The 115,343-nt window shown below is 41.8% G+C and carries 109 protein-coding genes (2 of these 109 only partly in view); 46 read left to right on the top strand and 63 right to left on the bottom strand.

Annotation, left to right across the window (positions count from 1 at the left end; genetic code table 11):
• On the bottom strand, window positions 1–435 hold the 5' portion of the coding sequence (locus ACEN9X_RS01960) for a hypothetical protein (protein WP_413668805.1). 78 nt of this gene lie to the left of the window's left edge; 435 of the gene's 513 nt are visible here — the first part of the coding sequence; it begins with the start codon at window positions 433–435; its stop codon lies off the left edge, out of view.
• 373 nt (window positions 436–808) lie between these two features.
• On the opposite strand from ACEN9X_RS01960, the gene gatB reads away from it, so the two are divergent.
• From gatB to ACEN9X_RS01975, 3 genes are all read left to right on the top strand, one after another.
• The gene (gatB, locus tag ACEN9X_RS01965; protein ID WP_413668806.1) at window positions 809–2,278 is read left to right on the top strand and encodes an Asp-tRNA(Asn)/Glu-tRNA(Gln) amidotransferase subunit GatB; all 1,470 of its coding nucleotides are present in this window, start codon (window positions 809–811) and stop codon (window positions 2,276–2,278) included.
• A complete protein-coding gene (locus ACEN9X_RS01970; RefSeq protein ID WP_413668807.1) occupies window positions 2,279–3,427 on the top strand; it encodes a redoxin domain-containing protein in 1,149 nt (382 codons plus the stop codon).
• A 106-nt stretch (window positions 3,428–3,533) separates the two neighbouring features.
• Window positions 3,534–4,223 carry a response regulator transcription factor gene (locus ACEN9X_RS01975; RefSeq protein ID WP_022831601.1) on the top strand — a complete coding sequence of 230 codons (690 nt, stop codon included), beginning with the start codon at window positions 3,534–3,536 and terminating at the stop codon, window positions 4,221–4,223.
• Between the two features lie 92 nt (window positions 4,224–4,315).
• Here ACEN9X_RS01975 and ACEN9X_RS01980 read toward each other — a convergent pair whose 3' ends face one another.
• The 6 genes from ACEN9X_RS01980 to alaS all read right to left on the bottom strand — a co-directional run bounded on the left by ACEN9X_RS01980 (window position 4,316) and on the right by alaS (window position 11,097).
• A complete protein-coding gene (locus tag ACEN9X_RS01980; protein WP_413668808.1) occupies window positions 4,316–4,801 on the bottom strand; it encodes a hypothetical protein in 486 nt (161 codons plus the stop codon).
• Between the two features lie 122 nt (window positions 4,802–4,923).
• Window positions 4,924–5,319, bottom strand: coding sequence for a hypothetical protein (locus ACEN9X_RS01985; protein WP_413668809.1), 396 nt, complete (start codon window positions 5,317–5,319; stop codon window positions 4,924–4,926).
• A 16-nt stretch (window positions 5,320–5,335) separates the two neighbouring features.
• The gene (locus ACEN9X_RS01990; protein WP_413668810.1) at window positions 5,336–5,692 is read right to left on the bottom strand and encodes a DUF6717 family protein; all 357 of its coding nucleotides are present in this window, start codon (window positions 5,690–5,692) and stop codon (window positions 5,336–5,338) included.
• Window positions 5,693–5,756: 64 nt separating this feature from the next.
• Window positions 5,757–6,821, bottom strand: a complete 1,065-nt coding sequence (locus ACEN9X_RS01995; RefSeq protein WP_413668811.1) for an aldose epimerase family protein — start codon at window positions 6,819–6,821, stop codon at window positions 5,757–5,759.
• A 145-nt stretch (window positions 6,822–6,966) separates the two neighbouring features.
• Window positions 6,967–8,019, bottom strand: coding sequence for a UDP-glucose--hexose-1-phosphate uridylyltransferase (locus tag ACEN9X_RS02000; protein ID WP_413668812.1), 1,053 nt, complete (start codon window positions 8,017–8,019; stop codon window positions 6,967–6,969).
• Between the two features lie 390 nt (window positions 8,020–8,409).
• On the bottom strand, window positions 8,410–11,097 hold the full coding sequence (gene alaS / locus ACEN9X_RS02005; RefSeq protein WP_413668813.1) for an alanine--tRNA ligase: 2,688 nt from the start codon (window positions 11,095–11,097) through the stop codon (window positions 8,410–8,412).
• 137 nt (window positions 11,098–11,234) lie between these two features.
• Here alaS and ACEN9X_RS02010 point away from each other — a divergent pair, with 137 nt between their 5' ends.
• From ACEN9X_RS02010 to ACEN9X_RS02035, 6 genes are all read left to right on the top strand, one after another.
• On the top strand, window positions 11,235–11,435 hold the full coding sequence (locus ACEN9X_RS02010; protein WP_413668814.1) for a hypothetical protein: 201 nt from the start codon (window positions 11,235–11,237) through the stop codon (window positions 11,433–11,435).
• Window positions 11,436–11,594: 159 nt separating this feature from the next.
• Window positions 11,595–11,930, top strand: coding sequence for a MerR family transcriptional regulator (locus ACEN9X_RS02015; RefSeq protein ID WP_114940357.1), 336 nt, complete (start codon window positions 11,595–11,597; stop codon window positions 11,928–11,930).
• Window positions 11,931–12,023: 93 nt separating this feature from the next.
• The gene (locus ACEN9X_RS02020; RefSeq protein ID WP_413668815.1) at window positions 12,024–14,126 is read left to right on the top strand and encodes a ComEC/Rec2 family competence protein; all 2,103 of its coding nucleotides are present in this window, start codon (window positions 12,024–12,026) and stop codon (window positions 14,124–14,126) included.
• A 79-nt stretch (window positions 14,127–14,205) separates the two neighbouring features.
• Entirely contained in the window at window positions 14,206–14,850 is a 645-nt protein-coding gene (locus tag ACEN9X_RS02025; protein ID WP_413318087.1) for a hypothetical protein, read from the top strand.
• A 71-nt stretch (window positions 14,851–14,921) separates the two neighbouring features.
• Window positions 14,922–16,799, top strand: a complete 1,878-nt coding sequence (locus ACEN9X_RS02030; protein ID WP_413668816.1) for an LTA synthase family protein — start codon at window positions 14,922–14,924, stop codon at window positions 16,797–16,799.
• Between the two features lie 34 nt (window positions 16,800–16,833).
• Complete coding sequence (locus ACEN9X_RS02035) at window positions 16,834–17,043, top strand: hypothetical protein (RefSeq protein ID WP_413668817.1); 210 nt, start codon at window positions 16,834–16,836, stop codon at window positions 17,041–17,043.
• Window positions 17,044–17,199: 156 nt separating this feature from the next.
• On the opposite strand, the gene ACEN9X_RS02040 is transcribed toward ACEN9X_RS02035, so the two are convergent.
• From ACEN9X_RS02040 to ACEN9X_RS02055, 4 genes are read right to left on the bottom strand one after another with little or no spacing between them, the layout of a single operon-like run.
• On the bottom strand, window positions 17,200–17,805 hold the full coding sequence (locus ACEN9X_RS02040) for a hypothetical protein (protein WP_413668818.1): 606 nt from the start codon (window positions 17,803–17,805) through the stop codon (window positions 17,200–17,202).
• Between the two features lie 3 nt (window positions 17,806–17,808).
• Window positions 17,809–19,074 (bottom strand): adenosylmethionine--8-amino-7-oxononanoate transaminase, encoded by a 1,266-nt coding sequence (gene bioA / locus ACEN9X_RS02045; RefSeq protein WP_413668819.1) that lies wholly within the window; start codon window positions 19,072–19,074, stop codon window positions 17,809–17,811.
• Window positions 19,071–19,511 carry an NUDIX domain-containing protein gene (locus ACEN9X_RS02050; RefSeq protein WP_413668820.1) on the bottom strand — a complete coding sequence of 147 codons (441 nt, stop codon included), beginning with the start codon at window positions 19,509–19,511 and terminating at the stop codon, window positions 19,071–19,073. The genes bioA and ACEN9X_RS02050 overlap by 4 nt, the downstream gene beginning before the upstream one ends.
• Complete coding sequence (locus tag ACEN9X_RS02055; protein ID WP_413668821.1) at window positions 19,511–20,485, bottom strand: cation diffusion facilitator family transporter; 975 nt, start codon at window positions 20,483–20,485, stop codon at window positions 19,511–19,513. The genes ACEN9X_RS02050 and ACEN9X_RS02055 overlap by 1 nt, the downstream gene beginning before the upstream one ends.
• Before the next feature lie 92 nt (window positions 20,486–20,577).
• Between ACEN9X_RS02055 and ACEN9X_RS02060 the strand changes: the two genes are divergently transcribed.
• A complete protein-coding gene (locus ACEN9X_RS02060; RefSeq protein WP_413668822.1) occupies window positions 20,578–21,771 on the top strand; it encodes a pyridoxal phosphate-dependent aminotransferase in 1,194 nt (397 codons plus the stop codon).
• 264 nt (window positions 21,772–22,035) lie between these two features.
• Here ACEN9X_RS02060 and ACEN9X_RS02065 read toward each other — a convergent pair whose 3' ends face one another.
• The 4 genes from ACEN9X_RS02065 to ACEN9X_RS02080 all read right to left on the bottom strand — a co-directional run bounded on the left by ACEN9X_RS02065 (window position 22,036) and on the right by ACEN9X_RS02080 (window position 28,840).
• Window positions 22,036–22,608, bottom strand: coding sequence for a hypothetical protein (locus ACEN9X_RS02065; protein WP_413668823.1), 573 nt, complete (start codon window positions 22,606–22,608; stop codon window positions 22,036–22,038).
• 401 nt (window positions 22,609–23,009) lie between these two features.
• Window positions 23,010–26,186 (bottom strand): efflux RND transporter permease subunit, encoded by a 3,177-nt coding sequence (locus ACEN9X_RS02070; protein ID WP_413668824.1) that lies wholly within the window; start codon window positions 26,184–26,186, stop codon window positions 23,010–23,012.
• A 72-nt stretch (window positions 26,187–26,258) separates the two neighbouring features.
• A complete protein-coding gene (locus ACEN9X_RS02075) occupies window positions 26,259–27,434 on the bottom strand; it encodes an efflux RND transporter periplasmic adaptor subunit (protein WP_413668825.1) in 1,176 nt (391 codons plus the stop codon).
• A gap of 53 nt (window positions 27,435–27,487) precedes the next feature.
• Window positions 27,488–28,840 carry a TolC family protein gene (locus tag ACEN9X_RS02080; protein WP_413668826.1) on the bottom strand — a complete coding sequence of 451 codons (1,353 nt, stop codon included), beginning with the start codon at window positions 28,838–28,840 and terminating at the stop codon, window positions 27,488–27,490.
• A gap of 373 nt (window positions 28,841–29,213) precedes the next feature.
• Here ACEN9X_RS02080 and spt point away from each other — a divergent pair, with 373 nt between their 5' ends.
• From spt to ACEN9X_RS02130, 10 genes are all read left to right on the top strand, one after another.
• Entirely contained in the window at window positions 29,214–30,422 is a 1,209-nt protein-coding gene (spt, locus tag ACEN9X_RS02085; RefSeq protein ID WP_413668827.1) for a serine palmitoyltransferase, read from the top strand.
• A 105-nt stretch (window positions 30,423–30,527) separates the two neighbouring features.
• Entirely contained in the window at window positions 30,528–31,646 is a 1,119-nt protein-coding gene (locus tag ACEN9X_RS02090) for a hypothetical protein (RefSeq protein WP_413668828.1), read from the top strand.
• The gene (locus ACEN9X_RS02095; protein WP_413668829.1) at window positions 31,643–32,629 is read left to right on the top strand and encodes an NAD-dependent epimerase/dehydratase family protein; all 987 of its coding nucleotides are present in this window, start codon (window positions 31,643–31,645) and stop codon (window positions 32,627–32,629) included. The genes ACEN9X_RS02090 and ACEN9X_RS02095 overlap by 4 nt, the downstream gene beginning before the upstream one ends.
• A gap of 33 nt (window positions 32,630–32,662) precedes the next feature.
• Window positions 32,663–33,985 carry an inositol-3-phosphate synthase gene (locus ACEN9X_RS02100; protein WP_413668830.1) on the top strand — a complete coding sequence of 441 codons (1,323 nt, stop codon included), beginning with the start codon at window positions 32,663–32,665 and terminating at the stop codon, window positions 33,983–33,985.
• A 609-nt stretch (window positions 33,986–34,594) separates the two neighbouring features.
• Window positions 34,595–37,159 (top strand): DUF5686 family protein, encoded by a 2,565-nt coding sequence (locus ACEN9X_RS02105; protein ID WP_413668831.1) that lies wholly within the window; start codon window positions 34,595–34,597, stop codon window positions 37,157–37,159.
• A 29-nt stretch (window positions 37,160–37,188) separates the two neighbouring features.
• Window positions 37,189–37,926, top strand: a complete 738-nt coding sequence (locus tag ACEN9X_RS02110) for a CDP-alcohol phosphatidyltransferase family protein (RefSeq protein WP_413668832.1) — start codon at window positions 37,189–37,191, stop codon at window positions 37,924–37,926.
• Window positions 37,927–38,197: 271 nt separating this feature from the next.
• Window positions 38,198–38,821: a sterol desaturase family protein gene (locus ACEN9X_RS02115; RefSeq protein WP_413668833.1), complete on the top strand. Its 624-nt coding sequence runs from the start codon at window positions 38,198–38,200 to the stop codon at window positions 38,819–38,821.
• Between the two features lie 2 nt (window positions 38,822–38,823).
• The gene (locus tag ACEN9X_RS02120) at window positions 38,824–39,759 is read left to right on the top strand and encodes a phosphatase PAP2 family protein (protein WP_413668834.1); all 936 of its coding nucleotides are present in this window, start codon (window positions 38,824–38,826) and stop codon (window positions 39,757–39,759) included.
• Between the two features lie 244 nt (window positions 39,760–40,003).
• Window positions 40,004–40,804, top strand: coding sequence for a hypothetical protein (locus ACEN9X_RS02125; RefSeq protein ID WP_413668835.1), 801 nt, complete (start codon window positions 40,004–40,006; stop codon window positions 40,802–40,804).
• Between the two features lie 109 nt (window positions 40,805–40,913).
• Window positions 40,914–41,471: a CAP domain-containing protein gene (locus ACEN9X_RS02130; RefSeq protein ID WP_413668836.1), complete on the top strand. Its 558-nt coding sequence runs from the start codon at window positions 40,914–40,916 to the stop codon at window positions 41,469–41,471.
• Between the two features lie 120 nt (window positions 41,472–41,591).
• On the opposite strand, the gene ACEN9X_RS02135 is transcribed toward ACEN9X_RS02130, so the two are convergent.
• The 4 genes from ACEN9X_RS02135 to ACEN9X_RS02150 all read right to left on the bottom strand — a co-directional run bounded on the left by ACEN9X_RS02135 (window position 41,592) and on the right by ACEN9X_RS02150 (window position 44,338).
• Window positions 41,592–41,840, bottom strand: coding sequence for a DUF1456 family protein (locus ACEN9X_RS02135; RefSeq protein ID WP_091210774.1), 249 nt, complete (start codon window positions 41,838–41,840; stop codon window positions 41,592–41,594).
• A gap of 22 nt (window positions 41,841–41,862) precedes the next feature.
• A complete protein-coding gene (locus ACEN9X_RS02140; protein ID WP_413668837.1) occupies window positions 41,863–43,164 on the bottom strand; it encodes a DEAD/DEAH box helicase in 1,302 nt (433 codons plus the stop codon).
• A 168-nt stretch (window positions 43,165–43,332) separates the two neighbouring features.
• Window positions 43,333–43,686, bottom strand: coding sequence for a hypothetical protein (locus ACEN9X_RS02145; RefSeq protein ID WP_413668838.1), 354 nt, complete (start codon window positions 43,684–43,686; stop codon window positions 43,333–43,335).
• A complete protein-coding gene (locus ACEN9X_RS02150; protein ID WP_413668839.1) occupies window positions 43,661–44,338 on the bottom strand; it encodes a pseudouridine synthase in 678 nt (225 codons plus the stop codon). Before ACEN9X_RS02150 ends, ACEN9X_RS02145 begins: the two co-directional genes overlap by 26 nt.
• 156 nt (window positions 44,339–44,494) lie before the next feature.
• Here ACEN9X_RS02150 and ACEN9X_RS02155 point away from each other — a divergent pair, with 156 nt between their 5' ends.
• Window positions 44,495–45,643, top strand: coding sequence for an acyltransferase family protein (locus ACEN9X_RS02155; protein WP_413668840.1), 1,149 nt, complete (start codon window positions 44,495–44,497; stop codon window positions 45,641–45,643).
• 194 nt (window positions 45,644–45,837) lie between these two features.
• Here ACEN9X_RS02155 and rlmF read toward each other — a convergent pair whose 3' ends face one another.
• Together rlmF and ACEN9X_RS02165 are read right to left on the bottom strand one after the other, a co-directional pair.
• On the bottom strand, window positions 45,838–46,800 hold the full coding sequence (gene rlmF, locus ACEN9X_RS02160) for a 23S rRNA (adenine(1618)-N(6))-methyltransferase RlmF (RefSeq protein ID WP_413668841.1): 963 nt from the start codon (window positions 46,798–46,800) through the stop codon (window positions 45,838–45,840).
• Between the two features lie 22 nt (window positions 46,801–46,822).
• A complete protein-coding gene (locus tag ACEN9X_RS02165) occupies window positions 46,823–47,293 on the bottom strand; it encodes a hypothetical protein (RefSeq protein WP_413668842.1) in 471 nt (156 codons plus the stop codon).
• A 269-nt stretch (window positions 47,294–47,562) separates the two neighbouring features.
• Between ACEN9X_RS02165 and ACEN9X_RS02170 the strand changes: the two genes are divergently transcribed.
• The 3 genes from ACEN9X_RS02170 to ACEN9X_RS02180 all read left to right on the top strand — a co-directional run bounded on the left by ACEN9X_RS02170 (window position 47,563) and on the right by ACEN9X_RS02180 (window position 51,712).
• Window positions 47,563–47,868 (top strand): hypothetical protein, encoded by a 306-nt coding sequence (locus ACEN9X_RS02170; RefSeq protein WP_413668843.1) that lies wholly within the window; start codon window positions 47,563–47,565, stop codon window positions 47,866–47,868.
• Between the two features lie 278 nt (window positions 47,869–48,146).
• A complete protein-coding gene (locus tag ACEN9X_RS02175; RefSeq protein ID WP_413668844.1) occupies window positions 48,147–50,921 on the top strand; it encodes a TonB-dependent receptor in 2,775 nt (924 codons plus the stop codon).
• Between the two features lie 203 nt (window positions 50,922–51,124).
• The gene (locus tag ACEN9X_RS02180; RefSeq protein ID WP_413668845.1) at window positions 51,125–51,712 is read left to right on the top strand and encodes an RNA polymerase sigma-70 factor; all 588 of its coding nucleotides are present in this window, start codon (window positions 51,125–51,127) and stop codon (window positions 51,710–51,712) included.
• Window positions 51,713–51,720: 8 nt separating this feature from the next.
• On the opposite strand, the gene ACEN9X_RS02185 is transcribed toward ACEN9X_RS02180, so the two are convergent.
• Both ACEN9X_RS02185 and ACEN9X_RS02190 read right to left on the bottom strand, forming a co-directional pair.
• Window positions 51,721–52,125 carry a dihydrofolate reductase family protein gene (locus ACEN9X_RS02185; protein ID WP_413668846.1) on the bottom strand — a complete coding sequence of 135 codons (405 nt, stop codon included), beginning with the start codon at window positions 52,123–52,125 and terminating at the stop codon, window positions 51,721–51,723.
• A complete protein-coding gene (locus ACEN9X_RS02190) occupies window positions 52,088–52,252 on the bottom strand; it encodes a hypothetical protein (RefSeq protein WP_413668847.1) in 165 nt (54 codons plus the stop codon). Before ACEN9X_RS02190 ends, ACEN9X_RS02185 begins: the two co-directional genes overlap by 38 nt.
• A 173-nt stretch (window positions 52,253–52,425) precedes the next feature.
• Here ACEN9X_RS02190 and ACEN9X_RS02195 point away from each other — a divergent pair, with 173 nt between their 5' ends.
• From ACEN9X_RS02195 to ACEN9X_RS02205, 3 genes are read left to right on the top strand one after another with little or no spacing between them, the layout of a single operon-like run.
• A complete protein-coding gene (locus ACEN9X_RS02195) occupies window positions 52,426–53,418 on the top strand; it encodes a FecR family protein (protein WP_413668848.1) in 993 nt (330 codons plus the stop codon).
• A gap of 59 nt (window positions 53,419–53,477) precedes the next feature.
• Window positions 53,478–56,135 (top strand): TonB-dependent receptor, encoded by a 2,658-nt coding sequence (locus tag ACEN9X_RS02200; protein ID WP_413668849.1) that lies wholly within the window; start codon window positions 53,478–53,480, stop codon window positions 56,133–56,135.
• 4 nt (window positions 56,136–56,139) lie between these two features.
• Window positions 56,140–56,961 (top strand): DUF4249 domain-containing protein, encoded by an 822-nt coding sequence (locus ACEN9X_RS02205; RefSeq protein ID WP_413668850.1) that lies wholly within the window; start codon window positions 56,140–56,142, stop codon window positions 56,959–56,961.
• Between the two features lie 139 nt (window positions 56,962–57,100).
• On the opposite strand, the gene ACEN9X_RS02210 is transcribed toward ACEN9X_RS02205, so the two are convergent.
• Window positions 57,101–59,008: a DUF294 nucleotidyltransferase-like domain-containing protein gene (locus tag ACEN9X_RS02210; RefSeq protein ID WP_413668851.1), complete on the bottom strand. Its 1,908-nt coding sequence runs from the start codon at window positions 59,006–59,008 to the stop codon at window positions 57,101–57,103.
• Window positions 58,992–59,696, bottom strand: a complete 705-nt coding sequence (locus ACEN9X_RS02215; RefSeq protein ID WP_413668852.1) for an exonuclease domain-containing protein — start codon at window positions 59,694–59,696, stop codon at window positions 58,992–58,994. The genes ACEN9X_RS02210 and ACEN9X_RS02215 overlap by 17 nt, the downstream gene beginning before the upstream one ends.
• A 123-nt stretch (window positions 59,697–59,819) precedes the next feature.
• Between ACEN9X_RS02215 and ACEN9X_RS02220 the strand changes: the two genes are divergently transcribed.
• A complete protein-coding gene (locus ACEN9X_RS02220; RefSeq protein WP_413668853.1) occupies window positions 59,820–62,495 on the top strand; it encodes a glycoside hydrolase family 2 TIM barrel-domain containing protein in 2,676 nt (891 codons plus the stop codon).
• 103 nt (window positions 62,496–62,598) lie between these two features.
• Here ACEN9X_RS02220 and ACEN9X_RS02225 read toward each other — a convergent pair whose 3' ends face one another.
• From ACEN9X_RS02225 to ACEN9X_RS02265, 9 genes are all read right to left on the bottom strand, one after another.
• The gene (locus tag ACEN9X_RS02225; protein WP_413668854.1) at window positions 62,599–63,666 is read right to left on the bottom strand and encodes a glycoside hydrolase family 76 protein; all 1,068 of its coding nucleotides are present in this window, start codon (window positions 63,664–63,666) and stop codon (window positions 62,599–62,601) included.
• Window positions 63,667–63,763: 97 nt separating this feature from the next.
• A complete protein-coding gene (locus ACEN9X_RS02230) occupies window positions 63,764–64,921 on the bottom strand; it encodes a glycoside hydrolase family 76 protein (RefSeq protein WP_413668855.1) in 1,158 nt (385 codons plus the stop codon).
• 55 nt (window positions 64,922–64,976) lie between these two features.
• Window positions 64,977–66,113 (bottom strand): SusE domain-containing protein, encoded by a 1,137-nt coding sequence (locus tag ACEN9X_RS02235; protein WP_413668856.1) that lies wholly within the window; start codon window positions 66,111–66,113, stop codon window positions 64,977–64,979.
• Between the two features lie 44 nt (window positions 66,114–66,157).
• The gene (locus ACEN9X_RS02240; RefSeq protein ID WP_413668857.1) at window positions 66,158–67,783 is read right to left on the bottom strand and encodes a RagB/SusD family nutrient uptake outer membrane protein; all 1,626 of its coding nucleotides are present in this window, start codon (window positions 67,781–67,783) and stop codon (window positions 66,158–66,160) included.
• Window positions 67,784–67,794: 11 nt separating this feature from the next.
• A complete protein-coding gene (locus ACEN9X_RS02245; RefSeq protein WP_413668858.1) occupies window positions 67,795–71,136 on the bottom strand; it encodes a TonB-dependent receptor in 3,342 nt (1,113 codons plus the stop codon).
• Between the two features lie 259 nt (window positions 71,137–71,395).
• Complete coding sequence (locus ACEN9X_RS02250) at window positions 71,396–72,364, bottom strand: FecR family protein (protein ID WP_413668859.1); 969 nt, start codon at window positions 72,362–72,364, stop codon at window positions 71,396–71,398.
• Window positions 72,365–72,435: 71 nt separating this feature from the next.
• Window positions 72,436–73,029 carry an RNA polymerase sigma-70 factor gene (locus tag ACEN9X_RS02255; RefSeq protein ID WP_413668860.1) on the bottom strand — a complete coding sequence of 198 codons (594 nt, stop codon included), beginning with the start codon at window positions 73,027–73,029 and terminating at the stop codon, window positions 72,436–72,438.
• A gap of 370 nt (window positions 73,030–73,399) precedes the next feature.
• Window positions 73,400–74,158 (bottom strand): polysaccharide biosynthesis/export family protein, encoded by a 759-nt coding sequence (locus tag ACEN9X_RS02260; protein ID WP_167667876.1) that lies wholly within the window; start codon window positions 74,156–74,158, stop codon window positions 73,400–73,402.
• A 75-nt stretch (window positions 74,159–74,233) separates the two neighbouring features.
• On the bottom strand, window positions 74,234–75,394 hold the full coding sequence (locus ACEN9X_RS02265) for a DUF1972 domain-containing protein (RefSeq protein ID WP_413668861.1): 1,161 nt from the start codon (window positions 75,392–75,394) through the stop codon (window positions 74,234–74,236).
• Between the two features lie 365 nt (window positions 75,395–75,759).
• Here ACEN9X_RS02265 and ACEN9X_RS02270 point away from each other — a divergent pair, with 365 nt between their 5' ends.
• Window positions 75,760–76,425: an acyltransferase gene (locus ACEN9X_RS02270; RefSeq protein WP_413668862.1), complete on the top strand. Its 666-nt coding sequence runs from the start codon at window positions 75,760–75,762 to the stop codon at window positions 76,423–76,425.
• Between the two features lie 3 nt (window positions 76,426–76,428).
• On the opposite strand, the gene ACEN9X_RS02275 is transcribed toward ACEN9X_RS02270, so the two are convergent.
• From ACEN9X_RS02275 to ACEN9X_RS02315, 9 genes are read right to left on the bottom strand one after another with little or no spacing between them, the layout of a single operon-like run.
• Window positions 76,429–77,004: an acyltransferase gene (locus ACEN9X_RS02275; RefSeq protein WP_413668863.1), complete on the bottom strand. Its 576-nt coding sequence runs from the start codon at window positions 77,002–77,004 to the stop codon at window positions 76,429–76,431.
• A gap of 48 nt (window positions 77,005–77,052) precedes the next feature.
• Window positions 77,053–77,769, bottom strand: coding sequence for a DapH/DapD/GlmU-related protein (locus ACEN9X_RS02280; protein WP_121230009.1), 717 nt, complete (start codon window positions 77,767–77,769; stop codon window positions 77,053–77,055).
• Complete coding sequence (locus ACEN9X_RS02285; RefSeq protein WP_413668864.1) at window positions 77,720–78,877, bottom strand: glycosyltransferase family 4 protein; 1,158 nt, start codon at window positions 78,875–78,877, stop codon at window positions 77,720–77,722. Before ACEN9X_RS02285 ends, ACEN9X_RS02280 begins: the two co-directional genes overlap by 50 nt.
• 16 nt (window positions 78,878–78,893) lie before the next feature.
• Entirely contained in the window at window positions 78,894–80,192 is a 1,299-nt protein-coding gene (locus tag ACEN9X_RS02290; RefSeq protein ID WP_413668865.1) for a glycosyltransferase family 4 protein, read from the bottom strand.
• 3 nt (window positions 80,193–80,195) lie between these two features.
• On the bottom strand, window positions 80,196–80,966 hold the full coding sequence (locus tag ACEN9X_RS02295) for a glycosyltransferase family 2 protein (protein ID WP_413668866.1): 771 nt from the start codon (window positions 80,964–80,966) through the stop codon (window positions 80,196–80,198).
• 12 nt (window positions 80,967–80,978) lie between these two features.
• The gene (locus ACEN9X_RS02300) at window positions 80,979–82,253 is read right to left on the bottom strand and encodes a hypothetical protein (RefSeq protein WP_413668867.1); all 1,275 of its coding nucleotides are present in this window, start codon (window positions 82,251–82,253) and stop codon (window positions 80,979–80,981) included.
• Window positions 82,241–82,897 (bottom strand): acyltransferase, encoded by a 657-nt coding sequence (locus tag ACEN9X_RS02305; RefSeq protein ID WP_413668868.1) that lies wholly within the window; start codon window positions 82,895–82,897, stop codon window positions 82,241–82,243. The genes ACEN9X_RS02300 and ACEN9X_RS02305 overlap by 13 nt, the downstream gene beginning before the upstream one ends.
• Window positions 82,898–82,908: 11 nt before the next feature.
• Window positions 82,909–84,270 carry a lipopolysaccharide biosynthesis protein gene (locus tag ACEN9X_RS02310; protein ID WP_413668869.1) on the bottom strand — a complete coding sequence of 454 codons (1,362 nt, stop codon included), beginning with the start codon at window positions 84,268–84,270 and terminating at the stop codon, window positions 82,909–82,911.
• 46 nt (window positions 84,271–84,316) lie between these two features.
• Entirely contained in the window at window positions 84,317–86,719 is a 2,403-nt protein-coding gene (locus ACEN9X_RS02315) for a GumC family protein (protein WP_413668870.1), read from the bottom strand.
• Between the two features lie 445 nt (window positions 86,720–87,164).
• Between ACEN9X_RS02315 and ACEN9X_RS02320 the strand changes: the two genes are divergently transcribed.
• From ACEN9X_RS02320 to ACEN9X_RS02350, 7 genes are all read left to right on the top strand, one after another.
• Window positions 87,165–87,851 carry an NUDIX hydrolase gene (locus ACEN9X_RS02320; protein WP_413668871.1) on the top strand — a complete coding sequence of 229 codons (687 nt, stop codon included), beginning with the start codon at window positions 87,165–87,167 and terminating at the stop codon, window positions 87,849–87,851.
• A gap of 360 nt (window positions 87,852–88,211) precedes the next feature.
• The gene (locus ACEN9X_RS02325) at window positions 88,212–89,108 is read left to right on the top strand and encodes an NUDIX domain-containing protein (RefSeq protein WP_413668872.1); all 897 of its coding nucleotides are present in this window, start codon (window positions 88,212–88,214) and stop codon (window positions 89,106–89,108) included.
• A gap of 4 nt (window positions 89,109–89,112) precedes the next feature.
• A complete protein-coding gene (locus ACEN9X_RS02330; protein WP_413668873.1) occupies window positions 89,113–90,528 on the top strand; it encodes a nicotinate phosphoribosyltransferase in 1,416 nt (471 codons plus the stop codon).
• A 51-nt stretch (window positions 90,529–90,579) separates the two neighbouring features.
• Window positions 90,580–91,482, top strand: a complete 903-nt coding sequence (locus tag ACEN9X_RS02335) for a ribose-phosphate diphosphokinase (RefSeq protein WP_413668874.1) — start codon at window positions 90,580–90,582, stop codon at window positions 91,480–91,482.
• 301 nt (window positions 91,483–91,783) lie between these two features.
• Window positions 91,784–92,584, top strand: a complete 801-nt coding sequence (locus ACEN9X_RS02340; protein ID WP_413668875.1) for a hypothetical protein — start codon at window positions 91,784–91,786, stop codon at window positions 92,582–92,584.
• 80 nt (window positions 92,585–92,664) lie between these two features.
• Window positions 92,665–93,279: a hypothetical protein gene (locus ACEN9X_RS02345; RefSeq protein ID WP_413668876.1), complete on the top strand. Its 615-nt coding sequence runs from the start codon at window positions 92,665–92,667 to the stop codon at window positions 93,277–93,279.
• Window positions 93,280–93,326: 47 nt separating this feature from the next.
• Window positions 93,327–93,713 carry a hypothetical protein gene (locus tag ACEN9X_RS02350; protein ID WP_413668877.1) on the top strand — a complete coding sequence of 129 codons (387 nt, stop codon included), beginning with the start codon at window positions 93,327–93,329 and terminating at the stop codon, window positions 93,711–93,713.
• 132 nt (window positions 93,714–93,845) lie between these two features.
• Here the strand turns inward: ACEN9X_RS02350 and ACEN9X_RS02355 are convergent, their stop codons facing one another.
• The 4 genes from ACEN9X_RS02355 to ACEN9X_RS02370 all read right to left on the bottom strand — a co-directional run bounded on the left by ACEN9X_RS02355 (window position 93,846) and on the right by ACEN9X_RS02370 (window position 97,182).
• Complete coding sequence (locus tag ACEN9X_RS02355) at window positions 93,846–94,259, bottom strand: hypothetical protein (RefSeq protein ID WP_413668878.1); 414 nt, start codon at window positions 94,257–94,259, stop codon at window positions 93,846–93,848.
• Window positions 94,260–94,459: 200 nt separating this feature from the next.
• Window positions 94,460–94,786, bottom strand: coding sequence for a hypothetical protein (locus ACEN9X_RS02360; RefSeq protein WP_413668879.1), 327 nt, complete (start codon window positions 94,784–94,786; stop codon window positions 94,460–94,462).
• Window positions 94,773–95,159: a hypothetical protein gene (locus ACEN9X_RS02365; protein ID WP_413668880.1), complete on the bottom strand. Its 387-nt coding sequence runs from the start codon at window positions 95,157–95,159 to the stop codon at window positions 94,773–94,775. The genes ACEN9X_RS02360 and ACEN9X_RS02365 overlap by 14 nt, the downstream gene beginning before the upstream one ends.
• A gap of 772 nt (window positions 95,160–95,931) precedes the next feature.
• On the bottom strand, window positions 95,932–97,182 hold the full coding sequence (locus ACEN9X_RS02370) for a DUF2130 domain-containing protein (protein WP_413668881.1): 1,251 nt from the start codon (window positions 97,180–97,182) through the stop codon (window positions 95,932–95,934).
• Between the two features lie 161 nt (window positions 97,183–97,343).
• On the opposite strand from ACEN9X_RS02370, the gene ACEN9X_RS02375 reads away from it, so the two are divergent.
• On the top strand, window positions 97,344–97,742 hold the full coding sequence (locus ACEN9X_RS02375; RefSeq protein ID WP_413668882.1) for a hypothetical protein: 399 nt from the start codon (window positions 97,344–97,346) through the stop codon (window positions 97,740–97,742).
• A gap of 214 nt (window positions 97,743–97,956) precedes the next feature.
• Here ACEN9X_RS02375 and ACEN9X_RS02380 read toward each other — a convergent pair whose 3' ends face one another.
• The 3 genes from ACEN9X_RS02380 to ACEN9X_RS02390 all read right to left on the bottom strand — a co-directional run bounded on the left by ACEN9X_RS02380 (window position 97,957) and on the right by ACEN9X_RS02390 (window position 100,141).
• Window positions 97,957–98,532, bottom strand: a complete 576-nt coding sequence (locus ACEN9X_RS02380; protein WP_413668883.1) for a YceI family protein — start codon at window positions 98,530–98,532, stop codon at window positions 97,957–97,959.
• Between the two features lie 176 nt (window positions 98,533–98,708).
• The gene (locus tag ACEN9X_RS02385; protein WP_413668884.1) at window positions 98,709–98,930 is read right to left on the bottom strand and encodes a YdeI/OmpD-associated family protein; all 222 of its coding nucleotides are present in this window, start codon (window positions 98,928–98,930) and stop codon (window positions 98,709–98,711) included.
• A 389-nt stretch (window positions 98,931–99,319) separates the two neighbouring features.
• The gene (locus ACEN9X_RS02390) at window positions 99,320–100,141 is read right to left on the bottom strand and encodes an alpha/beta fold hydrolase (RefSeq protein WP_413668885.1); all 822 of its coding nucleotides are present in this window, start codon (window positions 100,139–100,141) and stop codon (window positions 99,320–99,322) included.
• Between the two features lie 223 nt (window positions 100,142–100,364).
• Here ACEN9X_RS02390 and ACEN9X_RS02395 point away from each other — a divergent pair, with 223 nt between their 5' ends.
• Window positions 100,365–101,186, top strand: coding sequence for an N-acetylmuramoyl-L-alanine amidase family protein (locus ACEN9X_RS02395; RefSeq protein ID WP_413668886.1), 822 nt, complete (start codon window positions 100,365–100,367; stop codon window positions 101,184–101,186).
• A gap of 250 nt (window positions 101,187–101,436) precedes the next feature.
• Window positions 101,437–102,081 carry an autotransporter outer membrane beta-barrel domain-containing protein gene (locus tag ACEN9X_RS02400; RefSeq protein ID WP_413668887.1) on the top strand — a complete coding sequence of 215 codons (645 nt, stop codon included), beginning with the start codon at window positions 101,437–101,439 and terminating at the stop codon, window positions 102,079–102,081.
• A 52-nt stretch (window positions 102,082–102,133) separates the two neighbouring features.
• On the opposite strand, the gene ACEN9X_RS02405 is transcribed toward ACEN9X_RS02400, so the two are convergent.
• From ACEN9X_RS02405 to ACEN9X_RS02440, 8 genes are all read right to left on the bottom strand, one after another.
• A complete protein-coding gene (locus ACEN9X_RS02405) occupies window positions 102,134–102,532 on the bottom strand; it encodes a GNAT family N-acetyltransferase (RefSeq protein ID WP_413668888.1) in 399 nt (132 codons plus the stop codon).
• Window positions 102,533–102,676: 144 nt separating this feature from the next.
• Window positions 102,677–103,048 carry a DMT family protein gene (locus ACEN9X_RS02410; RefSeq protein WP_091163254.1) on the bottom strand — a complete coding sequence of 124 codons (372 nt, stop codon included), beginning with the start codon at window positions 103,046–103,048 and terminating at the stop codon, window positions 102,677–102,679.
• Window positions 103,049–103,133: 85 nt separating this feature from the next.
• Window positions 103,134–103,829 (bottom strand): hypothetical protein, encoded by a 696-nt coding sequence (locus ACEN9X_RS02415; RefSeq protein WP_413668889.1) that lies wholly within the window; start codon window positions 103,827–103,829, stop codon window positions 103,134–103,136.
• Window positions 103,830–104,056: 227 nt separating this feature from the next.
• Window positions 104,057–104,272, bottom strand: coding sequence for a hypothetical protein (locus ACEN9X_RS02420; RefSeq protein WP_413668890.1), 216 nt, complete (start codon window positions 104,270–104,272; stop codon window positions 104,057–104,059).
• A 132-nt stretch (window positions 104,273–104,404) separates the two neighbouring features.
• Entirely contained in the window at window positions 104,405–104,620 is a 216-nt protein-coding gene (locus ACEN9X_RS02425) for a hypothetical protein (RefSeq protein WP_091210831.1), read from the bottom strand.
• 106 nt (window positions 104,621–104,726) lie between these two features.
• Window positions 104,727–105,008 (bottom strand): YciI family protein, encoded by a 282-nt coding sequence (locus ACEN9X_RS02430; RefSeq protein ID WP_413668891.1) that lies wholly within the window; start codon window positions 105,006–105,008, stop codon window positions 104,727–104,729.
• A gap of 41 nt (window positions 105,009–105,049) precedes the next feature.
• The gene (locus ACEN9X_RS02435; protein ID WP_413668892.1) at window positions 105,050–105,433 is read right to left on the bottom strand and encodes a VOC family protein; all 384 of its coding nucleotides are present in this window, start codon (window positions 105,431–105,433) and stop codon (window positions 105,050–105,052) included.
• Between the two features lie 5 nt (window positions 105,434–105,438).
• Window positions 105,439–106,029, bottom strand: a complete 591-nt coding sequence (locus ACEN9X_RS02440; RefSeq protein ID WP_413668893.1) for a TetR/AcrR family transcriptional regulator — start codon at window positions 106,027–106,029, stop codon at window positions 105,439–105,441.
• Window positions 106,030–106,372: 343 nt separating this feature from the next.
• Between ACEN9X_RS02440 and ACEN9X_RS02445 the strand changes: the two genes are divergently transcribed.
• On the top strand, window positions 106,373–106,594 hold the full coding sequence (locus ACEN9X_RS02445) for a hypothetical protein (RefSeq protein ID WP_413668894.1): 222 nt from the start codon (window positions 106,373–106,375) through the stop codon (window positions 106,592–106,594).
• A 202-nt stretch (window positions 106,595–106,796) separates the two neighbouring features.
• A complete protein-coding gene (locus ACEN9X_RS02450) occupies window positions 106,797–109,031 on the top strand; it encodes a tetratricopeptide repeat protein (RefSeq protein WP_413668895.1) in 2,235 nt (744 codons plus the stop codon).
• 108 nt (window positions 109,032–109,139) lie between these two features.
• Here ACEN9X_RS02450 and ACEN9X_RS02455 read toward each other — a convergent pair whose 3' ends face one another.
• Both ACEN9X_RS02455 and ACEN9X_RS02460 read right to left on the bottom strand, forming a co-directional pair.
• Complete coding sequence (locus ACEN9X_RS02455; RefSeq protein WP_413668896.1) at window positions 109,140–109,502, bottom strand: hypothetical protein; 363 nt, start codon at window positions 109,500–109,502, stop codon at window positions 109,140–109,142.
• A gap of 172 nt (window positions 109,503–109,674) precedes the next feature.
• Entirely contained in the window at window positions 109,675–109,998 is a 324-nt protein-coding gene (locus ACEN9X_RS02460; RefSeq protein WP_413668897.1) for a hypothetical protein, read from the bottom strand.
• Between the two features lie 197 nt (window positions 109,999–110,195).
• On the opposite strand from ACEN9X_RS02460, the gene ACEN9X_RS02465 reads away from it, so the two are divergent.
• Both ACEN9X_RS02465 and ACEN9X_RS02470 read left to right on the top strand, forming a co-directional pair.
• Window positions 110,196–110,534 carry a hypothetical protein gene (locus ACEN9X_RS02465; RefSeq protein WP_091210837.1) on the top strand — a complete coding sequence of 113 codons (339 nt, stop codon included), beginning with the start codon at window positions 110,196–110,198 and terminating at the stop codon, window positions 110,532–110,534.
• Window positions 110,535–110,663: 129 nt separating this feature from the next.
• Window positions 110,664–111,542 (top strand): alpha/beta fold hydrolase, encoded by an 879-nt coding sequence (locus ACEN9X_RS02470; protein ID WP_413668898.1) that lies wholly within the window; start codon window positions 110,664–110,666, stop codon window positions 111,540–111,542.
• Between the two features lie 83 nt (window positions 111,543–111,625).
• Here the strand turns inward: ACEN9X_RS02470 and ACEN9X_RS02475 are convergent, their stop codons facing one another.
• Complete coding sequence (locus tag ACEN9X_RS02475) at window positions 111,626–112,042, bottom strand: hypothetical protein (protein ID WP_413668899.1); 417 nt, start codon at window positions 112,040–112,042, stop codon at window positions 111,626–111,628.
• A 66-nt stretch (window positions 112,043–112,108) separates the two neighbouring features.
• Window positions 112,109–112,303, bottom strand: coding sequence for a hypothetical protein (locus ACEN9X_RS02480; protein ID WP_413668900.1), 195 nt, complete (start codon window positions 112,301–112,303; stop codon window positions 112,109–112,111).
• A 207-nt stretch (window positions 112,304–112,510) separates the two neighbouring features.
• Between ACEN9X_RS02480 and ACEN9X_RS02485 the strand changes: the two genes are divergently transcribed.
• The 3 genes from ACEN9X_RS02485 (at window position 112,511) to ACEN9X_RS02495 (ending at window position 114,749) form a co-directional block, all read left to right on the top strand.
• The gene (locus ACEN9X_RS02485; RefSeq protein WP_413668901.1) at window positions 112,511–113,212 is read left to right on the top strand and encodes a helix-turn-helix transcriptional regulator; all 702 of its coding nucleotides are present in this window, start codon (window positions 112,511–112,513) and stop codon (window positions 113,210–113,212) included.
• A 464-nt stretch (window positions 113,213–113,676) separates the two neighbouring features.
• On the top strand, window positions 113,677–114,186 hold the full coding sequence (locus ACEN9X_RS02490; protein ID WP_413668902.1) for a GNAT family N-acetyltransferase: 510 nt from the start codon (window positions 113,677–113,679) through the stop codon (window positions 114,184–114,186).
• 212 nt (window positions 114,187–114,398) lie between these two features.
• Window positions 114,399–114,749, top strand: coding sequence for a hypothetical protein (locus ACEN9X_RS02495; RefSeq protein WP_413668903.1), 351 nt, complete (start codon window positions 114,399–114,401; stop codon window positions 114,747–114,749).
• 26 nt (window positions 114,750–114,775) lie between these two features.
• Here ACEN9X_RS02495 and ACEN9X_RS02500 read toward each other — a convergent pair whose 3' ends face one another.
• On the bottom strand, window positions 114,776–115,343 hold the end of the coding sequence (locus ACEN9X_RS02500; RefSeq protein ID WP_413668904.1) for a gliding motility-associated C-terminal domain-containing protein. It continues 3,203 nt past the right edge of the window; the window shows 568 of its 3,771 coding nt (coding positions 3,204–3,771); its start codon lies off the right edge, out of view; the stop codon is at window positions 114,776–114,778.

Genomic DNA, 115,343 nt, shown 5'->3' on the forward strand with positions numbered 1-115,343 from the left:
ATAATGATTTACTACGCGGGTACGGTTAACAAAACGTGTGCGGTTCACCACCCTGGTATGATAATGGTCACGAACAATCACGTTTCGGGTACCGCGGTAACGGGCGTAGGTGTCACGATCATGAGCAAAATAAGTGTACGGTCTTGGGCGGTTTACGGCCACTTTGTAACCGGTTGCTATGCTATAAGTTGAATATCTTGGCGGTAAAGTACGCCTCCAAACCCAGTTGCCGCCGTCTAAATAAATATATTGGTGAGTTGGCACATAGTAGTAGCTTTCCACATCAGGTAAATAATAGTAGTTAACACCTGCATATGCGGCAGGTGGGTTCCACAAACCAACGTTTACATTTACATTAACCTGTGCATTTGCCTTTGTAACCGAAGCTGCAAGTACAAAACATCCTGCGAGCATTCCTAAAATTAATTTTTTCATGGTGTCTGTCTAAATATGCAGCACATACTCAATTTCTGTGCCTATACATCAATAGACGGGAATATCTGCCGATGGTTTAAATTTTTGTAACGGCCGTAAGCTCTTTTCATTAAGGCAAAGCACCAAGGCTATTGGATTTTTTTAGGGTATACAGCTTTTTGCCGTAAAAACCTTAATATGAAGCAACCGTTGTTATAGTTAACAAACCAGGTTGATTATGTGTAGCAAACTGTAAACCTGATGTTTTCTACCGTATAAGTATATTATTGCATCTTTACCGTTGTTTTTAAAAGCAAAATGGTGCCGATACTGTATTAATCTTTATATATTTGGTTTTTATAGCTCAGTAATTCATAGCTGAATTTTTATTTTTATGACAGTTCTCTCAGACGGGGTAGCCGAAAAGTACGAGTTGGTGATAGGCCTCGAAGTACACGCACAGCTATCTACATCAAGTAAGGTATTTTCGGCAGATTCAGCTGCCTTTGGTGCCGAACCTAACCGCCATGTTAGTGCGGTATCATTGGGGCATCCCGGCACCTTGCCCTTCATCAATAAAAAAGCGGTTGAATATGCCGTTAAAATGGGCCTGGCCTGTAATTGCACCATCAACCTTAATAATAGCTTCGCCCGTAAAAATTATTTTTATGCCGATTTGCCTAAAGGTTACCAGATTAGCCAGGATCAGGCACCCATATGTCTTAAAGGCTATGTGCCGGTGAAACTGGCCGACGGTACTGAAAAAAATATCGCCCTGCACCACATTCATATGGAAGAAGATGCCGGAAAAAGCATGCATGATCAGCATCATGCCGATTCACTGATCGACCTGAACCGTGCGGGCGTGCCACTGGTTGAGATTGTATCAGAGCCCGATATGCGCAGCGCCGAAGAAGCCGGCCAGTTCCTGACTGAAATGCGTAAAATTTTGCGCTACCTTGATATTTGCGACGGTAATATGGAAGAAGGCAGTATGCGCTGCGATGCCAATATCTCGGTAAGGCTTAAAGGTGCAACCGCTTACGGTAACCGCTGCGAGGTAAAAAACCTTAACTCCATCCGCAACGTACAGCGCGCCATTGAGCACGAGTTTGTACGCCAGGTAAACATCATTGAGGCAGGCGGCCATATCGACCAAAACACATTAAATTTCAATGCCGATACTGGCGAAACCTCGGTACTGCGCTCAAAAGAAATGGCTAACGATTATCGGTATTTCCCCGAACCGGACCTGCCGCCATTAAAGCTAACCAACGAATATGTAGAAAGCATTCGGAAAGGTTTACCTGCGTTGCCTGCACAATTGTATCATAAATACACCGAGCAATTGGGCTTAACTGCCTATGATGCGTCGGTAATTACTGCCGATAGGGATACCGCCTTTTATTTTGAGGCGCTGATAAAACATACCGATCATTATAAGGCCGCTGCCAACTGGCTTATGGGTGCTATACGCTCATACCTTAATGACCATAACCAAACCATTGGTAACTTTGCTGTTACGCCGCAAAACCTTGCCGCCCTCATCAAACTAATTGACACCGGGGTGATAAATAATTCTGTAGCTTCGCACAAATTATTCCCTGCCATGGTCAAAGAACCTGGTAAAAAACCGGATGATCTGGCTAAAGAATTGAACCTATTGATCAGTGCCGACGGCGATGATGTAACCCGTTTTATAAAGGATGCTATCGCCAAATATCCTGATAAGGTTAAGGAATACCAAAAGGGAAAAAAGGGCGTTTTAGGCCTGTTTATGGGCGAGATCATGAAAAGCTCAAAAGGCAAGATCGACCCGCAGAAAACTAACCAGCTATTGATAAAGGAATTAGAAGCTAAATAGATGAAAGTTAAAAATATGGCTGCTGCCGGCGCACTGTTGATGCTTAGCGCAGGTATGTACTCTTGTAAAAACCAATCGCAGTTCAGCGTTTCAGGAACTATCAAAAATCCGGGTGCACTTAAAGCTGTTTATTTGATTGAAGCCGATAGCTCGGGCTTAAAAGTTGTTGACTCAACCTCATTGAGCGAGGGCGGCAAATTTGAGTTTAAGCATGTAGCGCTTTACCCAAACCTGTTTAAGCTTCGTGTAGGCAGTACCGGCCCGCAGGGCAGCGAAATGCAGGGCGAAAACCTGTACGATTTCATTGCTAAAAATGGGGATGATATTGAGTTTGAAACCGACAATAACGATAAAAAGCACGAGTATACTATTAAGGGCTCTGATGATTCGGATAAAATAAAAGAGTTTAACCGCATCAGTAACCTTTATGGTGATAAAAACGCCAAACTTTTTGCCGAGTACCAGGAAAAGTCACACGGCGAGCGAAACGATTCATTGTTGAAAATATACATGCCTATATTTTTAAAGAATGTAAGTGAAAGCGGCGAAGCAGTTTTAAAATTTGTGAACGACAACAAAAAGTCGCTTGCCGGTTTTTACGCGGCAACCACCCTTGATCCTACCAAATACGAAGCTCAGCTTATCAAATTTGCGGATGATATCCGGGGCGATTTTAAAGATAACCCTACCGTACAAAAATTCATTGCACAGATGGATAAGGCAAAGCCAATTTCATTAGGTCATAAAGCTCCTGAGTTTACAGTTAACGGTATTGATGGCAAGTCGATCAAATTATCTGACTATAAAGGTAAATATGTGATGATTGACTTTTGGGCTTCGTGGTGCCAGCCTTGCCGGCAGGAAAATCCTAATGTGGTTAAACAATACAATACATTTAAAGATAAAGGCTTTAATATTTTAGGTGTTTCGCTTGATAAAGATAAAGCGCCATGGCAAAAAGCTATCAGCGATGACAAGCTTACCTGGGCCCATGGATCAGATTTAAATGGCTTTGAAGGCCCCACAGAAAGGCTTTATCATATCGAGGCTATCCCCTCAAATTTCATTATTGATCCGCAGGGAAATATCGTTGCCAAGAACATTACAGGCGCCGATCTTGAAGCTTTTTTAAATAAAACATTTAAATAGCCTCAACTTACGGTTAATATAAGGTAACGTTTAACAATTTGTTAATATTAGCTTAACCATTAGCTGTTGTAAAGCGTATACTTTTATACAAAAAAATTAACGCAACATGAGCAGCACCGCGAAACAGAAAATACTTATTGTTGATGATGAACCGGATATTTTAGAACTGATTGAGTATAACCTGAAAAAAGAGGGTTACCAGGTGTTTTTAGCACGCAACGGCCAGGAAGCTGTTGCCGAAGCAAAGAAAGCCCTGCCTGATTTGATTGTACTGGATATCATGATGCCTAAAATGGACGGAATTGAAGCATGCCGCATTATGCGTACCATGCCCGAATTTAAAAATACCTTTATGGTGTTTTTAACTGCCCGCAGCGAAGAGTATTCGGAAATTGCAGGGTTTAACGTAGGTGCCGATGATTATATTGCAAAGCCTATAAAACCACGCGCATTGGTTAGCCGCATTAATGCCATATTACGCCGTAATGCCCCTGCTGAAGACGTAATTGATAATAAACTGGAAATTGGCGATTTGGTTATCGATCGCGAAGCTTACCTGGTTTACAAAAACGGAGTTAAGGTGGTATTAGCTAAAAAGGAATTTGAACTGCTATACCTGCTGGCTTCAAAACCCGGCAAAGTTTACACCCGCGAGGTGATCCTTAAAAACATCTGGGAAGATTCGGTAGTGGTTACCAACCGTACTATCGACGTACACATCCGTAAACTGCGCGAAAAACTGGGCGACGATTGTGTTGCTACTGTAAAAGGTGTAGGCTATAAATTTGAGGCGTAAGTCGCCCCCCGGCCCCCTGAAGGGGGAGGTTATATAATATTAAAAAAGCGATTGGGTACCCAATCGCTTTTTTTGTGCCCAAGTGTTTTGCATTACTTTGAGGCAGCAGTAGCTTTCTTTTTAACTGCCGTCGCTGCTTTAGCTGTTTTCGCGGCCACGGCCTTTTTAGTTTCTGTAGCCTCTGTTTTTGCTTTAGCTGTGATGACTTTTGCCTTGGTAGCTGCCCTGGCCTTAACATCGGCAACTTCTTTCTTTGCAGCAACTGCTTCGTTCTTCACTTTGGAAGTAATGGCTTTAGCCTTGGTTTCGGCCTTAGCCTTAACATCCGCTACTGCTGTTTTTGCTTTTGCGGTTACCTCATCAGCTTTTTTGATAACCGTTTTTTTGGTTGCTGCCGCTTTTTTTGTGGCGGTTACTTTTTTAGCGGTTACTTTTTCCTTTATATCTTCAAATTTTTCTTCGGCTGCTTCTTTTACGTCTTCGGCTGTGTCTTTTGTGCCTTCCCAAAGGCTTTCAATTGTTTCTTTAACCTTCTCGAAAAATCCCTTTTCTTCAGGTTGGGTTGAATTGTCACTCATGATGTTTTTTATAGATAGGTAAACAGATTATTATTAATTAACCTTTTAACCTCAAAAAGTTTAGGTTTGTTTTAAATCTGCTTAACAAACACATCATAGCAGGAAAACGTTGGGAATGGGAATCATGTTGCTTTTAACTTACCATTCTGCAAGCCATATAAACTATCTACAGTTTTCAACGTGATTTCATCAAGCCTTTGTTTCAAAAGCGGTCTAATTTCAATATAGATATCCCGCTTAACCCATTGGTGTATGGTTTGAAGTGTTTCTGTCTTATCACCCAGGTGTTCGTAAAATGCTACTCCCGCAGCATTCCACAGGTCTTCAGATTTTTGCCTGAAACACCATTCGGCAAAGTCGTAGTTCTTTTTGAGTTGTGAAGTGTCGTTATTACGATGTGCAGCAACAGTTGAGGGCAATAACTCCATGAAAACACCCAAAATAGACGTTTCAGGATCTTCAAACTCTCTCTTTGATCCAGGGAGGCATTCAATTGCTCTTTTTCGCCAGGCGCTCATAATAGCTCGTACCGCCTTATTGCTTTTTGAAATAGATAAAAGACGGAAGCTTACCAAACAAGAACTTCGTAACATCGCAAAGCCACATTTGCTGATTAACGATTTGGCCTTCATATTCTTTCAACAAATAAATACCACCGCCGACATGATCTTTGTAATCTTCAATGAGCTGAAGTTCGGAACTTCCACCAAAAGGCTCTTCGGCTAATATAAGTTCAACTATTTTGCTACCCTCTCCCACATGATCAAGCATGGTGTCGGCACCTTCAACCATTTCAAGATCGGCTTTTACACCCTGCCAATCGGGTAGGTCAATGTACCAGCGGCCGGTGTCTTCCTTTACAAATTTATAAGTATTAACTGCGGTTGTCATTGCACTAATATAAAACAAAAAGTCCTGCCTTTTAGGCTGGACTTCTCTTATAAAAGGCATTTAATTATTTAACAACTGAAAACTTATAAAGCGACTGTGTTTTATAAGTATCACCCGGTTTTAACTCGGTTGAAGGGAATTGAGGCTGATTTGGAGAATCAGGGAAATGCTGGGTTTCCATAGCAAATGATGTACGGTATTCATCTTTAATACCACGTTTCATCACGTTTTTAGCCTGCATAAAGTTCCCGCTGTAAAACTGTAAACCTGGCTCTTCGGTAAATACCTCCATTTTGATACCGCTTTTATCGCCGATAACTGTTGCTATTGGAGTGCTCAGGTCATGTTTGTTCAGCACAAAGTTATGGTCATAACCTTTGCCATCTTTTAGCTGAACATTATCTTCATTAATGCGTTTGCCAATGGTTTCCGGCTTGGTGAAATCAAACGGGGTACCTGTTACTTTTTCAAGCTTACCAGTAGGGATCAGGCCTGCATCAACCGGCAGATAGTTGTCGGCATCTATCTGCACCACGTGATCAAGGATAGTACCACTGCCCTCGCCATTCAGGTTAAAGAAAGCGTGGTTGGTAAGGTTAACAACTGTTTTTTTATCGGTTGTAGCCTCGTACTGGCATTTAAATGAGTCATCATCAGTTAGGCTGTAAGTGACTTTAACATTAAGGTTACCCGGGAAACCTTCTTCCATATCTTTTGAAAGATAAGTAAGCTCTACAGTTGATGAATCGATCATTTTGCCATCCCATACCACTTCCTGGAAACCATGTTTACCGCCATGCAGCGTGTTTGGCGTATTGTTTATTGACGATTGGTAATCTTTGCCATCAATTTTAAAATGACCTTTGGCAATACGGTTTCCGTAACGGCCAATGGTTGCGCCATAATAACGCTCGGTTGACTTTTCAAAGCCATCCACATCGTCAAAGCCCAAAACAACATCGGTCAGCTTTCCATTTTTGTCAGGAACAGATAAACTTACAACTCTCCCACCGTAGTTGGTAATAGTAGCTGTTAAGCCGTTTTTGTTTTTAAGGGTAAATAAATGGGTTTGTTTTCCATCAATTGTTTTTTCGAATGCCGATGCAGTTGTTTTGGTGCTATCCGCCATAGTAGTGTTTTTCTGTGAGGTTGAATTTTGATTACAAGCAGCCAAATATAGGCTGCAAGCAGGTAAAATTGTTAAAGAAATACCTTTAATTAAGTTTCTCATAAATAGCTTGGTTATAGTTTGGTTTAAAAATAGCGTTTTTTCATTATCCCCTCTCTTTATAATGGATCTCACTCAAACCCCGCAGTTTTTCAGCCGCAAATTCGGCAGTAATATCACGCTGTGGATTGGCCAGCATTTCATAGCCTACCATGAATTTTTTTACTGTAGCCGAGCGTAGCAACGGCGGATAAAAATGCATATGCCAGTGCCAGTAAGGATGCTCTCCCGAGTTAACCGGCGATTGGTGCATACCTGCTGAATATGGGAACGAGGTTTCAAACATATTGTCGTACCTGATGGTCAGCCTTCTGATGGCGTCGGCAAGGGCGTGTTTTTCCTCTTCGGTAAAATAAAGGATACTGGTTACATGTCTTTTGCTGACGATCATGGTTTCATAAGGCCAAACCGCCCAAAATGGCACTAATACAACAAAATGGTCGTTTTCAAAAACGATGCGGTCCTGTTTTTTAAGTTCGAGTGCCAGATAGTCGGCCAGCAGACTTGTGCCCTTTTGCTCAAAATGAAGCTTTTGTTGCTGGGTTTCTTTGGCCACTTCAACCGGCAGGCTGTTTTGTGCCCAGATCTGGCCATGGGGGTGCGGGTTACTGCAACCCATGATATCGCCCTTGTTTTCAAATATCTGGATATGCTTGATCCATGGGTAGGAGGCAAGGTCTTCAAATTCTGATTGCCATATATCAACTACTTTGCTGATCTCTTTGGTAGTCATCTGTGGCAGGGTAAGGTCATGCCTTGGCGAAAAGCTGATCACCCGGCAAATACCTTTTTGGCTGTTAGCCACCAGTAATTCGTCTTCATTTAAGCCACCATCAGGCGTATTTAACAATAGCGATGAATAATCATTGGTGAAAACAAAGCTGCCCTTATAATCGGGGTTTTCGCTGCCATCGGCACGTTTGTTTGTGGGGCAAAGGTAGCAAGCCGGATCATACTGAGGTCGGTCGTCGGCTTGTGTAGCTTCGACTTTCCCTTGCCATGGGCGTTTTGTACGATGCGGCGATACCAGGATCCAGTCGCCCGTTAAAATGTTTAACCTACTGTGAGGATGCTCTTTAAGATCAAAATTAGTGTTCATTAGTTTAAAATCAGGTAATAATTGGCTTAATACATGTAAGGTAAACAGTTATACCTTAGCGATTTCAAAGTTGGTAAAAATAAATGTAAAGAATACATTTAAAACACGTTTTTCTGAATAAATACTTATCGTAGAAAGATTGATAGGATTTGTAGAAAAATGGGGGACTGAGCGCCGGATCGATTACCTATGATTCAGACACATTTTCTTAATTTTATTATTAATAAAAAAATGTCATTTCGACGAGCCAGAGGTGGGTTTGTGCGCTGAGGTGAGGAGAAATCTTCTACACCTTGCTTTTACAGGTATAGTTGTAGAGTCTGATGTTGCCTTTCAGACTTACGAAGTTTTAAAAACTTCGTAAGTCTTTATCAAGGTATGAATTGAGAGTTATTTTATAAAGGTCTTTGCCTTTACCAGCACATTATCCAACCCACTAACATCGCTGCCGCCTGCGGTAGCAAAAAACGGCTGACCGCCGCCACCGCCTTTAACCTCTTTGGCAAGTTCTTTAATGATATTGCCGGCATGCAGGCCTTTTTCCTTCACCAGGTTTTCGGCAATCATTACGGTAATACTTGGCTTACCATCAAAATCAGCAACCAGCACCAGGAACAGGTTTGAAACTATATCCTTTAGCTGGTAAGCCAGGTTTTTAACTGCATCAGCATTAGGCAGGGCTACTTTTTGAGCTATGAAATTGATGTCGCCAATAGCTTCTGCTTTTTCAGCCAGCTCGGTTTTTAAGCCCGATGATTTTTCGAGGATCGATTTTTCGATCTCTTTTTTCAGTTTGGCATTTTCGTCCAGTAAACCTTCAATGCTTTTTGACAGGTCTTTTGGATTTTTAAGTAGCTCTTTTAACTGATTAACCAAGGCGTTTTGGGTAACGATGTATTTTTCGGCAGCAACACCGGTAATGGCCTCAATACGGCGAACACCGGCAGCAACTGCACTTTCAGCAATAATTTTAAAAAAACCGATTTGCCCGGTAGCTTTCACGTGCGTACCACCGCAAAGCTCCTTACTGAAGTTATCATCAAAAGTGATCACTCGTACATACTCGCCATATTTTTCACCAAACAGGGCGGTTACACCACTGGTAATGGCTTCGGCATATAATACGCTGCGTTCTTCTTTAAGCGGAATATTTTCGCGTACTTTTTGGTTTACGATAGCCTCTATCTGCGCCAGCTCCTCATCGGTAACTTTAGCAAAATGCGAAAAATCGAACCTCAGGTAATCTGCATTAACCAACGAACCTTTTTGGTTTACGTGCGTGCCCAACACCTGTTTCATAGCAGCATGCAGCAAGTGCGTGGCCGAGTGGTTGCTGTTAGTCTGGCTGCGTAAAGCCGGATCAACAATGGCAGTTAAGGCGTCGTCAATATCTTGTGGCAACTTATCTGTAAAGTGAACTATCAGTCCGTTCTCCTTTTTTGTATCCGTAACCAGGATGATCTCACCATCAGGGAAAACCAGTTCACCCTTATCCCCTACCTGCCCGCCGCTCTCGGCATAAAAAGGTGTTTTATCCAACACCAGCTGGTATTGCTCTTTACCTTTAGCAGTTACTTTACGGTATTTTACAATGTGGGCTATAGTTTCAGTTTCATCGTAACCGGTAAACTCTACTGATTCATCATCTTTTAGTACGATCCAATCGCCGGTATCAATGGCGGTTGCAGCGCGGGAACGTTCTTTTTGTTGTTGGAGATACTTTTCAAACCCAACCATATCTACACTTAATCCATTTTCACGAGCAATTAGCTCAGTCAAATCTATAGGAAAGCCATAAGTATCTAATAGTTCAAAAGCGTGCTTTCCATCAATTTGACGAACAAAGTCTTTGTTAATTTTTTCTACATCACCTATGCCACGGTAAACAAAACCTAAATCATCTACGTGTTGTAATATTCTTTGCAATCCTTTATCAAGTGTTCTTAAGAAAGAAATCTCCTCCTCCAAAATAACCTTTTGAACAAAGTCTTTTTGTTCAAAAAGATTGTTGAATACTCCCTTGAATTGCTCAGCTAATAACGGTACGAGCTGATTAAAGAAAGGCTCTTTAAAACCTAAAGTTTGATAGCTGTAACGTATCGCCCTACGCAAAATTCTACGGATCACATAACCAGCCTTATTACTTGCAGGCAACTGTCCATCAGAAATAGCAAAACTGATGGCGCGGATATGATCGGCCAATACGCGCATAGCTACGGCATCGTTCCAATCGGCATCGCCAGGCTTGGCGGCACTGTTATATTTTTTGCCCGATTTTTCGGCAATGAATTGGATCATTGGTTGAAAAATATCGGTATCATAGTTGGATGTTTTACCCTGTAACACACGTACCAGGCGCTCAAAGCCCATCCCGGTATCAACATGTTTATTAGGGAGTGGTTGCAATACGCCACCTTTAAGGCGGTTAAACTGCATAAATACGTCATTCCAGATCTCAATAACCTGGTCATGATCGGCATTTACCAATATGGCTCCGCTCACTTCGCCACGCTCAGTATCCGGGCGGCTGTCGAAGTGAATTTCCGAGCAAGGACCGCATGGGCCGGTTTCACCCATTTCCCAAAAGTTGTCTTTTTTGTTGCCGCGAAGGATGTGGTCTTCAGCTACATACTGTTTCCATAGTTCGTAGGTTTCGGTATCGGCTTCAAGGCCCTCTTTTTCGTCGCCTTCAAAATAGGTAACGTACAGGCGGTCTTTGGGCAGCTTATACACTTCGGTAAGCAGTTCCCAGCTCCAGGCTATGGCCTCTTTTTTAAAGTAGTCGCCAAAGCTCCAGTTGCCCAGCATTTCAAACATGGTGTGGTGATAGGTATCGATACCCACCTCTTCCAGATCGTTATGCTTGCCGGATACACGTAAACAACGCTGAGTATCCGCCACGCGCGCGGCTTTGGGCGCCGCCTCGCCTAAAAATATATCTTTAAACTGGTTCATCCCCGCGTTGGTGAACATCAGGGTTGGATCGTTTTTAATCACAATTGGTGCCGAAGGAACGATAGTGTGTCCCTTTGAAACAAAAAAATCAAGAAAAGCCTGTCGTATTTCAGTAGCAGTCATAGGGAGCAAAGATAGGATTTTCAATTATTTCGGATATCGGATTTTCGATTTCGGATTTATTTATTAATTAAAGTCGATTTAACCCTCGTTCGTCGATACAATTAATGCAATTCACCTTATTTGCTTTAAATTTGTGCATGGAAACTTTAAGAGTAGATATTCAAAACGAACAGGAGAAAAGAGTACTCCTTGCATTTCTTGACAGCTTGGATTATAACTACCGTATTGATAACGAAAGCGACGCCGTGCTTGAACAGCAAGCTAAAGACCTTGCCAGCCGCAAAGCCGATTTTTTAGCAGGCAAAGCCTCTTCCCTGCCCTGGAGCGAAACCAAATAAAACATTAGCACGCCGGTTTCTTGACATCGGCCAGAGGCCGTGAAATAGCTGACACCCGGCTGGTGCCGGGCGACAGCAAAACCTGCAGAAGTTAGAGGCTAATACAAAATTCCGATTTCGAAATTCCCAATTCCGAAATCAAATAGATACATTTGTATTATGCCTTATAAAGAACGTGAAATAAGCAAGATGTACTACACCATGGGCGAGGTATCGGCCATGTTTGATGTAAATCAATCGCTTATACGTTTTTACGAAAAGGAGTTCGATGTACTGCAGCCCAAGAAAAACAAAAAGGGCAACCGCTATTTTACCCCCGAGGATATTGAAAATTTCAAGATCATCTTCCACCTAATCCGCGATAAAGGCTACACCCTGAACGGCGCCAAAGAGCACCTTAAAAACAATATGGGTGATACCAAGGATAACCAGCGCGTTATCGATTCGCTCGAAAACCTCAAAAAATTCCTGCTCGAGGTGCGCGACCAGTTGTAATTTTCCACATAAAAACTATCTTTATTTTTATAACCAATTTGGTTAACCTATAAACCATGCTGTCACCTGCAATAACAATTCCGGAATTAAGATATGATCGCTAATCATAAGGGCGAGGTCCCGGTTGTTATTTTACTACTTCCGTTTTTATTAGGTATAAGCATTGGTCTTAGCTTCAGTTCGGGCATGTATTTAATGCCATTAGCTGTTGGGTTTACAAGCCTGCTATTCCTGTTCCTCCTGCTCAATTTTTATTATGCCCGCTTTAAAGTTTACAAAAAGCAATGGTTAGGCGGAATAATCATTCACTTGTTGCTGTTGCTTGCCGGCTGGATAGCTGCTATCAACAATAACGAACTCAATAATCCCATCCATTTCTCCAAACTCCCTGCACAAACACAGCTTGTGCGCATTAATAACGAGCCCCAGCTTAAAAATGGGTTAATCCGTTTTACCGCCAGCGTAATTGCAAACATTAATCAAAAACAGCCGGTTGCGGCAACAGGCACATTGATGATCACTATAAAAGACAGTGCCGCAATGCAATTAAACTATGGCGATGAACTATTGATTCCCGGTAAGTACTCCCCCATTGATCCGCCTTTTAACCCTGCCGAGTTTAACTATAAAAAGTACCTGGCACATCAAAATATTTACTATCAGGAGTTTTTATATCCCGGGCAATATCGTCTGGTACAATCAAATACAGGCAACCTTTTCATAGCTAACGCATTGGCATTAAGGCGGCAAATGATTCAGAAACTAAAACAGCAACTACATGATCCAAACGCTATTGCAGTAGCCTCTACCCTTATATTAGGCTACAAAGCCGATTTAAGCGAAGATGTGCTGCAGGCTTATTCAAAAACGGGCACTATACATGTTTTATCTGTTTCGGGCGCACACGTGGCTATCATTTGGGCTTTACTGACATTTATGCTGGGCTTCCTGAACAGGGTCAAACATGGCCGGCTTATTAAAGCTATCATCATCATTCCTGTCATTTGGTATTATGCTATGCTTACCGGATTTTCACCAGCCGTTTGCAGAGCAGCAGTGATGATCAGCACAGTTATCGTTGGCAAAACGTACAGTAGGTATATCAACAATTTAAATATCCTGGCAGTATCGGCGTTTATACTATTGTTATATAATCCGTTGCTGATAACCGATGTTGGCTTTCAACTGTCATATCTTGCTGTTGCGGGGCTTGTTGTTTTACAGCCTGTGGTTTATACATGGTTTACGATTAACAATAAATGGGTTGACAAACTCTGGGCCTTATGTTCAGTATCGATAGCTGCACAGGTTATTACCTTTCCACTGAGCGCTTTTTATTTTCACCAGTTCCCTGTTTATTTCCTATTTAGTAACCTGTTTATCGTTATTCCTACTGCTGTTATCATGTACAGCGGGATTTTTTATCTTTTGCTACCACAAATTCCCTATATATCCACTGCTCTTGCCTGGATCCTTGAAAAGTCGATCCTGTTGATGAACTATGTGCTGGCCTGGGTTGAGCATTTACCCTTTGCAAGCATTAATAAAATATGGCTTACCGCAACCGAATATCTGCTGCTTTATGCCATTATTATATGTGCGTTTTACTTTTTGTACGATAGAAAAACCTGGCTGTTACGAACGTCGATTGCACTCACACTTTTGTTAGCAGTAAGCATCAGCATAAAACAATATAGATCATACAACACCAACAGCATAGCCTTTTTAAACCTGCGTAAAAACACCGGGATAGTATTTAAAAATGGTAATCATGCTATTGTATTAAGTAATCTGGCTGATACCGATAAAAACTACAATTATTCGATCCGGCCATATCTTGATAGCTGTAAAATAAGTGACGTTGCTTTATATCAACCCAATCAGGATATCCAATCGGGCTTTTTGCGAAAACAGGATAATTTTATCCAATTCCGAACCCAGTCTATAATTATCGTAAACAAGGATTATACGGATACCATATCCCTGAAAAAACGAAAAACTGATTATCTGTATATTACCGGCAATCCTAAAATTCAGCTTGCTATTGTTAATAAAAATCACGAATATCATACCATAATTATTGATGCCACAAACACCCCTAAAACCGTACAGCTTATTGTGGATCAGGCCCATGCCCTGCATACAAATTATGTGGTTTTAAAACGTAACAAATCGTTCGTGGCAGCATCTAATTGAAAAACATATTAAACTACATACCTTAAAATTTGTCTTTTAATTAATAAAAGTCAATTTTGTATTAAATCAAACTCAAAACATGAACATTAAAATTTTCAACGTTGCCTTAGGCCTTGCCCTTACCGCAACAGCTATCAGCGCAAATGCTCAAAAAGCTTACAAAGAGGGTGTGGTAACTATCTCAACTGCTATGCAGGGACAACAGGTTGAAGCTAAAAGTTATTTCCGTGCCGATTCTGCCGCTATGCAATTTACTACCGGCCCGGCTACTATTAAAATATTAACTGATGCTGATGGTAAATCATTGGTTGTAATGGTTGATGTACCTGTTGCATCTATCAAAAAAGCAGCAGTTGCAACTCCTGATGAGGTTGACCAGGCCATGGCGTCGTTGCCTACCCTTACTTTTGCTCCGGGCACCGAAACCAAAGTAATTTCGGGCTTTAACTGCAAAAAAGTAGTAGCTACAGATGCAAAAGCTAACAAAACTTATGATATCTGGGTAACTAACGATGTTACTGTACCTGTAACTGCTATTGCTAAATACTACCGTAGTGTTGGTGGCTTCCCGGTACAATACACCTCATTTTCACAAGGCCAAAGCACTGAGGTTACCGTTAAAAGCATAACTGAGCAAAAAAATCCGGCAGGCACATTTGGTATCCCCGCTGATTTTGAAAAGATTACCCTGGATGACCTGAAAGCTATGAGTGGCGGCAGGTAATCAAAATATTTCATTAACAATTCATTAAAGGTTCCTTAACATTGTAGCAAAATACTATTTTTGTTACCCCAATGTTAAGGAACCTTTTTAGCTTTTTCAGATTTTTCGTCTTTTGGCTCGTCTTCTTCGCTATCACGAGGGCTACGTTTGAGATCTATTTTCTGCACAAGCTAAACGGCGCCAAAATTGGCGAAATCCTGCAAACTTTTTTCTGGGGTTTAAGGCTTGATATTTCGGCAACTGCCTATATCTGTATCATTCCAATTCTTGTATTTGCCATTAACTGGTTTATTCCCAGCGTCCAAATAAAGCCCATCTGGCTCAAATCATATGTTTGGTTCTGTCTTTTTTGCATCTCTTTAAACACCGTACTCAACTTCAATATTTTCCGCGAGTGGGGCACAAAAGTTAGCTTCCGGGTATTTACTTCATTTTATCACGCTCCTTCAGAAGCCATAGCATCAAGTGGTTCATCGCCTGTTGGTAAATGTATTTTTATTGGACTTGCATTATTGGCAACAGGTGGCATATTGTCACATTTTATTATCAACTACCAATTTAAAAAGCCTTATGCCCGGCCAAGCCTCAAAGTTTCGCTTACTACATTATTGCTATTTGTGAATTTTGTGCTGATGCGGGGCGGTTTGCAAGCTAAGCCGGTAAGCCAGAACTCTGCTTATTTTTCCGAAAAACAGATTCTGAACCAAAGTGCCCTCAATACCGAATGGAACCTGTTTAATAACGTATTTGAAAATTTGCGACCGCTTTATAACCCTTATTTGTATGACCGTCCGGATGAAGCTGCAAAAACTGTTGAAGAATTATACAACGTTAAAAACAATTCAACAGAACAAATCCTTACCACCAGCCGTCCCAATGTGGTAATTATCCAAATGGAAAGCTATACTGCCGACCTGATCGAATCATTAGGCGGGGATAAAGGCGTGGCTCCAAACTTTGAAAAATTCATTAATAACGGCCTGTTCTTTAATAACATTTATGCCGCCGGCGATCGTACCGATAAAGGTATTGTGGCCCTCATGAGCGGCTTCCCGTCGCAGGCTATCCGTACCATTATCAGCGATACCGTTAAACATAAAAAACTTCCGGCTATATCGACATCGTTTAAAGACGCAGGCTATGAAACGGCCTATTTTTATGGCGGTAAAAGTAATTACATGAACTTTGATAAGTTCATGACTTCGCATAATATCGATCATATTGTTGATGAAGCCAGCTTTGACAATAGTCATGTAAAAACACAATGGGGCGTTTATGATGATGACCTGCTTACCCAAAATTTGCAATATTCGGCCAGGCAGAAGCAGCCTTTCTTCAATTATGTGCAAACATCAAGCAATCATGAGCCATTTACGTTACCGGTAAAGCACCACTTTGCCGATGACGCCACCGGTGACCCCGCTAACAAATTCAGGAGCACGGCCTATTTCACTGATTCATGTCTCAACGCCTATTTTGAACATGCTAAAAAGCAAAGCTGGTATAAAAACACGCTGTTTATTTTAGTAGCCGATCACGGTCACCGCCTACCCCGTAATACCGCTGAAGCTTACGATCCGGCCAAATACCACATTCCATTGTTGTTTTTTGGAGAAGTGATCAAACCAGAATACCGCGGCAAAAAGATCAGTAAACTTGGCGGGCAAACTGATCTTGCAGCGACGCTGCTGTCGCAATTGGACATGCCGCACAACCAGTTTAAATGGTCGAAAGATTTATTAAACCCCGCCACTAAAGACTTTGCTTTTTTTGATTGGGATAACGGTTTCGGTTTTATGCAACCGGGACAGGCTGTATCATATGATAACTCCGGCCGTACTATGATCTACAACAGCAAGCCAAATGCCGATGAAAAAAACACCGAAGCTGCACTTACCTATGGTAAGGCTTATTTGCAGCAGGTGTTTACGGAGTATATGGGGTATTGAGTGGTAATTAGGAGATTTCAGTATATTTAAAAATATGACTACTGTAAACTATCAATATATCACAGACAATACCGGTAAAAGGCTGTTTGTAATTATACCCATAGCCGACTATGAAAAACTCATGACGAAGCTGGACGAATTGGAAGATATCCGGTTATATGATGAGGCAAAAGCCACCAATGAATCATCCATAACGGCAGAGGAGGTATTCAGAATTATTGATAGTAATCGAAATAACAAATAATCACAAGTCCTCAGCCCACAATCAACCGCACAAGACTTGCGCTATGATAGATTTGGGTCATCGAAAAAACATTTACGATTAACAAAAAAGACGCATACAATGCGTCTCTACAAAGTCATTTCCAAAAAATCAGCGAAATCAACGTAATCAAAAAAATCAACGGTCGATTTCCCTACCCAACTGCTCAACCCATTGATTAAACAGCTTGGTTTCAAATTCAACCGCTTTTTGAGCGTGCAGTTCCCATTGCGGCGAGAAATGCTGCAATTGGTTAATCATCTCTTCCAGGTGGCCTTCTTCTTCTAAAATAATCGATTTTACGTTTACTTTACTGCCTGCCTCATCAAGGGCATCCTGATAAATAGGGTAAAGTTCATCAGCACGGACTTCAATGGCATAAGTAACCAGCAGGTAGGCTGCAAACCGCAACTCTGCACCTTTCAGGTTCAGTTCTGTTTTTAAATAACGGCAAACATCAACATCCAGCTGGTTTAAGTAGTATTTGCTTGAGCCAGGAGCCAACAGGTATTCAGCTGCATAAGTTGGCAGCGTTACACCAGTTTTTTCCAATTGTTTTTTGAGGTAGAAGGCATGACGGTGCTCTTCTGCAGCGTGCTTCAATATGATGTAAGTAACGGTAAGCGGGTCTTCGCTTGCTGAAATTTTGCGCGCGCCGGTATTTTCCATCAATGACAATGTATTTAACCAGCGTGAGTGCAGTTCATTATCGGCTATTATAGTAGGTAGTATTTTGTTCAGCATAATTTATAATTCTTCAAGAGCTTGCTCAATTTTGCCGTAAACATAATTGAGTTGCTCATTAGTAATGCAATATGGCGGTAAAATATAAATAACGTTCCCTAAGGGGCGCAATATGATCCCCGCGGCTAAAAAATAATGGTACAACTTATCCCTCAACGAGCTGAAATAAGATGTATTATCACCCGTTTCCCATTCCATAGCTACTATCGTGCCCGTTTGCCTTACAGTTTTTATTTTAGGGTGATTGCGGATCTTATCAGCAAAAGCCGTATGGGCAGCTTTGATCCTGGCAATGTTCTCCGTTGTTTCGGGCTGTTGAAACAGATCAAGACTGGCCAGCGCCGAAGCACAAGCTATCGGGTTAGCCGTAAATGAATGCCCGTGGAAAAGAGTCTTCAATTTATCGTCGGATAAAAAGGCGTCATAAATTTGCTGTGTACAGGTAGTTAAGCCTAAAGCCATGGTACCGCCGGTAAGCCCTTTTGAGAAACACATGATATCCGGCTCTATATCCACATGATTTGTAGCGAAAGGTTTACCTGTACGCCCGAAACCCGTAAACACCTCGTCAGCAATCAGCATCACCTCTTCCTCACGGCAATGAGTCATCAGCTCATTTAAATATTCAGCCTCATACATGATCATGCCTGCTGAACCCTGCACCAGTGGCTCAAAAATAAAGCAGGCGGTTTGAGATTTGAGAGCTGAGATCTGAGATTTGAGACTTTCGATATTTTCCTTGTTGGGTATATCGATGAACTCCACCTCAAATAATAAGCTATCAAAAGCTTTGGTAAATGCGCTTCTGCCGCTTACCGCCATTGCACCAAAGGTATCGCCATGGTAAGCGTTATTAAAAGCGATGATCTTAGTACGCTGATCGCCTTTATTAAGCCAGTATTGCAGGCACATTTTTATGGCTACTTCAACAGCGGTTGAACCATTATCTGAGTAAAAAGCTTTCTTTTGATTTGGTGGCAAAATTGCCAGCAGGCGTTCGGCCAGTTCAACGGCCCCCTCGTGGGTAAAACCGGCAAATATCACGTGCTCCAGTTTATGAAGCTGCTCTGATACCTTCTTCGCAATGTAGGGATGAGCATGCCCGTGGATATTTACCCACCATGATGATACCGCGTCAATGTATTGTTTGCCTTCTTCGTCAAATAGCAGCGCCCCTTCCCCGCGCACAATACCTATCGGTGGCTGCGCGGTTTTCATTTGGGTATAAGGATGCCATATTACCTGTAAATCCCTTTCGGTAAGGTTCATAGTTCGTTTTGCAAAAGTTCAACCACACGTTTATCTGTCGGAAATTCAAAATCGGCAGTGCTTAACGCGGTAAGCGGTACCCATCTAAAAGCCTGCAGCACTTCTCCTTCCCCATCAAAATCAAAAGCTACAGTTTTGATATTTAAATTAACCGGTGTAAGGCTTTTCACCATATAATACACACTGATAACCTGCGAATTATTAAAGGCCGATTTTACCGCAAAATCGGTAGTATAAAAATGACTCACCACCTCAACTTCCAGGTTACACTCTTCCATAAACTCACGTTTAAGGCCATCAATCAGGCCTTCACCCAGTTCAAGGCCACCACCCGGAAATTTTGAAAAGCGTATACCATATTCCTGTTCGTCGCTTATCAGCACTTCATCATCATCATTCAGCAGCAGGCCGTAAACCCTTACATTAAAATATTCCATTATTCAAAGTGTTTTTTATTACGTACAACCTTTTCCAATGTCCAGGCTATGGTTTCGGTTTGTGCTTCCGACCGGATAGGGCAATTGGGCATGCTACAGTAGTGGCAGCAATCAGGCAAACAAGGATCGGCATGAATAAAAAGCTCTGTTTTAATACCCATATCCTTGTTGATCATCTTATCAACCATTGATATTTCGGTGTGTACAGTGTTCAAGTCAAAATAACTTGGAAGGGTCATATGGCAATCGATATGCAGTTCATGCCCATATTTCTGCGCACGAAGGTTATGCACATCAATCCAGGCCTCACGACGTTTTTCGCTTAAAACGTGTATAATATCGGTCACCACCTGAAAATCGGCCTCATCCATTAATCCCCCTACCGATTTACGCACCAATTTATAACTGCTGTAAACTATATATAGGCCCACCAATATGGAGAGCACGCTATCCAACCATAAAATTCTTGTAAATTCAATCAATAATAAACCAACCACCAGGCCACCACTTGTAACTGTATCGGCCAGTAAATGGCGGCCGTCGGCATCAAGTGTTATAGAACGAAGCTCTTTGCCTTTACGGATCATGTAATAGCCCAGGGCACCATTAATAGCACCGGTAATACCTATTATAATAGCACCGGTAAATAAATCATGGATGATATTAGGAAAGAACAGGCTATAAACTGATTTTACAATAATGATACACCCGGCGATACCAATCAGCGATCCTTCAATAAAAACAGAAAAGAACTCCACCTTACCGTGTCCGTAAGGGTGGTTTTCGTCACGCGGAAGGGCCGACAGGTAGATGCTGTAAAAAGCAAATGAACTTGCTATTACGTTTACGATGCTTTCGGCAGCATCGGTTAATACAAAATTGGAAGCTGTTAAAAAGTAGGCGCCAAATTTCGCCAGCATCAGCACTATCCCCGTTATCAGCGAAATTAAGATGATCCTTTTTTGTTGATTCAAAGCAAGGTGGTATTAGGCCGCAAATTTAAAAAATAACAACCGTAAGTAGCAGTAAAGTTATTTTCTATATTTGCCGCGATAACACAATTTATATGAGCGCATTAAGTACCCGGATACAAAACCTATCCGAATCTGCAACAATTAAAATGGCCAAACTGGGCCGTGAACTTGCCGCTAAAGGTGTCGACGTGATCAGCCTTAGCTTTGGCGAACCTGATTTTCATACCCCTGAACACATCAAGGAAGCTGCCAAGCAGGCCATGGACAAGAATTTCACCTACTACACACCTGTAGCAGGCTACCCTGACCTTCGTAAAGCCGTTGTTACAAAGCTGAAGAACGAGAACAATCTTGATTATGATGCTACCGACATAGTTGTTTCAACAGGTGCCAAACAGGCTATCGCTAACGCGGTATTGTGTTTGGTTAACCCCGGCGAAGAGGTGATCATCCCTACTCCTTACTGGGTTTCATATAGCGAAGTGGTTAAGCTTGCCGAAGGAAAAAGCGTTTTCATCAACACTACTGTTGATACTAACTTTAAAATTACCCCTGAACAGTTGGAGGCCGCAATTACTCCGCAAACTAAATTGTTCATGTTTTCATCACCTTGCAATCCTACAGGAAGCGTTTACAGCAAAGATGAGCTTGAAGGTTTAGCTAAAGTATTTGAAAAATATCCACAGGTTTATATCCTGAGCGACGAGATTTACGAGCATATCAACTTTGTTGACAAGCATGAATCTATCGCACAATTTGATTATATCAAAGATCGCGTGGTGATCATCAACGGTTGGTCTAAAGCTTTTGCTATGACCGGTTGGAGGATTGGTTACACTGCCAGCACCAAAGAGCTTGCCGCTGCTTTTGATAAAATGCAGGGCCAGGTAACTTCAGGTACCTGTTCTATCACCCAGCGTGCAGGTGTTGCCGCTTATGAAGGTGGTTTGGAAAGCGTACTTGAAATGCGTGCTGCATTTAAAAAACGCCGCGATATCGTTTACAAATTATTGAGCGAGATTGATGGTATTAAAGTAAACCTGCCCGACGGTGCATTCTACTTTTTCCCTAACGTAACTTCGTTCTTCGGTAAAAGCTATGAAGGTCGTGTGATCAATGATTCAGACGATTTAAGCTTATACCTGCTTGAAGAAGGCCACGTTGCCACTGTAGGCGGTGATTCATTCGGCGATCCGTCTTCTATCCGCTTATCATACGCCGCTGCTGAAGATAAACTGATTGAAGCCATGAGAAGATTAAAAGAAGCACTGGGTAAACTGGCGTAATCTGAACCGGGAATTTGTCTGAACCCGAATTTATAGAATTAAAGAATTAACAGAATGCTAAGCAATTCAAAAAATTCTTTTATTCGTTTAATTCGAGTTCAGACAACAAATCCGGTAAATCTCCTAAATCCCGATTCAGAAATAAAAAAATCCCCTTACCGTTGGCAAGAGGATTTTTTGGTGTAATTTATTAGCGTTCAAGATACTTCTGATTTTTTATAATCAGGGCAATCCTGAAATCCTAAAAATCATGGTCCTATTAGCTTACAACCCAAAGCCATACGCTAAACGTACGCCTACTAAACCATAGTTATTGCTTTGGCCCGAAAAGTTTTCATAACGTACACCAATATCCCATGATTTAGTTGCATAGCCCAAACCCGGAGAAAGGATAAGTTTAGTGTCTTTCTCCCCCCCTGCTACCGGTGGGTGAACTTCAAATCCGGCACCTGCCTCACCTGAAAAATAAAATCCATCACCAACAAACGCTTTGATACCGGCTTTTACAGGGATCATACCTAATGATCTGCCTTTAACAGTTACTGTGGTTGTTGATGTTGCATCAGAAAAACTTGAACTATAGGTTTTACCAAAAAAGTTGTAATAACCAGAAGTCAAGGTAAGGGCTACATTGTTATTTACGCCGTATTGCAAACGTGCAGTACCGCCTAATTCAAAATTTGAAATGTCATGTGCATTGCCAGTAGGAATACCTGCTTCTAAACCAATTCCAAAACGAAGCGCGTTAGCGGGTGTAGTTTGAGCTTTTACATTTGTTCCGATAAAGATAGCTGCCGCAGTAAACGCCGAAGCTATCATTCTAGTCATTGTTTTCATAGTTGTGTTTTTTAGTCAAATTCTACAATGTTCATTTTTAATTTTTCATTGTATTAACCCCTACTTAACAAATACTTTGCCAGTATTGGCATCATTGACCATTGCAGATATTGTTTTAACTACTAAAACAAATGCGATTAATCCAATCCTCAGTGACTTAATAATTGAAAATCAGCACTGTTTTAAGGAATAAAAACCTCCATAAACACCGCGAATTTATCGGGGCACATTATTAGAAATCCGTTAAAAACTGCCCTGCTTATACCTCAAAAGTGTATACAAACATGAAATTTCGACGCCGTAAACAGTTGAATTACGAAGTATACGAGCGTACCAAAACCGATGTAAAACAAAAAAAGAGGTGCTTACGCTCCTCTTTTTACAAAATTCAAACAATATGATTATGCCTCCGGCCCATGCTTTTTAGGGTCATAATTTTTTTCAAGCTCAGCCAGTTTTTCTTTACCGTAGGCCATTTTGGTGATCAGGTAAAACAAAACCGGTACTATAAATATAGCTAACGACGTAGCGGTAAGCATCCCTCCAAACACCGTCCAGCCTATGGTTTTACGTGCTTCAGCACCAGCGCCCGATGCTATCATCAGTGGCACTACACCTAATATAAAAGCCATCGATGTCATGATGATCGGCCTTAAACGTAAACGTACTGCCTCAAGTGTAGCCTTCTCCAGTTCCATACCTGCATCCACACGTTCTTTGGCAAACTCCACAATCAGGATGGCGTTTTTGGCTGCCAAACCTATCAACGTTATCAAACCGATCTGGGCATAAACGTTATTGGTCAAGCCATCAAAAAATGACAGGAATAAGATGGCGCCAAAAGCGCCCAACGGTACCGATAATAGCACAGAGAACGGTACCGACCAGCTTTCGTACAAAGCGGCCAGGAACAGGAATACGAAACCTATTGACAATGCAAAGATGTATACCGTTTTTGAACCGGATAATAATTCCTCACGGCTCAGGCCCGAAAACTCGTAACCGTAACCTTGCGGCAGTACCTGTGCAGCTGTTTCTTTCAAAGCGGTAATGGCGTCACCACTACTATATCCCGGCTTGGTACTACCGTTAATCTCGGCCGAACGGAACAGGTTATAGTGCGATATCAATGGCGAGTTCTCAATTACCTTATAGGATGTAAGTGTACTCAACGGCACCATGGCCCCTGATGAATTACGCACAAAATACTGCCCTATGTTTTGTACGTTGGTACGATAGCTTGTATCGGCCTGGGCCACTACCCTGAAGTTACGGCCATAAATGGTAAAGTCATTGATATAGGTACTGCCCAAATAAGTTTGCAGCGCGTTGTTCACATCAGATATGGCCACGCCGAGCTTTTTAGATTTTTCCCTGTCGATAGTTAACTGGTAAGCTGGTGTACTGGCGGTAAAGAACGAGAAGGCCCTTGCTATCTCTTTACGCTGGTTGATTGCGCCAAGGAAGGTTCGGAGCGTTTTCTCAAATACCTTGATATCGCCTCCGGCTTGTTTCTCTTCCAATATAAACGAGAAACCACCTGTACTACCTAAACCCGGGATTGCCGGTGGTTGAATTACCACCACGTTAGCCTCCTTATACTTACCGAGCTTTTGGTTTAACCTTGCAACGAGGGCTGTTATCTGCTGCGATTTCTCCTTACGTTCATCCCAAGGTTTAAGCTGCACAAATATGGTTGCACTGTTTGATTTGCTTGCGAAGCTGATAGCATTCAAACCACCCAATGCCGCGTAGTGAGCTATCTCGGGTACGCTATCAAGTGTCCTCATCATATTATGTAACACATCAACGGTACGACCTGTTGACGATGCCTCGGGTAAATCAAAAGTGATATACACACGGCCATCATCTTCCAGCGGAATAAAGCCCGATGGCTTGCTTCTAAATAAAAGTATCGCACCTATAATGATACACACCAGTAAAATGATCACATACTTCGAGTTCTTAATACTTTTATCAACTGTGTTCCTGTATTTACCGGTTACGCGGGTAAACCAGGTATTGAATTTAAAGAAGAACTTATTTAAGCCGCCCGAGTTTTCATCTATCTTATGCGGTTTCAATAATAGCGTACACAATGCAGGCGTTAATGACAGCGCCACAAAAGCCGAAATCAATACAGATATGGCGATGGTGATCGCAAATTGTTGATACAATCGCCCTACTATACCCGGCACAAAGCCTACCGGCACAAACACCGCCGCAAGGATCAGCGCAATAGCTATTACCGGTGCTGAAATATCGGCCATAGCGTGCTGGGTGGCTTCTTTAGGCGTCATGCCCTCTTCATCCATGTAATGCTGCACAGCTTCCACCACCACAATAGCGTCATCCACCACAATACCGATGGCGAGTACGAAACCAAACAGTGTTAACGTATTAATGGTAAAATTGAGCGGAATAAAGAAGATGAACGTACCAATAATAGATACCGGAATAGCCAGTACTGGAATAAGGGTGGTACGCCAGCTTTGTAAAAACAGGAATACTACCAAAATAACCAAAGCCAGGGCAATAACCAATGTATCAATCACCTCGCTTACTGATACCTTTACCACGGTTATAGCTTCAAAAGGTACAACATAGTCTATATCTTTAGGAAAGCTCTTTTTAAGCTCCTCCATGGTGGCATAAACATTATCGGCAGTTTCAAGCGAGTTACTGTTCGGGGCCTGGTATACCAGCAGATATGAAGCACGTTTACCATCAACAAATGAATTACCGGAGTAGTTGAATTTTCCCAGATCAATCCGGGCAACATCTTTAAGGTGCACTACGCCACCATTGTTAGGCTGGGTTTTAACAACCACGTTACCAAACTCTTCCGGCTTTTCTAAACGACCTTTTACAATTACCGAATATTCAAATGTTTGTCCCTTTAATTGCGGTGTAGCGCCTACCGTGCCGGCGGCAACCTGCGCGTTTTGCTCCTGCAGAGCGCTGGTTACATCGGCAGCACTCATGCCTAAAGCAGCAAGTTTATCCGGGTTAAGCCAAATACGCATACTAAAATCATCGGCACGTGTAACAACGTCGCCCACGCCTTTGGTACGCAAAATAGCGTCTTTTATAAATACGTTGGTATAGTTATCAGTAAAAGTAACATCATGGGTGCCCTTGGGACTAAACATAGCTACCAGCATCAAAATGCTCGGGTTACGTTTACGTACCACCATACCCAAACGCTGTACTTCCTGCGGTAATGTTGGCAGGGCGATACCCACACGGTTCTGCACGTCGAGCGCCGCGATATTGATATCAGTGCCAACGTCAAAGTTAACGGTCATGCTCATTTGCCCGTTGCTGCTACTGTTACTTTGCAGGTAGGTCATGCCCGGTACACCGTTTACCTGCACCTCAACCGGCGTGGCTACGGTTTGCTCAACCGTTAGCGCGTCGGCCCCAACGTAGTTGCCGCTAACAGATACGGTTGGCGGGGTAATATCGGGGTACTGGCCAATCGGGAGGCTGGAGATTGACAGGATCCCCACTATTAATATCACTAAGGATATTACAATGGCGGTAACCGGTCGTTTTATAAAAGTATCTGCGATCATTCTTTCTTTATATTAAGTTTTCCGGGGTAGATGTGCCCCTTCTTCGGCTTAAAATTTTCCTGTTGATATAAATTATTTCTTAGGTGCTGCTCCGGCCGGCGCGGCTGTTCCGGTAGTTACCCTGCCGCCATCGCGCAAACGCTGAAAACCGTCGGTAATCACTTTATCTCCTTGTTTTATACCATCCATCACCACTACATCGCTGTTGATACGCGGTCCTAATTTCACTTTCACCTGTTTTGCAATCGTATCGCGCCTGTCTTTAACAGTTTTATCAGCGGCAGTATCTTTAACCACAGTATCCCTGGTGGCAAATACAAAAAACTCACCCATTTGCTCAGTTACTGCTTTATATGGAATTTGTACCCGCTCGCCCGACTGGTTGTTCAGCACCTGCAAAACGCAGCTCATGCCATCCTTTAGCACATCATCCTCATTCGGGAACTGGATCCGCACTTTAATACTACCGGTTTGGTTGCTTACCCCCCTGTCAATTGCCAGCACTTTACCTGTCTTGTTATATTTGCTACCATCGGGCAGTACCAGTTTAAAGGTGCTATCGGTACTTGACTTTTGCAGACCATAAAAGCGGTTGATATCCTGCTCGTTGATCACTACATCGACACCTATAGGGTGCTCAGCAGATATGGTGTTCATTAATGTAGTACCTGCTACAACCTGTGTTCCGAGCCTTACCTGTGATATACCTATGCGCCCGGTAAAAGGTGCAGTAATAGTGGCATATGACAAATCGGTACGGGCAGATTCAAGCGCAGCTTTGGCTACAGCAACCTGGCTTTTATTAGTTTCATAAGCAGCCTGTGCCTGATCTACCGTTTGGCGGGCAATAGCATCGCTTTTCAACAGCATATTATACCTGTCAATGTCTTTTTGCGCTTTAACCAGATTGGCTTCGGCGCTTAATACATTGGCTTTGGCCTGATCAAAAGCTGCCTGGTATTTGCGTTTATCTATTTCATACAATACTTTGCCTTTTTGTACAACATCGCCTTCTTTAAAAAAGATCCCGGTAACAAAACCCGGTACCTGGCTGCGCAGTTCGACAGTATTTACCGAAACTACAAGCCCCTGGTATTTATCATAATATACCGCTTCAGCTGTTTTAGCCTCGGCAAGATATACAGGTGTTGGGGGCATGGCCGCCGGCCCGCCCTTTTGAGGTTTACCGCATGATGCCCATGTTAAAAGTACTGCAGGGGCTAACCAATATATGTATGTATGTTTCATGTAGAAATAGGTTGTTCGTTTGTTGCTGTAGTTTTTGTTTTTATTACGATATTTTATGGTTGCTGAACAGGCAGGATACCCAAAGCTTTCTCCAGATCAATTTTACTGCTTAGCAAATTGAACAAGGCATTGTAATAGCTCAATTCGGCAGTACGCAGATCGGCCTGCGATACAATTACATCAAGATAGGTTTTTACCCCCTCGCGGTATTGCAGGCTTACAACTTTATATACATCCTTTGCAAGGTTCACATTTTCGCGGATAAGCTGGTAACTTGTATAATTACTTTTGTATGCGGCCAATGCCTGGGTATACTCGGTATAAATGCTATTTTTTGTGTTGATCAGATCCAGATCGGTACGCTCAACCTGCAGCCTGGCTTTGGCAAGGTTTTGCAGGCGTTTTGTCCCCTGGAAAATAGGCACAGCCAGCGTCAGGCCAACATATCCTGTGGGGAAAGATTTATTATACAAATCACCGAAATCATGACTGAAGTATGCATGCTGGTAACTGCCTACTGCCGATAACGAAGGCAAAAAACCAAAACGGTAGTAATTTACATTGAGATTGTTGAGTGCCTTTGTTGTCTCCAGCAAACGGTATTCAATGCGGTTATTTACATTCAGCGCCTGCAAAGTATCAATACTGGCTTCCTGTTCATAACGGGTTGAATCATAAGAAAGGCTTAGCTGAGTAGCAGCGCTTACGCCCATAATCTGCTTCAGCAAAGCAGTTTTACTTTTTATCGCCTCTTCCGTTTGTTTACGGGTAGCCAATGAATTATTTAAAGAGATGGTGGCCTGCTTATAATCTGTAGGATCAGATACTCCGGCAGTGTACCTGCTTTTGGCATCTTTCAGGCTTCTTTGTAACCTGACGATATCTTCGTTGGTGATGTCGAGCTGCTTTTCCGAAAGTAAAACATCAAAAAAGGCTTTACTTACATCACTCACTACGTCGATCTGGCTGCTTAAGGTGTTTTGCTTATAATACTCACGTGAGTATTTCTTGGCCCTCGAAGCCAGGAACACATCATTGTTATATAAAACCTGAGATGCCGTAACTCCCAGCGTTGAAAGGTTACGGATGGTACCAGCATTGCTTGGGATATTAGCTCCTGATGCTCCTGCCTGCGGGCTGCCTTTATAATAATAGTTATAAAGCCCCGATCCGTTTACCTGCGGCAGCCAGGCCGACAGGCCTAGTTTAATGTCGCGCTCGTTGATCTGCTCATCAATTGAAGCTTGCCTTACTGCTGGTTGGTTACGCAGCGCAAAATCAATAGCCTGTTTTAGCGAAACCGGGCCACTGATGCTATCAGCAGCATTTTGGGCATAACTATTGCTATGTAAACTAAATGTTAAATTAAGTACAATAAGTGCTAAAAAGTACTTGTGTTTTTTCATACGGTAGCTGTAAATAACAATGTATATCAAGCAAAAATCATAAAGAAAAGTTTTATAATTACTGCAGGATTTATACGGGGGAATGCGAATATGTAATTAATATTACGATTTTAAAATCCGGAACAAGAATTTTACGTAAAATTTTACAAAAACGCGGGATAGTGCGGGCTTTTTGGGCTTTTGACAAAAAAATGAAAATAATAGGCTCGATATAAACAAAAAAATTAATTAATTTGCCGTGTAAGAATTTGTGTGCTTCTTAAGTAGTATTAATACGTTAATAGGCATTATTTTAAAAAAATTTACACACACCGTATAAGTTATATGCTTATTCATGGTATTTTTACACAAAATTTAAGCAGAGTTAATATACATGGTTAAAAAACTACATGGGAAAATCGCTCAGTTTCAAGTGGCAAATATGCTGCGGGAACGGGGGTTATATCCTTATTTCAGGCCTATTGAGTCTGCACAAGACACTGAGGTAATTATTGACAACAAGCGGGTATTAATGTTTGGTTCTAACTCATACTTAGGCCTTACCAATCATCCAAAAATCAAAGAAGCTTCAAAAAAAGCAATTGACAAATATGGTACAGGTTGTGCCGGTTCACGTTTTTTGAACGGTACACTTGATATCCACATTGAGCTTGAAAACAGGCTGGCCAGCTATGTAGGCAAAGAAGCCACTGTTTTATTCAGTACAGGTTACCAGGTAAACCTTGGTGTACTTTCATGCGTTACCGGCAGGAATGACTATATCATACTTGATGAGTATGATCATGCCTGTATCATTGACGGCAGCCGCCTGTCGTTTTCAAAAGTGATCAAGTATGCCCATAATGACATGGCCGATTTGGAGCGCAAATTAAGCATACTTCCTGAAGATGCCGTGAAGATTATTGCCGTTGACGGTATTTTCAGCATGGAAGGTGATATCGTTAAGTTGCCTAAAATTGTTGAGCTTGCCGATACTTATGGCGCTAACATCATGGTTGATGATGCGCACAGCCTTGGCGTAATTGGTGATAAAGGTGCAGGTACAGCCTCACACTTTAATTTGACCAACGAGGTTGACCTGATCATGGGTACCTTCAGTAAATCATTAGCATCATTAGGTGGTTTCATTGCCAGCGACCAGGACACTATTGATTATATCAAACACCGTGCACGTTCATTGATGTTTAGCGCAAGTATGCCTCCGGGCTCTGTAGCCAGCGTAATTGCCGCATTGGATATCATTGAGTCGGAACCTGAACGTATCGAGAAATTATGGGATAATACCAATTATGCCATGAAGCTTTTACTGGAAGAAGGTTTTGACCTTGGCCCTACCGAAAGCCCTATTTTGCCGATCTACGTTCGTGATAACGAAAAAACTTTCGCGGTTACCAAACACCTGCAAGCATCCGGTGTATTTGTTAACCCGGTTGTATCCCCTGCCGTTCCTTCCGATTCGTCGCTGCTTCGTTTCTCATTAATGGCCACCCATACCTTTGAGCAAATTGACGAAGCTGTTGAAAAACTGTCAAAAGCCTTTAAAGAAGTTGGTGTAGCCGCTTCTGTTAAAGAAAAAATATAATGAAGAACTCTGTTGTGCATTTAGCTGCTTTTATTTTAAGGTAAGCTAAATGCACATTATTATTTTAAAGCATGCCAATTTGCTTTATTCAATCATTTACCACACATGATTACAATTGTAACGGTTAAATCAAAAAAAGAACTGGCTTCATTTATTGATTTTCCGCATGACCTGTATAAGGACGATCCTTACTATGTTCCCGAACTGTTTATTGCCCAAAGGGACCTGTTAACCAAACATCCTTTTCATAAACATAATACGGTACAACCGTTTTTAGCTTATGCTGGCGATAAAATAGTTGGCCGTATAGCAGCCATCCTTAACAACGGCCATAATGAATATAGCCATGTTAACGATGGCTTTTTTGGTTTTTTTGATTGCATTAACGACACAACGATATCTGACCTGCTTTTTGAAACCGTTACCAAATGGCTTAAAGAAAAAGGCGTAACCGGCAAATTATTAGGCCCTACCAACTTTTCAACCAATGAGCCTTGCGGTTTGCTGATTGAAGGTTTTGACAGTTCACCATTTCTGATGAACACTTATAATTTTGCGTATTATGCCGGCCTGGTTGAACATTTTGGCTTTAAAAAAGATGTTGACCTGATTGGATGGCATTGGGAAGGGCAAGCCTATGATGACAAATCAGTAAGGTTATTAAATGCGCTTGAAGACCGGTTAAAACGCAACGATATCATTATCCGCAAAATCAACCTTAAAAATTTCAAGGAAGAGGCCGCTAAGCTTCGCTACGTTTATAACTCGGCCTGGGATAAAAATACCGGCTTTGTGCCACTCACCAACGAAGAATATGATTACCTGGCCAAAGATCTTAAACTGATCCTTGACCCTGACTTTGCCATTGTTGCCGAACAGCGCGGTAAAATAGTTGCATTTGGCCTGGCCCTGCCCGATTACAACGACATCTTCAAAAAAATAAAACGCGGCCGTTTACTGCCTACAGGTATTTTCAAATTATTGTTCGGTAAAAAGAGCATCACAGGTATCCGCATTTATGCATTAGGGGTTATTGAAGATTATCGCAAAATGGGCATCGAAGCCTGCTTATACGGCACTATCATAAGGGAATATAAGGCCAAGGGCTATAAGCATGCCGAAGCCGGCTGGACACTGGAAAACAACGACATGATGAACCGTGCCATTGAAGCCATTAAAGGCGATCCATATAAAAAATACAGGTTATATCAAAAGGCGATATGAGGGAACGGGTTTTAATAACCGGCGGAAGCGGATTTGTTGGATATCATTTAATTGAAGAGGCTTTACAAAACAATCTGGAGGTTTTTATAGCCGTCAGAAAAAGTAGTAAAATAAGTCACTTAAACGATTTAGATATTCAATATATTTACCCCGAATTTAACAATAAGGAAACATTAAGTAAACAACTGGCAGAAATTAAACCCGATTACATTATACACGCTGCAGGCGTAACCAGCGCCCGCTCCGAAGCTGAATATAACCGCATAAACGCTACGTACACTTATAACCTCGCATCGGCAGCTCAAGAATCCTGCCCCGATCTGAAAAAGTTTGTACTTATTGGCAGCCTCGCATCAGTTGGGCCGCTTAATTCACTAACCGGTACCATTACCGAAGCAACTACTCCGCACCCGGTTACAGCTTACGGCCGGAGTAAATTACTTGCCGAAGAAAAATTAAAAACAATAACCGGCCTTAATTATACTATACTAAGGCCCACCGCGGTTTACGGACCACGGGATACAGGCATATTTATATTTTTTAAACAGGTAGTAAAAGGCATTGAGCCCTACATTGGCAATACTCCGCAAAAGCTGAGCTTTATATATGTTAAAGATTTGGCCAAGGCAAGTATCAAGGCTTTGTATGGTGGTAATAACAAGACATTTAATCTGAGCGATGGGAATTTTTATGACCGTTATGAGTTAGGCAACATTACCAAAGATGTGCTTAAACTAAAAACGATAAAGTTTCATCTGCCTGTAAATTTTGTAAAAATCATTGCAGCTGTGGCCGAAAAAGTAAGTTCTTTGAGCAACAAGGCTGCGGTACTAAATATAGAAAAGCTTAATGAACTGACCGCCATTAACTGGAATTGTGATATTGAAGCAGCTAAATCCGACCTGGGTTTCTATCCTTTATACAATCTGCAAAACGGTATGGCCGAAACGCTAAAATGGTATAAAGCCAACAAATGGCTTTAGCCAGTTAATTTTAAATAAATAATAGTTACATAAATGAAAATCAACATTACACCTGCCAATGGTAAGCTTGGTATCCTGATCCCAGGGTTAGGCGCCGTGGCAACTACCCTGATTGCCGGCGTTGAAGCCGTTAAAAAAGGCATCTCGCAGCCAATTGGCTCCCTTACTCAAATGGGCCACATACGTTTAGGAAAAAGGACCGAAAACCGTAATCCTAAAATTAATGAGTTTGTTCCGCTCGCTAACTTAAACGATTTAGTTTTTGGTGGCTGGGACGTTTATGAAGATAACGTATTTGAATCTGCATCAAATGCGCAGGTACTTGAACCATCTCTTTTACAAGCAGTTAAAGCTGAATTGGAAGCTATAAAACCAATGAAAGCTGCGTTTGATAAAAACTACGCTAAGAACCTTGATGGTACCCACGTTAAAACCGGAACCAGGCTTGAGCTTGCTGAACAGGTTATGGAAGATATCAAAAACTTTAAAGAGACTAACGGTCTTGACAGGGTTGTTTTGGTATGGTGCGGTTCAACCGAGATCTATTATGAAGCATCGGCTGTACACCAGTCATTAGCTGCTTTTGAAGAAGGTTTGAAAAATGATGATAAGCTGATCGCCCCAAGTATGATCTATGCTTATGCAGCTTTAAAATTAGGCGTTCCTTTTGCTAACGGCGCTCCTAACTTAACAGTTGATATCCCTGCATTGATCGAGCTGGCTAAACTGACCAAAACTCCAATTGCAGGTAAAGATTTCAAAACCGGTCAAACTTTAATGAAAACTGTATTGGCCCCAGGCCTGGCAGCACGTTCATTAGGTGTACACGGCTGGTTCTCAACTAACATTTTGGGTAACCGCGATGGCTGGGTACTTGATGATCCGGATAACTTCAAAACTAAAGAAGTATCAAAACTGGGTGTGTTGGAAGATATCTTCAAACCTGAAGATAACCAGGAGCTGTATGGAAACATTTACCACAAGATCCGTATCAACTACTACCCTCCGCATGGCGACAACAAAGAGAGCTGGGATAACATCGACATTTTTGGTTGGTTGGGTTACAAAATGCAGATCAAGATCAACTTCCTTTGCCGCGATTCGATCCTTGCCGCCCCTATCGCGCTTGACTTAGCTATCTTCTGCGACCTTGCTAAACGTGCCGGCATGAGCGGTATCCAGGAATGGTTATCATTCTACCTGAAATCGCCTCAAACTGCACCAGGCTTACACGCAGAAAACGATATCTTCAAACAACTGATCAAATTGGAGAATACCCTTCGTTACCTGATGGGCGAAGACCTGATCACCCACTTAGGTTTGGACTACTATGACGATATGTTCGCTACTGAATAATCGTTAAATTACTAAATACCGTCAAAACAGCCGTAAGCAGTTGAACCCCTGCTTCACGGCTGTTTTGTTTTTGTGAAGTAAAAAAATCATGACGAGGTAACATTATTTTAAAGCAATAATCCTATCGGCACTAATGTTTATTTGTTAAATAATGTTATTTGTTAGCCCAAAAGACTTCATTTCTAAAGGCAAAAAACAGAAAATAACATCTAAATATCAGCACATTACGTAATTATCAATGTAGTAAGCAGCCAACAACAGGGATACTAACCGCGGTTGAAAGCCGTTGTTTGGATTCACTTATAGTTATAGTAATATGATAGTATAAACAGGTGTAAACAATATTTGACTTTTTGACCACATTAGTCTGTAGTGATTTTTTTTACCTTTGGCCTGTTAATTGTAAACTCCATAATAACCCATCTGCCGGGAGTGTACAAAGCGTGGTAAGCGGGGAAGGATTAGGGGGGCAGAACAATGAAAAACATACGGAGGCAGGCATAATCAATCTGCCAAAAATATTTGAATAACTGATACATACCTCTTTATCTGATAATAAAAGTGTTAAGCCGAAAAAAGAAGTTTGTATTTGCACAATGCACAAAGTACATGGATTGTAAAAAATTTTATAAAAGCTTATTTTTCTTAATACTGTTCTTTTCTGCTTCGGCATTATATGCACAGCAAACGGTTATAACAGGTACCGTTACCGATGCCGGCAACAAGCAAACCTTGCCTTCTGTTAGTATTTCCTTTACAGGTACAACAACTGGTACCACTACCGATGTTAACGGTAAATATCGCCTCGTAACAAGTAATCAACAGTATAAACAAATCAAAATTTCATTTTTAGGTTACAAAGATGCCTTTTTAGCGGTTGTACCGGGTAAAGAGCAGGTTATCAACGTAAAATTATTTCCAGCTTCACAACAACTTAATGAGGTTGTGGTAAAATCGGGCAAAAAACCTAAATACCGTAACAGGGATAATCCGGCTGTTGAGCTGATCCGCAAGGTTATCGAAAACAAAGAAAAGAACCGTCCTGAAGCATATAACTACGTAGAGTACAAGGAATACGATAAAATGATGTTTGCGTTGAGCAATGTATCGGCACAATTTTCGGATAGGAAATTTTTCCGCAAATACAAATTCATTTTAGATAACCGTGATAGCTCGCTGGTACCGGGAAAATCGTTGTTACCTATTTATCTTGATGAAAAACTGCAACAGGTTTATTACCGCAAAAACCCTGAAAAAACCAGGGAAAATATAACAGGTCAAAAAAGTGTGAATTATGGCCCAGGTATTGATAACGAGGGGCTTACCCAGTACTTCAAGCACTTGTATAACAAAGTTGACATTTATACCAATAACGTATTTTTAATTACCAGCCAGTTCCTGAGCCCAATCTCTGATAACTCGCCAAACTATTACAAATACTTTATTGCGGATACTATTGTTGATGCTCATAATAACAAACTTGTAAAGCTTGATTTTACGCCTCGTAATACCACCGATGTACTTTTTGAGGGTAGTATCTACATAACGCTTGATGGTAATTATGCTGTACAAAAGTGCGATCTGACAATCAACAAACACATTAATATCAACTTCATCAGGTCGATGACCGTGAACCTGGAGTTTCAGCAAAACCCTGATGGCCGTTACCACCTGAGCAAGAGCACTACCATTGCTGATTTTGGCGCATCCAAAAAGGATGCAAAGAGTGGTTTGTTTGGTATAAGGGCAATAACATACAGCAACTATGTTGTAAACAAGCCCCGGCCGGATACAACTTATCAGGGTTCGGAATACGCCGAGTTGAGTGACGAGGTAAAACATCGCCCCGACTCATTCTGGCAGGAAAACAGGCCGGATACTTTAACGCTTGCCGAATCAAAAGTTTATAAAAACATTGATAGTTTGCGTAACATGCCGTCGTTTAAACGAACGGTTGATATAGCAACGCTGTTACTTGCAGGTTACAAAGGCTTTGGTAAGTTTGAATTAGGCCCCGCCAATACATTTTATAGCTTCAACCCGGTTGAGGGTTTCCGCTTACGTGTTGGTGGCCGTACAACGCCCGAATTAAGCAAGCGTTACTATTTCGAAACTTATGCGGCTTACGGTTTTAAAGATGAGCGCTGGAAATACTTTTTAAGTGCAACTTATTCACTTAACGATAAATCTATCTATCGTTTCCCGCAAAACTATATCAGGGCAAGTTTTCAGCGTGACACCAAAATTCCGGGTGCAAGCCTGCAGTTTGTGCAGGAGGATAACTTCCTGCTATCGTTTAAGCGTGGTGTGAATGATAAATTCCTGTACAACGACTTTTACAGGTTTGATTATGTACACGAGCTGGAAAGCCATTTCTCATATGCTGCAGGTTTCAAAAAATGGACTCAGGAGCCGGCAGGGTCATTATATTTTGATAATGTTGTTAATGACTTGCCAAATTCTATTCATCATTTAACCACCACCGAGCTTACCGGAAGCGTTCGATGGGCACCGCATGAGCAATTTTACCAGGGCAAAATCTACCGTATCCCTATCCCTAACAAATACCCGGCATTTGAACTTGACTATGCACAAGGCATAAAAGGGTTCTTTAATGGCGAATACAACTATCAGAAACTTGATTTCCGCGCCGATAAACGTTTCTACTTTTCGCAGTTAGGTTATGCGGATATCAATGTTTCGGCGGGTAAAATCTTCGGTTCGGTACCGTACCCATTGTTAACTATTCACAGGGCTAACCAAACCTACGCTTATGACCTCGACTCATATAACTTAATGAACTTTTTAGAGTTTGTAAGTGATAAATACGCAAGCTTCAGGATAGACCAGCACTTTAGCGGTTTCTTCTTCAATAAAATACCTTTGTTAAAGAAACTGAAATGGCGCGAAACTGCATCAGTAAAAGTATTATACGGTGGCCTGTCTGATCAAAACAATCCGTCAATACATCCGTCATTATATCAATTGCCAGTTGGTGCCGATGGCGTACCCATCACTTATACTTTAGGCAAAACACCTTACGTTGAAGGTAGTGTTGGTATTGAAAATATATTTAAATTTATACGCATAGATTTTGTGAGGCGCTTTACCTACCTTGACCAGCCAAACGTTGCCCAATGGGGACTGAGGACAAGGGTTAAATTCGACTTCTAATCATTGCACCTAAATAAGCAGAGAGAAAAATGGAACAGCAAACAACAACACTTAGGAGATCATTCAGAACCAACTTGCAATTAGGCATTTATAAGGTTATTGATCCGTTTGTGAAGGTCCTTATAAAAATAGGCTTAACCCCTAACGCCGTTACTACCATTGGTTTTGTACTTAACGTAGGTGTTGCCGGTATATTTATTTTAGGTGCCGAAGAGGGTAACCGCGGCGACCTGAGCTATGTAGGCTGGGCTGGTGGCCTTATCCTTTTTGCTGGTTTATTTGATATGCTTGACGGCCAGGTAGCCCGCTTAGGCAACATGAAATCAACCTTTGGCGCCCTGTATGATTCTGTACTTGACCGCTACAGTGAGTTGATTATGTTTTTAGGCATTTGCTATTACCTGGTGGCACATCACTACTTCGTGAGCTCGATAGCGGCCTTTATCGCGCTGATTGGCTCAATGATGGTTAGCTACGTACGCGCCCGTGCCGAAGGTTTAGGTGTTGAAATTAAGGGTGGCTTAATGCAAAGGCCCGAGCGTGTAGTAACCATCGGTTTATGTGCAGCCTTATCTGGTATAGTAGCTCAGTACATTGGCGGTAACTACAAATTGTTTGTTCCCGGCATTAAATTCCATGTATTTGAAACCATATCGATATTTACTATTCCGCTGGTAATACTTGCCGTTTTGACCAATATTACAGCTTTTAACAGGTTAAGAGATGCTAAAAAAGCTTTAACGAAACTGGAAGAAGGAGAAGAATAGTTTTCAGTTGGCAGCGGCAGTTGGCAGCTTCCGAGTCGACCGCGAAGATTTAAATTCTCGACGTAAGATTTTCTACTCAAGACTTAGAACTTCGAACTTACGACTACCGGCAAAATATCATATCTTCGTAACAATAAAATAAAGGCATTTACTGGTAGTAATATCTTTGCTAAAATTGCCTTTTGTTGGTTTAAGGCCAGCCATTCTGAATAATTTTAACACCATAAACAGGCAGAGAGATCGTAAAACATTTTAAAACCTGATTATAACAATGAAAAAGAAATACATATCCAACTCGCAGGAATCTGTGCGAATGTTTAAGAGCGACTTTTTAGAAGGCTTATCAAAGGTACATTATACCGTGCCCCTGTACATTTTTGTGCCGGTTATTGGATATTGCAGCTATAAATTCTTTGATTTAGGGCTAGATGTGTTGACTTATCTTGGCTTGTTTATTTTCGGCCTCTTCATTTGGACCATTACCGAATACATTATGCACCGTTTTGTTTTTCACTATCAGCCAAGTGAAAAACTGGAATGGGCGCAACGCCTGCACTTTATTATGCACGGTGTACACCATGATTACCCGAGTGATGCCAAACGTTTGGTATTACCTCCGTCGCTGAGCATCCCGCTGGCTACAGGCTTTTTCTTTTTGTTTAAATGGATGCTGCCTATAAACTACATCTGGGGCTTTTTCCCGGGCTTTATTTTAGGATATTTGTTTTATGACATATCTCATTATGCCATGCACCACTTTAATTTCAAAAGCGGGCTGTTCAAAAAAATAAAGCAGCACCATATGTTGCACCACTACCAGGATCCTGAGAAGGGTTACGGTGTAAGTTCGCCTTTTTGGGATAAAATTTTCCGTTCAGATTTCTTAAAAAAGTAGCAATGACCAATGCCAACAACGGCGTAACGGTAAATATCCGCTCGATAGTTATTGTTTCGCTGCTTTCCATTGCTTACCTGGCGCTGTCAACGTTCCTTATTGGTTATAAACCGGATGAGCTTACGCTGGTAGTCATTTTTAATGTGCTGTTTTATGCATCGGCCATAACCCGCAAGTTTATATTGGGCTTCACTATTTTTATAGTGTACTGGATCATTTTTGATTACATGAAGGCCTTTCCTAATTATAACTATAACCCGGTACATATCGCGCAGCTCTACAATGCTGAAAAATACTTGTTCGGCATTCATTTCAACGGGAAACTGCTCACCCCAAACGAATACTGGCTGGCTAACAGTAATACTTTTATTGATGTAGTATCGGGCCTGTTTTACCTGTGCTGGATCCCTGTGCCGCTGGGTTTTGCAGCTTACCTGTTTTTTAAAAACAAAAAGCAGTTCCTCAATTTTTCGCTCACCTTTGTTTTGGTGAATATTTTAGGCTTTATAGTTTATTACGCCTACCCTGCTGCACCGCCCTGGTTTGTACAATACCATGGCTTTCATTTTATCCCTTTAACTATGGGGAATACGGCAGGGCTGGCCAGGTTTGATGCTTTTTTCCACGCAGGGATTTTTAAAAACATTTATACCAAAGGTTCAAACGTATTTGCAGCTATGCCATCGCTGCATTCCTCCTATCCGGTTATAGTGCTTTACTACGGCATAAAAAACAAGCTGGGACTTATTAATATCTTCTTTGCTGTGGTTACTGTAGGTATCTGGTTTACCGCTGTGTATGCGAGCCATCATTATGTGCTTGATGTGTTAGCCGGTATTACTTGTGCGGCATTAGGCATTACGCTTTACAATGTGTTGTTAAAGAAATTTGACGGCTTACGATCGGCCTTAAATAAATACGAACGGGTGATATCATAGCATCACAGTTCAGCATAATCTTCTTTTGCATACACATTTCACCTTTAAAGGTATTGCTGTGGAAAACATATTAATAATTGTTGATTACTATTTTCAGTGCTATCTTCCTGAAAAACAGCCCATACAGCTCAAAAACAAACAAAAAACTTTATAACCCTGCAAACAAGCATAGAAGTGATCTTAAACAGGCACGCTATTTGCCTAATTATAAGCAGATTATTGTTATTTTCGAGTAATCTGTTATATGAAGAGACTTATTACCTTACTTTTTATTCTGACAGCCGCGTTTAAATTGTCTGCACATGCAAGTGATCTGGATAGTCTTAAGCAAAAATTACAGGTCACCGGCGACTCGCTGAAAGGTCCTATCTACACCCAAATAGCAGCTTATTATTTAACGTACGATACTGTATCAACCAAGCGGATGAAATACTATTTCCAGACCGAGGCGCTTAACTATACCATGCTCGCGCTGCATTACTATTCTACATATAATGATACTTTAGGCCAGCGTACAAGCTTTAACGCGCTGGCGAAGGTTTACCGCTCACAACGAAAGTTTATCCAGGCCAAATGGTTTATATTACAATCGAACACTATATCACGCCAAAGAAAAGACACGCTCAATATCATCACCTCACTTATCGAGCTCGCAGCCATAAAAAGTGATATCAAAGACTACAAGCTAAGCATGAAGGATTTGAACGATGCTTTAAATTTATCACTCAAAACGCATGACCCTAAAAAAGAATCGGTAGTGCAGGTAGGTTATGCCGAATTGTACCGAAAAATGAATGATTTTGATAAGGCAGCCGCAGCAATTAAACGCCATGAATTTTTGGACGATAGCCTCAACCAGGTTACTGTTGACAGCATTGCCAAAGTAGCTGCCGCAGATTCGATAAAGATCAAAAAGAAAGATTCGGTATTGGCTAAAAAAAAAGTATATACCAGCAACTTCAGGCGCAGGCCAATGCTAAGATACGCCAGGCACATAACGTCATTGTCGTTCTCGCCTGCACCACTATTGTTCTCGTCATTATAGCTTTAATTATCATTTACAGGCGAAAGAAAACCGGTCGCTGGCGTTCTGCCATCAAGCGGCCCAAACAATAATTTAAACCCCAAGCGTTTAAGATTGTCAAACCTTCAAGATGAAAAAGTTAATCGTGTTATTTGCTGCGCTGATATGCCTGGGTCATGCTTACGGCCAAAGCAGCAAACGTTTCCGAACTGAGTTTTTAAACAGCATTAATGCTACCCGACAAAATGGTTGTAACTGTGGTAGCAAATACTTTCCGCCAGCACCCCCACTTACATGGAACAACGACCTGGAAGATGCAGCCGAAGGGCACGCCAGGGACATGGCTCGTCAAAACTATTTTAGTCATGATAGTAAGGATGGTCGCAGTATGGAAGACCGGATTGTTTATGCCGGCTATAAATTCAAAGGCTTTAAAAGTTTTGCCATAGGCGAAAACATAGCACAAGGCCAGCAGAGCATTGCAGAGGTAATGGCGGGTTGGTTTAAAAGTGAAGGCCACTGCCGCAACCTCATGAACCCCGACTTTAAAGAGGTTGGCGTTGCCGAATACAAAACCTACTGGGTGCAGGATTTTGGCGGCCGTACGTCGTTTTCGGCTCAGCAGCAAAGGTTGATTAAATCAGGGAGATATAGATTGATACAGGAAAAACCAGTGGAAGGGCACTGAACCGGGATTTTATCGGATTTTCCGGATGACAGGATTTTCTTTTCTAAAATCCAATTAACTTCCTCTTTGCGTCTGCAAAGCAAATCCAATAAATCCGGTTAATCCCCCCAAATCCCGGTTCTACTTCCCCGCCTCCGGTTTCGGTTTTGGCTCCCTCGGACCACGTTTATAAATGATCAGGCCATTCAGAAAATTCCGCAGGATTTGATCGCCACAGGGTTTAAAGTTGGGATGGTCATCAGCACGGAATATAGCGCCGATCTCCGCTTTGGTAATCCTGAAATTGGCCAATGCCAAAACCTTGATGATATCATCATCAGTAAATTTCATAGCCACCCGCAGCTTCTTCATGATATCGTTATTGCTCATTATATCTTTCTTTTTAACAAAATTACCTCGAAATTTCCATCTTCACCTTTTTGCCTTTAATTTTTTCGGCTTTTATCTGCTTTACCACACCTTCTATCCTATCCCGTTTTATGGCAGCATATGACGAGTAGTCCAGCACTTCTATGAGGCCAAGGTCCTCCTTTGCCAGCCCTCCTTTTTTGAGCAGCAGGCCAACTATATCAATCTTGTTTACCTTATCCTTTTTTCCGGCGGCTATATACAACGTAAGCCATGGTGATGCCGGTGGCAATATCAGTTTCTTAGGCAATTCTTCAACCTCGGGCAGTTGTTTTAAATATGGCAGCTTTTCGTCAGGTGTTAACATCAGGTATGATGTGCCTTTCGCGTTCATCCTTGCCGTGCGACCATTACGATGTAAAAAAGCTTCCTCATTGTGCGGCAACTGGTAATGCACCACATATTCTATCTCAGGGATATCCAGCCCGCGCGAAGCCAGATCAGTGGTGATTAGTAACTTATGACTTCCGTTTCTGAATTTGATCAGGGCGCGCTCCCTATCCTCCTGTTCCATACCGCCGTGGAAAACATCATGCTCCAATCCCATATACCAAAGCGACTCACTAATCCTGTCAACCGCTTCGCGATGGTTACAGAATACGAGCGTTGCATTACTACCTATTTTGCAAAGCAATGCAAAAAGGGCTTCAAGCTTATCCGCAGCTTCGGTTATAACAGCTTTTTGTTTAATATCCGGTGCCGAAGTAACATTACTTAAAAAGTTAACTTCAACCGGTTCATCAATACCGGTAAAAGCAGGGATCTCATCCATTTTTGTAGCCGAAGTCAGGATCCGCTTTTTAATAGCAGGCAATTGCCTGATGATATATGACATATCCTCCTGAAAACCAAATTCAAGGGCTTTATCAAACTCATCGAGTATCAGGGTTTGAACAGTATCAGTACTGAAGTTTTCTTCGCGCAGGTGAAAGGCGATACGTCCGGGCGTACCAACCAAAACCGCCGGCGGATGTGAGAGGTTGTTTTGTTCAACTTTTACTGCATGTCCACCGTAGCAGCAATTGATTTTGAAACCGGTACTCATTGCTTTCCACACCTGTTCAATTTGCAATGCAAGCTCGCGCGATGGCACCAGGATCACCACCTGTACCGTATCAATATCGGCCCTAACTAAGTTTAACAAGGGCAATAAAAACCCAAGTGTTTTTCCTGAACCGGTAGGCGATAAAAGAATTACGTCGCCTTTTTTGGCGGCACTAAGCGCGGCAAGCTGCATGGGGTTAAGGGCAGTTATGCCGAGGTTACTCAATGCCTTATCAATCATGATTTATTTTTGTTGAGGCGCAAAGATATGGTAAAAAATATTGGCACCATTAAGCACTACCCGCGCAGGTTTAAGCGTCCTTCGCTTGAATCTTCCGGAAAGTTAAGCGTGGACGCTCCTATTCGTTGGCATTCAAGCGAAGGACGCTTGAACGTGCATATCTATCTTCTACTCAGCTACCTGCTCGCTAAAATTATGTTTAATAAACCTTGCTATCTTTTTTGCTTCCCGATGGCTTAAATTCCCCATGCAGGTATATTCCCATTCGTGCATCTTATCATCAAAAACAATATCTCCCAAATCTGTTTCGCCCTCACTTAAACTGAATACACCTGTTGCATACACATGTGTACCGGGTATAAGCTGGTGTACCGCTTCAATGCTGATCCGGCGTATACCGTCTTGGGTATCCAGATCATAAATCACCGACTTTTCCATGTATTTAACTACAATATTAAACCTGTTTTGTTTAATATTTGCCTGGTGGTTAGTACCCTTACCAGCCCATAATTTCCATAACACGCGTAAACTCGGGCTGAAGTTGGGCTTCTATTTTTACTACATCATTAGTTACAGGATGTGTAAAGCTCAACTGCGAGGCATGCAGCAACATGGTGGTCATCTCCCATTGCTCTAAAAAGAGTTTATTTTGTTTGTTACAGCCATGGGTACGATCACCTATAATCGGATGAAAAATATGGCTCAGGTGTTTACGGAGCTGATGCATCCGCCCGGTGGTAGGCACAGCCTCAATCAGCGAATATCTTGAAGTTGGATGTTTACCAAGAGCAATATCAAGTTCGGCCCTCTTTAGGGTTGTATAAGTTGTAAAAGCATCCTGCAGGGTGCCGTTTTCTTTGCGTAAAGGATAATCTATATCCTCCATATCGGGCGTATGGCCACGCACTATAGCCAGGTATTTTTTGCTTACCCGGTTCTCCATAAATGCCTTTTGCATGGCAATTTCAACTTCTTTATTAAAAGCAAAAAGCAGGATTCCGCCTGTTTTACGGTCTATACGGTGAACAGGGTTAACTTTAATACCAATTTGATCGCGAAGTAATTGCAGGGCAAACTCTGAAGCATCTGCAGCTATGGGCGAACGGTGCACCAGCAAACCATGCGGCTTATTGATGGCAATGAGGTGTTCATCGCGGTAAATGATCTCTAACATCGGCATAATTACAAGACCGCGAATTTACGGCAGCATTTTGGATTTATTTTTGAAATCTTTTTAAACCACTTTTAAAAGTCCATCTATATAAAAAAATAATTTTAAATAGTGTTGCTTTTCCTATCTTTAGTTCAAACCTGAAATACACTTAAACTAATGGCTACCACAGCAAACCAGGCAAGCGCCAAACAGGCCGACGATATTAATACCGCTCCTACCCGTTTATTTTCATTGGATGCCCTGCGTGGCTTTGATATGTTTTGGATTATGGGTGGTGAGGAGATTTTTCACGGTATGGCCAAAGCTACCGGTTCACCTTTTTGGGGCGCAATAGCCAACCAGTTCACTCATCCCGATTGGAATGGTTTTCACCTGTATGACCTTATTTTTCCGCTATTCCTGTTCATGGCCGGTGTATCAACGCCATTTTCTGTAGGGCGCGAACTGGAGAAAGGTAAAACCCGCCAGCAGTTATTACTCCGGGTTATAAAAAGGGCATTTATTTTGGTGCTGCTGGGCCTTGTTGTTAACAACGGAATAAAAATTATGCCTATTGCCGAAATCAGGTTCCCGAGTGTACTCGGTCGCATAGGTATTGCTTATATGTTTGCCAACATCATTTACCTGTACAGTAAAGAGCGTTGGCAAATGTTTTGGTTTTGCTTTTTTATTGTTGGCTACTGGTTGCTACTTAAATTTACTTCGGCCCCCGGTTTCCCAATGGGCGACCTCACCATGAGGGGCAACTTCGCTTCATACGTTGACCGCAGCATATTACCGGGCCGTTTGTATTTAGGCATCCACGATCCTGAAGGGCTCTTTTCAACTATTCCGGCCATCAGTACAGGCATATTAGGGATACTTACCGGCCTGCTGCTAAAAAAGGGCGGCGTTACACAAATGCGTAAGGTAACTACTATGGCTGTGGTTGGTGTTATCTTCATGATCCTCGCCCAAATCTGGAACCTTGATTTCCCGATTAATAAAAACCTGTGGACAAGCTCATTTGTGCTGCACGTAGGTGGGTTAAGCTTGTTACTGATGGCACTATTTTACTACATTATCGATGTAAAAGGATATCAAAAATGGGCTTTCTATTTCAGGGTGATAGGAATGAATTCCATCCTCATCTATATATCCGGTCACTTTATTAAATGGGACTATACTACCGAAGGCTTCTTCGGATGGATAGGTCAGTTAGTTGGCGATCCGTACAATATTGTGGTAATGGCTATTTGCTATGTGATGGTAAAATGGCTGTTTTTGTATTACTTGTATACTAAAAAGACATTTTTAAGAGTCTGAACCGCTGATAGGTGTGATTTCGCTGATTGCGTTGATTTTTTCCGGAACCTTGATTAATGGATTTGTAGGATTTTATGGCATCCGGCAAATCCTTCAATTAAAAAACCCGATGTTAAAGTAAAACCCGCTCAATCCTCAAAATCCTTCCAAATCCAGGTTCAGGCATCAGCGAAATCAACGCAATCACAAATAAATCAACGGTTAACTTTACCCCACACTTGCTGCTCAACAGGTGTTAAATAAGTCCAGGCCATAATACGGCTTACCTTTTGACCTTGCGACATGTTGATAGTTTGCACATCTTTAACGCCTTCTTTTTGAAGGGCATTGTATAAAATGCGGAGGTTCTCTTTTTTAGATACCAGCGTTGTGAACCATAAAACCTGTTTCTCAAATGGCTTACTTTGCGCAGCCATTAGCTTCAGGAAAGCCGCCTCGCCGCCGGGATACCAAAGCTCGGTGTTTTGACCACCGAAATTCAATATTGGTTGTTTATCTTTTCTCAAACCCAGGTTATCCCATTTACGGGCCGAACCGGCAGCAGCCTCTTTGGCCGAAGCGTGGAACGGCGGGTTACAGAGGGTAAGGTCAAATAACTCGCCGGGCTTGATGATCCCCTTAAAGATATCAGCCTTTTTGCTTTGCTGCCTTAACTCAACAGCAACCTTTAAATGGCTGTTTTGCTCCACAATGCTTTGTGCCGATGCCATCGCCTCCAGGTCAAGCTCGGAGCCAACAAAGTTCCAGCCATACTCTTTAAATCCCACTATTGGATAAACAAGATTAGCCCCTGTTCCGATATCAAGCACGCGCACTTTGCGGCCTTTGCGTACAACCCCGTCATTAACAGAAGCAAGCAGATCGGCAGCATAGTGGATATAATCGGCACGTCCCGGAATAGGCGGACATAAAAACCCTTCGGGAATATCCCAATGATTTACACTATAATAATGTTGCAACAGCGCCTTATTAAGCGTTTTTACGGCCTCCGGATTGGCAAAGTTAATGGTAAAATTATCGTATTCATTGGTACGCACAAATGGCCTTAAGGCTGGCGTGGTTTTTATTAATGCCTTAAAATCATACCCCTCGCGATGTTTGTTGCGTGGGTGCATATTGGTTTTAGCCTCAGGCTGATTGGGTTCTTGTGCTGACAATGGAATAGTATTTTGATATAAATTAACCTACGATACCTTTCAGATCGGCAGGCGAATAATTGATAGATTTTAATGTTTTATGATCAGATGTGCGGTACACCAGGTAAAGGCCATCTATTTCTTTATAGTACGCGTCTGTATTGGCCGTATTTTTATAATGATCGATGGTTTTTTCGGCCTCTTCAACTGTTTTGCAGGCTTTACTCATATTTGAGCGGTGTACCTCATCAAACAGCTCTTTAAATTTTGAACCTAAACCAAATTCAAGCACAGCGCCCGACAATACATACTGCAAGTCGCAAAGGGCATCAGCCACTTCAACCATGTTATTATCATTAACGGCCTGCTGCAACTCTTTCAACTCTTCGGCGATAAGCTCAATACGCAGATCGCTGCGTCCTTTTGAGGGTATTGCAGGTTTTTCAACTATAGGATGCTTAAAAGTGGTATGAAATTCGGCTACCTGTGTTAATGCGCTTAAATCTTTGATCATGTTATTTTAGGGCGATAAATAAACGGCTAAGTTATGAATTAACTTAAAGGCTTTCAAAAAATTAGTGTAAGCTGTATTGTATTACCATGTTATTCAGCATAAAAATAAACAAGCAGTAAATAATCAATAAGCCTGATTATCAGTTAATAAAAACTTAACATATACGTCAGTTGTTAACACAAACATAATATTAAAAATATATTATATTAACCTAACTTTGCATCGCGAAGAAAAAAATCCGCTTCAAATCGATTTTCTAATCCATTCACATGAAAAACATAAAAGATAAGGCCGCTACCAAACAAGCCCGCAAAGCTCTTAAAAAACAATTAAAAGAAAAATTAGTGATCCAGATTGAAACCCTGGTGAGCGAATTTGGCCCCGATATCAGCAAGGCTAAAAAAGCTATCGACAAAGCTGCAAAAAACCTGGCAAAAACATTGGCGGGTAAATTAAGCCCTGAAGTACATGCTGCACCTGCTGAGCCAAAAGTAAAAAAAGAGAAAAAAGCTGCCCCTGCAAAAGTCGCTGCGCCTAAAAAAGCGAAAGTTACCGAGCCAGAAAAAGTTGTTTAATTAAAAAACAACAGCAAAAGGGCATTCCATTTATTTTTTAAATCCCATAAAAGCCAATTATTAAAGATTAATCCTCTTTAATAATTGGCTTTTTTACTATTATTTAAAATAATTAAATAAAAAACAGACAAATACATTAATATTTTACCTTATTCCATAAAAAACATAAATTAAAAATACGAATTTTCAAATAAAATCAATACAGCATTGAAAATTGTTTAATAATTATTAACTTACATTAAAATAAACATTATCAATTCAGCCAAAACCTCCGTTTTATGAAGAAAATTTTACTATTTATCCTTATTATGCTAACCATAACTCCCCTATTGGTGTTAGCACAAAAGAAAACTATAACCGGAACCATTACCGACGCGGCAAACAGCGCGCCGATGCCCGGCGTATCAGTACACATTAAAGGGAGCAATTTAGGCACAAGCACCAATGCTAAAGGAATATTCTCTATTTCTGCGGCGGCAACCGATGATCTGGTCATAAGCTACACAGGCTATAAAACCTTGACGGTAGCCATCAGCGGGCGCAGCAAAATTGATATTACTTTGATAAGCGACGTAGCCCAGTTAAACGAAGTAGTATTAATAGGTACGCGGTCGGCCGGGCGGGTAAAGCTGGAAACTGCAGTTCCTGTTGATATCGTTAATGTAGGCAAAGCCGCTTCTGTTACCGGCCGTATGGATATTACCGATATCCTTAATTACTCAGCTCCGTCATTTAACTACAATAAACAATCGGGCTCGGATGGTGCCGACCACGTTGAATTGGGTACATTGCGCGGCTTAGGCCCCGATCAAACCCTGGTTTTAGTAAATGGCAAACGCCGCCACTCCACGGCTTTCGTTTCTGTATTTGGTACCCGTGGGCGCGGTAACTCAGGTGTCGATCTGAGTTCTATCCCAACCGCATCTATCGACAGGATCGAGATCCTTCGTGATGGCGCTTCGGCCCAATACGGCTCTGATGCTATTGCTGGTGTTATTAACCTGGTGTTAAAGAAAACTACCGGCGTATTTAATGCCAATGTTGGTTATTCAGGATATTATGACCCTGCCTTTAACAGCGGCAAAAGTGTGGTAGCTTCACAATACCCGCATGGCGGCGCCATTGATGGTAACGGTATCACCATTGATGCCAACTACGGCTTAGCCTTAGGTAAAAATGGTGGTTTCATCAATTTCACCGGTGATTATGCTAAAAATGGCAAAACCTTCCGCCAAACGCATGACACTACCACATCAAACCCTAAGGCCTTGCCTATAAACCCTTACAGGCGCGCCAATGGCGATGGCTCTGCCGAAAGCGGTACTTTCTTTTTCAATCATGAATCGCCGCTTGCAGGCACCCGTACAACTTTATACAGCTTTGGTGGTTACAGCTATAAAGCATCTGATGATTATGCATTCACCCGTAATTTCTCCGGTCGCCCCGAACGTTTCCCGACAGACAACAGCGGTAATATAATCCCGGTTAGCGGCATTATTTTTACTACTCCCGACGGCGAATCCTATTATAACCCTATCATCCGCACCCACAATACCGATATAGCTGTAGCAGTTGGCGCTAAAGGTACTTTAGGCGATGCCTGGGATTGGGACCTGAGCAATAACATTGGCAACAACAAGTTCCATTTTTTTGGTTACAAAACATTCAATGCCTCTTTAGGGACCGATAAAACCAATTTTGACGATGGCGGGTCGGAGTTTTTGCAGAACACCAGCAACCTTAACATCAACAAGCATTTTGGCAATGTAATGCAGGGGCTTAACCTCGGCTTCGGTGGCGAATACCGTTACGAACGCTACAAGATCTTTTCGGGCGAAGAGGCATCCTACAAAAACTATGATCCAACCGGCGTAAAAGCGGCAGGCTCACAGGGATTCCCCGGCTACCAACCCAGCGATGTAGTAAATGCCCATCGCTCGGTTGAAGGTGTGTATGTTGATCTCGAGGGCGATATCACCAAACAATGGCTGATTGACTTTGCCAACCGGTACGAGCATTACAGCGATTTCGGCTCAAACTTTAATACCAAACTGGCCACACGTTACAAAATCACCGATAACTTTAACATCCGCGGCTCGTTAGGTACCGGTTTCCGCGCGCCATCATTACAGCAAATCAATTACAGTTCAACTTTTACCAACGTACAGGGCACTGTGATATCTGAAGTTAAAATAGCCCCCAACTACAGCCCTATAACCAAGGCGGCAGGCATCCCTAACCTTAAACAGGAAAAATCAAAAAATGCCGGTTTGGGCTTTACCTTTAAGCCACTGCCTGAGTTAAGCTTTACTGTTGACGGATACTATATTAAAGTTAACGACCGCGTAGTACTTTCAGGCCAGTTTAGTGCCGATGACGATACCCTCGACCCTACATTTACCAACGCCCTTAAAAACCTGCATGTAAGTTCTGCTCAATTTTTTGCCAATGCCGTAAATACCACCAACAAAGGGCTTGACGTAGTTATTGACTACAATAAAACCATTGGCGCTAACAGATTCAGGGTGTTATTTACCGGTAATTTTCAAACCATGAAAATTGATAAAGTAAACTATCCGCCTATTTTAGGTACTACCCCCGCATTGCGCGAAACTTTTTTGAGCGAACGCGAAAAGAAATTTATCCTGGCATCTGCCCCGCCTCAAAAGCTTAGCCTAAACCCTGAATTTAGCCACAAAAGCTTTACCGTAGGCACTCGCTTTACCTACTTTGGTAAAGTTGTGATTGATGGCTATGGCGACGGTACAACCCTTACCCCTACTGTACCAACTGATGATGGTTCGGCGCAGCTACCCGATCAGTATATCTACAGCGGCAAAGTAGTGAGCGACTTGTATTTTGCATATAAAGTGGCTAAATCGGTTCGTGTATCTATCGGTGCCGATAACATTTTTAACGTACACCCCGATTTGGCTTATGTAAAGGGAGCTAAGGGATGGGCTTATAACAACGAACCATCAGGCCCGTTTGATGCCGTGCAAATGGGCGAAAATGGCCGCCGTCTTTTTGCAAGAATAGGCTTTACATTTTAAAACTATTAACTGACAGATCTCATAGCTTCAGCTGCCCCGGTTTTACGGGGTGGCTTTTTTGTTTTAGGGGCAATATATAAATATCAAAGGCATTGTAACTTTATCCGCGGATAAAACTCTAAACTTGCAAACTGTTAAAACATGTTAAACAAGTGCAAAAATTATTTTTTGTACATTCTTTAACTTAGCCTTGCAGATAAAGAATGCCTGCACCAAATCAGCATATCACCCATAACGACGAACAGTTATTGCAACTGATGGCCCTCGATAACCGCGATGCCTTTACCGAGCTGTATAACAGGTATTGGGACAAAACCTTTGCGGCAGCTTACCACCGTTTGGACGATGAGCACGAGGCCGAAGAGGTGGTTCAGGAAGTATTTTTAAGTATCTGGCAACGCCGCGCAAGCCTTAAATTAACCCATACCGTGGCAACTTATCTTTCGGTTGCCGTTAAATACAAGGTGATTAACCATCTTGATCGCCAATACAGGAAACAACAGCATTTAGATGAGCTTGCTTTCACTTCTTCGGAAACGGAGAATAGTACCATTCTGTGGCTGGAAGAAAAGGAGTTACGGGAACGGCTTGACCACAGTATCAGCCTGTTGCCCGAAAAATGCCGAATTGTATTCCTGCTTAGCCGTGATGAAAATAAAACCTACGCCGAAATAGCGACAGAACTTGATATTTCACAAAAAACTGTTGAGGCGCATATGTCTAAGGCTTTAAGTTCGCTCAGGCAGTCGCTTGGAGTTTCTTTACCGGTGTTAATTTTGCTGCTTAGCTAATATATGTTTCAATTTTTAACATAATGAAGCGCAACGCAGCCCGATTCAAGTATCCTTGAGCCGATTAGCTTTAGCCCTAAATTTTCTTTTAAACCTGCCGCTTCCAGCAGGCTTCTTCCTTCGCCTACAATTACAGGATGTATAACATAGTGGAATTCATCAACCAAACCAAGCTCTATCATTTGTAAGGGCAGGTTTACGCCTCCTATCGAAATATTACCGCCCGGTTGTTGTTTCAGTTTAAGGATTTCGCCACTGAGATCTGCATTTGTAACCCTGGTGTTTTTATCTTCGGCAATGGTTAATGTCCGCGAAAAAACGAGTTTTTGAATACCATCAAATGCCTGTGCAAACTCTCTTTCCTCTTTGGTTGAGTTAGGGTCCTTTACAGTATCCGGCCAATAAGGAACCATATACAATCAGGTCTACGCCATCCATAAGCCGGGTAAAATATTCTAATATATCCCTGCCACCGCTAAATTTGATATGGTCGCAGCATCCATCCAAGCTCAGGTTGATACCGTAAATTACTTTTCTCATTTGATTGGCTTTTATTTGGCTTAGCTAAAATTAATGATTTTTCGGCCAGTATAGCTTACTCATGTTTCAATCGAAAAAGAAAAACACCATTATAAAAATATTTTTCATTTTCCACTAAGGGTATCCCAATCCTTTGCTGACTATATGTGCAAAAGGTTGAAAGATCAGTCACAATGAAAAACAACACCTACAACGTAAAGGAGCTTGCTCATAAGTTAATGCAGGGCACCATCAGTCCGGACGAAAAAATCTGGCTTGACGCCTGGTATGCCAACTTTAGCGATGAGGAAGTTTTGTTATCCGCCTCAAAATATCAAACTCCCGAACAGCTGCGGGAAAGTATTTTAAGTAAGATAACCACAGAAATGGGAACACCGGAAAAACCTGCGCATAAGGTGATTACTCTATGGCGAAGCATTGCTGCTGCTGCAGCTGTGGTATTACTGATTACGTTTGCGGCACTTTACAAAAATGAGGTTTTGGAGGCTATTGATCCTGCCAAACAGGTTGAGTTGGTAACCGCCCCGGGCAAACACCGGCAGCTCAGTTTGCCCGATGGCACCCGGATCTGGCTTAGCCCCGGCAGCCACATTAGCTACCCCGACAAGTTCAGGGCTAAAGAACGTTTGGTAAAACTTGAGGGTGAAGCATTTTTTGATGTTGTTCATGATGAGAACCATCCTTTTGTGATCCAATCGGGCCAGCTTAAAACCGTAGTGCTAGGCACCAGCTTCAACGTTAAAGCCTACCCCGACCAGATTATATCAGAAGTAACAGTGATCAGCGGAAAAGTAGCCGTACAGGAGCATAACCTGCCCAAAAGCAAGCAGGCTATCATGGTGCTCAACCAACGGGCGGTATACAACAAAACCGACAGATCGTTGATTAAAGAAAATTACCCCAACGCTTCAAAATTTCTTTCGCAACGTACCGGCTTGTTCAGTTATGATGGGGCCTCGCTGCAAACTGTTGCCGATGACCTGGCCAACCAATACGGCATCAGCATAAATCTTGCTCTGGGTATTGCTCAAAAAGGATTTTACGGGCATATCAATACAAATGAACCGGTAGACAAAACACTTGATAAACTTTGTGCCGTAATGGACCTCCGCTGGAACAAGCTCAATAACGGTTACTATCTGCAACCTTTACCATCCAACAATTAACCTTTTTTCAAAACATCTCCCAAAAGGAAAACTAACCACATCAACAATTTAAAGCATTTATGAAAACTAACAGACCGGCATGGATACCCATGCTGATTTGCGAAATAACGCGAATACTCCTCCGAACGGCACTTTGCATGTTGTTATTTTTGACGATAGCCAAAGCACAGGCCCAGGGCCCTTTAGATAAACCCGTTACTATAACTATAAATAACGAACCGCTTAAGCAGGTTTTAGATAAGATCACCGCCGCCAGCGGGGTAAGGTTTACCTATAATGAAACGGTTGCAAAAAGCTCTGCAAAAATCAGCATTAACGCTCAAAAACAGCTATTGGGCAATGTATTGCGCAATGCACTTGCTCCGCATCCCTTTAGTTTTACGGTGCTCGATAACGAGGTACTGATTAAATATGATGCGAGTAAAGCAAAAAAGCAGGTAGCCGCCCCGGCAGACGGAAAATATACCGTAAGCGGCACCATTAAATCAAAACAAACCGGCGAAACGATCATCGGCGCAAATATCCGGGTTTCAGGCGCAAACACAGGTACATCCAGTAACGAGTACGGCTTTTATTCGCTCACACTGCCTGCCGGCAGTCACGAACTTTCGGTTAGTGCCATGGGGCAAAAAACTATTGTGATGCCCATATCACTTCATGCTAATCTTAAGCTGGATATTGCCCTCGAAGATAATTCCCAGTTGTTGCAGGAAGTAACCATCAAAGCGGCACCTGCAGGCGCCCGCGATCTGGCCAGCCCCCAAATGGGCGTCGAGCACCTCAGTATCCAGGAAACTAAAAACATCCCGGTGTTACTTGGTGAGCGCGATGTGATTAAAACCATTCAACTATTGCCAGGTATTAAATCGGCAGGGGAAGGCAGTGGTGGCTTTTTTGTACGCGGCGGCGCTACCGATCAAAACCTGATCTTGTTGGATGAAGCACCGGTATACAACGCATCACACTTGCTGGGTTTCTTCTCTACCTTTAACTCCGATGCCATCAAAAACATGAATATTTACAAGGGCGATATGCCTGCGCAATATGGTGGCCGGTTATCGTCGGTTTTGGATGTTAAAATGAATGATGGCAACAACCAAAAATTCGGGGTGAGTGGCGGTATTGGTCTCATTGCAGCCAGGGTAAATGTGGAGGGCCCTATTCAAAAGGGCAAATCGTCCTTCCTGATCTCTGCACGGCGTACTTATGCCGATGCATTCTTAGCGCTTTCAAAAGACAGTATCGCTAAAAAAAGCCAGCTTTATTTTTATGACCTTAATGCCAAGGCCAACTATGTTTTAGGAGATAAAGACCGTTTGTTTATTTCGGGATATTTTGGTAAAGATGTGTTAAAAGCTGCTGATATAGCCGGCATTAACTGGGGCAATACTACGGCCACCCTCCGTTGGAACCACATTTTTAACAGTCAGCTGTTTTCAAATACCTCACTCATCTACAGCAATTACGACTATAAGCTTAATATTAAGCAGGATGTAAACGAATACAATATCTATTCACAAATCCGCGACTTTAACTTTAAGGAAGACATGCAATGGTATGCCGGAAGCAAAAACACCATCAGTTTTGGTGTAAACAGCATTTATCACACTATTAAGCCGGGCGAAATTTCGGCCACAGGTAACTCGGGGGTAATATCTCAAAGCCTGCAAAACAGGTATGCCCTTGAAAATGCTGCCTATGTTACCAACAGCTGGAAAGCGACCGACCGCTTTACCTTAACCTACGGCGTACGGCTTTCGGCCTTTACCATACTGGGTTCGGGCGATTATTATGATATTGATACCGATGGCAACATCGTAGGCTCAAAACATTACACTTCCGGGCAGGAGGTTAAAACCTATGTTAATCTGGAGCCCCGTGTTGCTGCGGCATTTCAGTTAAATGACGTAAGTTCTATCAAGGCGTCATATGCCCGCAACGCGCAAAACCTCCATTTGATCTCCAACTCTAATTCAGGCTCGCCAACAGATAAATGGGTAGCAAGTACCAATATCATCAAACCAGAACTGGCCGATCAGTTTTCGGTAGGCTACTATAAGGATTTCAACGATCATAATTATGAGTTTACGGTTGAAAGTTATTACAAAAAGCTTCAAAACCAGATTGATTACCGCAACGGCGCCAACGTGTTCACCAACCAGCCCATTGAAACGCAATTACTTTACGGCAAAGGTCGCGCCTACGGTACTGAGTTTTTGCTGAAGAAGAAGACCGGCAGGCTTAACGGCTGGATCAGCTATACGCTGTCAAAATCTGAACGGATGATTGATGGCATCAATAATAACCAATGGTATAACGCCCGGCAGGACCGCACTCATGACATAGCCATTGTAGCTATTTACAAAGCAAGCGACAAATGGACCTTCTCGGCCAATTTTGTTTACTACACCGGTGATGCTGTAACCTTCCCGAGCGGCAAATACCAGGTTGATGGCGTAACTTATTACTACTATACCAACCGCAATGCCGACAGGATGCCTGCTTATCACCGCCTGGACCTGGGTGCTACAAAACAGCTCAAAAAAACAGCGAAGTTCCAGTCTGATTTAACATTTAGCCTTTACAATGCTTACGGCAACCCCAACGCATACCGCATATTTTTCCGCGATAACAAGACTGATGCAAGCCGTACCGAAGCAGTGCGCACCACTTTATTCACCTTTGTACCTTCGGTTACCTATAACTTTAAATTTTAAGCCGATGAAAAACACTATAAAATATATAACCATTACCCTGTTTGCAGCGGCCCTAAGCAGTTGCGAAAAGGCCATCGACCTAAAACTCAAAGACACCACCCCACAATATGTTGTGGAGGGCGTATTGACCGATGCAGCCGGCGGCTGTAAAGTATTGCTCAGCCAAACCAAAAACTTTACCGACAACAACGATTTTGTTGGATTAAGCGGGGCCACCGTTACCATGACCGATGATAACAATAATGTTTACCCGCTTACTGCTACAAGCACCGGCATTTACCAAAACAGCACAATGACAGGCACACCCGGTCATACGTATTACCTTAATGTGCGTATTGATGGCAAAACGTTTACCTCAAGCTGTTTAATGCACCCAACTGTGCCGTTAGATAGTATTTATTTGGTTAAAGACGAGCTTAATAATAATAAGGACGGCACCCCGCGTAAATATGTTACCGTGCGGTATGACGACCCTATAGCTACCAAAAACTATTACCGCTTTGTACAATATGTAAACGGCCGCAAAGAAGAAACAATTATGCTGGAAGATGATGAATTTACCAACGGGCAGGAAGTGAACAGCAACCTCCGGTTTGACAACAGTAACGATAACCCGGCACGCGATATCCGCCCGGGCAATGAGGTAACTATCGAGATGATGAGCATTGACCAGGCCGTTTACAAATATTTTTACAGCCTTAGTAACAGTGCCAACGGCGATGGCAATAATGCAGCTCCGGCAAATCCGCTAACCAATATTAAAGGTGGGGCCTTAGGATATTTTAGTGCGCATACTGTAGTGAGGAAGACTTTGATAGCGCCTTAAAATAAAAAAGTCTCATTGCGAAGAGGAATGACGAAACAACCGCATGCTATGCAGGCAGGCTCTGTATAGTATGCGATTGCCCCACTTCGCTCGCTATGATATGTTTTTTTTGATTAAAAGGGTTTATTTATAATACACCCTATCCAAACAAATTATTAGTAAACTCTACTTTTATCCTTGTTTGAAAGTTATCTATAGTCCTAAATATTTCTTTTAGGGCTACCTTTTCAATTTTGGTGAGTTTATCTGGGTCGATATAATTATCAGGTTCCGTGCGGTCCTGGATAATTTGGGAAGCCTGGTTGCGAAGGCGCAGGCCCATTAAAAAATAGTACGACTGGATCAGCTCGTGAACCTCTTTTTCATTGAATACGTCTTTCTCTTTCAGCGCCTTCAAGCGCTCGCCGGTATTAACTTCAAAAATGCGGTGACGCAGGGCATACATCCGCACCAGGTCAACAATTGGCGTCATTGATTTTTTAATATCGAAAACTTCCTGGCTACCTTTGGTAAAAGTTTTGATGTTTTTGAAAAAGGTGAGCGGCGGTTCATATTGCAAAGCATTTTTAGCCATGTGGAAGAAGATCTTACCCAATGGTTTTTGCAGTTCCTCGTCCAGAAACTCTTTTAGCTCGTCCATAATGCTGGCTTCACCATACAGGTAACGGCAATCGAAAAAGGTAGAGAACTGGATCACTGTTTCGGGTACAGCTTCGGTCATCCAGCTTTCGTAATTACGTTTCCAGTGTGATAGTGAATGTGTCCACTTGGGGTTTTGAGCCATGTAGCCACCTGTACAAAAACTGAAGCCTATGTGGTCAAGCTTTTCGGATACCTGTTGGGCAAAACTCAGGAAATACTCACGGACTTCTTCGCGGTGCTCATTGGCCTTATCTTCATAAATAATGGCGTTATCCTGGTCGGTTTTAAAGGTTTGTTCTTTACGGCCTTCACTGCCAAGTACCATAAAAACAAATTTAGCAGGTGGCTGTCCCATGGTTGTAATAACGCTTTCAATTACCTTTATGGCAATGGTATCGGCAATGGTGGTGATCACCTGGTTCACGATTTCGGCGTTTACACCACGACCGAGCAATTGTGTTACCATTTGCGGCACCGATTCCCATTTGCGTTTAAGCTCCTGTACCGATATAGCCTGTTTTACCGATTGAATAAATACCAGCGGCGATTGCGCCTGCTCGGCCAGGAGCTTATTCCTGCTGATGCTGCCTACAAATTCATCGCCGTTTTTGATGAGCAGGTACCGGGTTTTGGTGCGGAACATCATCAAAATGGCTTCATATACATAAGCATTTGTGCTGATGCAAACGATGGGGTTGTCCATAATGTTGCCAACCGGCTGGGCTGTATCCGCCTGTTTGGCAACCACATTATCACGCAGGGTAATATCAGTTACATAGCCTACAATTTTGGCTTGTTCATTACGGATAAAAATGCAGCTTACCTTATGTTTCGCCATTAACCGGGCTGTTTCGTAAACCGGGGTGCTTTGCGGGCAGGAAACTATCTCCCGGTATTCAATGCTTTCAATTTTACGGGAGTACAATTGTTCGGAAGCTATATAGCTTTCTTCAAAAGTTGCCGGGCGTTTATAAAAATGGGCAAACTCATCATTAAGCATGCGTTTGCCAAAATCAGCAGTAAAATATTGTACAAAGTCCTCGTAGGCTTTGCATAACGACCGGAAATCCTTGCGATGTAAAAAAAATACAGTCGTCCCTTTCTTGGCGATCACTGTACGGATAGATTGCTTACGGTTAAGCAATACCGAAATGCCTCCATAACAATAGCCCGGATGATGATGCTCCAACAGGCGTTTATTTTGCTGGCTATCGTAAAAGAAGGATTCGTATTCGCCCTCGGCAATGATATCTACACCGCGCATTTTGGTTACTTCCTGTTGGTAAATAACCGTGTCTTTACTATAACGGATCTCCTGCAACTGATCGGCGACCTGTTCCAATACATCGGCAGGAAGCAGGTTAAAAGGGGCTACTTTACTTAAAAATTCAAGACGTTGAACCATATAACCAAAAAGCTATGATGATGATCAAAATTAAAACGATGGCTGCAGGCAAAAGGTATTTTTTTTCGGACCGGATTTTTTGCAGGTAAACCTCCTGGTGCTGTACACTGTCGTCGGTAATATCGCCGCGTTTCAGCATCTCAAAGAAGCATTCGGCAGTAGCCTCTGCATCTTCAAGTGCGTTATGCTGCCGGTCTAAGGTTTTGTTAAACAGTACTTCGTACAGCTGGTTTAACCTTAAATATTTGGTTTGCGGATTTTGTACCCATTTGGTAGTAGCCAGCATGGTACAAAAGGTTTTTAAATTTTGAAGCGGATTAGTGATGCCTGTGCGGTAAAATTCAACGCCTGCAACGTTCAGGTCGAGTTCAATAAAATGACCTATTACCAGTGGTTGATATTCCTGCAGGTCGTTGGCCAGCATGGTCATTACATCCTTGCGCCATTCGCCGTGCTCAACCAAATACTCCTGGGTAAGGCCATGAACAGCAAACGCTTTTGGGCTTATGGTAAAGTCATTGTCTTTAATATAATGATCTTCACGCTTTACTTCAACCATATCACTGGTATAAACTATCCATGACACCTGCAGCGCATAAGGCCAGTTGTCGTTGTCGCAATAAGGCAGGTCCCACTTTTTGGGCAGGCCGGAAGTTTCGGTATCTATGAATAAAAGGTAATCTTGCACATGATAAATTTATGAATTTATTTGAATGATGGTAGTGTTGCCGGTTTTGTAACCGATTTGTGAACCATCTTTTTTGAAAATTACCCCTATTTTAGCCGCTACCTTTTAAAACCGATCTGCCAGATGCTCAAAAAAATCACTGTTTCCCTTATCCTGTGCCTTTTCAGCACTTTAATTTTCGCGCAAACTACTATTAAACAAAGTATCAATACCAACTGGGCCTTCCATAAAGGAGATATTGCCGGTTTGCCCGCTGCAACAACGGATGCATCGGCCTGGCAAAAGATCAGTTTGCCGCACAGTTGGAACACTACCGATGCTAACGACGACGAACCTGGATATTACCGTGGCATAGGTTGGTATAAAAAGACCATCTACCTACCCGCACAATGGAAGGATAAGCAGCTTTCTCTCTTTTTTGAAGGGGCCAATGAAGTAGCCGAAGTATATGTAAACGGTAAGCTTGCCGGTAAGCATACCGGCGGTTACACTGCGTTCAATATCCCTGTTAATACATATTTAAAGCCTTTTGCAAAAGATAGCTTAACGGCAAACGAAATCATGGTAAAACTGGATAATAGCCACAACGAAGATATTCCGCCGCTTGATGCAGATTTTACCTTTTACGGAGGTGTTTACCGCGATGTATATATCGTGGCCTCAAACCAGATAGCATTTGATAATGAACTGGCTTCGCCCGGTATCCGAATAAAAACGCCTTCAGTAAGTGCTCAAAAAGGGGAATTGCTGATTGAAGGGACTGTAAATAATCTGTCAGCAAAAAAAACTAAAGTTAAGGTTATAAGTGAATTAGTTGATGCTGATGGTAAAGTTGTCGCAAAAATACAAAGTGCGCTTGGTTTAACTGCCGGTGCTAAGATTGCGTTTAGCCAGAAGCAAATAGTCGCCAATCCGCATTTATGGTCGCCGGAAGCGCCTTATTTGTATCATGTGGTTTCAAAGATCATTGATGCTTCAAGCGGGCAGCAACTGGATGGAAGCAGCAGTGCGTTTGGTTTTAGGTGGTTTAGTTTTGATGCCGATAAAGGGTTCTTTTTAAACGGGAACCCGGTTAAGCTGATAGGTACTAACCGTCACCAGGACTTCCAGGGAATGGCTAATGCCATACCCGATGCCATTAATATCCATGATATGGAATTACTGAAAGCGATGGGCGCAAATTTTATCCGCATAGCACATTATCCGCAGGATCCATCAGTATTGGAGGCTTGCGACAGGTTGGGAATCCTGGCATCGGTAGAAACTCCCGAGGTTAACCGGATCACCGAAACCGCTGCCTTTGCCGACAATGCCAAACACATGCAGTTGGAAATGATCCACCAGAATTTTAATCATCCAAGCATCATCATATGGGCTTATATGAACGAGGTAGAGATCGTTCCGCGATATAAATCAGGATCGGATGAACAGAAGAAATATTTTGTGAACCTGGTTAACCTGGCCAAACAAATAGATAGCCTCACCCGTAAGGAAGATCCGTCGCGTTATACCATGATCCCCTGCCATGGCGATTTCGACAGGTATTATAATACAGGCTTAGCTGCTGTGCCGCAAATTGTTGGCTGGAACCTGTACTACGGCTGGTATGCTAAAGATTTTGCCGGACTGGATAAGTTTTTGGAGAAACACCACCAGATGCTGCCAACCAAACCTATGATCATCACCGAGTTTGGGGCCGATGCCGATAGCCGCCTGCACAGCGTCGATCCGGAGCGCTTTGACAAAACTGTTGAGTACGAAGTAAAGTATCACCGGTACTATCTCGAACGTATCAATAAGCTGCCATTTGTAGCCGGCGGTGCTATCTGGAACCTTGTTGATTTTAATGCCGAACAAAGGCAGGAAGCTACACCGCATATCAATACCAAAGGTTTGTTAACTAATGATCGCCAGCCTAAAGAAGCATACTTTTTTTACCAGGCTAATTTGCTCAGACAACCTTTTATCAAAATAGGCACAAGCGCACTCAAAGCCGGTAACGCTGATGAAAACAATGTTTGTTTACAACCGGTAAATGTGTACAGCAACCAGCCGCAGGTAAAACTATGGCTCAATGGTAAGCTGCAGGAAAGTAAAACCGTTCAGGATGGCATGGCCACTTTTACTGTTCCTTTTACATCAGGCAAAAACACACTTAAAGCAACAGCCGGCGAAGGTGATATTCAGGAAGATTTTATGGCGGTTGATTTTAACCTCATCCCGCATGATCTGAACAATCTGCAAACACCATTTACCGAGCTTAACGTGAGCCTTGGTGACAGGCGACAATTGGTTGATGATAAGCTGCACCAGGTTTGGGTACCGGAGCAACCCTATACTAAAGGCAGCTGGGGCTATGTAGGCGGTGAGATATTTACTCTCGGTAAAAACGGTCAATTGCCTTATGGCTCAAACAAAAACATTCTCGAAACCAATTACGATCCCATTTATCAAACACAACGCGTAGGTTTAAGTGATTTTAAACTGGATGTACCTGCCGGTAAATATGAAGTTACTCTACATTTTGCTGAGCTAACTACTAATGATAATTCGCCGCAGTTGGTTTATAACCTCAATAATTCAACCCAAAAACAAACCGCTGCGGCGCGGAGCTTTGATGTGCTCATCAACGGACAAACCGTTATTGAAGGGCTAAGCAACAGCAATTACCTTGAACCGCTGAAGGCTTATTCAACTAAAATTCCGGTTAGTGTTGGTGGTGATGGGATTACGATCAGCTTTAAAACAATAACCGGGCAGGCGATACTAAATGGGCTACAGGTGAGGAAGGTTTATTAAAAAGATAAAAATATCATTGCAAGCGTAGCGTGGAAATTGCACACAAGCGCATCCGCTCCGTATGGCTGCGAGATCGCCGCGCTACGCACGCAATGACATTCTTTTACCCTCCCATCTCCTCCAACCTCGCATAAATTTCAATCATAGCTGCCTGGTCAATCAGGCTTTTGATACGATGAGGGCCAAGCAGGTTTTTATCATCCCGTTCCTGCTGCCAGGTGCGGTTGGCGTCGTCAACAAAAAACCGGAATTGCTTTTTGTCCTTATCAACACGGTATAGTTCCTGGTAACCGCGAAGTAAAACAGCATTGAACCAGTAGTTGCCCGGCAACCTGTTGTTGCGGTAAAAATATTGTTCAGAAGCTTTGGCGATGCGGCGGGCTTCAATCAAATATTTTTTGTCGTGGGTGATGTTATAAAGCAGCACATTGGCTTGCAGCATTGTGCCTGCATTATAGGTATAAATAGCTGAATCAATCTTTAACGACGGCACCTTAATATTATCATAAAACAATCCTGATGGTGCCTGTAAGTTTTTATTTGTCCAGTTATAGGCCAGCAATGCGGTGTCCAGATATTGTTTGCGCCCTGTCGCTTTATATAACTGTAAAGCCACTAATATCCCCGGACCATTTGAGCAGGTGTTTTTACTTTTCAGATTACCCTCTTCCCAATAAAAACCGCCGCCTGCTTCATTGGTATAACCGGTTAATAAAAACCGATAGATCATTTTTGAGGTTTCCAGATATTGCTTATTATGGGTACGGTTATAGGCATCCATTAAAGCGATAGCTACCCACTCGTTATCATCATAAAACCGTGAATCCTGTTTTTCTTTTGCTACCATGGCCTGGTAAGCCGGGGCGGGTGAGCGAGGAGAATAATACTGCTGAATAGCAATCATAACCGGTTTAAGATATTGCTTTGAAGGTTCAAGCACTTCCATCTCATTAGCAGCCTGTACTAAAGCACAAAGCGGCCATAAAAACGAATGGTTGCCTTTATTCTCGGCAGAATCAGTAGTTTCGAGATACAGGCCGCTTTTTGTATCAGCAAAATAGGCGTTGATGTTTTGATTGATGATCTTTATCCGCTCCTTGTAGTTAGGTGTTTGGGCTCTCGTACTAAAAGCTGTGATAATACAAAGCAGGACGATAAGTTTAATTTTCATAGATAATTGTATTTGAGACAGGTATAATTTAAATACTAAAATAAGCCATAAAAGTATTCAACTACTTTTATGGCTTTTATTGTTACAAAACCGTTTTTTAAAATTTGCCTGCAGCTTTCAGCGTTGCGGCAGCTTCAACCATCATTACACCGCTTAGTTGCGTAGTTAAATCGGTTGTACCAGATGGTTGTTTTTTCCAATCGGGACTTATCATCAGCGATGGCCGTTCGATCCCCGCCGTGTAGAGTGTTTCGGCATTAAATTTCAGGAAGCTGATAAACTTACTTTTATCTGTTTCAGCAACATCCGGATCAAGGGCCAATAATGTCAGATACCTGATCAGGATCCCTTTAAATAAACCACCATCGCCCTGCCCTTCCGACTTCAGGATTCCGCCCGGCGAAATATCGGTGTCATTAATGGTTGCATTAGCTGTATTTACAGCATCTGTAAGGTAGGCGGCATCTTTGGTGACGTGATAAAGCTCCAAAGCAGCACCAATAAATACCCCCTGGTTGTAAGTGAACTTCCATTTGCTGATTTGCCCATCGCCATTGGCGTTTATACCATCCCAGATAATGCCAGATGGATCAAGCAGGGTTTTCTTTAGCCAGGTGTACAGGCGTTTTGCTGTCGCGAGGTCGGCCTCATTTTTTTCCAGCGCATATAAACGTGCAGCAAAAATGATGGCCGGAGCGTTGGCTGGTGTATTTTTATAATCCAGCTGATTTTTGCGCCAGGCTATACCACCTCCCTGGTTATTGTTTTCGCCGGTTTGGATATCTGCCCAAAGCGTATGCGCTGCGGTTAAATAAGCGGCATCATTTGTGGCACTATTAGCCCTCAGCACAGCCAACGACAACCATTCCATATCATCATAAAAATTATTGGAAAGACCACCGTTAGTGGTTTTTATCCCGGCTAAAAGCGAGCTCATCCTTTGCTTGTAAATATCATTTTTGCTACGCAGATAGGCATCCGTAAAAACATCAAGCGTATGGGCATTTGGCCAGTAATTAAAAGTAGTACTGCCGGCATTGTTAGCCACAAAATAACTTCCGTTTGCCGATAGAAATGTGGTATATGTTTTTTCCTGTAAGGAGTCGGCTGTTTCAGCGTATTTATATTCCACCTTTGCCGAGGCCTTGTTGCCATACAGTGGGAAAGGTTTATCCTTTAGACACGATGAAAAGCTTGCTACCAGCCCTCCTGTGAGGGCAATGGCAGCTAATTTTCTGAATACTTTATTTTTCATAAAATATATTTATTGTGAACCTGCCGCCGGTAAGGCGACAGGTGCTAATCATTAATTATTTTACAGTAACACTATGGGTATAGGCAGCCGCATCAGCACTAAAATCAACCACGATATCTGCATTGTGATTATCGGCAGCCCCGGTAAACTTAAAGCAGAAATCATACTGCGAATTGTTAACCGGCACCATGTACCAGAATGATTTGGCCGTATTAGCATCCGGGCGGCTATTATCTGAGTTTTTGCTGCCATAAAACTGTATTGAGCTATTACCTGCGGCGTCTTTAAACGTAAAGCGGAATTTATAACGCTCATCCCTACCCCATGACTCCTGGTGGAAAACGATAGAAGCATTATCAATTTCCCATTTACCACCTGCTTTGTAAGGGATCGGAAACCAAACTTTATTATCGGCAGCAAACCATAAACCAACTTCTGTCACTTCGGTTATCGCGGCTGAGGCCGAAGTAAAGTCAACCACAATACGTTCAACCTTGGTTGCCCCGGTTACAGTAGTATTACCATCTTTTAAAAGTTTAACGCCATCGATAGAATAGGTAGCAGGCGTGCCTGTGTTACGCTCAGCAAAATGATAAGTACCCGCTTTTAATGATGTCCAGGCTTCAAATACACCGGCGGCGGTTTGCTTAAAGTGCACAGCCTTACTTAAGTCTTCGCCGCCCTCGGTAGCAGAACCGGTCAGGTACAGATCAGCAGGAATATCGGTAAAGCCTGCAGCACGTTGCACTTCAATAATGCTTGATACTGTTGCTTTGACCACATTAATACCTTTTGACGACATTACAGTCCATTTCAATTTACCGGTAGCCTGCGGCTGGATCCCGGCCAGATCGGCCACTTTGTTCAGGTCTTTATAGGAGATGGTCAGTTTGTTGTACAAACCATTAGCATCTGAAGGAATGGTGTAGATCGGTTTTGAAAAATCGCCACTTTCTTTATCAAAAGCTACTTCATACAAAACCAATCCATTATCTTCCGCATGCGCTTCGGCCCATTCAAAGGTAGCAGAACCGGTTACCGGCTCCAATTGGATGAATTTGTTATTTGCAGGAGCAAACAGGTTATTTACTGCCGATACCTGTGTATGCTGTAAGGTTTTGTCCTTTTTACAGCCTGTTACCATTAAAATGGTTATGATGCCTGCCATAAGGCAGTATGTAATATTTTTCATGATCGCAATTGATTATAATGTCTTTTTTATAAATAATTATTGATTTACCAGCCGGGGTTTTGAGTGAGGTTAGGGTCAACGGCACGCTCATCGCGTGGGATTGGCCAGAGGTAGTTTTTCCCCTTGTCAAAAGTGCGCAGGTTAGCCCTGATGTAACCATTATCAACAGATGCAGGGCCATATTTGGCTCCGTGAGCCCAACCGTTCAGTACAGTTTCGGCAGTGTGCCAGCGGCGGATATCAAACACCCGCAGGCCTTCCATAGCCAATTCTACGCGGCGTTCGTTACGAACTATCTCCCTTAAATCGGTTTGGCTGCCGGCTGCGAAATTTAATGCAGGGGCATCGGTAAAGCCGGCACGGGTGCGCAGCGCTTTGATGGTTTTATCCCAAACACCGGCATCCAACTGGCCAAGCTCATTTTTTGCCTCGGCATACATGAGCAGTACATCGGCATAGCGGATAAGGATGAGGTTTAAAGCTGATTGAAAATTCACGGCAGATGCAGGGTCGTAATATTTACGGGTATAATAAGCAGTAGGCGAGCTTACTTTGCCCGGTGCATATTCGTCAGGCTTGGTAGCGCCCGGATCATCGCCTGGTTTGGTATAAATAACCTGAACGTTGTTATCCGGCTTTTTCCATTTATAACCATTGTACACAACCGTATTAGTAAGCCTTGGATCGCGGTTTACATAGGGATTGTTTTCGTCATAACCGGAACCCGCATCGGTGATCTTTTTACCGTTTTCCATCAGGTAGCTGTCAACCAGTTCCTGGGTTGGGGCAAGGGCATTTAAACGAGCTCCAACGGCAAGCGGGGCCATATCAAAAAAGTTACTGTATGTGCGCACATCCGGAACAAACTCCAGATCGAAGATCACCTCACTGTTATATTCATTTTGTGGTAAAAACAAACCCTCGTATGATGGAAAAAGACTGTAGGTACCGTTACTGTTATCATTCATCAACTTTTCGCAGGTGGTAGCTACGTCTTGCCAACGGCTTTCATACAGCAGCACTCTTGCTTTTAAGGCTATAGCAGCACCTTTGGTGATCCGACCTCTGTCGGCATCTTTATAAGCGGTATTAACCGGTAAATCAGTTGCGGCGGCATCAAGCTCTTTCAGCACAAAATCAACAACCTGTGCTTTCGGGGTACGGGCAATGCTTTTTGATTGGTCAATGCTGATGTCTTTATCAAACAAAGGCACATCGCCCCACCAGGTTTCAAGCATAAAGTAATGGAAAGCACGGATAAACCTTGCTTCGGCTTTCATGCGGGCTTTCAGCGTTGCATCCATAGCGGTTACCCTGTCTACATTCTCTAAAAAGATATTACAGGTTTTTATACCGCTGTAATGGAAACCCCACTCCTGTTTGATGCGCCCCAATGATGGGTCATAAGTACCTGCGGCAAGCGAGGCCGCACCCTGGTTATCTCCGCGACCATTATAGGCATTATCCGACGCTCCTTCATTATAAAAGAAATAGTCGTTGCTGAACATTTGCGAATAGGCTGTATTAAGTACCGCATCGGCCTTTTCGGTGGTTGTCCAGAAATTGCTGTCGGTGAACTTATTGGTTGGCGCCAGATCGAGTTTTTTACAGGCCGATAAACTGGCCAGTAATACTAAAAAGGCGGTTTTATATGTCGAATATTTTTTCATGATGGATAGTATTATAGGGTTACATCTAAACCAAAACCGTAGTAAATGGGCGTTGGGTAAGACCGTGCGCTGTTAGCGCCACCGGCCCCCAGGTTACTGTTAAACTCTGTCGATTCTGGGTCGATAAACTTCACGCCCGAAAACGTAAGCAGGTTTTGGCCTGATACATAAGCCCTCAATTTTTGTAAACCCAGCAATTTTGCCCATGCATTGGGAAGTGTATAACCTACCTGTACATTCTTTACGCGCAGATACTTGCCATCAAACAAATACATATCTGAGCCACGCCTGAAGTTGTTTTCGTTTGATTGACTGCCGCTGGCCGCAAGCCTCGGGAAACGGGCATCCGGGTTTTGAGGTGTCCAAAAATCAAGCTCGTGCTGATAGATAACCTGCGAATAGTTTACGTGAAAAGGTTCAACCTGCTCACCACGGATAAACATGCTGCGTTTACCAACGCCTTGTAAAAACAGGTTAAAATCAAACCCCTTATAACTTACATTATAAGTAAACCCAAAAGTTAAACGGGGGAACGGGCTACCGAAAACAAATTTGTCGTTATCATCAATTACGCCGTCGCCATTAACATCCACATAACGGTTGTCGCCCGGAGATACGGTTAAACCGGTTGGCTTAGGGCCGTTTTTAATATCGTCAAGATTTTGAAAATAACCATCACGTTTTAAAGCTACATATGAGCCTATAGGCAAGCCTACGCGATTGATCACCTGCATCTCATCGTAACTTTTCAGCTGATCGCCACCCTCAAGGTAAAGCACCTTGTTTTTGCTGTCGGCCACGTTGAAGCTAAAAGAGTGTTTAAAGTTTTGCGTAGTGAGGTAGTAGTTAACTGTTAGCTCCCAGCCGTGGTTTTGTACTTTACCTGCATTGTAGCTTGGCAACCCGGCACCAAACGTTCCCGGCACAATAGGCGGCAGCAGGATATCGCGGGTGGTTTTATTAAAATAGTCGATAGCTACAGTTAAACTATTTTTCAGGAAACCGGCATCAACACCGATATTGAGTGTTGCAGCACGTTCCCAGCGCAAATCGGGATTGGCAAAGGATATGGCCGTGCCACCCACGCCCGAGTTGTTAAAGCCATAAGCATTTTGGAAGGGGCCGTAAGTGCGCAGGTACTGGTAATCGCTAACGCTTTGGTTACCCAAAATACCGTATGATGCACGCAATTTCAGATCGCCGATATTGTTACGATAGTTTTGCATAAACCGCTCTTCGGTAAGGCGGTAGCCACCCGATACCGACGGGAAGAAAGCACCGCGGTTTTGAGGTGCAAATTTTGATGAAGCGTCTAAACGAAAATCAAACTCACCGTAATACTTGTTTTGGTACGAATAGTTTGCCCTGCCAAATAACGAGTTAAGACTTGTTTCGGTAGTCCCATTATTAGATGCTGATGAAGTAGCCGGATCAATAATTGTACCGGTAGTTGGTGTTCCCAACTCTGGATCGGTATATTTAAGGTGGATGCTGTTTTGCTTAGCCGTGGTAGATTCGTTAGCCACACCTACCAATACATCAACATTGTGCGATTTGTTGAAAGTTTTGGCAAACTCGGCCAGTAACTGCGTATTGGTGAACAAGGTTTTGTTATTATCATCATTAGTGTTACGATCTGCCCCATAAGTTCCGGATGGATAAAAATTCACCTGCTTAACGCGGGTAAACTGGTGATCGGACAATAACCTGCCGCCAAAAACAGCCTTCAGTTTAAAATCTTTGGTAACCGATAGTTCGGCATTTAAGTTACCCAGCAGGTTGTCATCGTCGTGAGTACGGTAACCGCCCTGTTCCAGGATGCCCAACGGGTTAAATTCGGTCAGTACATCATTGGTGAGGTATCGACCCTGGTCGTCCTTAATTTTATAATAGGTTGGGGTACGGCCTGCATCAACAATTAAAGTGCCTGTATTGTAGGAGTGCTCTCTGATCTCAGAACGCGAGTAGGCAAGGATACTTGTGAGCTTTAACTTACCGTAGTTGCTGGTTAAGTTCATGCGGTAGTTATAACGCCTTAAACCATAGTCAGGCCCAACAAGATTGCTGCGCTGATCGGTCACCCCGGCCGATACCAGGAACGAGGTGGTAGCATTACCGCCTGTTAAGCTCAGGTTATGACTTTGCTGCCACGAATCTTTTAAAATAGCATCCAAAAACCATTGCTGATCGCCCTGTTGTTGAAAGTTCCTGATATCCTGCGGACTATAAATTGGCTGCAAACCGGCGTTAACCATAGCCTCGTTACGCAAAATGGCATTTTCATAGCTATGTACAGGCTTATAACCCACATGTGGCGACTGGATACCAGCCTGTCCGTTATAATTTACGGTAGTACGCGAGTTATTTTTACCTTTTTTGGTGGTAACCAAAATAACCCCATTTGCCGAGCGCGAACCATAAATAGCCGCCGATCCGGCATCTTTCAATACCGAAACACTTTCGATATCCAGAGGGTTAAGCAGGTTGATATCACCACCAGTGATACCATCAATAACTACCAGCGGTGTGTTATCATTAAGCGTACTTACCCCACGAATGTTCACATTGGCATAAGCTCCGGGCTCGGAGCTGGTTTGCTGTATAATAAGGTTGGGCGATGTACCCTGCAACGCCTGGGTAAGATTGATTGAAGGTTTTGACTCGATAGCTTTGGCACTTACCTGGTCAACCGCGCCTATAACATTTGTACGTCGCTGGGTACCGTAACCCACCACCACTACCTCGTTAAGCGAAGTGCGTTCGGGAACCAATTGTACATTTATAGTAGCCTCATTACCAATAGACTGCTCCTTAGCTGCATAGCCTATAAAGTTAAATACAAGGGTACTATTGGCATCAGGCACATCAATGGTATAATTACCATTAATATCGGTTACTGTGCCTATGGTGGTACCTTTTACCCGTACGCTTGCGCCGGGTATAACTAAGTTGTTCTCGTCCGTAACTTTACCTTTAACTTTGATGGGTTGCCTGGGACCATGCTCAATCCCTCCCGTATTGCTTTCAATCTCAGGCTTTTCATCAATAACTATAACATCGTCGATGATCTTATAGCTGAGATTAAAGGGCGTTAGCACCTGGTCGAGTACTTCCCTGATACTTTTGTCTTTAACCTTAAGGCTTACAACATAAGTAGGTTTAAGTACATTATCGGCGTAGGCAAATTTGATATGCTTTTCGTTCGAGATCTTATCCAGCGCATCGGTTAGTTTGGCATTTTTGAGCTTGAGCGTAACCGATACCTCCAGAAATTTTTGCCCGAACGTGTTGTTTGCCACGGCCGTAAAGCACATGAGGCAAACCACAAAGCAGGCAAGCGAGGTAATTTTCATTAATATTAATACATGACGAATTACTCCATTTGAAAATAGAGATATATTCATAGATTTGAGAAAATTAAAGTGTTTGAAATTCAAGTGCTTCGTTCTGAATTGGACCTCTAAACGCTGCACTTATTAATAACCCGGCATTTTAGTTTAACCCTGTCAAAATCCCTTTTGAGCAGGGTTTTTTAATGTAATTATGTTATCATAGCTTGTATTTAGGTTAACTGATAATTGGTTTATCTCTTTTTATTAATTGGTTTTAGCGTTAACAACCCCGGCCTTTTAGCTGATAAGCCGAACCTTTTTGCATGGCTTTGCCTTTTACCAGTTTCGATATGATCTTCATGATATTCTCCAGCGAAACATTAGTAAAATTGGCTGTAATCGAACAACGCGCCAGGTTAACATCGGCTTTTACAGTTACGTTAAAGTGGCGGTTAATGGTGTTGAGCACTTCGGGCAGCGCCGCGTTTTTAAATACCAGTTCGCCATCTTTCCAGCTGCTTAGTGCATTCACATCTACCTGTGCATTCTTTGTTACAGATAGCTTATTCTTATCAAAAACAACTTCTTCAGCAGGGGTTAAAAACGTTGTTGTACTTTTCGCCTTACCCGCAGGGGTAACCACCCCTACTTTTCCGCTTAAAACATCAACCTTAATAAAACTTTCGTTAGCGTAGGCTTTGATATTAAAGCTGGTACCCAATACCTGGGTGCGTACTTTTCCGGTATGGATGATGAAGGCTTTGGCCGGGTCATGGGCCACATCCAAAAAAGCTTCACCCTCAAGCCTGATCTCGCGTTTTTCACCACGAAAAGTTTCAGGATAGGTAAGTTTACTGCCCGCGTTTAACCATATTTTGGTACCATCGGCAAGGGTGACGTTTACGGTTTGCCCGTTAGCTGCAACCAATTGCTTACTGGCGATAGGATCCAACCGGTCAAGCAGGGCATAACGGTAATGATAAGCTGCCGTTACCGAAATGCACAAACCAGCAAGAAGCGAGGCTGCAACCATCCATGTTTTGGATTTACCAGGGTTTTTCTTCTCTGCATTATCTAAAGCGGCATTGATCCTGCTATATACGCCATCGGCATTAAATTCCACTTCGTCCCCGGCTTCGTTTTGTACGCTGCGGAGATCAAGCTCATCGAAATACTTGTTTACAAGTTCTTCCTGCAAATGCCTGTCATTTGCACCGGAATGTTTTTTTCTGAAAGGGAACTTTGCCATGGTTTATAACTGCAGGATGCGATAAACCGTGATCCCCCCCAAAGCAATTGAAAATATTTTTTGGCGAGGGTTTATTTTCCGAACATATGCAGCAACAACAGCGCTACTACCGATGGCAGATAGTCTGTTAAACCGGTACGCAGATACCGTAAAGCGATAGTGATCTGGTTTTCGACGGTTTTGATGGAGATGTTTAGCCGGGCGGCTATTTCTTTATTGCTGAGATATTCCTTACGGCTCAGGGTAAAGATCTGCCGGCATTTTTCGGGGAGTTGCGCTACGCCATCATCCAGTAAATGAGTAATATCATCCTGGAACAACTTGCTATCGGCCGAATATTTTTCGACCAGTGTTTCAATCACGGTGAGATCTACAGAGGCCTTTTTAGTGCGCAGATAAAATAACACGCGATGCCTGATCGCTACTTTGAGATAAGCCTCAAGCGAGGTGATATTTAATTGGCTGCGCTTTGTCCACAGATCAATAAATAATTCCTGCACCAGATCTTCACAAACATCTTTATCCCTGAAAAGATTATAGGCCGCATAAAACAACTTCGACGAATATTTATGGTACAGAATTTCAAATGCCTTACGGTCATCAAGCCTTAACTGCTCCAATAACCGGGCATCAGGCCACATTTGATATTCCTTGTCGTGGAGCATAAGCGGGCGGTAAAACGGTTTACTGATTGGTGGGGCATATTTACAAGAAAATTTTTAAATAAAAAAACTTTTGATATCACTCATCAGCAAACATGGCTAACCTACCGATATTTTTTGTCAGTTCATTGATTCAATTGTCTTAAACAAAAAACGCCTGGCAACTATAGCCAGGCATTGAAAGGTTTTAGAAGATGCTTAAAATTTATGAATGTTGTTTGAGTAGTTTTTATGTAGAGACGCATCACATGCGTCTCCCGTAGCATAAGCCGTTTCAATCATTAACTCCAGAAATTTGCATACAGGAGACGCATGTGATGCGTCTCCACATTTTAAAACAATTAATTTCAAACAGCGTCTTAAGAAGAGAGCATTACTTTATGGTCGTGATAATAAGTGCCGAGTTAAGCAGCAGCAATATAGGCTGTATTAAAGTCGAAAAATTCTGCAATTTTTCATTACGTAACGACTTCTTGTTTTGCTCAATGTAAATAACATCATTGTTTTGCATCATCATGGCCGGGCTTGATAATGAAGCCACATCACTCAAATCAAGCTCTATGATCTGCGGATTAACGATCCCGCCGCGCACAACCTTAACATGCTTTTCATTGCCTTTGTCGGTAATGCCGCCGGCTTCGCCCAGCATATCTATTAAGCTGGCATTATCTTTTATCAGCTGATAATTACCGGGACGCCTTACTTCGCCGAGTACGGTAACTTTAAGGTTGATGATCTTTACATCAATAATGGGATTTTTGATGAGATTTTTGCCATAGAGGTCCTGAATTTTATTGGCAGCCTCCAGCCTTGATAAACCATCAACCTTTACCCGGCCAATCACCGGCAGTGCAACGGTACCGTCTTCGGCCACTTCATAACTTTGCCCCACAGCAGCAGCACCGCCGCCTGATGATGAAGGAGCCGTGCCGGCACCCGTTGGGATGTCATCAACTATGTATTTAATGTTTTGCAGGTTGCGCACCTGCAAAACATCCTGCGGTTTTATTTTATATACCTGAGCATTACCAGTGAAGCCTGTTATAGGCGATGCTGCGTCTTTCCTTTCCAGGAAAGCCTGGTTTTGCTTGTAGGAGCATGAGCTGAAAAAACACAGCAGCAAAAACGCCATTAAAACCAACTTTAATGGCTGGGGGGAAATACATGTGATCATTTTTAAATTGGGGGAATAAAATTGAATTGTTGTTTAAGCGTTTTCGAGATAGAGGGCAACTTCCACATTTCCGGGCAGTACTGACTGAGTTTTTTTCTTGCTCAGTTTAATGCTTTCGAAGTGGCTTGCGTATTGGTTTACGATATTTTCGCAGGTATAAACCGTTTTTATCTTGTTGGTATTATTTGCCAAAAAGTGTTCATATGCATTATCGGTCTTATTTACAGCGCGTAAATGTTCGGCCACATCCATTGCGCTACTAAAATAAAAGGCGTCATCACCTAATACTGCCCGGTTAAATTTATTATCGTGCGAGCAAATAAGACCGCTTGAAGCCATTGCTTCAAGTAAAGAAGGGTTTGTGCCGCCAACTGTATGTCCGTGGAAATATAAATTAGAGTAGTAACGCAGGTTATTAAGTTTCGCCATATCATACACCCCACCCACAAACCTGATTTTATCAAAAAGTGCAAATTTCAATTTAAGATATTCACCAAAATCATTGGCGGTATTACCAACAACCAGGAACGGCCTGTCGTTATTGGCACGTACAACGCCGTCAAGTATTGTTTCAATACTGTTTTCGGGTTCCATCCTTGCAATCAGCATATCGTATTCATAGGCCTTTATTGCATAGTCATTCAGTATTGCCGGATCCGGATTTTCAAACATCTCGGCACCATAAGGTATAAAAGTTGCGTTCTTTTTATATTTATTACCCAAATAGCGCTGGATCTCGGTCGAATCGGCAATCAGGTGGTCGCTGTATTTTACAGCAAGCTTTTCGGCAAAATGCAGGAAACGTTGCACAGGCTTTGAATATTTGGCCCGTTTCCATTCCAGCCCATCCATATTGGTGGTTACCACCGAATTACGCGGGAAAAGCCATGACCAAACAGAACTACTGGTGTACCCCAGCTGCAGTATGATATCGAAATTACTTTTCTGTAAATCTCTGATGCAATTTAAGTCGTAAAAAAACTGGCCTATGGTGCCCAGCTTACATTCAGGGTCATAACAATGCCGTATTTCAACGCCATTCCATTCCTTTTGCTGGTATGGGTGATTATGCGAGTTGTAAACCACAACTTCATAACCCTTTTTCACTAAACCAACCGATAAGTATTCGGCACATTGTTCAAAACCACCGTAATGATTTGGGATACCTCTGGTTCCGATAATAGCAATCCGCATAAGCCAAATTTTTGATATTATATAAATATTAATTAAAAATACATCAGCTTTAATACCTGCATTAAAAACAAGTACCCGAGCTAATGAATGACTAATATTACGCACAAAAACCCGATTTTTGTGCTTTAAGAAGGCATATGAACGGAATGAACGGGATGAACAGATGTGAACAAAACAAACAGCGATAAAATAATAATTTACAAATAATAATATTTTACGATTATTATTTAACAGACATTTTATGTATCTTTAGCCCACTGCAAATTAAAATCATGAGTTTAAAATTTAACAAACATGCGGGATGCGAATGAAGTGGTAATTGTATATATTTAAATAAGCTCGCAGTTATTTAAACCTTATTAGTAATGAGCAAAACACTGAAACTACTTTCGCGGATCAACCTGAAAAGCATTGTTTTTAATTTCAAATATTTTCCTTTTAAAACGGCCATAAAACTACCCGTTTTAATTTCGAACAATATTTACCTGCACGAAACCAAGGGAAAGGTTACCATAAACGGCCCCATCAAAACGGCGCTGATACAAATTGGCTACGGTAAAGTTGGCATCTCCGATTTTAAAAGGGCCCGGGGCGTTTGGCAGGTATTTGGCGAAGTGGTTTTTAACGGCCGTGCCTTCATTATGCATGGCTGCAAAATAAACGTGGGCGAAAATGGGCAACTCATTTTTGGCGAAAACTTTAACATGAGCACCGAATGTGCATTAGTAGCCGAAAAGAAAATCACCATTGGTAATAATAGCGGTATAAGCTGGGAAAGCCTGGTAATGGATACCGATTTCCATCACATTTTTGATGAAAACGGCCAGGTTTTTAATCACCCCAAAGAAGTTGTTATTGGCGATAATGTTTGGGTGGGTTGCCGCTGCACCATTTTGAAAGGAGCTAATTTACCCAACGGAAGCATTATTGCAGCTGGGTCCTTAGTTACCAAGAAACTGGTTGGCGAGAAAAGCATTTTTGGCGGTAACCCAATGCGGGTGCTCAAAGAAAATATTACCTGGAAATATTAAAAGTCAGATAATTGGCAAAATGGCGTCGCCCAAGTCGTAGTTCAAATTTTCATTTCGTTTGGCGATAACTTTAGCAGGTACCCCGCCAACTACCGTGTATGATGCAACATCGCGGGTAACAACAGCTCCGGCGGCAACAACTGCCCCCTCGCCGATGGTAACTCCGGGTAAAATCACAGCCCGCGAACAGATCCAGGCATAGTTGCCAATAGTAACCGGGGCTCCGGTTTGCGCAAAATTACTATCATTATAATCATGATGTAAGGTCCAGATCATCACCTCGTTACTCAGGTTAACATTATTACCGATAGTTAAACCGCAACGCGCATCAAGCAATGCCCCGTGACCAATAACTGAACTATTGCCAATGGTTAAAAGCCGCGGACGCCTCACTTCAAATCCTCTATAAATACCGGTACGCTTACCTACTTTTGCTTTCAGCATACGTAAACAAAAGATCCGCAGGGTATGAAAAGGGAGATAGCCGATTACACCACAGATCATATAGATAAAAGAACCTTTTAATTTATCAAATGATGTTGCCACAACAGCCGGCGCTTCGTCTGTTGATATATGCATTATATTTTGTTCGGTTATATTCATGTTGAATCGAAATTCTTTATTGTTCTATGCTACCTTCCCTACGCTAATCACTTTACGGTTTTTCAAAACTTTCCCCGGCACACCAGCCACTACCGAATCATTATCAACCGACCGGGTTACCACGCTCCCGGCGGCTATCACACACCCATTGCCTATAGTAACCCCGGCTAAAATGATAGCCCCGGCCCCTATCCAGCAATCGTTTTTGATGATCACTCCGTCACGGGATACGCCCTGATCTTTAATATTCGTATTGAGATCCGAGAAATTATGATTTTCAGAAAACACCTGTACCCCCGGACCAATGATCACATTATCCCCAATTTCAATGCCGCCCTGCCCGCCAAGATAAGCACCGGCATTGATGCCCGTGTTATTGCCTATGCTTATGCCTTTACCTTTTTGCGATATAATTCCGGTACCTACCAGGGTGCAATTGCGGGCAATGGATACATTATCTTTTACCATTATACCATCGTATGAAAGCGCATTGATGAATACATTATCCTCGATGATCAGGTTTTTACCGGCCGAAAAAAGGTAAGCATGCCTTATTTTTACATTCCGACCTATAAAAAGCAGGCCTTCAACATGTTTCAGAAACAGGCGGGTATATCCGCCCCGCATTATCTGGCCAAACCTGCCCGATAATATTACCCCCATATCTCTGAAGGTATACTTGCTTTCCCATTTATAATCGGGGTTGCGCTTGAGCTTCCGAATAATTTTCTCTACCAGCATAAGCCTCAGTAATTAAGGTTAATATTTCGTTTGCAGCTTTTGTCCATGAAAATTTGCGTGCCTGGGCAATGCCCTGGTTTACCTTTTCATGGTACAAAGCCGGGTCGGTTAAAAGCAATTCTATTTCAAGAGCAATCTCACTTTCATCATCCGGATTAGCATAAAGAACGGCAGTTCCGCATACCTCGGGCATAGCCGTTCTGTCTGAAACTACAACCGGTACACCGCATTGCATAGCCTCAAGTGGTGGCAAACCAAAACCTTCTGCATATGACGGAAAACAAAATACTTTTGCCCGCGCATAAAGCAAATGCAGGTCGGCCTCGGGTACATGGCCGGTAAAAATTATGCGGTCCCAAAGCTGTTTTGAGGTTACATATTCATCAAGCTCAGGATAGTTACCGCGCTCACCGGCAATAACCAACATCAGATCAAAATTTTTCAACAGGTTTAATGCCTTAACCAAACCAATAAGGTTTTTGCGGATATTTACCCGACCGACATACAGCAGGTAATTTTTTGGCAGATTATATTTCGCTTGGATGGTTAGAATATCATTTTCATTATACGCATGAAGCGGTTTAAACGCCTTGTTAATTCCGTGATAAACCACATTGATCCCTAACGGGGCATTTATACCATGCTTCTGCATGCGGTTTTTTTCGCACTCAGATATGGTGATGATCTGATCGGCCTTAGTTGCAAAACGGATCATCTGCTTAAAATAAGTAGCCTCGGCTTTGGTGTAATATTGCGGATAATCAAGAAACAGCACATCATGAATATAGGCTATTTTCAAAGCCCTGGCCGGCCATGCACTGCCAAAATTCTGAAACAGCACAACATCGATATTGTATATCAATGTCATTAGCGGCACCAGGAACAGGTTTGATAACAGGTTTGGGATTCCCGGTAAAAAAATCAGTTTTACCTGTGCCGGAAAATGAGATTGGGCTTTAGTCTTACTTTTATTAACAAGGAAAAGACATACCTCAAAACGATCATCACCAGTACGGATAATTTCATCCACCAGGTTTTTCACCACCATGTGCCCACTCGGCGGGCCATCGAAATACCATTTGGCATCTATCCCTAACCGTATCTTCATATCCTGTCCCCTCATATCATAAAGCAATTAAGTTTTCATTTGCTACCAGGCAGGCGGTACTTTGCTCCCGCAATCTGATAGCCCTGGTATAAATATCATCCAGGGTATCTAACCTTTTATCCCACTTAAACGCCGCAGCATAATCAATTGTAGATTGAGCCAAATCCCGCAAAAACTGAGGTTTAGCAAACACATCATCAAGGTTTTCCGCAATGCTTCTTATCATAAAAGTGTACTCACCAACCGGTATCTTAATACCGTTTTTCTTACAGATGACATCGCCCATACCATGATGGTCAATAGTAAGCGAAGGAACGCCACAGCTCATGGCTTCAAAAACCACGGCCGGGTTATCCTCCGCTATGCTGGTAATGATGTGCAGGTGAGATGCAGCCATCATACTCATGGCTTCGGTTCGTTTTAACTGCCCATGCCATATAATTTTATCCTGCAAACCCAGTTTGGCGGCATACTGCTTTAGTTTACCGGTAAGCGGCCCGGTACCCAGCACATTAAGCACCCAATTATTATTTTCTACCAGCGAGAGAGCGTCAAGACAAAGCTGCAGGTTTTTACGTTCGATATGGGTGCCACACCATATCAATTGCACTATATCACTGTTAAACTTCGTTTGGTTCAATGACATTTCGCCTATGATCCCCTGCTCAGACAGGTAATAACTATCACGATCAAACCTGTTCATGATGGTTTGCTGTCCGGTTTTAGTTGCCGAGATCAATACATCGACTTGTTCAAATGCTTTCTTTATCCGCGTTGAATGACCAAGCTGTATTTTGTTGATAATATTCTTCAGCATGAATTTTACCTTGGTAGCCAGCGGCTTATTTTGCATCAGGCGCTCATCAATAACCATCATCCCACCTATCGGTCCCCAAACGGTTGGCTTACCCAACTTGTATAAAAAGCCCGGTTCGCGGTAGCCTATGGGCCCAAGTTGATGCACCACGTCAATATCAACAGTTTCCAATAGTTTTTGGGCTGCTTTATATGCTTCCTTTTGCCACAAATAATAGGCGAAATAAAAGAACCAGCCTAAACCCACTTTGTTAAGCAGGTTAATTGTTTTTGCGATAAAGCCAGGCTGTACCTCAATGAAACTTACATTAGCGATCCTGTTTTCTGACAGATATTTGCGCATGGTTTGCGTATCGCCCATATGATCGTCGGACATGCCATACAACACCCATAATTTGTGCCTTGTGGAAAGGTTCATAACCGTATTCCAGGCGGCACCATATTCAGAACCTTTACTGGGCGATATTGCATATGCGGATATAAGTATATTTTTATTCATAGCTTATGCCTGTAAACTCATCGGTTTCCTGAACGGATCTTTATAAAAAAAACGCCAGCGTAAGCGGTTAAGGTAATTAAACAGGTACGAGAGCATGTAATTGATACCATGCAAATGCCTGCGCATCACCTTTAGTTCTTCGCGATGCATTTTAGCGGTGTCATTACTTACACCATCGGTACGCATGTAGGCAATTACCTTGTCGATGTATTTTATGTTATAACCAAATCTTTTGATACGTAAAAACATATCAAAATCCATAGCTATCCTGAGCCCGATATCATAATTACCTACGTTTCGGTATACTCCTCTGCGCACAAAACAACTCGGATGCATCACATACATGCCGAAATTGAGCCAGCCTACCTTGCTTTTTTTATCCCGCTCTGTTCCGTTACCGCCTATCAACCTGATATTGCCACAACACACAAAATCGTCTTTTGAAATATGCTGCATGATACTTTCTACAGCGTTTTCTGCGTACCAATCGTCGGCATTGATCATACCTATCCACTCGCCCGAGGCCATGGAGATTCCTTTATTAAATCCGTCGCCAATGCCTTTATCAGGCTCACTGATAAACCGGTCAATCCTATTCCTGTATTTTTCAATGATCTGCAATGTGCCATCAGTTGATCCGCCATCAACAATGATGTATTCTAAGTTTTTATAGGTTTGATTAAGAACGCTCTCTATAGTGCCTTCAATGGTATTTACGGCATTATAAACTACCGTAATAATGGTTACTTTTTGTGAGTTATAAATTTGCTCCATATCCTATCCTCGTTAAACATTTAAGCCAGCCAACTGAAATTCTGTAAACTGTTGCCTTGTTTTTAATTGATGCATCAATACATGTACATTCAGGTAGCTGTAGCCAAGCAATACCATTACTACGCTCATTTCCATATTGAAAAAGGCAGTTACGATATAATTGGTGAGCAGCAAACTCAACACACACCCGATAATAAAAGCCGAAAAAATCCGGATAACCGGCTTGCCCTTCACATCCGCGTATGAACGCCATTTGGTTGCAATCAAACCCAAAAAAATACTCATATAAACCAGCACACCAACGGCACCTGTTTTTACAAGAATATAAAGCCATCCGTTATGCAAAACCGGGATATATTGAAAATCGGCATCTTCGCCAAGATGTACAAATGTTTTGAGGTCGATAAGCTTGCCGAGGCCGCCGAAAATCCAATCGCGCAGCCCGCCATCCAGGTAGCCTTTAAAAGCCATGAATGATTCATAACCGCGGTAGCGGAGGTTAATATCCTGCTCGGTATTAAAGTTCCCCACGCTCACTTCGTTAAACGAGCCCATGATTTTGTTAAGGAAGGTACTATCTGAGCTTACACTTACGGTAATAAATGGCACCACAATAACAAATAATCCAAGCAGGAATATAATTGGGAAAATCCACACCCGTTTTATCCTGTCGGCGATAAGCAGCAGCATAAAGCACAGGGTGATGATGAGATAGGTTCGCGAGGCAAACATATAGATACCAAAGGCGTTGACGCCCAAAAACAGCCTGAACAAATTGCGCCGGAACAACCTGATATCAAACTTCCAGGTAAATAATAAACACGCAAAAGCAATTGGCGGCGCGGGTGTACCCACAATACCAATAGCATAATGGGCCGAATATGGATCGGTTAACGCACCTACCCCCATATATGAAATGGAAATTCCCGTTACAAGGAATGATACCAATACACCTGCTATAACAAGCGTTTTCAAAAACAGCTCAACTTCAATGCGGCGGGCCAGCACAATGCCTGCCAGCACAAATAATATTGGTATTGAGAAATAATAGAAATCCTTAAAAATAAGATAAGTACTATTCTGATATCCTGCTATCAAGCCCAACAGCGCGGGTACAAATAACACCACAAACACTCCGGCCATTTTTATTACAGCAAACTGGTGTTTAACCGGCGGCAAAATAATGAGCAAGGCAAGGCCAAGTACAGGCGCCTGCATGTGAAAGAATGATGCCAGCACCATTACCAGAAACAAAAGGGCGTAAACGGTTTGATTTACCTGCTGCATGTTTCCAACTCCATTTTATAAGTATCACGTACATAAACTGCCGGGTTTCCCGCCCAGATCTGCTCATCAGGTATGCTCTGAAAAACTACCGAACCAGCCCCAACTATCGAATTTTTGCCGATGGTTACCCCTTTCAATATGGTGGTATGACCGCCTATAAAAGCTCCGTCTTTAATGATAACCGGTTTAGTACGCAAACCATCCAGGCGTTCGGGAATATCGTTTCGGGCTTCGGCGTACAGCGAATGGAAATCGGTATCGTAGATTACCGTATTGATGCCGATCTTCACATGATTGCCGATCTTGATCTTATCGTGGCAAATGAACGCCACAGAAGTACAGCCCACATAGTCGCCAATACTTAGCTCACCACCGGCTGCCACTACAAAATAGCATTGCTGTTGCCTGCCTCCCATAGCGTGATACTTGCCGCTGTTAAACCAGAAGTTTTTGCCTATACTAAACTTCCCTTGCATGTTAATATCAAGAATGGGAATACCATAACCGGTGAAATCTTTGTGATACTCAACCCCGTTTAACCAGAATTTAAACGTAGTTACCAAATGCGAATAGCTACGAGCCGACCTGAAATACACCACTCTCAAAGCCCGGTAAAATTTTCTGATGATATAACTTAGTCCCATTTTGCTTCTCCTTACCGGTTAAAAACACCCGTTGCTTTACGGTTAATGATTTTGTTAGTTTGAGTAGAAAAAACTATCCCCATCACCACAAAAATGATGGCATTGGCTAAAGGAATCCCCGCTACACCTATCAACCTTCCCAATAAAATGGAAAGCGGAATATTAACTACCGAGGTAGCTATCCCCAGGTACAGTTGCAATCTGATTTTGCCTATTCCGTTTAAAAACTGCACATGGATGGCCTGCCATATCAACGTTATAATGTAAATGCACATGGCTATCGAAAGGTTCAGCGGTACAGAAACGCTTTTACCTACCCATACGTCATACAGCCAGGGCGACAGTGCAGTGAGCACTACTGTACATAAACTAAGGCCCAGCCAAAGCTTGTTTATTTTGGCAAGGGTATTTTTGATCCATTCATACTCGTTTTTAGTGTAAGCCTCTGTAAACGCGCTCCAAAAAGGCGTTATCACCACCACAAAAAACATCAGTACCACCGAAAATAATTTGTAGGCAATATTGAATACAGTTACCTCCTTTGGCCCAAATAACTGAGTAATAACAATATTGTCCGACTCGTACATCACCAGCGCACAGATCTGAATGATAAAAAACGTGCTGCCAACGCCAAGCATTTGCCTGGCGCTTTTAAAATTCACTACGCTGATGGCGGGTGCCAGTAACCTGTAATCGCCTTTGAACATTAGCATACTTCCCCCAAGCATTACTAATAAAGGCACACCCGCCATCACCATCACCAGCCAGGTTAATGAACCTGGCACCAATTTCATCAATATCAATATGGCCAGTAACGAAAGTATCTGCCCGACAAAATTCAACTGTGCTGTTTTGGCCGGCTCCTGGTTAGCCGCCAGCACTGTGTTAATAAGCTGCACCACAAACTGAAAGCAAAAAAAGCCGAAGATGATCAATACAATTTTGTTCAAATAACCGCTGCCATCATCGGGGACATTCAAAATGCTTGTCCATTTTATGTAGGGGTTAACAAAGTAAAAAACAGCAAACATGATTATCCCTATCACACACATAATGGCATAGGTTGAGCTTACATAAACCCGGCCCTTTTCGGGCTCGTTAAGGGCTATAGCCTGGGCCAGTTGATTTTTCAGGCCATTACCCAGCCCCATATCAAACAAAGCCGCCCAGGTTATCAGCGAGCTTAGGGTAAGCCAGATACCATATTGAGTAGGGTTTACATACCTGATGGTAAGCGGGATCATGACCAGCGTAATAACCACGCTGCCGCCCTTAAGCACTATTGAGCGAAAAATATTTTTCCGCGCCCTTACCGAGCGTTCATGGCCTTTGTTAAAAAACCGGTTAATACCAACTGTTAATACCTGCAACATATAATGGGTTTAGGGGATTCAAAAGCAGATTAAGAAGAACCTTATTTTACCAAACGTTCATTTTTATTTTCCTGAGCCAGTCTGCCACTTTACTGCTGCTATCTTCGTAAGGTGTCCCGTAGCCATAGCTGCCATAGCCATGCCCATAACCGGTAATGGTATTGGTACGCATTTCAATATCATTTACTATCAGGTACATGTGTTTAGCTTTTTTGGTGCGGTGCAAATCATTTACAATGCCCAGCTGTGTTTTAAGCGTATAATTTTGCCGTACCACATAGAAAGTAACGTCAACAAATTCCTCGATAATGAGTGCGTCAGATACCAGGCCAACCGGGGCAGTATCGATGATCACATAATCAAACTTTTTCTTAAGGTCTTCAATAAGGATTTTAAGCCTGTCGTCCATCAGCAACTCGGCCGGATTGGGCGGTACCGGGCCCGATGATATGTAGAAGAAATTAGGGTTACTTTCAAAAGGTTTAACCAGGCAGTCAACACATCCTTCGGGAGAAATTACATAATTAGTAAAACCATAATCATCCTTCATACCACCTATGTTTTTGAGCAGTTTAGGCTTGCGCAAGTCGAGCTCAAGCAACACTACTTTTTTGCCGGTAAGCGCTATAGAATTGCCCAGGTTAAGCGAAATGAACGATTTACCCTCCCCGCTCATGCTTGAGGTAAACATGATCACGTTTGATCCTTTTTTATTATCGGTAACGTACTTTAAACTGGTACGCAGCGCCCTGATCTCTTCGGCCACCGTTGAGCGGGAATCATTATAAACCAACGATTTTGAGCGCTTATCGCCACGGCTTATCTCGCCAAATAAAGGCACACTGGTATGTTTATCAATATCGGCCTTGGTGTTGATACGGGTGTTCAGCAACTCTTTAACACTAAGCCCAGCTGCCGGGATACAGATCCCGGCAATTGCGCCAATAAGATACAATAGTGATTTTTTAGGAGCGAAAGGTTTTTCGTCGGCATCGGCATCATCCAAAATACGGCAGCTTGAAAGTGTTGCTGTTTGCGATATGGCTGTTTCCTCACGCTTTTGCAACAGGAACAGGTACAAGTCCTGTTTAAGGCTTTGTTCGCGGGCATAATCCAGGTAGATCCGTTCTTTTACCGGCGCATTTGTAATTTTATCTTCAATGGTAGCGTTCTGCTTTTTAAATGCCGATTGCGACACCCTCAGGCTGTTGCGGTAATTGCTCAAACTGGTTACCAATGCCTGGCGTGCCAGTTCAATCTGCTGATCAAGGTTTTTGATGATCACGCTGTTATCGGTAAGCGTCATCCGCAGTTGCTCTTTGCGCAGCAGCATTTCATTGTAGCCGTTTATAGCAGTACCAAAAGCCATATCCTTGGTAATTAACGAGCTTGGTACTACCTGTGGATTGCCGGCATCGTTTACGTATTTATAAAGATCATTGGCTATAGCGAGCTGCACCTCGTTATCATTCAGCTTACTTTGATAGGAATTTGCACCCTCTATAAGCGCTTTTGATTGTGCGTTGATATCTGAGATCTTGTTCTGAACCTTGTATTGCTCCAGGTTCTTTTCAACCTTACCCAGCTCTGCACCAACAACTACCAGGCGTTTATCAATAAACTTCATGGTGCTATCGGCAATACGGATCTTGTTGGCCAGGTTGTTTTGCAGGTAAACGTCCATCAGCTTTTGAAGTATTACCCGGCCTCGTTCAGGATTACTGTAACTCAGGTTTAGGTCAATAACGGTGGCCTGCTTATCGTCGAGCCCGACACCAAGGTTTTCATCGAGCTCCTTTTCAATTTGTTTGGGAGTTTGAACCTTGATCTTGTATTCGCCGTCGGGTTTAAAGTACTGCGTTTTGTGGAAAGTAAGGTTATACTGGGGTAAACTTACCGGCTTATCAAAAGTACCTGTGATACCTTCCGATTCCTTGTCATTTGTAAGCCTGAAGGTATTGCTGTTCAGCACCTCTAAGGTATAATTAGCCAGCACCAGTTTATCGGTTTTATAGCCGATATTAATTTTAAAAGGCGCTTCGTTAAATACCTCAGTTTTGCGGAAGCCATTGTTGTCATAAACATGAATATTAAGATCGAGCAGATACACCACCCGCTTAAGGAGGCTGCGCGATTTAAGCACCTTAACCTCGTTATCGGCATTGCTCTTAATATCAAACAAAGAGGCCAGATCAGAGTTTACACCGTTGGTAAGGGCTTTGGTAGGCGAGTTTTTTTCGTCCTCAACAATAATTTTGCTGCTGATGTTCCATTTACTTGGCTCGTACTGGATGTATACAAAAGTAGCAACAATGCACACCACTATACCAATGCAGAAGAGATACCAGTAATTAAGGCAGATGGCAATAAGACTGCGGACATCGCCTGGAGCTTCCTCCTTTTTGTACACGAAATCGAGCTTGTCAGCTAAAAGGTCCAATTTATCCATATCAACATTTTATTAAAATGCCAATAATCATGATAAAGCTATCAGTTTCCATAAGTAGAAATAATAAGCAGCTCAATGATCAGGGCAAAATTTATGTGCTACTAATTTGACCGAAAGTTAACTCAGAAAAGCCGCTTTACATTGAAAATGAACGGTTATGAACAAAGTGAACGATGATTTAATAATGAACGAAATGAATGATTGGGGTGAGAGATTAGAGGTTGGAAACTGGAGATTAGGCTATATATCGCATTATATAATACATATAAAGATATCGTTATAAAGATAAGATATTGCCAACCCCTACAATCATACTACCTCTTCGAGGTCGGGACATCATATAGATCACATCACCACCGATGAGCACTTTTGACACGGAGGTCTTATATGATTGATTTATTTATAAACCCTTGTCCCGCCGTTTCCCAATATCTAACTTTGTATTATGCCAGTCACCCAAAATATAAAGGTTGCCGTTGATGCGGTAGTATTTGGATATACCTCAAAGGAGGGCCTGTCCGTACTGCTTATCAAACGCAATATCGAACCCTTTAAAAACAGCTGGGCATTGCCGGGCGGTTTAGTGGCTGACCATGAATCGTTAGAAGAAGCTATTCAGCGTGAGCTGCGGGAAGAAACCGGCGTAAACATCACCTACCTGGAACAATTATACAGCTTCGGCCAGCCGGATCGTGATCCGCGTAACCGGGTGATCTCCATAACTTATTATGGCCTTGTACGGCCGGATGCCTTTGTTGTTAAAGCAGCTACGGATGCCAGCGATGTAAAATGGTTTAATATCAAAAAGCTTCCCGCCCTCGCGTTTGATCATACTACCATCATCAGCGTAGCTCGCGAACGCCTTAAAAGCAAAATGCTTTATCAGCCCGTGGGCTTCGAGCTGCTTGAAGAAAAGTTCCCCTTCTCCGAGCTCGAAAAGCTCTACCTCTCGGTACTCGACCGCCCTATCGACCGCCGTAACTTTAAAAAGAAAATCACCAAATACGGCTTCCTGGAAGAAACCACCGAAAAACAAGCCCTTGAAGGTGCCGGCAGGCCGGGTAACCTTTTCCGTTTTAATGAGGAAAAGTATTACCAGCTGCAAAAAGAGGGGATTAGTTTCGAGATATAATAAGCCGCCAACTCCATTTTCACATTCTTTTATTTTTTGTCATTCTGAGCGATAGCGAAGAATCCTCTTCAAGTTACAGAACCGCTATACAGGGCGAAGAAGATGCTTCGTGCCTCGGCATGACAAGTTAAAAATGGGTGTCATGCTGAGCTTGTCGAAGCATGGTGGGCGGGCCTCTGCGCGCGACCCTTCGACAAGCTCAGGGTGACCGGCCCTCTTTTGCCATTTCCCGTCAGAGTCAGAGGATTTAAACACTCAGCATGACGAGCTTATAAAAGATTTCTCCCCAAAAAAATTAAAAAATAATTTGCGTATTAAAAACACATATTTATATTTGTGTATATTTAACGCAAAATAGAAATGAAAACAGGAGTAATTATAGCACGCTTTCAAACGCCATACCTGCATGAGGGTCACAGGCAACTGATAGCACAGGTTAAGCAAAATCATGCCAAACTGATTATATTACTGGGTGTTAGCCCCATAAAAGGAAGTCGCAAAAACCCTTACGACTATTACACGCGTGAAAAAATGATCAAAAAGGATTATCCTGAAATTGTGGTGCTGCCCATCAGCGATAATCCAAGCGATAAAGTTTGGTCGGATAATCTGGACAATCTGCTGAAAAGTGTTTTCAATGCTGAGCAATTTTGTTTGTACGGCAGTCGTGACAGCTTTATCCCCTACTACAGCGGCAAATTTGAAACCATCGAACTGCCTGAACATGGCGACTACAACGCAACCGAACTGCGTAAACAATACGCCGATAAAGTTTTCGATTCAAATGATTTTCGTGCGGGCATCCTGTACGCTTACTATAACCAATACCCAAAGGTATACCCTACCGTTGATGTCGCACTGTTCAAGAATAACCGCAACGAGATCCTGTTAGGCAAAAAGGCCATCAACAATAAATGGCGTTTTGTAGGCGGTTTCTCCGATCCGGAAGACGGCTGCTACGAAGATGCCGCCGAACGCGAGCTTGCCGAAGAATGCGGCGAAATGCAAACCACCGCTATGCAGTACGAAACATCGGCCAAAATAAACGACTGGCGCTACCGCAGTGAGGCTGATAAGATCATTACCCTGCTGTTTAGCTGTGATTTTATTGGCGGTGAGCCAAAGGCCCAGGATGATATTGCCGACCTGGCCTGGTTTAAACTTACCGACCTGCCTTTAATGATAAAAGACGGCTCCATTAGCGAAGAACACATTGAATTGTTTAATTTCATCACCGGCAAATACCTTAAAAACTAAAGCCATGAAAAGGGAAAATTTGATTCTTTTAGCCGACGCATATAAATACGCCCACCATAAATTTTACTACCCTGGCACCACCAATATTTACAGTTACCTGGAAAGCCGCGGTGGCATGTTCAACGAAACCGTTTTTTTCGGTCTGCAATATATTTTGAAGGAATACCTGCAGGGCCCGGCCTTTAACCAGGTTGATTTGGACGAGGCCGATGAATTTCTGAAACAGGTATTTGGCCGCGATGATGTGTTTGATTGCAGCAAATTTCAGTACATACTGGATAAATACAACGGCCACCTGCCGGTACGTATCAAAGCTGTAGCTGAGGGTACCAGCGTGCCAACCGGCAATGTGCTCATGACCATCGAAAACACCGACCCTGAATGCTACTGGCTCACCAACTTCCTCGAAACCCTACTGATGCAGTTTTGGTATCCCTGTACCGTGGCAACCCTAAGCCACGAGGTTAAAAAAGTGGTCACCCAGTATTACGAAGAAACCGCCACGCCCGAAGCCTTCGGCGGGATTGGTTTTGTGCTGAATGATTTTGGCTTCCGCGGGGTGAGTAGTGTGGAGAGTGCCAAATTGGGCGGGGCAGCGCACTTGCTCAGCTTTGCGGGCAGCGATAACCTGGCAGGTTCTGGCATGGCTATTAAATACTATTATGCGCAAAAAGTACATGGCCTGAGCATTCCGGCTACCGAACACAGCATTTGCACCCTGCTTGGGCAGGAAGGCGAACTGGAAATATTTAAACACGTGCTGCGCAGCTTCCCTACCGGTGTTATTGCCTGTGTGAGCGACAGCTTTAACATTTTCCGCGCCTGCAGCGAGTACTGGGGCGAAGACCTGAAAGAAGAGATCCTGAAACGGGACGGCACCCTGGTGATCCGCCCGGATAGCGGCGACCCGGTAATGACCCTGTTGGAGATCTTTAAGATCCTGTTTGATAAATTTGGCTTTACTACCAATGCCAAAGGTTATAAAGTGCTGCCTCCACAGGTTAGGGTGATCCAGGGCGACGGGGTTAATTATACCGAGATTGGCGTAATTTACAAAGCCCTTAAAGAAAACGGCATCAGCGCCGAAAACCTGGTGCTGGGCATGGGTGGCGCGTTACTCCAAAAGGTCGACCGTGATACCCAGAAATTTGCCCTGAAATGCAGCAGCGCGGTGATTGATGGCAAAGAAGTAGCTGTAGAGAAAAGTCCTACCGAAATGGATGCCCTTGGTAATATCACCACAAGCTTTAAAAAGAGCAAAGGCGGCAGGCTGAAACTGGTTAAAACCACTGAAGGTTATAAAACCATTGGCGAGGACGAACAACCCGAACTGGCCGACCAGCTCCAAACCGTTTTCGAGAACGGCCATATCGTTAAAGAATTTACCTTTGAACAGGTAATTAATACCTTGAATAACTAACCAATTCATCAGCATTCAGCCTTGTGCATTCGGCTTTCAGCTTTATAAAAAATGAAAAAACTACTATTTGCCATAACCGGTTATGAATACCTCGCCGAGAAAGTGCTTGCCCTCGGTCATTGCGAACGCGGAGAAATTGAAGTAAGCTACTTTACCGACGGCGAACGCTACCAACGCATCCTCTCCAACGTGGAAGGCCGTGAGGTATTGCTGATCGGCGGTACCGTGAACGACAGCGCAACGCTCGAGCTTTATGACCTTGCTTCGTCGCTGGTAAGTTACGGGGCCGATTCACTTACCCTGGTGATCCCCTACTTTGGTTACAGCACCATGGAGCGCGCCGTTAAACCCGGCGAAATTGTGACCGCCAAAACCCGCGCCCGCCTGCTCTCGGCCATCCCCAAATCAAACAGGGGCAATAAGGTAATGCTGTTCGATTTGCATAGCGAAGGCATCCAGTACTACTTTGAGCAGGACCTGTACCCTGTACACGTGTACTGCAAGGATATTGTAATTGAAGCAGCCACCCGATACGGCGGCGACAACTTTGTAATAGCCAGCACCGATGCCGGTCGCGCCAAATGGGTGGAATCCTTAGCTAATGACATGGGCGTAAATGCCGCCTTCATCCTCAAACGCCGCCTCAAAGGCGACCAAACCGAAGTAAGCGCCATCAACGCCGACGTAGCCGGCAAAACGGTGATCATTTATGACGATATGATCCGCTCGGGAGGCAGCATCGTAAACGCAGCGCTAACTTATAAAAATGCCGGTGCCGGAAATATTTATGTGATCACCACGCACGGTTTATTTGTGAACGATGGTATTGGGAAATTAAAAGCCTGCGGGGCTATTAAAAAGCTGATTTGTACCGATACGCATGTGAATTGTAAAGATTTGGAGGGGGATGATTTTGTAGAGGTGAGAACTGTGGCGGGGTTGATTTGCGGGTGAGGAGGATTCTTTCACATACTTAATTGCTTTTCTAACGCGAGTATGCAGCGCAGGCAAAAGCGTGGCGTACTCGTGACTTTATGCAACATTTCAAATAAAATTATTAAAAGTAGATGAGGTACGAGTGCTCAGCCCTGCGGCCCAACGCTGCATAACCGCGCCAGTTGGGATAAAATATCGCTGAAAGTATTTTTTCAGTGCGCAGATACATTGCGTAGTCATGACTTTGTTTTGTACTGGATTGCGATGTATTACTTAAAATAGGTGAATAATCGCGACTATAAAACCAAACAGAAAGATCATGAAAAATAAGAAACCAAATAAACTAGATCAGTTCATACTGACGCTTGCTTCTGAATTTGCAAAGATTCCGGATTATGAGAAAAAAATGCAAGACGCTGATCTGAAGAAGATACATACCTTCGTTTCTGTAGGCATCTTATCCATACACGATGCAGCGAACCTTGTTATAAATAGCTTTATCCCGGCCGCCAACAAATCGGTCTTCGAAACCAAGACGATGATTCAACATTCGATGTTTAAGAATATTTTCGACGAATTGGACTACGATCCTAATACCACGCAGCAGGAAACCATTCGGTTGGGCTATGTATTTGTTTTCCACAAGTTCGAAGTGTTTGTCAACCAACTGATGGAAATCATGGACGAAACAGCAGGCGAGGCACCATTCTGTCTCAAAAAATATTGTAAATCCAAATTTGGCTTTAATGCGAACGACTGGTTCAGAAATAGCGCCGTTCACCTCGTCAATTTCATTTCCAATTGCACCAAGCACCAAGACGGATTGTGCAGACTCGGTAATCCTGCATATTCTTTGCCTCACGAGTTCATGAACCATTCTCCTGATAAAAAAATAGTTAGAACAACACAGCAATTTCGCGCGGACATCAAAGCATTGACCGATATGATTAAACCGCTGATCGACATTATCACTGCCATATTCGTATTCCGTACGGTTGAAACAGCGATGACTATGCTTACCGATGACTTGGCAGATCCAATGTTTAATGCTTCCTTAACCTTATTGAAGGCACAGCAGGAAGCTGTTATTAATATTAATATCACCCGATATCAGCTTTAACGTAGCATTAATTTATTCTTCGTTTTTGAGCTACTTTGGTGTCGGACTTTAACTCATCACTTATAAAACTTCAACTGACTATGAAATCAATCTTTTCGGAAAATCAGGATATTGATAAAACTGCATTTGTTAACTGGCGAATGCATGACGACCACATTCTGAACATGCTGAATATGGCAGATGGCTTTCTAACAGCCGCCATTCAGCTTGGCGAAATTTCGCTGCACGATAACACTTATAAACTCGCCGACATCACGGTTTTTGCCATGCTTACTAATGCCAACCATGGAATTGAACTCTATCTCAAGGCAATGACTTGGTCGCTGAATGAGATTATAGGAAACCAGATTAGAATAGAGGGAGGTCATGACATCGAGCAGATCTACCGTACAGTCAGGTCAAGAATTAGGCATTACGGTGGCCAAATCAGCATACAGGAATTTAACCTTCAAACTGCTCAGTTGAAGGTCTATATCGACGAATTGTTTTCAAAAATCAGGACCAAAAAAAGTGATAATATGGATTTTTCGCGCTATCCACTCAACCAAAAATACGACCCGCACTTTTATGTGGTACAAGCTGGCAACGTAACGGTTGACTTGGAAAATTTCGTCAGTCGTTTTCGCGAGATTCATGGTAAATTAAAAGTAATGTCCGAATTTTTGTTTCATCAAGAACTTAACCAGGATTGGTAACATGCGTTTACTTTTCCCTTCGCTGATAGTAGCTAAATTAAAATAAGATGGATCAATATCTACAACCCAATCAATCATACCTGCGCTTAATCGACGATTATAAAAAACATGGCACATTGGTCGTTGCTTTTGATTTTGACAATACTGTTTACGATTTTCATGGTACCGGAAATAAATATCCTTATGTTACAGATCTTTTAAGAAGATGCCATAAAGCAGGCTTTTATCTGATCTGTTTCACGGCTAATAGCGACACCATTGCAATTAGTGATTATTTAAAGACCAATGATATACCTTACAATGGGATTAATGAAAATCCACCGTTCTTTAAATGCGATAGCCCTAAAGTTTATTATAATATTTTGCTTGACGACCGTGCAGGATTGATCCAGGCTTATACGGAACTTAATCTTTTACTTAGAAAAATAGAGTGACATTTGTTATCTTCAACATGAAATATTTATCATCAGGAAGCATATAAAATATATGTAATGAAAAGAGGTTAATGACAGCCTCCTTTGATTTTGTTTAACTTATAACTCATTCAATATCCATCGCGGTCTTCATCATTTTTCAATGAGATGGATGTAAGGTTCATGAATATGATGATCTTTAATGTATTTAATTTTGTTCTTATTTTTAATATAAATGTTTTTGGCATCTATTTTCTGGGTAGCTACAAAACCATTAGGAAGACTATCCGTCGAAGTAGTCACAACCATAAATGTGTCGGGCATTAATACCATTTCGCGCTCCTGCTCATCCAGCATTTGCTTGATCTGTTTTTTGCTCAATCTCGACCAAGTTTCATGAAATACCTTGGCAGAATCCGGATTTTGAGCAAACGTGACCTTTTCATGGTACTTATCAGCCATCGCTTGCATATGTTTTTGGTAATAGGAAAGCTTACCCTTAACAGAGAGACAAGAACTCATGATGCTGGTAAGCAATAATAAATACATAGTTTTTTTAACCTGCATTGGGTCGTTTTTTTAATGCTTAATTAGGATAAGTGGACATGACTTGTCATAATACACCATGCATATATTTCCATTCCCCCCGCTGCCGCAAGCGTCCTCACTTGTGGCCCGCGTTCAGGTATACAACATGACGAGCCCGCCTGCATACTTAGCATGATGCCCACAAGCGGGTACGCTTTTAGATATATTCAGGCTCTTTATCAACGCATACTTACGCCAGTAATTGGGTAGATTTCTATAACTTGAGGGTCTTGTTCCAAAATATCACTGTCGTAGATAGTCACTATGTAAAGCTCAGCATTTTGGTCTTTAAATACTATTAAATCGAGATACTCCTTGCCCACAATTTCGTTTTGAGTAATTCCTTTAATCGCTTCTATATCGTTCTTTTGAATTAGCTTTTCGATTGCCGTGTAGTCATCTTTGACGAAATAAATTACTTTAAGGCTCTCAAGTTCATTTACGACTCTTATCCCAAACTGATTATTGGCAAGAATTCTTTCAATAACGTACTCATTGTATTTCATATGCCTTTAAGTTAATGTGCGAGATTACAAATTGAATAACCTTCAGTTTTATTGTTTTCCAACTGACGGCGAGTATACATTTGAAATACCCGTTTTTTGATATCGAAAGTTTTACCTTATCAGCGTTACTTACTTTGCCGGTATACTCAAACAAGCCCGAAGCTGAAGTTATGGTTTTATGTCCGTCTATAGTAACTTCTACTCCTTCGGCCGGAGAGCCATCAGGGTTCTTTATATCACCCGACAATCCAATTTCTGTCACTCCCGGACCGGGTGTAGGTGGTGGTATTATTTCTTTTGCGTTTTCTCCTTTTCTACATCCATAAAAAAATAAAACAGCAAAACACAGTACGATAAGGCGGTTTAGTTTCATGCTCAAAAATAGCTAATATCCACCTTATTGTAAAAATCAATCGCTATTTATGCTATCAATTGCTGTTGCCGCACGCGCCAGGGGTTTCGCTTTATCAACTTATCTCCCAACTGGTCGAAGTTTAGCGACAGCGTAACTTTTTCCTAAAACATATTACGCCTTCAGTTTAGCCTTATGACCTTAACATCAACTGTCCTATAGAGGATAAAGTTATAATCTCGCTAAATATTATTTTAAAACGAACGAAATACACGCAACACGCTTGCACCTGCTTTAACGGACCGTACCCGTTACATCATTCATGCTGGCCAACCAGCCAGACGAAGCTACGCTTCGTCATAAAAAGAGAAAAGCACAAAGCTAACCTTCCCGGCTTTAAGCAATGGTGGCAGTACTTTGTCACCATCAAAATTCAAGCAACAGGCGATATCTAAAAAACATCAAAAAAATGATAAAAATATACGTAAAAACCAGCAGCCGTGTTGAGCAGGAGTGAAACAGCAAACAAACACTCTAAAAAGTTTTAAAAACTGATTACCAGCATTTTAGCAATGTTTCGCACAAAAACTTAAACATCTGATTATCAATCAGTAATACTTTTAACCGGTTCCGTTGTTTCACTCTCAAAAAATGGGACATTTGAGTTTTTTAAAAAAAAGCGCCGCACCCTTTTTCAATTTTTTTTTGGGAATCAAAAAATTGGGACATCCCATTTGTTACAAAGCGTATAGTCAAAAAACGCTTGCGCCTGCACGCCATCAGCTGTTATAGATCACTCTAACAACAACGCATCCTCATCATCAGTAAGGTTAAGCTGGATAGTATCATTCCCGGCTATGCCTTCAATGCTGCCGCGAATATGAGCCGCACTTAACAGCACTTTATCCAATTGCTTTTCGCGGGCTTTCCAAAGCTTTTCCATGGCATCGCGTTCACGCTGGATAGACTGGCGCATACTCATATACCCTTCTCTAATGGCTTTCCATTGCTCCGAAAACTCGCTGCTGGTAAGGTAATCATATAGCAGGTGCATTTTATCACCTTTGTTATCCTGCGACTTGGCCAGGTTTGATAATTTCATCACTCCATCCCTTAAAATGTATGACACCGCCTTTACCTCGTCAAAACTGCAGATCCAAACGCCATCGCGCTCGCCAAAGCAGTCCATGCCTTTGGGGTAGCATTGGGTTACAATTACCGCTACATCAACGCCCATGCCGCGCATGTCTTTTTTTAGCTTCTCGATCCAATCCATCGAAAAGGCATTGGTACGCTTGCTTTCGTAAATAATCTTACCACACTCCTGCCCAAATTGGTTGCGTACGGTTTGCACGCAGTCGGCCCCGCGTACTCCCTTCCCTACTTCACTTATTATATCAAACGGAAAGTAATTGCGCAGTGCTTCCTCCAAAATTAACTCCTGAACTTCACCCTGCAATTGCATGGAGCCTTGTTCGGCTTTGCGCTTCATTTCGTCGGCCAGTTTCTTTTGGTCATCGAGCTGTTTTTCGAGTTCTTTAACTTTTAACTGATACTCGGTATCTTTTATACTATGGCGTTCGGCCTCTTGTTTGCGGATCTGGTCGGTAAGGTCGTTACGTTGCTCCTGCAACTTACGTTGTATGGCAAGCTCCATTTCTTCTTCCTTTTGCTTCAACTGACTTTCGCGCTGCAAAAACTCCAGTTCTTTTTGGCGTGATTGTTTTAGCTTCTCTTCAGTTTCGGCGGCAGAGTTTTTGAGCAGTACAAGTTGGTTCTCAAAATCCTGGCTTATGGTTTTACGCAGGTTATCTTCAAGCGTTTGCTGTAATTGCTTTTTTTCGTTGTTAAGCCGTTGTTCAAAGGCGGCCTGCTGCTGGCGCTCCTTGTTTAAAAACTCTTCATCCTTTTTGCGGTATTCCTCCTCTTTTTGACGGGTATAATCCATCATTTTAACCCTGAGTTCTTTTTTATACTCCTCGGCCATTACTTCTTCTATCGGAAATCCGAAACCACAACTTGGACACTTAACTTCTGTAGCCATATTACTAAAAGGAAAATTTTTCCTGTAAATCAAAGATAGGGATTTTACGTTTAGCATATTAAAACAGGAGTGCCAGGCTTTATTAACATTATTGCAACAAAATGAAACTATAATGATAACAATCTATTGCAATTGCCGTTTATATTGCCGAAGTTTATAACATGCAGATATTGAGAATAGGAAAGGTAATGTGGAGTCATGATTATGACCTGGCTACATTAGGGTTGGCAAATGACGGAGGCGCATTATTTGCATTTACCCCACCACCACACCATCACACCGGCGAAATTATACTTACCCCTAAAAGTATAGTACTTGACGGCGACGGTTACGAGCACATCCCGCTTGATAGCCTGGAACAGCTATATTTAGGCTTCGACGAATTTTACAAACGCTCAATGGTGCGCAGTAACGGCTTATTCTGGCAACCGCTGAGATTACGTTACAGGCTTAAAGAAGAATTGAAAACTCTATACCTCATTGTTGATCACACCCTGTTTGGTGCTAAAAATCAACTATGGTTTAATACCCTTAAACAACTGCTTTCCCGAAAAGGTTAAGTTAGTTCTATCCTATGTTTTCCGGCATAATGTTCGAATAACAGCGGACGATCCCCTCGTTGCTATAACCGATATTTGTACATTGATAATCCGCTATCAAAAATGAGGAATTAAAAGCATCGGCATATCTAAGCATCGATCATTCACCCCAGGTATATAAAACAAAAAACGGCGCGGGTTATCCGCGCCGTTCCTGTTAATATATTTTTTTCAATTATTTAGCTTTGCCGAACTCGCCGTTAGCTTTGATAGTTACTTCATCGCTAACCATAGCGTTACCAAATTTTGAACCGAAGTTAAAGTCAGAACGTTTGATAGTACCGGTTAGCTGGAAACCTGCATCATCAGCTTTGCTCATTGGGTTTTGGATAGTACCACGGTACCATAAATCAAATGAAGCTGGTTTGGTTACACCATGTAAAGTTAAATTACCTGTAAGTTTGTAGTGCTTATCAGATGTTTTGGTGATAGCAGTGCTGGTAAAAGTAATGGTTGGGTAAGTAGCAACGTCAAAAAAGTCGGCGCTTGTTATGTGTTTATCGCGCTGATCATTATCGGTACTTACTGAAGCTGTTTGGATGCTGATCTGAAACTTAGCATCGCTGAAATCTGGTTTAGCGGCAGTGATAGTTGCATCATAGTTTTTAAAAATACCGTCAACGTCAGATACCATTAAGTGTGTTACGGTAAATTTAACGTTCGAATGTGCTTTGTCTACATTCCAGGTAGTTTGTGCCGATGCTGCCGTGTACGAAAATGCTGCTGCTAACAGGATAAGAATCTTTTTCATTGTTTTGATCTTTAAATTTCTTTTTTGTTTTGATTTATGCCCCAAAAGTATACAAAGGATCGGAACTTCAAACAAAAAAGATGTTTAAACATCTTTTTATTAAAATCGGATGACAATATACTACCATTTTAGTAGAACTTACAAGAAAAGTAAATTATTTTTGAGTGGCTTAAACCTCACGTTTTTAAGGTTTTTTGTTTATTACGAAGCATGATCATTGCCTTATCAGCCCTTACCTTACGGGTAGCTTCCTGCTTGGCCGAACCAACCCAATCGCAATAGCCCTGTTTGTATGATCTTGACAAACTTTCAAAAAATTCGTTCGCTTCTGCATCGCTGTCAAGCAGTACCTGTAATTCGGCAGGGGTGCCTTCAATATGTTCGCCGGGTTTAAGCATAGTATTTTTCTCGGGGTTTTATTCCGGATAAATATAGTGTTAATTGGGATAAACGCCCGGTTGAAACACCATGATTACAGCCAATAAAATTATTAAAAGGAAGGAGATAGCTAAAAGTGTATCAACGAGCAACTTTTGGTTTTTGATTCCATATTACCATTAAATTAAACAGTAAAAGCCGCAGGTTAGCTTATATATTGAATATTGTAAAAACGGAGGTGCGACATTATTATTATAGTGTATTTACCTAAAATATGGATGTAACTTAAATTTTATAAAACCTAAAGCAAACAAGAGTGTTATTTGACTTTAATTGAGATTTACTAAATCAAAGTAATTATGTGAGATAGCCCGGCATAACCACCGGGTTATCTTTTTTAGCGCTTCACTTAATGCTTATGAAATGGCTGCTCAAAAAATTCATCCACCTTCTTATTGAATTCATCGGCATGTTCAACCAATGTACCATGGCCTGAGTTGGGCAGGATCCATAAATAAGAATTTGAAATATTCTCTGCTATCTGAACCGTATGCGTTGTTACAATGAGGTCATGATCGCCGGCAATAATAAGCGAAGGGCATTTTATAGCTTTTAGTGCCGATAGCTTAATATTAGGCTCTTTGTAGTCAAGCATAAATATCTTACGATCGTTTTTTTCTTTGGAAGTAGCAAAATGATAATCCTTTTTATCGGCGTATTCCTTTTCCATATCCTTCCATAATGAAGGGATCAGGGCAGTTGAATCGGGCCAAAGGTTAGCACCTGTAGAGGCCAGCTTAATTACTTTTTCGGGGTGCCTCATAGCCATTACCAGCGCATTGATGCCGCCGTCGCTCCACCCTATCACATAAGCCGAATCAATATGCATTACATCAAGTAAAGCAGCAAAATCATCGGCCATCATTTCAAAAGTAAGTGAATCGCGCGGATCGGTCGATTTGCCATGGGCCCTGCTGTCAACAGCAATAACTTTATACTTTTTAGCAAAATAAGGTATGTTTTTCTCAAAAGCATTGATGCTGCCACCGTTGCCGTGTATCATTAACAGCGGCTTGCCTTTACCATAAACTTCGGTGTACAGCTTTATCCCCCTAACATCATAATATTTACCGGCAGCTGCATTATCGCCATAAACAATACTTTTTTGTTGGCTACACGCTATAAATGCCTGGCATACCAATACAATTAACAACAGTTTTTTTAACATCATGATTGTACCTGTTTAAGTTCATTAAATATACATACATAATGCGCAGTTTAAACAGCCATTGCACAAGCGCTACAATTAATTTTTAGATAGCGCTGTAAATCAAACAAGTATTATATTTGCACGCTTTAACAGAAGCGTTTTTTAAACCATACGGTTAAAACAATATCATACCTATAACTATTATAGAATGAAACGTTTATAAACCTGTATACATATATTGTTCATGCCCGCCACCTTTCCAAAAAAAGTTAACATTCTTACCCCACTCATTCCTTTGCTATGCATCCTTTTCACCACTATGTGTTATGGGCAGCAGAGTACAACTGCAGTACCCAATCGGTTTAAATTTAAAACGGTTATCATCGATGCCGGACACGGAGGTAAAGATCCGGGATCGCACGGGGCTTATTCTAAGGAAAAAAACGTTTCATTGAGTATCGCCAAAAAACTGAGGGATGCCATAAATGACGAAATGAGCGGCATTAAAGTAGTAATGACCCGCAGTACCGACGTTTTTATTGAATTGCATAAACGCACGGATATCGCAAACGATAATCATGGCAATTTATTCATTTCAATCCACTGTAACTCATCCCCGCAACGCAAAGGATCATCGCGGGGAACATTGCTGCTTGTTTACGGTTTTCACCGCAGCCAGGAACAACGCGAGGCACTGCGTGAAAATGCTTCCATATTTATTGAAAAGGACTATAAGGAAAAATATAATGGCTATGGTGATGATGCAGCAGTGAATACCATTGTACTTAATGCATTTCAGCAAAAATATCGTAAGCAAAGTATTCAGTTTGGCGATTTGATTGACTACCAATTTCGCAAAACCAATGGCAGGCATAGTTTAGGAGTAAAGGAACAGGGCGTTTTGGTATTGGCGCAAAGCGGTATGCCTGCAGTGCTGGTTGAAACCGGCTTCATTAATAACCCGGCCGACGAAGAATATTTGAACTCGGCCGGCGGGCAAAACGAAATTGTGCGGTCGATACTCACAGCCCTAAAGCAGTACCGTAATAATTTAGAAGGGAATTAATAGCTACCGCTCTTACGTGATCAACTTAATTAAGAATTACGCTTCTCCCTGATATTTATTATTGTCATTCAAATATTTATTTCAGCGCAATTATGAAAAACCTATTTTAACGAGCTTTTATAGCTTATATTATCGATTTTAGTCCAAATTAAATTTATTTTATAAATATTATTAAAAACCTCTTTTGGGGCAAAATATCTTTTGTGTTTCTCCGTTTCAGTGACTCAATAAAACCCAAACACTAACACAAATGAAAAAAATCCTTGTCCTAATTCCTGCATTTTTACTGGCTTTTCAAATCTCAAAAGCCCAAACCGAAAAAGGTTCACAAACACTGGGTATCGATCTGCAATTTATGCATCAGAAATCGACGCAAAACATCTTTCAGTCGTCCCCGAACCCTTATGCATCTGAGGTTAAAAATACAAATTTCAGTATCGGTCCTAACTATAGTTATTTTATAGCAGATAAACTTGATATTGGAGTAAATGTTAATTACGCTCATACCTCCCAGAACAGTAAAAACAGTACTTACCCCAACAACGTAACCTCGCACCAATATGGGGCTACACTCTTTTTAAGGAAGTATTTTATGTTTGGAGATAAATTAGGGCTCCGCGCAGGACCGTATCTTGGATACAGCCGCTACGATTTTAGATCGGTAGATACAAGCACTCCAACTAAAACTGATAACTATACGGCAGGAGCAACTATGGGCCTTGTTTATTATCCTGCAAAAAAACTTGGTTTAGCCGCCACACTGGCTAACTTTTCATATAGTCACAGCAAGGTTAAAGCTGATAACAGCCAGATTGAGAGCACCAATAATGTTAATTTCAATTTGATCAACAACGGATTATTACTCTCTGTATTTTATGTATTCGGCGGTAAATAAGCGCTAAATTTCAAGGCAGGACGATAATATGCAATATCGTCCTGCTTTATTTTTATTTCGCCCGGTGGATGATAAACCCATTGTGAACAGTTTCCATACCTATTTTAGGGTAATATTCCATAGCTGTTGTGGCCGAAAGCAGTAGAAGCATGGTTTCATCTCCAATGGCTTCTTTAGTTAGTTCGACCAACTTTTTACCTATCCCCTCTTTTTGATAATCTTTAGTAACCGCCAGATCCGAAAGATAGCAGCTGTAGCAAAAATCGGTAAGCGCACGTGATATACCTACCAGTTTATCGCCATCCCAGGCACTCACTACCAGGTTTGAGTTTTGGTACATTCTGGCAATTCGTTCGGCGTCATGCGTTGGGCGTTTCAATCCGGCTGTATCATAAAGTTCTATCACCTGCCGGGCCGATGGTATGGTACCTGTTTTATAAGTTATTTCCATAGTGCTATTGAGTATTTTACATATCTATACCCAAATGTAAGCGGTGACTGCACTATCTCAATAAGCCAGAAACAAGAAAGCAGGTAGTCCAGCGAATTAAAAAGAAAAGCTGTTTAAAGTTTCTGCAATATCCCGTTCAGCATGTTACCATTTTTTAAAAATAACGAATACTGCCAGCACAATAAGCCCGAAACCCACCAGGTGGTTCCAGCCCAGTTTTTCGTTTTTGAAAAGCAGGGTTGTAAATATCATAAACACGGTAAGCGTAATGGCCTCCTGAATAGTTTTTAATTCAACCAGGGTAAAAGGGCCTCCGTTTTCCTTGAAGCCGCCTTCGTTGGCCGGCACCTGGAACAGGTATTCAAAAAATGCAAGGCCCCAGCTTATAAGAATAATGGCTATTAAACTCAGATTTTTACCCCATTCATATTCTTTAAACTTCAGGTGCCCATACCAGGCAAATGTCATGAAGGTGTTGGATATAAACAGGAATGTAACAGTACGTAAGCCTTTCATCAATACAATTTTTTTCGCAAATATCAATAAATTGAGATTGATAACACCGGCAATTGTAAATTGTTACAGCATTAACTACAACAATTTAAAATTTAAAAACCAGTTCGGCACCAAGCGAAAGGGAGTTCCAATTTTGCTTTCCCGAAACATCACCCAAGGTAAGTTTCTGAGAAAAGAAATTATATTTTGATTCGATACTGACACCCAATTTTGGCGTCACCGGAAATATTACACCTACTTTAGGAGCATAATACAATGACTGCGACCATTTGTCGTAAACAAAGGTATTTGCACCATCAATTTCATAGGCTACTGCAAAGTCAGTAAAATACAGCCCTAAATTTACACCGCCATACACCCTGAAATTATCAGCTACGTCAATATTATAAGCAGCACCGGCATAAGCTGAAATTACAGGCATATCTGCATAGTATGTATTTACATTTGAGTCGCTGCCCTCAACCGTTTCTGAAATAAAATATTCATGTGGTTTAAAATTAGTGTACCCTAAGCTTAAACTTGCGGTAAAAGGGCCTAAAAATCTGTAAACGCTGGCATTAAAATTAATAGACGACTTAAAAGTATAATTAAAATCCCCTTGCGGTATCTCAACACCGGTACCTGCGGCTACACCCCAGCCATCGCTAAAATTAACGGCTCCACTACCGCCGCCACCATAGGTTAAAGCCCGGCTTGAATGATGTTGCGCTATAGCAGCGTTAGAACAATAAAACAGTACAATTATTAAAAATAGCTTAAAACAGGTATTTGATTTTTTCATGGGGAGGAGGTGCGCCCTGCAGGGAGCACTTAGATAATTGTGTTTAGGAGTCATTACCGTAAAAATAAGCAAAAAAAAGATAACCGGGAACACTAAATTAATTTGATAACAAGGTAAAAGGCACAAAAAAACCCGGACTTAATCAATCCGGGCAATTAAGCATTCAGGATACTAAACTTTATATAGGTTTATAATGATCAATGCTGTTGAACAGAAGCCGGTAACCGCTATTGCAGCTGCGAATCGGGCGTATTGTCAAATTTCCGTTTATAGGCTATCCCTAATGTACACGCTATTATAAAAAGCAATAAAAAACACTCAATGTAAATATGAAAAGGCGAAATATCCTTAAAACGACCAACTATGAAAGTAGAAACATCAGGCAGCAATAAACCAAACAATGGAAAGCCTGCAAACATTCTTAAAATTGCTAATTTTTCCATAATATTTTATTTCAGGGGTAAAAGTTTGATACGACTAATTTACAACTTTAAAGAATAACAAACAATAATATTTTACTAAAAAGCAATTAATATTTTCTTAATGATTAAGAAAGATTAATTATAATTTGAGGCTTAGAGTTTATAATAATCCTCAATTGAACGACCTATTTCCTGTAGCGGAATCAAATGGTCGCCAAAACGATGTTCAATGATTTCCCAATAGCCTTTTGTTAACCTGGTTATGGTATAAAAAGCAGAATAGTTTAATACACTAAACGTAGCCTGATTAGTAACCGAAGGAATAATTTTATAAGTTCGTTTATTAACTTTTAGTTCAAAAGGTTCCATGGGCGTCAGTTTACACAAAAATATTGTGTAGCATACAGATATGCAAGCTCAATGCACCCCGTATTTTAACCCATATTGCACTACGTATTTTTACCCAAAAAAAGGGTTAAAAAGGCATTGCCTTTATCAACTCGAGTACATTTTGCTTTATTGCAGGGTCATTTTCGATGATTTGAACAAGTTCATTATCATCTGAAACAGAAACAATTACAAAATTCTTATCCTGGTTCCAGAAATCACCGCTTATAACAACTTTACCATTGCTTTTAAGGTTATCGTAATAACCTCTCCTATCGGCTAAGCATTGTTGATTATCTGCCGGATTACTAACTTCTTCAAAAAAGAGCATCACATGATGCGGATCTTTATAGGCTGATGCATGTACCATAAATTACTTATTTTTATTCAGATACTTAATTATTCAATTTGTTAAGCTAAACAGGTAACCTCAGTAAGAATATTACCCGGAGCATTAAAATAAAATCCGTAACCACCACGTAACGGCCCCGGTGACTGTGATACATTGACACCAGCTTCTTTAAGGCGATCATAAACTTCGGCCACTTGTTCATAGCTATCAACCAAAAAACCGATATGAAAAGCATCGGGATAATTGTTATTGCCATTACGATTAAAGGTATCGGCCATAAGCACCAGGATAAAACCGTCTTTACCTTCCATTACAGCCAGCATATTATTCCCTTTTATATCCGTGCATTTAAAGTTAAAATGTCGCTCAAAAAATTCAGAACTGGCAACCACATCGGTAACAGACAGGTTAACATGATTAAGTTTAATATTGGTTACAGACATAATGATTAGGGTTTTAATGCTTTTAATACAAGACCAAGCGTTTGTTCCATCAGTTTGTCATTTAGTGCAAAACTGTTATTCACATAGCTGTTACCCTGATTATGAAACTTGATAAGCTGATAAAGAGGCGCGTAAGCCACGGACCAATAAACTTCAAAAGGTAATGGGATAAGCTGTTTCTTTTCTTCGGCATTGCGCATAAATGCACCTAAAATCTCCCCAAAATTAACAGTAAGCATCGCCGTTACTTTTTCATAAAAATGCGTATAGCGCATGATCTCAATAAATTCCATATCTAACGGACATTGAATGAAATATCTAAGCCTGTTGTGCCATTGTACCCTTAACCCGTCCGCAAAATCCATATCAGGCGAAAAGTTTTGAAGACTAAAAGCCATCATTTTTTCGGCAACACTAACACAAAGGCTGCTTATAAGCTCCTCTTTATCTTTGTGATAGATGTAGATGGTTGCAGGCGATACGCCTACAATCTTTGCAAGCTTATTAATCCCAAACCCATCAAGCCCTTCGGTAACTATCATTTCAATAGCTTTCTGACGTATTTGCTGTTCCTTATGTTCGTCTCGTGGTCTCATTTCAATACAAATATAAGTGAGCGTTCGTTTATTTAAGATTTTATTTCTTCCTTCTAGGTCAGATTATCATCATAATTTCTTCAAAAGACTGAACGCACCAATACTTACAGATCACTTAGTTTAAGAAAAACCTAATAAAACGTTTAATTGCTTTTCATTAAAACAATAAATCGGGCTATATGTTAATCATGGGCTCAAGTAATAGCGCATGATACGTTTAACAAGGAGTTTTAATGACGATTGAATCGAATTTTACAAATTTCAATCAAAAGATTAATAAATTTATTTAACTCATAAATAATTAATACTTAACTTAGCATTATCATATTAAACATCAACAATCATGGAAAATTTAACAATTTTACGAATGTTCTTCTGCTTCCCACTGGTTGGTTTGTTATTGCCCGATGCAGGTATCTTATTGTCGAATTATCCCGGCCCGGTTCCGGTAATTCATGTGGTAATTGAAGCTGCGTTATTACTTTGCATTTCACTTTGCACCGCGGCCATTGCATACAGCAAAAGAAAAAATCAGGATCAAACTAACGAAGCTTCTTTTTCTTAAGCTATTGTGTAGAAACGGGAAGTACACTGTTTGGGATTAATTAACCGGCTAAAGTTGGGATTTTTATGCCCCATATCTACCCTGTACTTTCCGGCTTTCTATTCATTCTTATTAGTTTGCAACATATTTCATAATGGTATAAGTTTTGCCTTAATCAATAATAGTTTTTTTATTGATATTTGATAAAACCGCTGACACCTTCATGAAAAGAATTCTATTTCTGCTTTTTTTACCCCTATACTCATTTGCTCAAACAGCAGGGACATATATTCAGCAGGGAAACTCAAAAGCCAATACCAGGGATTATAAAGGCGCCATACAAGACTTTACGCACGCCATAGAATTAAATGCCCAAAACGCCGATGTTTTTTATTACAGGGCAAATGCATATGGCAATATCAAGGAATACAAAGCCGCCATTAATGACTATGCTCAGGCTATTACCCTAAAACCCAACTTAACCAATGCTTATTTGTATAAGGCTAATGCCGAAGCCGCAATACAGGATTACCAAACTGCTATCACAGATTTCGACAGGGCTATAGCACTTGGGCCAAAAACAGCAGATATGTTCCATTACAGGGGCAATGCCAAAAGCAACCAGGGGGACTATCCAGGTGCTATTGCCGATTTTACAACAGCGCTTCAATTTACGCCTAATAACGCCGAACTATATAAATACCGTGGTTTAGCTAAAAACAACAATAACGATTTTACAGGGGCCATTGCTGATTATAACGCAGCAATTAAACTAAGTCCCAACAGTGCCGAGATTTATCAATATATGGCCGGCAGCAAGGCCAGTATAAATGACTATAATGGGGCCATTGCCGATTATACCAAAACACTATCTCTTAATCCCAATAACGCCGAAGCTTATTTTTACCGCGCCAATACCAGGGCGAAACTAAATGACTTTAAAGGCGCTGTTGATGATTATAAAAAAGCGGCGGCTATAAATCCTAATCAAAAAAACCTTTTGCTTTACATGGCCAACGCCCAAAGCAGTCTTGGTGATACCAATGGAGCTCTTGATTATTTTAACAAGGCGATAGCTCAATCCCCCAAAAATGCAAACCTGTACATGTACCGCGGTATTATCAAAAGCGATAAAAAAGATCATCATGGCGCCCTGGAGGATTTTAATAAAGCCCTTGCACTTGACCCTAAAAATGGCGATGCATACCAAAGCCGTTCATTTTCAAAACTTGCATTAGGCAATTATGAAGGCGCCAAACTTGATGCCGATTCGGCAATTAAAATAAATCCAAACAGTATAAGTGCTTATGTGAGCCTAAGTAAAGCTAAAATGGCTTTAAAAGATACCGCTGGAGTTATCGCCGATTTAACAAAAGCAATTAGCATGAATAATAAAAGCGATGAAGCTTATCTGTCACGTGGCGATGCTTATCGCGACCTGGGGATTCCGCTCGCCGCCATTGACGACTACACCAAAGCTATTGCTATAAATCCAATTTATACCTATGCTTTTTTAAATCGCGCCATTGAAAAAACTAAACTGGGTGATTATGCCGCCGCTGTAAAAGATCTCGAAAAACTGATAAGTATCGCTCCCCAACAGCAAAATGGCTATTTGCGACTGGGTAAAATCAATAACTTTTATAAATACACCAATAACGGCGTGCAGCTTTTCACTAAAGCAATAGCATTAAACCCGACAATTGCCGATTTTTACCTTTACCGAGGTGAAGCTAAGGCTGCCTCCGGAGATGCCAAAGGTGCCATGGCCGATTATAACACGGGAGTACTTAAAGCTCCAAAAAACATCACATTGTTGTTGAAACGGGGCTTAACCAAAGCAGATGCCGAAGACAATGCCGGTGCGATTGCCGATTTCAATAACGCCCTCAAAACAGATTCACTATCAGACTCAACAGCACTGGTGTGGCAGGCAAGAGGTTTTGTAAAGGGCAAACTTAAAAATTATAAAGGCGCCCTTAACGACCTTGACCGTGCAGTATCAATTTACTCAAACGACGAAACATTTTTAATCAGGGGCGATACAAAAGTGGCTATGAAGGATTATGCAGGCGCTGCCGATGATTATCATAACGCCATTTATATGAATGATGCCAATATAAAGGCTTATTCGCATAGCGGTATCGCTAAAAGTTACCTTGGCGATGCCCAGGGCGTAAAGGATGACTTTGCTGCAGTGTTTAAAATTTCACCTAACAACCCGGATCTATATATTGACAGAGCTATTGCCAAAATAAATTTGAAAGACCCCAACGGTGCCATTTTGGATTGTAATACTGCTATAAACCTCGATGCTAAAAACAATCGGGCTTACTTACAAAGAGGGCTTGCTAAAATAGCCGTTGGCGATAAAACAGGAGGATGCGCAGATATGAATAAAGCTTTAAGCATGGGGGCAAAGGAAGCACCCGACCAAATATCAAAATATTGTAAATAACTATAACTTCTTATTTACAATACCCGTATAATAATATGTAACTATTAACTGATCTATAAAAACGAAGCCCCGAAAGGGGCTTTTACATTTAGCCGGTTTTTTATCCGGCTAAACAGCCTTTTTATCTCCTAGATGTAATTGTTCGCGCAGTTCCTTCATCTCTATTTCGTAGGCTCGCATACGGGCTTGTAAAATATCAACCTCGGTACGCATCATCTGTATTTCAGTAATAAGCTTAGCCGATTCGGGTTTGTTGATCATTTTTTCGCCGGTACCAAGAATAAGCCATTCGGGCGAGTATTTAAGCTGAAAACAAAGCTTCCGGATAAGATAATAGCTAATATCCTGCTTTTTGTTAATCACCTTACTAATAAAACCCTGGTCAACGCCAATAGCTCCGGCAAGCCCTAACTGGCCGCCATGCTCTTTCACAACAACCTTTAACCGTTTTATAATAGCTTCGTCAGACATAAGTGACTGCAATAATAATCATTTTGTTTATCCGTGCAATATATAATTACTTTATTGAACAAGCCTTGAAACAAAAAAGGTCAAATGCCCCAACAGCAAATGACCTTAAAGTAAAACTAACCAACAAAAACTATATATGACAATAAAAATAAGCTTAGGTTAATAGCAAAAATTATTTATTTCCTAACTTTTCAACAAGCTCGCCAAGTTTATTATTGTAAACAGACAAGCTGATCTTTCCTGCATTATAATCAACGGTTATTTGTTTCAGGCTTGCCTCTAATTCTTTGCCGGTATTCGCATGAAAGGCATTAACGCTAAGCTCTGTATTAATCCTGCTTAATTTCTGATCCATACTACGCTGCATAAGTAATGGCTGTACATCATTTGCATTTTTTAACAGCAAATCAACCCTGCGCCTTTGTTGTTTATCAAACTGTAAAATAACAAATACTAACCCCAGGCCTGCTATCAAAAACAAATAAAAATAATCCATATCCCCCTGATATTAAACGTTCGTTATACATTTTAATACGAAGCCTATAAAATAAGGTTGCATAATATTAAAAACTTTTTTGATTATTTCTTTTAACGTTAAAATTACATCTGTTACAGATTTTAAAATACGCTTAAAAAGCCGAACTTTACATTTATAATCCCTTAACAAAAGGGACACATAAAATTGCGATCATTATGAAACCGGGCGATAAGGTAATTTGTATAAACGACAAAATAGATCCCGAAAAGATGGCTGAAATACAGCAGGATTTTGAGATATGGATCACCAAAGATAAGGAATACACCATACGCGAAATACTGGACAATAATGGCATAGTAACCGGCTTATTGTTGGAAGAAGTACACAATTTTCCGAAATTTTTCAAGCTGATAAACCGTTTTCAGGAACCGGCATTTGCCCAGTGGCGTTTTCGCAAACTAAATTATGCAAGTCCGCAGGCAGAAGCTATTGACGAAGAATTGGTACTTGTTGAGCAAAACGAAAAAGAACAACAACAGGTAAAGGTAAAATAGCCCGATGATCATAGCCCGCTTATCTTAGCTTTAAAAATGCCGACTTGTTAAAATAAGTTAAACATTTTGCCGTAACCCATTCATAAACGGATATTTATATAGCAAAACGCTATCTATAATTATCCGTTTATGAAGAAGCTACCCGCGTTATTTTCATTGATCACATCAATTGGCTTGTGGTATGCCTGCACCCAACATCGGCAAAACAAAAATACCAGTGATAAGTCCACTGTAAAAATCAATAATCGTGGCGTTAATATTGCCTATACTGATACAGGCAAAAGTGATACTACATTATTATTTATACATGGCTGGTGCATTAACAAAAGCTATTTTAACGAACAGGTAAAGTACTTCGGCAATAGATACCGGGTTATAACTATGGATTTGCCAGGTTACGGCCAATCGGGCAAAAATCGAAATTCATGGACAGTAAATGATTTTGCCGGTGATGTAACCTCAGTAATAACCACCCTTAAGCTAAAAAACGTAATACTCATTGGCCACTCCATGGCTGGTGAAATAATTGTACAAGCCAAACTCAATGCGCCACAACAGGTGATAGGCCTTGTAGGTATCGACAATTTTAAAGGATTTGATGGTAAGCCCGAAACTCCAAAATCAAAAGCTGATTACGCGGAAGCTATCGCTATGCTAAAAAAGCATTTTAAAGCGGTAGCCACTGCTTACTTTAACCAGGATCTTTTTTACAAAACAACCAGCACAGCCATCAGGAAACGCGTATTAAACGATGTAACAAATGCTGATAGCACTATTGCCATAGCAAGCATGGAAGACAATAATTTTAACACTGTATCCAAACTCAAAGCCACCAAAACAAAACTTCATCTTATTAACAGCGATTACACTCCTAATGATACAATTGGCTTTATCAAAGCAGGCATCCCCTATCAGCTATTGCAGATACATGCCACCGGGCATTTTCCCATGGTTGAAAAGCCTGCAGAATTTAACAAGCTTTTGCAGCAGGCTGTTAATCAAATTTAGTTGCTGCAAAGCTACATATAGGTGTATTAAATGACTTTGTACATTATGCAATAAATGCCAATCAGCATAATTAAATACTAACTTTAATAACTGTAGTCACTTGCAATCCCCTCCTCCACAAGCTGCGTAAGCAAATTCTTCAATATAGCTTCCCGGGTCCATTGCTGTTCAGGTAAAGAAGCATCATCCTTATACCAATGTACGGGGGAATTAATTTCAATACGGGCCTTGTAAGCAAAGTTCTTGGTTGGGTGTAATTTAGTTCCTTCGTAGCTATTCAGGTTTTCGGCCTTAATGATCCGGGCCATGTCACGTATCCTGATATCTACCTGCAGGCATTCATCAATTGAATTTTTAAAATCCTGTTTATCTTCCAGCCACAAAGTAAGTACTTCATCTGTAAGATCGTGCTCGGCAATGGTGATCCGGCTGTAATCATAATCAACCGATATAATAAGCCACCAAAGCTGGCTTTTAAGTTTTTGAGAAATTTTTATCATGATAATTATTGTATTGATTGCGTATTATTTTAATTGGTCATTATATTATAAAAGCTGCAAGCTGAATTATTGCCGGTTAAAAGCAGGCACCCATCCCGGCAAATATTTTTGAATAGCTGCAATTTCATCCCGATACTTTTCGCATGCGGCCCTGTATCCCTCAAAGCGTTGTAAAACCTCATGTTCATTTACATTATCCGAGGTATTGGGATAGTTACTATCCCCTGCCGATTGCTGAAGCGCCGAAAAAGCTATATACATAGTAGTATTATATTGAATTTATTTATTGGTATTATTTCTTGATTTTAAATTACAGAACACTGTATTCTCACAAAAGAATACTCTTGATAAAATAGTCTTTAAATTTTATTTTCCGAATAATTTAACTTACATTAGCAATTATCAACAAAACAAATATACAGAATAATCTTTATTATAATCAAGAAAAATCTTTAATTTATTTTCATCATGGAAGACGAAGTAAAACCAGGCAAAATAAAGACTGTACGCCCCGAGACCTTAGAGTTTATCATACTCTACAATCAACTTAAAGGAAAAGCCTTTAATGGTAATGCTCAATTAGCAGAAGCATTAGGCTTTAACTCCCCAAGCTCAATCACTGAGATAATAAAGAGCCGGCAAAACATAGACCCAGAAAAACTCCGTATTTTTAAAGAAAAATATAAAGAATACATAACTGGAGAAAAAAAACAGAACTTTTCTGAATCAAAAACTGTATCCAAACACAGTGAGGGCATCCCTATGTATGAAATTTCTGCAACTGCTTCGGGGGTTGAAGTATATAATGACATTAATGATTCGCAGCCGGTTGGCCATATGAATTTTCCAGGCATTGAAGATTGTGATTTCGCACTTCCTGTTTGGGGACACAGCATGTACCCGTATCTTGAAAACGGCTGCTGGGTTGCCTTAAAAATAATTCATGATAAAAAGATCCTGCCAGGTGAGGTTTATTACATTGAATGGGGCGACTATCGCATGTACAAACGTCTGCTTGCCGGAGATATTCCTGATGAGGTAATTGCTCATTCAGATAATACTACCGAAATGGTTGGTAACCGGCTCAAATACGCTCCATTTATTATAAAGGTGGCCGATATTAAAAAACTTTGCCTGGTTAAAGACATCCACAAAAAACACAATCACTAAACTACATGGCGGCTGCAATTTTGATATTTCCCTTGCAGCCGCCATTACCATTCTGCCCACTGCTACAAAACATCTGACGCCTGCAACATTCTTACAACTCTGCAGTTATTATAAATAAAGGTCATTTGTTAACATCTGCCCTATATTCGGCTCATTTGTTAAACCTTTCAAGATTCGGGTAACCAAATTCAAAGAGCCTTAAGCAAGGCTATTTTTTAATCATGCAAAGTGAGATATTAAAACTTATCATTAATGAATTCAACGTTGGCAACTGGATACAAAATTTTGCGTTTTATATATTTCTGGCTTTCTTACTCCGAACAGTAATCATACAAACAAAATCAACGTCAAAAATTAAATTGAAAAGCAGACGCGCCTTGAAGTAACTCAATTATTTACAGAAGACAAACCATCAGGCATTAAAACTTCTATAATTTAGCCGTAATTTTCTTTTTATAGATAAAATGACAATCCGACTGGCCACGCTTAGCGATATACCGCAGATATTAACCCTTATTACCGATGTAGTACCTGTCATGAAAGCAGCAGGTAACTTTCAATGGGATAACGACTACCCCAACAAACAGGTATTTACTGAAGACGTTGGGCTTAACCAACTTTGGGTAGCAGAAATCGCCGGATCCATAGCAGGCGTGGCCGCCATAACTACCGATCAGGATGCAGAATACGCTCAGGCTGGTCTTGATATCACCGAAACTGCCATAGTAACGCATCGGCTTGCTGTAAATATCGACTACCAGGGGCGCGGTGTGGCGGCAGCACTTTTAAAGCAAGCCGAATATGAAGCTATTCAACGCGCAATAAGCATATTGCGAATTGACACCAACATTGCCAATCAGGCAACACAAAAGCTGTTTCCAAAACTGGGTTACGTTTTGGCAGGGGAAATTAGCTTAGACATAAGGCCCGGCTTAAGATTTCTGTGCTATGAAAAGCGGCTCAATAACAAATAATGGCACTTTGTCCGGGCATAATGCTCCATCAGCATCCATCAAAATTTCACACATTCACACTAAGTCTACAATCATTTCTCAATAGTTATTCACAATTGGGCATTTTATCAACAATTACCTGTTAGTTTATTTTTTATTCAGCTATATTTATCGTAATTATAAACCGAAGGCCCCCCGCCCGGAATCATAAAGCTGTAACAAAAGAGAAGAAGATGGACCCTATAATGACGCTGGTAATTGTTGCTATTATTGCTGCTATAGTTTTAGTAGAGTTTAACAAACAACAAAAAGCAAAAGTGAGCGATAATACACCTATCACTTTTGACGTTCAACAAGCTTATTTACTTAAAGCTGCTGAATATAAGATAGAAGTAATAGAAGACCATCAAAAGCACAGCACAGGCTCAAGCGACACTAATATTCAACATCTTGAAGAAGAACTAACACAGCTAACCAAAGCTTTCGAAAAAGGAGACATCCAGTTAAAAGAGTTCAATTTAAAGTTAGATACTTTACTCAACAATCTTGACCCGGCCAATTTTTCGCTGGCCCAGGCTTCTTAACTTTTATTGATCAATTAAATAAAATGCTATTTCAGGAGTACTACATATCCTGATAATGGTTTGCTGCCATCTTTAAGGTCAACTACATAGTAATATGTACCTGAAGGTAGTACATAACCATTAAAAGATCCATTCCAATCTTTACTATAACCTACCGAACGAAATATTCCGGTACCATACCTGTTAAACACATTCACCGTGCAGTTTGGGTAAGCCGCAAGTCCGGTTATGCTCCAGGTATCATTAACACCATCACCATTTGGAGTAAAAGTATTGGGGATAAGCATTTGTTCAAGCACATTAACCTTAATACTGGCCGATGCCTGGCACCCTCCTGCAGATGTTACCATTAATGTATATGTGGTAGTTACTACTGGCGATGCATTTGGGGCTGAGACTGACGGGTTACTTAACCCAACCGAAGGCGACCAACTATAATAAACAATTCCATTGGATAGTGTTGGCGATAAGGTAACACTTTCACCTTTTTTAATAGTAACATCGCCGTTAAACGCAACGGTAGGCAGCGCTTTAGTTTGAATGGGCGCTGCCGGGTCCGAAATTGCACGCAAAGGACCACAATCACTTGTATTG

Origin of the sequence: Mucilaginibacter sp. Mucisp86, assembly GCF_047324315.1 — a bacterium.
Taxonomy (GTDB): Bacteria; Bacteroidota; Bacteroidia; order Sphingobacteriales; family Sphingobacteriaceae; genus Mucilaginibacter.

Bases quoted from the DNA above. Each gene is read 5' to 3' on its own strand.
- ACEN9X_RS02090 (WP_413668828.1), top strand. From the start codon at position 30,528: ATGATTACAATTGTAACGGTTAAATCAAAAAAAGAACTGGCTTCATTT.
- ACEN9X_RS02225 (WP_413668854.1), bottom strand. From the start codon at position 63,666: ATGAAAATTAAACTTATCGTCCTGCTTTGTATTATCACAGCTTTTAGT.
- ACEN9X_RS02155 (WP_413668840.1), top strand. From the start codon at position 44,495: ATGGCTACCACAGCAAACCAGGCAAGCGCCAAACAGGCCGACGATATT.
- ACEN9X_RS02365 (WP_413668880.1), bottom strand. From the start codon at position 95,159: ATGAAACTAAACCGCCTTATCGTACTGTGTTTTGCTGTTTTATTTTTT.
- ACEN9X_RS02355 (WP_413668878.1), bottom strand. From the start codon at position 94,259: ATGCAGGTTAAAAAAACTATGTATTTATTATTGCTTACCAGCATCATG.
- ACEN9X_RS02230 (WP_413668855.1), bottom strand. From the start codon at position 64,921: ATGAAAAATAAAGTATTCAGAAAATTAGCTGCCATTGCCCTCACAGGA.
- ACEN9X_RS02370 (WP_413668881.1), bottom strand. From the start codon at position 97,182: ATGGCTACAGAAGTTAAGTGTCCAAGTTGTGGTTTCGGATTTCCGATA.
- ACEN9X_RS02420 (WP_413668890.1), bottom strand. From the start codon at position 104,272: ATGGAAAAATTAGCAATTTTAAGAATGTTTGCAGGCTTTCCATTGTTT.
- bioA (WP_413668819.1), bottom strand. From the start codon at position 19,074: ATGAACCTTACCGAAAGGGATTTACAGGTAATATGGCATCCTTATACC.
- ACEN9X_RS02265 (WP_413668861.1), bottom strand. From the start codon at position 75,394: ATGCGGATTGCTATTATCGGAACCAGAGGTATCCCAAATCATTACGGT.
- ACEN9X_RS02175 (WP_413668844.1), top strand. From the start codon at position 48,147: ATGAAGAAAATTTTACTATTTATCCTTATTATGCTAACCATAACTCCC.
- ACEN9X_RS02375 (WP_413668882.1), top strand. From the start codon at position 97,344: ATGCAGATATTGAGAATAGGAAAGGTAATGTGGAGTCATGATTATGAC.
- ACEN9X_RS02480 (WP_413668900.1), bottom strand. From the start codon at position 112,303: ATGTATATAGCTTTTTCGGCGCTTCAGCAATCGGCAGGGGATAGTAAC.
- ACEN9X_RS02395 (WP_413668886.1), top strand. From the start codon at position 100,365: ATGCCCGCCACCTTTCCAAAAAAAGTTAACATTCTTACCCCACTCATT.
- ACEN9X_RS02400 (WP_413668887.1), top strand. From the start codon at position 101,437: ATGAAAAAAATCCTTGTCCTAATTCCTGCATTTTTACTGGCTTTTCAA.
- ACEN9X_RS02465 (WP_091210837.1), top strand. From the start codon at position 110,196: ATGAAACCGGGCGATAAGGTAATTTGTATAAACGACAAAATAGATCCC.
- ACEN9X_RS02070 (WP_413668824.1), bottom strand. From the start codon at position 26,186: ATGATCGCAGATACTTTTATAAAACGACCGGTTACCGCCATTGTAATA.
- ACEN9X_RS02075 (WP_413668825.1), bottom strand. From the start codon at position 27,434: ATGAAACATACATACATATATTGGTTAGCCCCTGCAGTACTTTTAACA.
- ACEN9X_RS01975 (WP_022831601.1), top strand. From the start codon at position 3,534: ATGAGCAGCACCGCGAAACAGAAAATACTTATTGTTGATGATGAACCG.
- ACEN9X_RS02120 (WP_413668834.1), top strand. From the start codon at position 38,824: ATGACCAATGCCAACAACGGCGTAACGGTAAATATCCGCTCGATAGTT.
- ACEN9X_RS02140 (WP_413668837.1), bottom strand. From the start codon at position 43,164: ATGATTGATAAGGCATTGAGTAACCTCGGCATAACTGCCCTTAACCCC.
- ACEN9X_RS02300 (WP_413668867.1), bottom strand. From the start codon at position 82,253: ATGCAGCAGGTAAATCAAACCGTTTACGCCCTTTTGTTTCTGGTAATG.
- ACEN9X_RS02295 (WP_413668866.1), bottom strand. From the start codon at position 80,966: ATGGAGCAAATTTATAACTCACAAAAAGTAACCATTATTACGGTAGTT.
- ACEN9X_RS01970 (WP_413668807.1), top strand. From the start codon at position 2,279: ATGAAAGTTAAAAATATGGCTGCTGCCGGCGCACTGTTGATGCTTAGC.
- ACEN9X_RS02425 (WP_091210831.1), bottom strand. From the start codon at position 104,620: ATGGAACCTTTTGAACTAAAAGTTAATAAACGAACTTATAAAATTATT.
- ACEN9X_RS02110 (WP_413668832.1), top strand. From the start codon at position 37,189: ATGGAACAGCAAACAACAACACTTAGGAGATCATTCAGAACCAACTTG.
- ACEN9X_RS02245 (WP_413668858.1), bottom strand. From the start codon at position 71,136: ATGAAAATTACCTCGCTTGCCTGCTTTGTGGTTTGCCTCATGTGCTTT.
- ACEN9X_RS02470 (WP_413668898.1), top strand. From the start codon at position 110,664: ATGAAGAAGCTACCCGCGTTATTTTCATTGATCACATCAATTGGCTTG.
- ACEN9X_RS02310 (WP_413668869.1), bottom strand. From the start codon at position 84,270: ATGTTGCAGGTATTAACAGTTGGTATTAACCGGTTTTTTAACAAAGGC.
- ACEN9X_RS02100 (WP_413668830.1), top strand. From the start codon at position 32,663: ATGAAAATCAACATTACACCTGCCAATGGTAAGCTTGGTATCCTGATC.
- ACEN9X_RS02430 (WP_413668891.1), bottom strand. From the start codon at position 105,008: ATGGTACATGCATCAGCCTATAAAGATCCGCATCATGTGATGCTCTTT.
- ACEN9X_RS02095 (WP_413668829.1), top strand. From the start codon at position 31,643: ATGAGGGAACGGGTTTTAATAACCGGCGGAAGCGGATTTGTTGGATAT.
- ACEN9X_RS01995 (WP_413668811.1), bottom strand. From the start codon at position 6,821: ATGGCGGATAGCACCAAAACAACTGCATCGGCATTCGAAAAAACAATT.
- ACEN9X_RS02105 (WP_413668831.1), top strand. From the start codon at position 34,595: ATGGATTGTAAAAAATTTTATAAAAGCTTATTTTTCTTAATACTGTTC.
- ACEN9X_RS02260 (WP_167667876.1), bottom strand. From the start codon at position 74,158: ATGGCGTTTTTGCTGCTGTGTTTTTTCAGCTCATGCTCCTACAAGCAA.
- ACEN9X_RS02180 (WP_413668845.1), top strand. From the start codon at position 51,125: ATGCCTGCACCAAATCAGCATATCACCCATAACGACGAACAGTTATTG.
- ACEN9X_RS02270 (WP_413668862.1), top strand. From the start codon at position 75,760: ATGAGCAAAACACTGAAACTACTTTCGCGGATCAACCTGAAAAGCATT.
- ACEN9X_RS02280 (WP_121230009.1), bottom strand. From the start codon at position 77,769: ATGCTGGTAGAGAAAATTATTCGGAAGCTCAAGCGCAACCCCGATTAT.
- ACEN9X_RS02305 (WP_413668868.1), bottom strand. From the start codon at position 82,897: ATGGGACTAAGTTATATCATCAGAAAATTTTACCGGGCTTTGAGAGTG.
- ACEN9X_RS02025 (WP_413318087.1), top strand. From the start codon at position 14,206: ATGAACATTAAAATTTTCAACGTTGCCTTAGGCCTTGCCCTTACCGCA.
- ACEN9X_RS02385 (WP_413668884.1), bottom strand. From the start codon at position 98,930: ATGCTTAAACCCGGCGAACATATTGAAGGCACCCCTGCCGAATTACAG.
- ACEN9X_RS02445 (WP_413668894.1), top strand. From the start codon at position 106,373: ATGGAAAATTTAACAATTTTACGAATGTTCTTCTGCTTCCCACTGGTT.
- ACEN9X_RS02290 (WP_413668865.1), bottom strand. From the start codon at position 80,192: ATGAATAAAAATATACTTATATCCGCATATGCAATATCGCCCAGTAAA.
- ACEN9X_RS02210 (WP_413668851.1), bottom strand. From the start codon at position 59,008: ATGGTTCAACGTCTTGAATTTTTAAGTAAAGTAGCCCCTTTTAACCTG.
- ACEN9X_RS02250 (WP_413668859.1), bottom strand. From the start codon at position 72,364: ATGGCAAAGTTCCCTTTCAGAAAAAAACATTCCGGTGCAAATGACAGG.
- ACEN9X_RS02240 (WP_413668857.1), bottom strand. From the start codon at position 67,783: ATGAAAAAATATTCGACATATAAAACCGCCTTTTTAGTATTACTGGCC.
- ACEN9X_RS02235 (WP_413668856.1), bottom strand. From the start codon at position 66,113: ATGAAAAATATTACATACTGCCTTATGGCAGGCATCATAACCATTTTA.
- ACEN9X_RS02050 (WP_413668820.1), bottom strand. From the start codon at position 19,511: ATGGAATATTTTAATGTAAGGGTTTACGGCCTGCTGCTGAATGATGAT.
- ACEN9X_RS02490 (WP_413668902.1), top strand. From the start codon at position 113,677: ATGACAATCCGACTGGCCACGCTTAGCGATATACCGCAGATATTAACC.
- ACEN9X_RS02010 (WP_413668814.1), top strand. From the start codon at position 11,235: ATGGAAACTTTAAGAGTAGATATTCAAAACGAACAGGAGAAAAGAGTA.
- ACEN9X_RS02080 (WP_413668826.1), bottom strand. From the start codon at position 28,840: ATGAAAAAACACAAGTACTTTTTAGCACTTATTGTACTTAATTTAACA.
- ACEN9X_RS02285 (WP_413668864.1), bottom strand. From the start codon at position 78,877: ATGAAGATACGGTTAGGGATAGATGCCAAATGGTATTTCGATGGCCCG.
- ACEN9X_RS02495 (WP_413668903.1), top strand. From the start codon at position 114,399: ATGGACCCTATAATGACGCTGGTAATTGTTGCTATTATTGCTGCTATA.
- ACEN9X_RS02195 (WP_413668848.1), top strand. From the start codon at position 52,426: ATGAAAAACAACACCTACAACGTAAAGGAGCTTGCTCATAAGTTAATG.
- ACEN9X_RS02485 (WP_413668901.1), top strand. From the start codon at position 112,511: ATGGAAGACGAAGTAAAACCAGGCAAAATAAAGACTGTACGCCCCGAG.
- spt (WP_413668827.1), top strand. From the start codon at position 29,214: ATGGTTAAAAAACTACATGGGAAAATCGCTCAGTTTCAAGTGGCAAAT.
- ACEN9X_RS02200 (WP_413668849.1), top strand. From the start codon at position 53,478: ATGAAAACTAACAGACCGGCATGGATACCCATGCTGATTTGCGAAATA.
- ACEN9X_RS01985 (WP_413668809.1), bottom strand. From the start codon at position 5,319: ATGAGCGCCTGGCGAAAAAGAGCAATTGAATGCCTCCCTGGATCAAAG.
- ACEN9X_RS02330 (WP_413668873.1), top strand. From the start codon at position 89,113: ATGAAAAGGGAAAATTTGATTCTTTTAGCCGACGCATATAAATACGCC.
- ACEN9X_RS02325 (WP_413668872.1), top strand. From the start codon at position 88,212: ATGAAAACAGGAGTAATTATAGCACGCTTTCAAACGCCATACCTGCAT.
- ACEN9X_RS02435 (WP_413668892.1), bottom strand. From the start codon at position 105,433: ATGTCTGTAACCAATATTAAACTTAATCATGTTAACCTGTCTGTTACC.
- ACEN9X_RS02380 (WP_413668883.1), bottom strand. From the start codon at position 98,532: ATGAAAAAGATTCTTATCCTGTTAGCAGCAGCATTTTCGTACACGGCA.
- gatB (WP_413668806.1), top strand. From the start codon at position 809: ATGACAGTTCTCTCAGACGGGGTAGCCGAAAAGTACGAGTTGGTGATA.
- ACEN9X_RS02255 (WP_413668860.1), bottom strand. From the start codon at position 73,029: ATGCTCCACGACAAGGAATATCAAATGTGGCCTGATGCCCGGTTATTG.
- ACEN9X_RS02150 (WP_413668839.1), bottom strand. From the start codon at position 44,338: ATGTTAGAGATCATTTACCGCGATGAACACCTCATTGCCATCAATAAG.
- ACEN9X_RS02320 (WP_413668871.1), top strand. From the start codon at position 87,165: ATGCCAGTCACCCAAAATATAAAGGTTGCCGTTGATGCGGTAGTATTT.
- ACEN9X_RS02040 (WP_413668818.1), bottom strand. From the start codon at position 17,805: ATGCTGAACAAAATACTACCTACTATAATAGCCGATAATGAACTGCAC.
- ACEN9X_RS02190 (WP_413668847.1), bottom strand. From the start codon at position 52,252: ATGAGAAAAGTAATTTACGGTATCAACCTGAGCTTGGATGGATGCTGC.
- ACEN9X_RS02125 (WP_413668835.1), top strand. From the start codon at position 40,004: ATGAAGAGACTTATTACCTTACTTTTTATTCTGACAGCCGCGTTTAAA.
- ACEN9X_RS02035 (WP_413668817.1), top strand. From the start codon at position 16,834: ATGACTACTGTAAACTATCAATATATCACAGACAATACCGGTAAAAGG.
- ACEN9X_RS02405 (WP_413668888.1), bottom strand. From the start codon at position 102,532: ATGGAAATAACTTATAAAACAGGTACCATACCATCGGCCCGGCAGGTG.
- ACEN9X_RS02350 (WP_413668877.1), top strand. From the start codon at position 93,327: ATGGATCAATATCTACAACCCAATCAATCATACCTGCGCTTAATCGAC.
- ACEN9X_RS02220 (WP_413668853.1), top strand. From the start codon at position 59,820: ATGCTCAAAAAAATCACTGTTTCCCTTATCCTGTGCCTTTTCAGCACT.
- ACEN9X_RS02015 (WP_114940357.1), top strand. From the start codon at position 11,595: ATGCCTTATAAAGAACGTGAAATAAGCAAGATGTACTACACCATGGGC.
- ACEN9X_RS02165 (WP_413668842.1), bottom strand. From the start codon at position 47,293: ATGATCAAAGATTTAAGCGCATTAACACAGGTAGCCGAATTTCATACC.
- ACEN9X_RS02440 (WP_413668893.1), bottom strand. From the start codon at position 106,029: ATGAGACCACGAGACGAACATAAGGAACAGCAAATACGTCAGAAAGCT.
- ACEN9X_RS02275 (WP_413668863.1), bottom strand. From the start codon at position 77,004: ATGCATATATCAACAGACGAAGCGCCGGCTGTTGTGGCAACATCATTT.
- ACEN9X_RS02130 (WP_413668836.1), top strand. From the start codon at position 40,914: ATGAAAAAGTTAATCGTGTTATTTGCTGCGCTGATATGCCTGGGTCAT.
- ACEN9X_RS02170 (WP_413668843.1), top strand. From the start codon at position 47,563: ATGAAAAACATAAAAGATAAGGCCGCTACCAAACAAGCCCGCAAAGCT.
- ACEN9X_RS02360 (WP_413668879.1), bottom strand. From the start codon at position 94,786: ATGAAATACAATGAGTACGTTATTGAAAGAATTCTTGCCAATAATCAG.
- ACEN9X_RS02460 (WP_413668897.1), bottom strand. From the start codon at position 109,998: ATGGATTATTTTTATTTGTTTTTGATAGCAGGCCTGGGGTTAGTATTT.
- ACEN9X_RS02390 (WP_413668885.1), bottom strand. From the start codon at position 100,141: ATGATGTTAAAAAAACTGTTGTTAATTGTATTGGTATGCCAGGCATTT.
- ACEN9X_RS02340 (WP_413668875.1), top strand. From the start codon at position 91,784: ATGAAAAATAAGAAACCAAATAAACTAGATCAGTTCATACTGACGCTT.
- ACEN9X_RS02060 (WP_413668822.1), top strand. From the start codon at position 20,578: ATGAGCGCATTAAGTACCCGGATACAAAACCTATCCGAATCTGCAACA.
- ACEN9X_RS02205 (WP_413668850.1), top strand. From the start codon at position 56,140: ATGAAAAACACTATAAAATATATAACCATTACCCTGTTTGCAGCGGCC.
- ACEN9X_RS02020 (WP_413668815.1), top strand. From the start codon at position 12,024: ATGATCGCTAATCATAAGGGCGAGGTCCCGGTTGTTATTTTACTACTT.
- ACEN9X_RS02185 (WP_413668846.1), bottom strand. From the start codon at position 52,125: ATGGTTCCTTATTGGCCGGATACTGTAAAGGACCCTAACTCAACCAAA.
- ACEN9X_RS02135 (WP_091210774.1), bottom strand. From the start codon at position 41,840: ATGAGCAATAACGATATCATGAAGAAGCTGCGGGTGGCTATGAAATTT.
- ACEN9X_RS02115 (WP_413668833.1), top strand. From the start codon at position 38,198: ATGAAAAAGAAATACATATCCAACTCGCAGGAATCTGTGCGAATGTTT.
- ACEN9X_RS02065 (WP_413668823.1), bottom strand. From the start codon at position 22,608: ATGAAAACAATGACTAGAATGATAGCTTCGGCGTTTACTGCGGCAGCT.
- ACEN9X_RS02000 (WP_413668812.1), bottom strand. From the start codon at position 8,019: ATGAACACTAATTTTGATCTTAAAGAGCATCCTCACAGTAGGTTAAAC.
- ACEN9X_RS02415 (WP_413668889.1), bottom strand. From the start codon at position 103,829: ATGAAAAAATCAAATACCTGTTTTAAGCTATTTTTAATAATTGTACTG.
- ACEN9X_RS02455 (WP_413668896.1), bottom strand. From the start codon at position 109,502: ATGTCTGACGAAGCTATTATAAAACGGTTAAAGGTTGTTGTGAAAGAG.
- ACEN9X_RS02315 (WP_413668870.1), bottom strand. From the start codon at position 86,719: ATGGATAAATTGGACCTTTTAGCTGACAAGCTCGATTTCGTGTACAAA.
- ACEN9X_RS02450 (WP_413668895.1), top strand. From the start codon at position 106,797: ATGAAAAGAATTCTATTTCTGCTTTTTTTACCCCTATACTCATTTGCT.
- ACEN9X_RS02410 (WP_091163254.1), bottom strand. From the start codon at position 103,048: ATGAAAGGCTTACGTACTGTTACATTCCTGTTTATATCCAACACCTTC.
- ACEN9X_RS02345 (WP_413668876.1), top strand. From the start codon at position 92,665: ATGAAATCAATCTTTTCGGAAAATCAGGATATTGATAAAACTGCATTT.
- ACEN9X_RS01980 (WP_413668808.1), bottom strand. From the start codon at position 4,801: ATGAGTGACAATTCAACCCAACCTGAAGAAAAGGGATTTTTCGAGAAG.
- ACEN9X_RS01990 (WP_413668810.1), bottom strand. From the start codon at position 5,692: ATGACAACCGCAGTTAATACTTATAAATTTGTAAAGGAAGACACCGGC.
- ACEN9X_RS02335 (WP_413668874.1), top strand. From the start codon at position 90,580: ATGAAAAAACTACTATTTGCCATAACCGGTTATGAATACCTCGCCGAG.
- ACEN9X_RS02475 (WP_413668899.1), bottom strand. From the start codon at position 112,042: ATGATAAAAATTTCTCAAAAACTTAAAAGCCAGCTTTGGTGGCTTATT.
- alaS (WP_413668813.1), bottom strand. From the start codon at position 11,097: ATGACTGCTACTGAAATACGACAGGCTTTTCTTGATTTTTTTGTTTCA.
- ACEN9X_RS02030 (WP_413668816.1), top strand. From the start codon at position 14,922: ATGTTAAGGAACCTTTTTAGCTTTTTCAGATTTTTCGTCTTTTGGCTC.